General features: G+C 50.1%; 95 protein-coding genes and 4 tRNA genes (1 of these 99 running past the window's edge). 88 read left to right on the top strand and 11 right to left on the bottom strand.

Translation table 11 applies throughout. The features are described 5' to 3' along the window. From KTH89_RS07715 to asrC, 4 genes are all read left to right on the top strand, one after another. Nucleotides 1-945, top strand: partial view of an aryl-sulfate sulfotransferase gene (locus tag KTH89_RS07715; RefSeq protein WP_238721282.1) — the 3' portion only. 921 nt of this gene lie to the left of the window's left edge; only the last 945 of its 1,866 coding nucleotides appear in the window; its start codon lies off the left edge, out of view; the stop codon is at nt 943-945. A gap of 62 nt (nt 946-1,007) precedes the next feature. Then, nucleotides 1,008-2,042 carry an anaerobic sulfite reductase subunit AsrA gene (asrA, locus tag KTH89_RS07710; protein ID WP_158347189.1) on the top strand — a complete coding sequence of 345 codons (1,035 nt, stop codon included), beginning with the start codon at nt 1,008-1,010 and terminating at the stop codon, nt 2,040-2,042. Nucleotides 2,043-2,061: 19 nt separating this feature from the next. Further along, nucleotides 2,062-2,853, top strand: a complete 792-nt coding sequence (asrB, locus tag KTH89_RS07705) for an anaerobic sulfite reductase subunit AsrB (RefSeq protein WP_158347188.1) — start codon at nt 2,062-2,064, stop codon at nt 2,851-2,853. Nucleotides 2,854-2,871: 18 nt separating this feature from the next. Further along, a complete protein-coding gene (asrC, locus tag KTH89_RS07700; RefSeq protein WP_158347187.1) occupies nt 2,872-3,909 on the top strand; it encodes a sulfite reductase subunit C in 1,038 nt (345 codons plus the stop codon). Between the two features lie 170 nt (nt 3,910-4,079). On the opposite strand, the gene KTH89_RS25200 is transcribed toward asrC, so the two are convergent. From KTH89_RS25200 to KTH89_RS25190, 3 genes are all read right to left on the bottom strand, one after another. After that, nucleotides 4,080-4,163 (bottom strand): putative holin-like toxin, encoded by an 84-nt coding sequence (locus KTH89_RS25200; protein ID WP_408639959.1) that lies wholly within the window; start codon nt 4,161-4,163, stop codon nt 4,080-4,082. A 220-nt stretch (nt 4,164-4,383) separates the two neighbouring features. Next, on the bottom strand, nt 4,384-4,467 hold the full coding sequence (locus tag KTH89_RS25195) for a putative holin-like toxin (RefSeq protein WP_408639959.1): 84 nt from the start codon (nt 4,465-4,467) through the stop codon (nt 4,384-4,386). Nucleotides 4,468-4,698: 231 nt separating this feature from the next. After that, nucleotides 4,699-4,782 (bottom strand): putative holin-like toxin, encoded by an 84-nt coding sequence (locus KTH89_RS25190; RefSeq protein WP_408626298.1) that lies wholly within the window; start codon nt 4,780-4,782, stop codon nt 4,699-4,701. 336 nt (nt 4,783-5,118) lie between these two features. On the opposite strand from KTH89_RS25190, the gene KTH89_RS07695 reads away from it, so the two are divergent. The 3 genes from KTH89_RS07695 to KTH89_RS07685 are packed head-to-tail and all read left to right on the top strand — an operon-like array spanning nt 5,119 to nt 8,171. Beyond that, a complete protein-coding gene (locus KTH89_RS07695) occupies nt 5,119-6,180 on the top strand; it encodes an ADP-ribosylglycohydrolase family protein (protein WP_238721281.1) in 1,062 nt (353 codons plus the stop codon). After that, nucleotides 6,177-7,217, top strand: coding sequence for an ADP-ribosylglycohydrolase family protein (locus KTH89_RS07690; RefSeq protein WP_238721280.1), 1,041 nt, complete (start codon nt 6,177-6,179; stop codon nt 7,215-7,217). The genes KTH89_RS07695 and KTH89_RS07690 overlap by 4 nt, the downstream gene beginning before the upstream one ends. Before the next feature lie 27 nt (nt 7,218-7,244). Next, nucleotides 7,245-8,171, top strand: coding sequence for a carbohydrate kinase family protein (locus tag KTH89_RS07685; RefSeq protein ID WP_238721279.1), 927 nt, complete (start codon nt 7,245-7,247; stop codon nt 8,169-8,171). Here KTH89_RS07685 and KTH89_RS24960 read toward each other — a convergent pair. Further along, nucleotides 8,143-9,441: a winged helix-turn-helix transcriptional regulator gene (locus KTH89_RS24960; RefSeq protein WP_330656659.1), complete on the bottom strand. Its 1,299-nt coding sequence runs from the start codon at nt 9,439-9,441 to the stop codon at nt 8,143-8,145. The two genes, KTH89_RS07685 and KTH89_RS24960, sit on opposite strands and share 29 nt — an antisense overlap. 249 nt (nt 9,442-9,690) lie before the next feature. On the opposite strand from KTH89_RS24960, the gene KTH89_RS07675 reads away from it, so the two are divergent. From KTH89_RS07675 to KTH89_RS07650, 6 genes are all read left to right on the top strand, one after another. Further along, entirely contained in the window at nt 9,691-10,734 is a 1,044-nt protein-coding gene (locus KTH89_RS07675) for a BMP family ABC transporter substrate-binding protein (RefSeq protein ID WP_238721278.1), read from the top strand. A gap of 25 nt (nt 10,735-10,759) precedes the next feature. Beyond that, on the top strand, nt 10,760-12,298 hold the full coding sequence (locus KTH89_RS07670) for an ABC transporter ATP-binding protein (protein ID WP_238721277.1): 1,539 nt from the start codon (nt 10,760-10,762) through the stop codon (nt 12,296-12,298). Then, entirely contained in the window at nt 12,282-13,361 is a 1,080-nt protein-coding gene (locus tag KTH89_RS07665) for an ABC transporter permease (RefSeq protein WP_238721276.1), read from the top strand. The genes KTH89_RS07670 and KTH89_RS07665 overlap by 17 nt, the downstream gene beginning before the upstream one ends. Then, nucleotides 13,361-14,314 (top strand): ABC transporter permease, encoded by a 954-nt coding sequence (locus tag KTH89_RS07660; protein WP_238721275.1) that lies wholly within the window; start codon nt 13,361-13,363, stop codon nt 14,312-14,314. Before KTH89_RS07665 ends, KTH89_RS07660 begins: the two co-directional genes overlap by 1 nt. A 359-nt stretch (nt 14,315-14,673) precedes the next feature. Beyond that, on the top strand, nt 14,674-15,339 hold the full coding sequence (locus tag KTH89_RS07655; protein WP_238721274.1) for a TetR/AcrR family transcriptional regulator: 666 nt from the start codon (nt 14,674-14,676) through the stop codon (nt 15,337-15,339). Nucleotides 15,340-15,417: 78 nt separating this feature from the next. Next, nucleotides 15,418-16,323: a DUF4097 family beta strand repeat-containing protein gene (locus tag KTH89_RS07650; protein WP_238721273.1), complete on the top strand. Its 906-nt coding sequence runs from the start codon at nt 15,418-15,420 to the stop codon at nt 16,321-16,323. A 107-nt stretch (nt 16,324-16,430) separates the two neighbouring features. On the opposite strand, the gene KTH89_RS07645 is transcribed toward KTH89_RS07650, so the two are convergent. After that, nucleotides 16,431-17,210, bottom strand: a complete 780-nt coding sequence (locus tag KTH89_RS07645) for a sirohydrochlorin cobaltochelatase (protein ID WP_238721272.1) — start codon at nt 17,208-17,210, stop codon at nt 16,431-16,433. Between the two features lie 186 nt (nt 17,211-17,396). Between KTH89_RS07645 and hemA the strand changes: the two genes are divergently transcribed. The 10 genes from hemA (at nt 17,397) to KTH89_RS07595 (ending at nt 28,307) form a co-directional block, all read left to right on the top strand. Then, nucleotides 17,397-18,626 (top strand): glutamyl-tRNA reductase, encoded by a 1,230-nt coding sequence (gene hemA / locus KTH89_RS07640; protein WP_238721271.1) that lies wholly within the window; start codon nt 17,397-17,399, stop codon nt 18,624-18,626. 105 nt (nt 18,627-18,731) lie between these two features. Then, a complete protein-coding gene (locus KTH89_RS07635) occupies nt 18,732-19,220 on the top strand; it encodes a precorrin-2 dehydrogenase/sirohydrochlorin ferrochelatase family protein (protein ID WP_238721270.1) in 489 nt (162 codons plus the stop codon). Further along, nucleotides 19,210-20,100 (top strand): hydroxymethylbilane synthase, encoded by an 891-nt coding sequence (hemC, locus tag KTH89_RS07630; protein WP_238721269.1) that lies wholly within the window; start codon nt 19,210-19,212, stop codon nt 20,098-20,100. Before KTH89_RS07635 ends, hemC begins: the two co-directional genes overlap by 11 nt. Further along, on the top strand, nt 20,097-21,593 hold the full coding sequence (cobA, locus tag KTH89_RS07625) for a uroporphyrinogen-III C-methyltransferase (protein WP_238721268.1): 1,497 nt from the start codon (nt 20,097-20,099) through the stop codon (nt 21,591-21,593). The genes hemC and cobA overlap by 4 nt, the downstream gene beginning before the upstream one ends. 142 nt (nt 21,594-21,735) lie before the next feature. Beyond that, nucleotides 21,736-22,719 carry a porphobilinogen synthase gene (gene hemB / locus KTH89_RS07620; protein WP_238721267.1) on the top strand — a complete coding sequence of 328 codons (984 nt, stop codon included), beginning with the start codon at nt 21,736-21,738 and terminating at the stop codon, nt 22,717-22,719. After that, nucleotides 22,719-23,996, top strand: a complete 1,278-nt coding sequence (hemL, locus tag KTH89_RS07615) for a glutamate-1-semialdehyde 2,1-aminomutase (RefSeq protein WP_238721266.1) — start codon at nt 22,719-22,721, stop codon at nt 23,994-23,996. Before hemB ends, hemL begins: the two co-directional genes overlap by 1 nt. A 376-nt stretch (nt 23,997-24,372) precedes the next feature. After that, complete coding sequence (locus tag KTH89_RS07610; RefSeq protein WP_238721265.1) at nt 24,373-25,866, top strand: sensor histidine kinase; 1,494 nt, start codon at nt 24,373-24,375, stop codon at nt 25,864-25,866. Then, nucleotides 25,859-26,548: a response regulator transcription factor gene (locus KTH89_RS07605; protein WP_158347170.1), complete on the top strand. Its 690-nt coding sequence runs from the start codon at nt 25,859-25,861 to the stop codon at nt 26,546-26,548. The genes KTH89_RS07610 and KTH89_RS07605 overlap by 8 nt, the downstream gene beginning before the upstream one ends. 264 nt (nt 26,549-26,812) lie before the next feature. Continuing rightward, nucleotides 26,813-27,418, top strand: coding sequence for a type IV toxin-antitoxin system AbiEi family antitoxin domain-containing protein (locus KTH89_RS07600; protein WP_238721264.1), 606 nt, complete (start codon nt 26,813-26,815; stop codon nt 27,416-27,418). Continuing rightward, nucleotides 27,411-28,307 (top strand): nucleotidyl transferase AbiEii/AbiGii toxin family protein, encoded by an 897-nt coding sequence (locus KTH89_RS07595; protein ID WP_158347168.1) that lies wholly within the window; start codon nt 27,411-27,413, stop codon nt 28,305-28,307. Before KTH89_RS07600 ends, KTH89_RS07595 begins: the two co-directional genes overlap by 8 nt. Nucleotides 28,308-28,625: 318 nt before the next feature. Here KTH89_RS07595 and KTH89_RS07590 read toward each other — a convergent pair whose 3' ends face one another. Next, on the bottom strand, nt 28,626-29,414 hold the full coding sequence (locus KTH89_RS07590; RefSeq protein ID WP_238721263.1) for a DeoR/GlpR family DNA-binding transcription regulator: 789 nt from the start codon (nt 29,412-29,414) through the stop codon (nt 28,626-28,628). A gap of 509 nt (nt 29,415-29,923) precedes the next feature. Here KTH89_RS07590 and KTH89_RS07585 point away from each other — a divergent pair. Genes KTH89_RS07585 through KTH89_RS07565 form a run of 5 tightly spaced genes read left to right on the top strand, consistent with a single transcriptional unit; the run spans nt 29,924 to nt 35,641 of the window. Next, complete coding sequence (locus KTH89_RS07585) at nt 29,924-31,441, top strand: xylulokinase (RefSeq protein WP_238721262.1); 1,518 nt, start codon at nt 29,924-29,926, stop codon at nt 31,439-31,441. Nucleotides 31,442-31,463: 22 nt separating this feature from the next. Then, nucleotides 31,464-32,519, top strand: coding sequence for a Gfo/Idh/MocA family oxidoreductase (locus KTH89_RS07580; RefSeq protein ID WP_238721261.1), 1,056 nt, complete (start codon nt 31,464-31,466; stop codon nt 32,517-32,519). Further along, complete coding sequence (locus tag KTH89_RS07575) at nt 32,513-33,553, top strand: alcohol dehydrogenase catalytic domain-containing protein (RefSeq protein WP_238721260.1); 1,041 nt, start codon at nt 32,513-32,515, stop codon at nt 33,551-33,553. Before KTH89_RS07580 ends, KTH89_RS07575 begins: the two co-directional genes overlap by 7 nt. 14 nt (nt 33,554-33,567) lie before the next feature. Continuing rightward, a complete protein-coding gene (deoC, locus tag KTH89_RS07570) occupies nt 33,568-34,266 on the top strand; it encodes a deoxyribose-phosphate aldolase (RefSeq protein WP_238721259.1) in 699 nt (232 codons plus the stop codon). Between the two features lie 25 nt (nt 34,267-34,291). After that, the gene (locus KTH89_RS07565) at nt 34,292-35,641 is read left to right on the top strand and encodes a hypothetical protein (protein WP_238721258.1); all 1,350 of its coding nucleotides are present in this window, start codon (nt 34,292-34,294) and stop codon (nt 35,639-35,641) included. Nucleotides 35,642-35,668: 27 nt separating this feature from the next. On the opposite strand, the gene KTH89_RS07560 is transcribed toward KTH89_RS07565, so the two are convergent. Continuing rightward, on the bottom strand, nt 35,669-36,703 hold the full coding sequence (locus tag KTH89_RS07560; protein WP_238721257.1) for a LacI family DNA-binding transcriptional regulator: 1,035 nt from the start codon (nt 36,701-36,703) through the stop codon (nt 35,669-35,671). 333 nt (nt 36,704-37,036) lie between these two features. Here KTH89_RS07560 and KTH89_RS07555 point away from each other — a divergent pair, with 333 nt between their 5' ends. The 9 genes from KTH89_RS07555 to KTH89_RS07515 all read left to right on the top strand — a co-directional run bounded on the left by KTH89_RS07555 (nt 37,037) and on the right by KTH89_RS07515 (nt 46,641). Further along, a complete protein-coding gene (locus KTH89_RS07555; RefSeq protein ID WP_238721256.1) occupies nt 37,037-38,380 on the top strand; it encodes a GH1 family beta-glucosidase in 1,344 nt (447 codons plus the stop codon). 56 nt (nt 38,381-38,436) lie between these two features. After that, nucleotides 38,437-39,156, top strand: a complete 720-nt coding sequence (locus KTH89_RS07550; RefSeq protein ID WP_238721255.1) for an SDR family NAD(P)-dependent oxidoreductase — start codon at nt 38,437-38,439, stop codon at nt 39,154-39,156. A gap of 36 nt (nt 39,157-39,192) precedes the next feature. Beyond that, entirely contained in the window at nt 39,193-40,542 is a 1,350-nt protein-coding gene (locus tag KTH89_RS07545) for an ABC transporter substrate-binding protein (protein ID WP_238721254.1), read from the top strand. A gap of 82 nt (nt 40,543-40,624) precedes the next feature. Then, entirely contained in the window at nt 40,625-41,545 is a 921-nt protein-coding gene (locus KTH89_RS07540; protein WP_238721253.1) for a carbohydrate ABC transporter permease, read from the top strand. Then, nucleotides 41,530-42,387 (top strand): carbohydrate ABC transporter permease, encoded by an 858-nt coding sequence (locus KTH89_RS07535; RefSeq protein WP_238721252.1) that lies wholly within the window; start codon nt 41,530-41,532, stop codon nt 42,385-42,387. The genes KTH89_RS07540 and KTH89_RS07535 overlap by 16 nt, the downstream gene beginning before the upstream one ends. Nucleotides 42,388-42,429: 42 nt before the next feature. After that, entirely contained in the window at nt 42,430-42,945 is a 516-nt protein-coding gene (locus KTH89_RS07530; RefSeq protein ID WP_238721251.1) for a VOC family protein, read from the top strand. Between the two features lie 30 nt (nt 42,946-42,975). Beyond that, a complete protein-coding gene (locus KTH89_RS07525; RefSeq protein WP_238721250.1) occupies nt 42,976-43,437 on the top strand; it encodes a VOC family protein in 462 nt (153 codons plus the stop codon). A 29-nt stretch (nt 43,438-43,466) separates the two neighbouring features. Continuing rightward, nucleotides 43,467-44,144, top strand: a complete 678-nt coding sequence (locus tag KTH89_RS07520) for an SDR family NAD(P)-dependent oxidoreductase (RefSeq protein WP_238721249.1) — start codon at nt 43,467-43,469, stop codon at nt 44,142-44,144. 256 nt (nt 44,145-44,400) lie between these two features. Beyond that, complete coding sequence (locus KTH89_RS07515; protein ID WP_238721248.1) at nt 44,401-46,641, top strand: glycyl radical protein; 2,241 nt, start codon at nt 44,401-44,403, stop codon at nt 46,639-46,641. A 24-nt stretch (nt 46,642-46,665) separates the two neighbouring features. Here the strand turns inward: KTH89_RS07515 and KTH89_RS07510 are convergent, their stop codons facing one another. After that, the gene (locus KTH89_RS07510) at nt 46,666-46,968 is read right to left on the bottom strand and encodes a BRO family protein (RefSeq protein WP_158348867.1); all 303 of its coding nucleotides are present in this window, start codon (nt 46,966-46,968) and stop codon (nt 46,666-46,668) included. A 517-nt stretch (nt 46,969-47,485) separates the two neighbouring features. Between KTH89_RS07510 and KTH89_RS07505 the strand changes: the two genes are divergently transcribed. The 11 genes from KTH89_RS07505 to KTH89_RS07455 all read left to right on the top strand — a co-directional run bounded on the left by KTH89_RS07505 (nt 47,486) and on the right by KTH89_RS07455 (nt 62,748). Continuing rightward, nucleotides 47,486-49,726, top strand: a complete 2,241-nt coding sequence (locus KTH89_RS07505) for a pyruvate formate lyase family protein (RefSeq protein WP_238721247.1) — start codon at nt 47,486-47,488, stop codon at nt 49,724-49,726. 38 nt (nt 49,727-49,764) lie between these two features. Then, nucleotides 49,765-50,019: a glycine radical domain-containing protein gene (locus tag KTH89_RS07500; RefSeq protein ID WP_158348385.1), complete on the top strand. Its 255-nt coding sequence runs from the start codon at nt 49,765-49,767 to the stop codon at nt 50,017-50,019. A 22-nt stretch (nt 50,020-50,041) separates the two neighbouring features. Further along, on the top strand, nt 50,042-51,289 hold the full coding sequence (locus KTH89_RS07495; RefSeq protein WP_238721246.1) for a substrate-binding domain-containing protein: 1,248 nt from the start codon (nt 50,042-50,044) through the stop codon (nt 51,287-51,289). Nucleotides 51,290-51,388: 99 nt separating this feature from the next. Beyond that, nucleotides 51,389-52,906: a sugar ABC transporter ATP-binding protein gene (locus KTH89_RS07490; protein ID WP_158348381.1), complete on the top strand. Its 1,518-nt coding sequence runs from the start codon at nt 51,389-51,391 to the stop codon at nt 52,904-52,906. 52 nt (nt 52,907-52,958) lie between these two features. Further along, nucleotides 52,959-53,900 (top strand): ABC transporter permease, encoded by a 942-nt coding sequence (locus KTH89_RS07485; protein ID WP_238721245.1) that lies wholly within the window; start codon nt 52,959-52,961, stop codon nt 53,898-53,900. Between the two features lie 21 nt (nt 53,901-53,921). Beyond that, nucleotides 53,922-54,893 (top strand): glycyl-radical enzyme activating protein, encoded by a 972-nt coding sequence (locus tag KTH89_RS07480; RefSeq protein WP_158348377.1) that lies wholly within the window; start codon nt 53,922-53,924, stop codon nt 54,891-54,893. 77 nt (nt 54,894-54,970) lie between these two features. Beyond that, nucleotides 54,971-56,587: a response regulator transcription factor gene (locus KTH89_RS07475; protein ID WP_238721244.1), complete on the top strand. Its 1,617-nt coding sequence runs from the start codon at nt 54,971-54,973 to the stop codon at nt 56,585-56,587. A gap of 36 nt (nt 56,588-56,623) precedes the next feature. Then, nucleotides 56,624-57,679 (top strand): sensor histidine kinase, encoded by a 1,056-nt coding sequence (locus KTH89_RS07470; RefSeq protein WP_158348374.1) that lies wholly within the window; start codon nt 56,624-56,626, stop codon nt 57,677-57,679. A gap of 9 nt (nt 57,680-57,688) precedes the next feature. Further along, nucleotides 57,689-59,128: a sugar ABC transporter ATP-binding protein gene (locus KTH89_RS07465; protein ID WP_238721243.1), complete on the top strand. Its 1,440-nt coding sequence runs from the start codon at nt 57,689-57,691 to the stop codon at nt 59,126-59,128. Nucleotides 59,129-59,216: 88 nt separating this feature from the next. After that, on the top strand, nt 59,217-59,690 hold the full coding sequence (locus KTH89_RS07460) for a GNAT family N-acetyltransferase (protein ID WP_238721242.1): 474 nt from the start codon (nt 59,217-59,219) through the stop codon (nt 59,688-59,690). A 166-nt stretch (nt 59,691-59,856) separates the two neighbouring features. Next, nucleotides 59,857-62,748, top strand: coding sequence for an EAL domain-containing protein (locus KTH89_RS07455; RefSeq protein ID WP_238721241.1), 2,892 nt, complete (start codon nt 59,857-59,859; stop codon nt 62,746-62,748). A 516-nt stretch (nt 62,749-63,264) separates the two neighbouring features. On the opposite strand, the gene KTH89_RS07450 is transcribed toward KTH89_RS07455, so the two are convergent. Further along, on the bottom strand, nt 63,265-63,990 hold the full coding sequence (locus KTH89_RS07450; protein ID WP_238721240.1) for a LytR/AlgR family response regulator transcription factor: 726 nt from the start codon (nt 63,988-63,990) through the stop codon (nt 63,265-63,267). Nucleotides 63,991-64,031: 41 nt separating this feature from the next. Beyond that, a complete protein-coding gene (locus KTH89_RS07445; protein ID WP_238721239.1) occupies nt 64,032-66,608 on the bottom strand; it encodes a histidine kinase in 2,577 nt (858 codons plus the stop codon). Between the two features lie 213 nt (nt 66,609-66,821). Here KTH89_RS07445 and KTH89_RS07440 point away from each other — a divergent pair, with 213 nt between their 5' ends. The 25 genes from KTH89_RS07440 to KTH89_RS07320 all read left to right on the top strand — a co-directional run bounded on the left by KTH89_RS07440 (nt 66,822) and on the right by KTH89_RS07320 (nt 98,751). Then, entirely contained in the window at nt 66,822-67,814 is a 993-nt protein-coding gene (locus KTH89_RS07440) for an aldo/keto reductase (RefSeq protein ID WP_158348365.1), read from the top strand. Then, on the top strand, nt 67,802-69,253 hold the full coding sequence (locus tag KTH89_RS07435) for an L-fucose/L-arabinose isomerase family protein (RefSeq protein WP_238721238.1): 1,452 nt from the start codon (nt 67,802-67,804) through the stop codon (nt 69,251-69,253). Before KTH89_RS07440 ends, KTH89_RS07435 begins: the two co-directional genes overlap by 13 nt. Continuing rightward, complete coding sequence (locus KTH89_RS07430) at nt 69,250-70,134, top strand: class II fructose-bisphosphate aldolase (RefSeq protein WP_238721237.1); 885 nt, start codon at nt 69,250-69,252, stop codon at nt 70,132-70,134. The genes KTH89_RS07435 and KTH89_RS07430 overlap by 4 nt, the downstream gene beginning before the upstream one ends. Next, nucleotides 70,131-71,780, top strand: a complete 1,650-nt coding sequence (locus KTH89_RS07425) for a DUF5597 domain-containing protein (RefSeq protein WP_238721236.1) — start codon at nt 70,131-70,133, stop codon at nt 71,778-71,780. The genes KTH89_RS07430 and KTH89_RS07425 overlap by 4 nt, the downstream gene beginning before the upstream one ends. Then, a complete protein-coding gene (locus tag KTH89_RS07420; RefSeq protein WP_158348357.1) occupies nt 71,777-72,640 on the top strand; it encodes a carbohydrate ABC transporter permease in 864 nt (287 codons plus the stop codon). Before KTH89_RS07425 ends, KTH89_RS07420 begins: the two co-directional genes overlap by 4 nt. After that, entirely contained in the window at nt 72,640-73,461 is an 822-nt protein-coding gene (locus tag KTH89_RS07415) for a carbohydrate ABC transporter permease (protein ID WP_158348355.1), read from the top strand. The genes KTH89_RS07420 and KTH89_RS07415 overlap by 1 nt, the downstream gene beginning before the upstream one ends. Nucleotides 73,462-73,472: 11 nt before the next feature. Continuing rightward, complete coding sequence (locus tag KTH89_RS07410) at nt 73,473-74,435, top strand: carbohydrate kinase family protein (protein ID WP_238721235.1); 963 nt, start codon at nt 73,473-73,475, stop codon at nt 74,433-74,435. A gap of 13 nt (nt 74,436-74,448) precedes the next feature. After that, the gene (locus KTH89_RS07405; RefSeq protein WP_238721234.1) at nt 74,449-75,777 is read left to right on the top strand and encodes an ABC transporter substrate-binding protein; all 1,329 of its coding nucleotides are present in this window, start codon (nt 74,449-74,451) and stop codon (nt 75,775-75,777) included. Nucleotides 75,778-76,324: 547 nt separating this feature from the next. Next, complete coding sequence (proS, locus tag KTH89_RS07400; RefSeq protein WP_238721233.1) at nt 76,325-77,761, top strand: proline--tRNA ligase; 1,437 nt, start codon at nt 76,325-76,327, stop codon at nt 77,759-77,761. Between the two features lie 40 nt (nt 77,762-77,801). Continuing rightward, nucleotides 77,802-79,139: a CCA tRNA nucleotidyltransferase gene (locus tag KTH89_RS07395; RefSeq protein ID WP_238721232.1), complete on the top strand. Its 1,338-nt coding sequence runs from the start codon at nt 77,802-77,804 to the stop codon at nt 79,137-79,139. 293 nt (nt 79,140-79,432) lie between these two features. Then, nucleotides 79,433-79,909, top strand: coding sequence for an RNA polymerase sigma factor (locus KTH89_RS07390; RefSeq protein WP_238721231.1), 477 nt, complete (start codon nt 79,433-79,435; stop codon nt 79,907-79,909). Next, nucleotides 79,909-81,342, top strand: coding sequence for a DUF4367 domain-containing protein (locus tag KTH89_RS07385; RefSeq protein WP_238721230.1), 1,434 nt, complete (start codon nt 79,909-79,911; stop codon nt 81,340-81,342). The genes KTH89_RS07390 and KTH89_RS07385 overlap by 1 nt, the downstream gene beginning before the upstream one ends. A gap of 211 nt (nt 81,343-81,553) precedes the next feature. Further along, entirely contained in the window at nt 81,554-82,549 is a 996-nt protein-coding gene (locus KTH89_RS07380; protein ID WP_158348599.1) for a CotS family spore coat protein, read from the top strand. A 155-nt stretch (nt 82,550-82,704) separates the two neighbouring features. Then, nucleotides 82,705-84,441 carry a phospho-sugar mutase gene (locus KTH89_RS07375; RefSeq protein WP_158348600.1) on the top strand — a complete coding sequence of 579 codons (1,737 nt, stop codon included), beginning with the start codon at nt 82,705-82,707 and terminating at the stop codon, nt 84,439-84,441. Nucleotides 84,442-84,496: 55 nt separating this feature from the next. Then, entirely contained in the window at nt 84,497-84,907 is a 411-nt protein-coding gene (locus KTH89_RS07370) for a MazG family protein (protein ID WP_158348601.1), read from the top strand. Between the two features lie 91 nt (nt 84,908-84,998). Continuing rightward, nucleotides 84,999-85,274, top strand: a complete 276-nt coding sequence (locus KTH89_RS07365) for an HU family DNA-binding protein (RefSeq protein ID WP_158348602.1) — start codon at nt 84,999-85,001, stop codon at nt 85,272-85,274. Nucleotides 85,275-85,957: 683 nt separating this feature from the next. Then, nucleotides 85,958-86,197: an RNA-binding S4 domain-containing protein gene (locus KTH89_RS07360; protein WP_158348603.1), complete on the top strand. Its 240-nt coding sequence runs from the start codon at nt 85,958-85,960 to the stop codon at nt 86,195-86,197. Nucleotides 86,198-86,318: 121 nt separating this feature from the next. Further along, on the top strand, nt 86,319-86,603 hold the full coding sequence (gene yabP / locus KTH89_RS07355) for a sporulation protein YabP (protein ID WP_158348604.1): 285 nt from the start codon (nt 86,319-86,321) through the stop codon (nt 86,601-86,603). A gap of 6 nt (nt 86,604-86,609) precedes the next feature. Continuing rightward, nucleotides 86,610-87,098 carry a spore cortex biosynthesis protein YabQ gene (yabQ, locus tag KTH89_RS07350; protein ID WP_158348605.1) on the top strand — a complete coding sequence of 163 codons (489 nt, stop codon included), beginning with the start codon at nt 86,610-86,612 and terminating at the stop codon, nt 87,096-87,098. A 29-nt stretch (nt 87,099-87,127) separates the two neighbouring features. Next, nucleotides 87,128-87,436, top strand: a complete 309-nt coding sequence (locus KTH89_RS07345; RefSeq protein WP_158348606.1) for an FtsB family cell division protein — start codon at nt 87,128-87,130, stop codon at nt 87,434-87,436. Nucleotides 87,437-88,083: 647 nt separating this feature from the next. Beyond that, a complete protein-coding gene (locus KTH89_RS07340; protein WP_158348607.1) occupies nt 88,084-89,928 on the top strand; it encodes a SpoIIE family protein phosphatase in 1,845 nt (614 codons plus the stop codon). Nucleotides 89,929-90,009: 81 nt separating this feature from the next. Continuing rightward, nucleotides 90,010-91,515: a tRNA lysidine(34) synthetase TilS gene (gene tilS / locus KTH89_RS07335; RefSeq protein ID WP_238721229.1), complete on the top strand. Its 1,506-nt coding sequence runs from the start codon at nt 90,010-90,012 to the stop codon at nt 91,513-91,515. Nucleotide 91,516: 1 nt separating this feature from the next. Beyond that, the gene (gene hpt, locus KTH89_RS07330) at nt 91,517-92,038 is read left to right on the top strand and encodes a hypoxanthine phosphoribosyltransferase (protein ID WP_158348609.1); all 522 of its coding nucleotides are present in this window, start codon (nt 91,517-91,519) and stop codon (nt 92,036-92,038) included. Nucleotides 92,039-92,074: 36 nt separating this feature from the next. After that, nucleotides 92,075-93,871, top strand: coding sequence for an ATP-dependent zinc metalloprotease FtsH (ftsH, locus tag KTH89_RS07325; RefSeq protein WP_238721300.1), 1,797 nt, complete (start codon nt 92,075-92,077; stop codon nt 93,869-93,871). Between the two features lie 2,783 nt (nt 93,872-96,654). After that, nucleotides 96,655-98,751: a glycoside hydrolase family 13 protein gene (locus KTH89_RS07320; RefSeq protein ID WP_238721228.1), complete on the top strand. Its 2,097-nt coding sequence runs from the start codon at nt 96,655-96,657 to the stop codon at nt 98,749-98,751. On the opposite strand, the gene KTH89_RS07315 is transcribed toward KTH89_RS07320, so the two are convergent. Continuing rightward, nucleotides 98,725-99,624, bottom strand: a complete 900-nt coding sequence (locus KTH89_RS07315) for a LysR family transcriptional regulator (RefSeq protein WP_238721227.1) — start codon at nt 99,622-99,624, stop codon at nt 98,725-98,727. The two genes, KTH89_RS07320 and KTH89_RS07315, sit on opposite strands and share 27 nt — an antisense overlap. Before the next feature lie 135 nt (nt 99,625-99,759). Between KTH89_RS07315 and KTH89_RS07310 the strand changes: the two genes are divergently transcribed. The 15 genes from KTH89_RS07310 to KTH89_RS07240 all read left to right on the top strand — a co-directional run bounded on the left by KTH89_RS07310 (nt 99,760) and on the right by KTH89_RS07240 (nt 115,060). Continuing rightward, nucleotides 99,760-100,758, top strand: coding sequence for a YeiH family protein (locus tag KTH89_RS07310; protein ID WP_158342199.1), 999 nt, complete (start codon nt 99,760-99,762; stop codon nt 100,756-100,758). Between the two features lie 137 nt (nt 100,759-100,895). Beyond that, nucleotides 100,896-102,998: a PTS sugar transporter subunit IIC/EAL domain-containing protein gene (locus tag KTH89_RS07305; protein WP_238721226.1), complete on the top strand. Its 2,103-nt coding sequence runs from the start codon at nt 100,896-100,898 to the stop codon at nt 102,996-102,998. Continuing rightward, a complete protein-coding gene (locus KTH89_RS07300) occupies nt 102,995-106,273 on the top strand; it encodes a PAS domain-containing hybrid sensor histidine kinase/response regulator (protein ID WP_238721225.1) in 3,279 nt (1,092 codons plus the stop codon). Before KTH89_RS07305 ends, KTH89_RS07300 begins: the two co-directional genes overlap by 4 nt. Nucleotides 106,274-106,357: 84 nt before the next feature. Continuing rightward, nucleotides 106,358-106,439 (top strand) — tRNA-Tyr (locus KTH89_RS07295). A gap of 8 nt (nt 106,440-106,447) precedes the next feature. Then, nucleotides 106,448-106,520 (top strand) — tRNA-Phe (locus tag KTH89_RS07290). A gap of 26 nt (nt 106,521-106,546) precedes the next feature. Continuing rightward, nucleotides 106,547-106,617: transfer RNA gene (locus KTH89_RS07285), tRNA-Gly, on the top strand. 32 nt (nt 106,618-106,649) lie between these two features. After that, nucleotides 106,650-106,721: transfer RNA gene (locus tag KTH89_RS07280), tRNA-Gly, on the top strand. 202 nt (nt 106,722-106,923) lie between these two features. Beyond that, the gene (locus KTH89_RS07275; protein ID WP_238721299.1) at nt 106,924-108,687 is read left to right on the top strand and encodes a B12-binding domain-containing radical SAM protein; all 1,764 of its coding nucleotides are present in this window, start codon (nt 106,924-106,926) and stop codon (nt 108,685-108,687) included. Beyond that, a complete protein-coding gene (gene nth, locus KTH89_RS07270) occupies nt 108,680-109,327 on the top strand; it encodes an endonuclease III (RefSeq protein WP_238721224.1) in 648 nt (215 codons plus the stop codon). The genes KTH89_RS07275 and nth overlap by 8 nt, the downstream gene beginning before the upstream one ends. Nucleotides 109,328-109,346: 19 nt before the next feature. Then, nucleotides 109,347-110,063, top strand: a complete 717-nt coding sequence (locus KTH89_RS07265) for a 3'-5' exonuclease (RefSeq protein WP_238721223.1) — start codon at nt 109,347-109,349, stop codon at nt 110,061-110,063. A gap of 156 nt (nt 110,064-110,219) precedes the next feature. Next, nucleotides 110,220-111,668 (top strand): VanW family protein, encoded by a 1,449-nt coding sequence (locus tag KTH89_RS07260; RefSeq protein WP_238721222.1) that lies wholly within the window; start codon nt 110,220-110,222, stop codon nt 111,666-111,668. A gap of 124 nt (nt 111,669-111,792) precedes the next feature. Next, entirely contained in the window at nt 111,793-112,782 is a 990-nt protein-coding gene (locus KTH89_RS07255) for an AIR synthase family protein (protein ID WP_238721221.1), read from the top strand. 106 nt (nt 112,783-112,888) lie between these two features. Beyond that, nucleotides 112,889-113,371, top strand: a complete 483-nt coding sequence (locus KTH89_RS07250; protein WP_158342193.1) for an Lrp/AsnC family transcriptional regulator — start codon at nt 112,889-112,891, stop codon at nt 113,369-113,371. Further along, entirely contained in the window at nt 113,368-114,543 is a 1,176-nt protein-coding gene (locus tag KTH89_RS07245; protein WP_158342192.1) for an aminotransferase class I/II-fold pyridoxal phosphate-dependent enzyme, read from the top strand. Before KTH89_RS07250 ends, KTH89_RS07245 begins: the two co-directional genes overlap by 4 nt. Nucleotides 114,544-114,559: 16 nt before the next feature. Then, the gene (locus tag KTH89_RS07240; RefSeq protein ID WP_158342191.1) at nt 114,560-115,060 is read left to right on the top strand and encodes a tRNA (cytidine(34)-2'-O)-methyltransferase; all 501 of its coding nucleotides are present in this window, start codon (nt 114,560-114,562) and stop codon (nt 115,058-115,060) included. Nucleotides 115,061-115,343 lie beyond the last annotated feature (283 nt).

Below are 115,343 nucleotides of genomic sequence, written 5' to 3'. Positions count from 1 at the left end.
AACATTGATTACGACAGCGGAGAGTTAAACTGGATCATCAGTGATCCCACCGGCTGGCCCCAGGAATGGGTGGACAAATACTTCTTCAAGCCGGTTGGCGATGATTTTGAATGGCAGTATGAGCAGCACGCCTGCGTGATCACTCCCGACGGCGATGTGATGTGCTTTGACAACCATCATTACGGTTCCAAGAACCGGGACGAATATCTGTCTGCTAAGGACAGCTATTCCAGAGGCGTCAGATATAAGATTAACGTAAAAGAAAGAACCATTGAGCAGGTATGGCAGTATGGGAAGGAAAGAGGTGCGGAATTCTTCTCCCCTTATATCTGTAACGTAGAATATTACAACGAAGGCCACTATATGATTCATTCCGGTGGTATCGCGTACATGAACGGGGAACCTTCCGAACTGCTCGGTGCATTCGCAAAGCAGCAGGGCGGAGACCTTCGGACCATTACCGTGGAAATCTGCAATGGAAAGAAAGAATTGGAATTACAGGTACCCGGCAACTATTACCGGGCGGAGAAGTTGAAGCTGTATTCGGATGGCATTAATCTGGAACTGGGCAAAGGCCAGATCCTGGGTAAAATGGGCGTTACGCCTACGTTTGACACCGATGTGCCTGCGGAAGTGACCGGACAGCTGCTTCCCGAATCCTGCAATGCCAGTGTGAACGAGGAATTTGACCGCTTTACCTTCAAATCCCGTTTTGAAAAAGGCCAGTTAGTCATGCTTCTGCTGGAAGGTGAAAATGAGACCAGAAGATACTTCATCTCCACCACGGCAGTTCCTCATCTGGCTATGTGCTGCGGAACCTTCCTGGATTCCGATGAGAGAAATACCAGAACCATGGTAAATAAGGCCGGCTTGTCCGGAACCTACGATGTGAGAGTTATCATCGACGATAAGAAATACGAAACCGGTATTCGGATCACTGCCTAGTGATCCGGTACCCGGCAGTAATCGTATGATTGCAAACCGAAGAAATTAGGAGGATGTAAAGAATGGGCTACAAAGTAAGCTTTGAACAGGCAAACAAGATCTTCGACAAACTCTGGGATAAGTATGATATCTATGCGCCAAAGAGATTCGAAGGCAGAGGACGTTATTCCGATACGGACATCGTCCGGTACGACAAAGTCAACACGGTGGAGGAGATCGTATTTGATGAAAAATCCGATTATCCGGCCAAGGAAGTATTGGCGCCGATCAGTCAGACACTGTTTTATTTCACCGAGGACGAGTACCGGGAGAGCAAATGCAGTACCCGGCCGATACTGATTTTTATGCGCCCCTGTGACATCAATGCCATGCATCATCAGGAGAAGATCTACCTGGGCAATGGAGGCTATACCGATCTGTACTACGAGAGAATGAACGAGAGAGTAAAGATCGTTATGATGGAATGTACCGAGGGCTGGGACACCTGTTTCTGTGTCAGCATGGGAGCGAACAAAGCGGAAGATTATGCCGTGGCTGTCCGGTGCGAAAACGGGAACCTTCTGGTAGACATCAAGGACTCTGAACTGGATGCTTACTTTGCGGAAGCGCCGGCGGCAGACTTTAAGCCGGATTATATTGAGAAAAATGAAATCGAACTTCAGATTCCAGAGATCCCGAACAGGGAAGTTCTTGCTAAATTAAAAGCTCATCCTATGTGGGAAGAGTACAACAAACGCTGTATTTCCTGCGGTTCCTGTACGGTAGCCTGCAGCACCTGTACCTGCTTCACCACCACGGATATCATATATCATGAGAACGGAGAGGCCGGAGAGCGCAAGAGAACGACCGCGTCCTGTCAGATCAAGGGCTTTGCGGACATGGCCGGAGGCCATACCTTCCGAACCACTGCAGCTGAGAGAATGAGATACAAAGTATTACATAAATTCCATGATTACAAGGCCCGTTTTAAGGATTATCACATGTGCGTGGGCTGCGGACGCTGTACTTCCAGATGTCCGGAATTCATTTCTATCACTGCTACCGTTAATAAGATGTCCAAGGCGATCGACGAGATCATGGCCTCGGAAAACAACTGAGTAAAGGAGTGAAGAGAAGATGAATAATCCGATTAAACCGATCCCGTGTAAAATACTGGAAATTAAGAAAGAAACCGCATTAGAATATACCTTTAAAGTAGAAACCGATATCAAACCGGACCATGGACAGTTCCTGCAGTTATCCATTCCGAAGATCGGGGAAGCTCCGATCTCCGTATCTGCTTTCGGAGACGGATGGCTGGACTTTACGATCCGTTCCGTTGGAAAAGTAACCGAAGAGATCTTTGCCAAGAGACCGGGGGATGTGCTGTTCCTGCGCGGGCCTTACGGAAATGGCTGGCCGATTGAACAGTTCAGGGGCAAGAACGTGGTCGTGATCGTAGGAGGAACCGGACTGGCTCCTGTCAGAAGCATGCTCCGCGTATTTGCGGAAGATCCCGGCTTTGCAAAGAGCGTAACGCTGATCGCCGGCTTCAAGAATGAAGAAGGAATCGTGTTCCGCGGCGAACTGGAATCCTGGAGAGACAAATTCAACACCTACTATACCCTGGACCGCGATAAGATTGATAATTGGAACGTGGGCTTTGTTACAGAGTATGTATCTAAGGTTCCCTTTGGCGACTTTGGAGACAATTACGAAGTAATCATCGTAGGGCCGCCGCCAATGATGAAATTTACAGGCATGGAAGCAGCCAAATGCGGTGTGCCGGATGAGAAGATCTGGGTATCCTTCGAGAGAAAGATGTCCTGCGCCATCGGCAAATGCGGACACTGCCGGATCGATGAGGTCTATGTCTGTCTGGACGGCCCCGTTTTCAACTACACACAGGCGAAATACTTAGTGGACTAGGGAAGGAGTGTTAAGAGAATGAATCATGATATAGATATTAAGAAGACACGAATCAACTGTTTCCGCCAATCCAAGGTACCCGGAGAATTCATGCTGCAGATGCGTGTTCCCGGCGCAGTTATCGATGCCAAGTACCTGAAGGTTGTTATGGAGATCGCGGAAAAATGGGGAAATGGCACCTTCCATCTGGGAACCCGTCAGACCCTGAACGCCCCCGGTATCAAATACGAGAACATTCCGGCGGTTAACGCTTATATTAAAGATTATATCCACGACGTTGACCAGGAGATGTGCGGCTGTGATATGGAAGCGGACGAGACCGGTTATCCTACCATCGGAGCCCGTAACGTCATGGCTTGTATCGGTAATTCCCACTGTATCAAGGGAAACTGCAACAGTACCGAACTGGCCCGCAAGATCGAGAAATTAGTATTCCCGTCCCATTACCACATCAAAGTGGCTGTGGCCGGCTGCCCCAATGACTGTGTAAAAGCCAACTTCAATGATTTCGGTATCATGGGAATCTATAAGATGGATTACAACTATGACAGATGCATCGGCTGCGGCGCCTGCGTGGATGCCTGCGAGCATCACGCCACCGGCGTTCTGAGCCTGAACAAAGACAACAAAGTGGATAAGGACACCTGCTGCTGTGTAGGCTGTGCGGAATGCGTTCTGGCATGTCCCACCAGCGCCTGGACCAGAAACCCGAAGAAGCTCTACCGGGTGACCCTGGGCGGCCGTACCGGCAAACAGAATCCCCGTGCAGGCAAGCTGTTCCTGAACTGGGTGACGGAAGACGTACTGCTGGGTATGTTCGCCAACTGGCAGAAATTCTCCGCCTGGGCACTGGACTACAAACCGGAATACCTTCACGGCGGACATCTGATCGACCGTGCCGGATATAAAACCTTTGTGAAGCATATCTTCGAAGGTGTGGAATTTAATCCGGAAGCGAAGATGGCAGATGACATCTACTGGGCAGAGAACGAACAGCGTGCGAATATCCATGTAATGCCGCTCTCCAAACATAAGACTGCCGGCCCTCAGGAGTAGTACCGGAGTTTGTACGGGTGTTTTTCTAAGGGTTTTTCTGAACAAATTGACATTGCTGTGTCTATAGATTATAATATACTCAACAAGACAGCCGGAAGGTGAGCATATCTCACCCGCTCCGAGTTATTTTAAGGAATAGTCGTCCTCAACTTTTGCTGGAGCCGGGACGACTATTTTTTATGGGTAAAATTCAGAATCGATACAATCAAAGAAGCAAATGCTAGAATGATCATAAACTCTTCGTATGTACTCATAAGCGCCACCCCCTTTTGTTTCGAAGCGGGTGGGAATACGTCCCCCGGCTGCCTGGTTCAATATATTTATTTAAGCCTATCATCGTTTAAACGTTGATTGACACGAAGTTTTTTTGGGTCTATAATATACTCAACAAGACAGCCGGAAGGTGAGCATATCTCACCCGCTCCGAGTTATTTTAAGGAATAGTCGTCCTCAACTTTTGCGGAGCCGGGACGACTATTTTTTATGGGTAAAATTCAGAATCGATACAATCAAAGAAGCAAATGCTAAAATGATCATAAACTCTTCGTATGTACTCATAAGCGCCACCCCCTTTTGTTTCGAAGCGGGTGGGAATACGTCCCCCGGCTGCCTTGTTGAATATATTTATTTATATTTATTTAAGCCAATCAACGTTTAAACGCTGATTGACACGAAGTTTTTTTGGGTCTATAATATACTCAACAAGACAGCCGGAAGGTGAGTGTATCTCACCCGCTCCGAGTTGTTAGCTAGGATAGTCGTCCTCAACTTTTGTCGGAGCCGGGACGACTATTTTTTATGGGTAAAATTCAGAATAGCTACAATCAAAGAAGCAAATGCCAAAATGATCATAAACTCTTCGTATGTACTCATAAGCGCCACCCCCTTTTTTATCTCGAAGCGGGCGGGAAATACGTCCCCCGGCTGCCTGGTTCAATATATTAGCCAGGATATTTAGGTTTATGCAATTAAAATTAAATAGGGAAAATTGAAGCGACAGCTTCTGTAAATCAGAATTAAATCGATATAATACAATATAACACAAATCTTATTATTAGCCAAGGCTAATTAACAACGCCCCGCTCATTTCACAACTTGGTTACCTCTTTGTAACTAATAGCTTCAAAGTGCTTACTTTACCAACGCATCCATACCGTTTACAATTCAAATTAGAAGAAACACACCAAAATATTAAGAAGGAGATGCCGTATGGAGAGTAGGAAAAATAAGATTTTAGGGGGGCTTTTGGGCGCTGCGGTCGGGGACGCCATGGGGGCGGCCACAGAAATGAGGACGACAGCCCTGATCAAACAGCGGTTTGGCGGACTGGTGACAGATTTTGTAGAACATCCCGATGACAACTTATCCAGAGGAACACCGGCGGGGCTGGTGACGGATGATTTTTCCATCGCTTATTTTACCGCAGAGGAAATGCTGGAGCGAAAGAGCAGGATAACACATGAAATCGCGGAAGCGGCCATGCTGCGGTGGTCCGAACATGAGATATACCGCAGATTTGTAGGGCCCACTACGAATGAATATCTGGCGGTGCTGAAAGGAGAGAAGAAGCCCGCTCCTCTTCTGGAAATGCCGGTGCAGGTAGACCGGCTGCTCTGCAATAATACCCGCGCCACCAATGGGGCCGGCATGAAATCCGGTCTGATGGGACTTTTTAATCCCTGCGACATGGACAGCGCTATTGACGAGGCGATCATCCAGTGCAGCGGAACTCATAATAATGTAATATCCCTGTCGGCAGCCTGCGCGGTCGCGGCAGCTACTGCGGCCGCTTTTGGTGAAAATATCTCTTATCTCGAAATACTGGAGGCGGGAATCTACGGAGCGGAAGAAGGATACCGGAGAGCGGAAAAGACCGCCCAGCCGGCGGCCGGCGGTAATATCGTGAAAAAGATCCGGCTGGCGGTGCAGATTGGAATGAGGCATCAGGGAGATTTCGATAAAGCTATGGGGGAAATTACAGATATCATCGGCGGTGGTATTTATGCTTATGAAGCGATTCCGGCTGTCTTCGGTCATATCGCAGCATGCAAGGGCCGTGCGATGGAGTCCATAATTATGGGAGTTAATGCCGGAGATGATACGGATACTGTGGCGTGTATGACCGGATATATAACGGGAGCGATGCATGGAGCGGATGTTTTTCCGATAAAACATCTGGAACTGATCGACAGGGTGAATCATTTTGATCTGCGGCAAATGGCGGACGATATCGGCAGTTTTCTGAATGCAGAAAAGGAGGGCGCGGCATGATGAATCAATATGACAAAGTATACGGATGCCTGCTGGCGGCAGCCATAGGCGATGCGATGGGCTGCCCGCTGGAAACACGTACGGTATCTCTGATTAAAAGGGATTTTGGAAACGGAGAGTTCGTATATGACTATATGATCCCGCTTCCGGACTCAATCGCTTATGATATGCCCCGGGCATATGTGACGGATGATTTCTCATGCGCCTATTTGTCCGGAAAATACTTTGCCGCGGATCATGGAAGAATAACCAGGCGGGCGGCAATTGACGCTTTGCTGGAATGGAAGAATTCGGAAGATACCCGCATCTTTTATGAGCGTTATTGCGGCCCTTCTACCAGACGTGGTCTGGAACAGCTGGAAGGAAAGAAAATGGATACGTCCAGAGACTACCTGTTGTGCAATAACCGGACCGCTACCAACGGCGGAGGTATGAAAGGGTGGATTGTAGGATTGTTTGATCCCGGAAATGTGGACAAAGCGATCGACGATGCGCTGGTGATGTGTCAGATTACCCATTATAATCCGATCGCGCTGTCCGGGGCCGCGGCGGTAGCGGCGGCGGTGGCGCAGGCTATGGTGAAAGGCGCGCGGCTGGATGAAGTATTAGAAGCAGGCCTGTACGGCGCGGGCGAGGGGTACCGTCGGGCGCAGCGGTTCGCGCAGCCCTCGGCAGGAGCTAGTGTGGAGAAACGTATGGACTTAGCGATACAGATCGGACTGAAATACGCCAACGATTTTGAAAAATGTGTTGTGGAGATGACGGATTTGATCGTTTCAGGACTCAACGCCAATGAATCCATTCCATGTGCATTCGGGTATCTGGCGGCCGGAGGCGCTGATGTTATGCGTACCATATACATGGCGGTTAATTCCGGTAATGACTCTGATACGACTGCGATTATGGCAGGCGCTATGGCAGGCGCGCTGAGGGGCAGCAGCGGAATCAGCAGTAACCATGTGGAGACGTTAAAAGAAGCGAATCCGTTTATTGATTTTGAAGGTTTCGCGGACGAGATCTGTAGAGTGACCAACTGATACAAAGGGAAAGAGAAGGTGTTAGATATGATTCCGAATAATTATATCGTTGCGGTCAGCGTACTCCATATGGATGAATATTATACGGCGGCCCGTTGGCCGCAGATGGGGGACAAAGCAATGCTCACACCGGCAGGCCGTACTCCGGGAGGGAGTGTGGCCAACGCTTCGTCGGTCTGCGGCGCGCTGGGAGGACAGGTCTTTTTTTACGATGTGTTAAGCCGCAGCGAGGCGAATGATTATTTGCTGCGGGATTTGGAACAGTATCATATAGACACAAGCTATGTAAATTTTACAGAAGAGAAAATAGATTCCAAGTGCCTGATTATCGTGACAGGAGAGGAAAAGACAATACTGTGCGCGATGCCGCGTAAGCCGGCAATGCCTTTGCTTCCGGAACAAGAAGATTTGTTCCGGAACGCTTCCGTGATCTACACTATGCTGGGGGCGGAATATATCATCCCGGATACGATGGCTGCTTTTGAGGATTTTAAACGCCATGGCGCCAGGATTGCGCTGGACGTGGAATTTGTCTGTGAATCCACGGAGCAGAGACGATTCCTAGAAGCGGCGGATATCCTCTTTTTTAACCAGTTCGGTTTCCGGCAAAACAGGGGAGATCTGGAAGAGGAGGAGTATCTGGAGTATTTATTGAATAAAGGGACCGAGATCATCGTCGTAACCCTCGGCAGCAGCGGATGCCGGATAAAAACCCGGGATGAGGACCTTAGAATCCCCATCTACGATATTGCGGTCAAAGATACGAACGGTGCCGGGGACACCTTCAATGCGGCGTTCTTGTATGGAATACAGAACCAGTTGACGCTTATGGAGACCGGATTGTTCGCCACAGCCGCCGCGAATTATTGTGTAACTCAGGATGGGCCTCGGGGAGGAGCTGTGGCGGAATCGGTTATCCGTCGGTTTATGCGCGGGCATCATCTGCTGGCGTAAGCTGACCTTCATAAGCCAGATCGTGAAGCACTTCAGCTTCATTTTCACCAAAGGATAGGGCCTGCTCCAAAAGGCGTTCATCGGTAATCTGCGGGAATTTGGAATTGATCCGTATGAGGCAGGCGCGTTCATTTTTCCGTGTAAAGTCTTCGAAGGGTCTGCGGATAATATTTTGCAGACGAAATCCGGAGCCTATTTCCAGAAATACTACTCGTTTACCAAGAGAATGATTCAAAAAATATAAAAAATCCTTCCGATGCGCCAACCGGTCGGCGCTGGCCAGAGACACATTTCTGCAGCGGTAATGGTTGGGGACCAGATAATCACCGCAGGACGGACATCGGGGGATACTTTCCGGGCGGATGCCGATACGACTGTCGGTATCCGCCAATATTTTTTCAATATAGGGCTGTGCATCATAGACCTTTTCTTCACAGGAAAATGCACATTGCAGATAAGAGTAGCTTCCCAAAGGCAGATAGATGTGTTTGAGATCCAGCCCCGTCTTTTCTAACTGCCCGTCGGCATTGGAAGAAACCACGAAATGAGACTTGTCCTTCAGAATATGAAACAGATCCAGATGCGCCTGGGATGCCGGATGCCGGTAACGGAATTCCCAGAGGTATTCAGACCAGAAGTCCCAGTAGGCCAGCTCGTTTTCCGGAGATATCTGGGAAAACGCGTTAATCATATCGTCAATACAGTTAAACCCCTGCTCATAGTAGGCCGGAAACAATCGTTTTGCGGTCTTTTTGTCGAATAAATTGATATTGGATGCCACATTGATTCCAGAACCGGTCCCCGCGATAATATAGTCGGCATCCGCCATAAGCGCCTTGGCTGTCCGGATTCGGGTTTTGTAATCAGGAAGCTCTATGGTAGCAGCGGTAGTTGACGATTTATAGAAAGCGGTTGATTCTGATGGTTTGGGCGACCTTTCCAGGTTTTCAACGGAGGTGATGTAGTTTGCATAACAACTGGTCATAGTCCGCAGCAAAGCAGTCATCTCGTAGCCCAGAGCGGTTAGGGAGTATTCTACGTGTAAAGTGACTTCCGGATAGACAACCCGGTGGATGAGACCGTCGTCCTCCATGGTGCGCAGAGCATCAGTCAGGACCTTTTGGGAGATGTCTCCCAGTGAACGTCTGAGATCGCCGAAGCGCCTCGGACCGGCTGTCAGCTCCCGCATGATCATCAGTTTCCAACGTCCGCCGATTAATTGAATCATTCCGGTTAACGGATCTGTAGTTGTAGTCTCATGATAGCTCATAGTATGCCTCCTTATCCTATCGTCACGGCCGCGGCTTTGATTCCTATTATAGCAAAGCGTGCTGTCTTTATAAAAGAAGTATCATAAAAGTAACTACCCACATCAAAGTGCTTAATTTACTTTGGGCAGTCATTCACTTATATTTAAATTATCAACGATGCTTTGTGAAAAAGCAATAAATTCTTCGGAGAATAAAAAAGAAAAAAGGAAATAATTACCATTGGTTGCAAGGAGAAGGGAGAAGAAGTTATGCGAAGCTTACAAAAATGGTTGGCAGTTTTCATAGTGATTGCGCTATGTGCAGTAATGATGGCAGGATGCGGAAAAAAGGAGGAAGACGCTGCTGCTGGCGGTGAGGAGACATCAGGCGAGACCTATAAAGCTTGCTTTATCACCGATGGGAACCTGGGAAATGATTTTGTGGATTTGATCTGGAAGGGATTCCAGAACCTGGAACAGGAAGGATGGGAGATCAAGTGTATCGAGGCCACGGATAATTCGGAATTCGCGGATGACATCCGTTCCATGGCGGGGGAAGGTTATCAGGTAATCATGACCTGGGAAGATAATGTGAGTCAGGCGGCTCTGAATCTGGCGGATGAGATCTATAAGAATTATCCAAAGACCCATATCTTCTTGCTGGATACTTACGTGGACCATGATAAACCAAACTGCACTTCCGTATCGGTGGATCCTTTTGAATCTTCCTTCGTAGCCGGTTTTGTGGCATCGAAAATGACGCAGACCAAGACGATTGGCTGGATCGGCCACACAGATGTCTTAAAGATCAGGCGTTTCCGGGACGGATATATCGCGGGCGCTGCTTATGGGGATCCGGATGTGGAGGTGGTTTATTCCTTCACCGGAGATTACCTGGATCCCACCAAAGGCCAGGAGGCGGGAAGCGCGATGATCGCCAACTATCCGGTCGATATCATTTACCAGTCCTGCTATCTGGCGGGCCCGGGAGTGATCAAGGCGTGTTCGGAAGGCGGGATAAAATGTATCGGTGTGGATGACTGGCAGGGGGATCTGGATCCCTGTGTATTCTGGTCGGCGATCAAGCCCATGGATGTGGCGGTAACGCAGGTGGCTCTGGATTATAAGGATGGAAAAGAACTGCCCAAACAGATGGATTTTAACATTGCGGCCGGGGGCGCCGTCTATGATGAAAGGGATCTGAAGAATATTCCGGAAGAACTTCAGAAAGAGGTGAAACAATTGGTGGACGATATTTCAACAGGAAAAGTGGATGTATACAAGAATTTTGAAGAGTACCGCCTGGAATATTAAGCTAAAGTGAAGGGATCAGATCTGTATGGCTGAAACGGATTATGTATTGGAATTAAAGAATATAAGAAAAACCTTTGGTGCGCTTGTGGCGAACGATGATATTAACCTGCGGGTGAGGCGTGGAAGTGTACACGCCATTATCGGGGAAAACGGAGCGGGTAAAAGTACACTGATGAACATGATTACGGATATCTATGAACCGGATGGAGGGGAGATCCTGCTGAATGGTGAAAAAGTCCGGTTCAAAGATCCGATGGATGCCACCAGACATGGGATAGGAATGGTGTACCAGGAATTCATGGTGTTCGGTGATCTGCCGGTCCTGGATAATATTATGATGGGGTTCGAGGAAAAAAGGTGGGGAATATTTCTAAACCGTAAAAAAGCGCGGATGAGAATCGAAGAAATATGCCGGGACTATCACTTTCAGCTGCCGTTGGATGCCAGAGCGGACACTCTGCCGGTAGCGGTTCTGCAGCAGGTTGAGATTGTAAAAGTCCTGTATCGCGGCGCCGACATTCTGATCCTCGACGAACCAACCTCTGTGCTTACCCCCCAGGGAATTCAGGGACTCTTTGAGGCGATCCGGTTTCTGAAAGCGATCGGCAAGACGATACTGATTATCACCCATAAGCTCAGAGAAGTATTTGAGGTGGCAGATGAGATTACCGTGCTGAAGAATGGGAAGGTGACGGGGCATGTACTTCCGGATGAGGTGACGGAAGAGCAGCTGGCCAACCTTATGGTAGGACGGGAAGTCATATTACAGGCCCATAAGATCAAAAGTGAGATAAAATCACCGGTGCTGGAGCTGCAGGATCTGAGCGTAAAGGAGAATGGAGTTCAGCGCCTGAAGAATCTGAATCTGAAAGTGCGAAGCGGAGAAATTGTCGGCATCGCGGGAATCGCCGGATCCGGCCAGCAGCAGCTGGCCGGGGCGGTTGTCGGCCTTACCCGTGTGGAAAAAGAGAGCAGGATTCGCATTGGAGAAATAGAGGTACAGGATAAAAGCGTCCGGGAACGCAAAAAGATGGGAGTGGGCTATATCCCTCAGGACCGTATGGGAGAGGGAGTAAATAAGGCGGGCAGTGTGTGGGAGAGTGCTGTGATGGGCTATCAGACCGTACATGGATACCGCAGAAAATATCTGCTGGACAGGAAACAGGCGGAGGATTTTACGAATCGGATCATTCGCGAATATTCGGTAAAAACAAAGGGGATCCATGAGAAGGTCATAAACCTGTCGGGCGGAAATATTCAGAAACTGGTGGTCGGCAGAGAAATATCTCTATGTGATAAACTACTGGTTATCGAGGACCCTACCAGAGGGATAGATGTGGGAGCGATCGAATTTATCTGGGAAAAAATTCTGCGCATAGCGGCGGCAGGTACCGCGATCTTGCTGATCAGCCACGAATTAAACGAGGTGATGCAGCTGTCAGACAGGATCTTTGTCATGTACAATGGCACATTGGAGTATGCAGGCACACATGGGGAGCTGAAAGAGGAAGAAATCGGGCTGTTGATGACCAGAGGAGGGGATGCAGATGAGAAAAAAGCTTGAGATCAATGAGGAAGCGAAATCCAATTTGATCCGATATGCGGCAGCCCTTCTGGCTGTTCTGCTTATTGGCGCCGTTTTAATCGCTGTTCAGGGAGAAAACCCGGGAAAGGCATTTTCAGAAATTATAAAAGGCGCTTTCGGGTCGAAGATCAATATTGGAAACACGCTTCGCCACACGATGCCCTGCATTTTGACCGCGATCGCGGCCGCGGTAGCATTCAAGTCCGGAGTAAATAACCTGGGACTCGAAGGGCAGATCTATTTTGGCGCGCTGACAGCTGCGGTGCTGGGATATGCGTTTAAACTCCCGCCGGGAGTGCACGTGATCGTCTGCCTGCTGGCATCCGGCGTGGCGGGAATGCTGTATGCGCTTCTGCCGGCAATGCTGAAACTGGTCTTTCAGGTGGATGAATTGATCAGTACGTTAATGTTTAATTTTATTGCCGTTCTTCTGACCGAATATATCACCATGTGGTGGATCATGGGCGGAAGAGGAAGCGACGGGTCAAATGCGATCTCCACTCCGCCGATGGCCGCGTCTGCCAGACTGCCGGGACTGATTCAGGGCAGTTCTGCAAGCCTTGGCGTCGTGCTGGCTTTCCTTGTGGCCGTTTTGGTCTATCTGTTCTACCGCTACACGGTAAAAGGCTACGAGTTAAAGCAGGTAGGGGAAAATATCCGGTTCGCCAGGGCCTATGGGATACCGGTAGCCAGAACCTTTCTGGGTATATTCCTGATGTCCGGATTTATTTCCGGGCTTTGCGGCGGAATAGAGATGAGCGGTTCTTATGGCAGTTTTACGGCGAAGTTTATTACCAATATGGGATGGGACGGCATTCTGATTGCCTATATTGCAAAACAAAATCCGATTGCTATTGTCGTCGTTTCCTTTTTGTGGGGGGCGCTGCGGGCGGGATCTCTTCAGATGGAGAGGATGACCAGCTTGAATAAGCTGACGGTGAATATTATCCAGATGCTGTTCGTTCTGTTTGCGGCTATTGATTATAAGGCATTGTTAGATCATATGAGACAAAAACACATAAGAAGCAGGGAGGCGGGATAATGCAGGAAATACTGCTTGCTGTAATCAGTCCGGTCGTATTCGCGGGAGCCGTGCGGATCGCGGCGCCTCTTGTGATCGGTTCTGTGGGAGGATGCTTTACGGAAAAATCGGGAACTTTCGTGCTGGCTTATGAGTGCTTTATGCTGATTTCAGCCTTCTTTGCCACCTGGGGAAGTTATGTTACCGGCAGCGCGGTATTGGGCGCACTAATTGCAGTGATGGTGAGTATCCTCGTAGGGATCCTGTTCGGAATCCTGGTATTCCGGTTCCAGGCGAACGGGATGATCGTGAGTATTGCCCTGATCTATGGAGCATGGGCGGTTACGACTCTGCTGCTGGTGTCGATCTTTCAGGTACGGGGATCTTTTATCAGTCCTGATATTATTAGTTTCCAGACTATATCGATACCATTTCTGAACCAGGTGCCGGTGTTGAATGATGTGCTGAATAATAAAATCGGTCCGGTGTATCTGGCCTTCCTTCTGACCGGAGCTGCCTATGTAGTCATGTATAAAACTCCTTTTGGGCTTAGGCTAAGAGGTGTGGGAATGAATGCCACGGCGGCACAGACAGCCGGAACGAACATCCGCAGGTATAAGTGGACTGCACTGATCATCATGTGTGCATGCTGCGGGTTGGGAGGAGCTATTATTCCATTGTCCGGAGTATCTATGTTTACGGAAAATATGACTTCCGGGCGTGGCTTTTTGTGCCTGGCGGCCGTTCTGGTAGGAGGGGGTAACCCTATAAAAACCAGTATCGTGGCATTTTTGTTTGCCTATACGGATGCTTTGTATCTTACGCTTACCTCATTTGGCCTGCCGACTCAGCTGCTCTCCTGTATTCCCTATGTGGCAGTGATATTTGTGCTGATTGTATCGAAACTGCGCGCACGCCGTAAGGCTGCATTGGGAGCGGGGCGTCTGAAGTGGCGGAAGAAAGTTACAGCATAAAAGACAGGAGGGGAAGCGTGAAGCGAGGGAAGCTATGGGGCAAAAGGGTAAGTTACGCATCTGTTTGATGATAATTATTACGAATTAGTCGTGCCTAATTGGATATGCTCACCTTTGGATAGACAAAGTAAATAATAACTTGTTTATCTAAAGGGGGCATGTTTTTTATATCTATGAGTACTTAACGGCAACTTTTTGGCCCATTTGTTAATGAATCATAAAAAACACTGCATAGTATCCACTTGGACTTATGTAAAGGGGCGTGTACTATTTTGGAAATCAAAAACTGATCGACAATCATAATAGAACCGTATATACTGTAATTGAATGAATGGTTCAATAAAGGAAGAGGGGTGCCGATGGAGAATCGATTACAAACGATATACGAAGCCGCTAGTTCTCTATTTATCAACAAAGGATATATGCGTACGCAAATGAAAGATATAGCGAAAGAGATCGGTTTATCAACCGGTATGCTGTATGTATACTTTAAGGGGAAAAAAGATATTTTAGACTTTATACTGAAATGTACCATTGACCCGGATTTTATACAGCGGGAATTTGAATACCCGATTGACGGGCGACTTTTTGAGGGACTATCCGGTGAAATAATGAAAGTCCTGAATGACAGCCACATGACATTCAGCGGACCGTTGTTAAGGGAAGCAAAGGGGTATTCATTTGAGCGGATGGTTTCCGACGCTTTTGATACACTAGCGAGATATGGAACAGGCTGCCTTGTTTTAGAAAAGAATATTAATGATGTGGGTGAATTAGGGGCCTTTTATCAAAGATACCGCAAAGAATTTTTTAGTAATATATTAGGCTATGTCAATATCTATATCCGCAGTGGAGAAATGCGGGCGGTTAAGTATCCGGAGCTGACTGCCCAACAGATGATCGAAACTTTAGCATGGTGGGGAATGCACGTTAAAAACGATGCGTTTGAAATACAAAAGAACATTCCTATTTCCGTGGCGAAAGAAATTTGTATGGATAACATCTTATATGCTTATAAAAAATAAGTCATTTACGCGGGGCGGACAGCCCCGTATAAAATTATCATAAAATTTAAATGAACGGTTCAATTAGGAGAAAATAGAATGAACAAAAAAATGAAATTTACCGCCGCTCTGTTAAGCCTTATGTATCTTGCCATGGTATCAGAAGGGTGTTCCAGTACACAAAGCCCAGTCCAAACAAAAGCGTTTTCACTTACTAATGTGAAATCCATTCTAGTTGATTATGACGGAGAAAGCGTAACGGTCAAAGAGAGTGATTCTGACAATATCGTTGTTGTAGAGTACATGGATAAAATACAAAAAACCTACTTCGCTAAAATCGATTTGTCGGGAAATGTCCTAACCATCTCCGAGGGTGCTCGGCCCATCGGAAATGGCGTACATGCAAGCCTTGAGATTTATGTGCCGGACACCTACAAAGATAGTATGTCGCTTCATACAACGGATGGGTGGATTTTATCCGATGCGGCGCTGGCGTTAAGCAGCTTCCAGGCTGACACGACAAACGGTACAATTGAAATTTCCAATCTTATGGCCGACCAGATTGATTTAAAAAGCACTGGGGGAAAATTAACGGCAAAAGACATTACCGGGCAAATTTGCACGGTTGATACCACCAATGCAGACACGTATTTGGATTCCATAACCGGCAGAATCGGATATGAATCGAAAGGCGGAGATCTGACAGCATTCGGGTGCATTGGATACGGAGACTTTCTGGTAACCGGAGACGGCAGTTTAGATATCACTTTTGCGGAGGTTACCGGCAATATATCCGCTTGTACCAAAAACGGAACAATTACATTGGGACTTCCGGACAATTTAGAATTTGTGTTTTCGGCTGCAACTAAGAATGGTAAGATGCAAACATCGTTTGCAGAATTGCTGTCTGTCACGGATAAAACGGCGGGCGGGACGATTGGAGGCAATGCCGATGTGAAAATCGGGCTGGAAACAAAGAACGGAGATATCAATGTTACAAAATAACAGTTTTACCGTGCGATATCCGCATTGTGCATCCAATGCCTGTCAAATCTAACCTGCGTTATTTCTTTAACACTTCCCAAATGATAAAATAATGACCATAAAATCCATTATTCAGCGGCCCGGATACAGCCTGACGTGATTCGTTCCCGGACACAATCATACTCCCCGAGGCCCTTTGTTGTATAAGATACCAAAAAGCCGGCGGCCTCAAGCCTGCTTTTCCAGGAAGTACTGACGGGGCCGACCATATCCCGCGACGCGTGATAACCGGCTATCAGCAGGAAAGGCAGCAGCCGGACTTTGCGGTAACCGGCCTGCTTCCACTGCTCGGCAGTTTCCATAGCGGCGCCCCAGTCACGCATCGTGCCGATGAAAATATTGGAATGGCCGGTTAAAAGGAATTCTTCCGTCAACCTGTGGTATACTTGATTATCACCGGTTTCGGAACCATGTCCCATGAGCAGTACTACTTCATCTTTTGCAGGCGCGGGAAATTCCTGCCAGACGGCCCTGGCCAGCGCGGCATAATCCCAGTCATCGCAGAGAATAGGCCTGCCAAGAGATATATGGGAAAAGCGGTTCCGATATATCTTAAGACCGGAACACAGCAGGTCATAACCGGTTCCGGTGGTCAGGAGCAAAGGCTGTACGATTAACCGGCGGATTCCAAGCTCTGCGATCCGGTCCAAAGCTTCGGTTAGCGACAGCTCCGGGATATTGGAATCCTGGTATTTTTTCAGAATAAAACTGCTGAGCAGACAGTGGCATATATAGCAGCCGGGGATGGCGTTGTTTAGCTTTTTTTCTAATGGCTCCAGCACCCGTGCCATGGCGGCGTGATCCGTCGAGCCGAATAACGGCAGCAGTATTGCTTTATCATAAATCATAGCAGAACCTCCGGCCAGAGAATTTTTCGGAATTTCATATGAAATAATTCCATATCTTAAACAGAACCTAAACAGTTCCAAAACAGTTCCAAAACAGATCCAAATAAGCTACTTCCCATATCATAACACTTGTCTGGACATGTGGAAAGTGTTAAGATTTTATAGATGCAAAGGAGAATAGAAACGATGAACATATCGATGGTAGGAATCGATTATCAGAAAGCTAATATTGAGGTCAGGGAGCAGTTTTCTTTCACGAAAACACAGGGGATGGAATTCTGTGAACAGGCGGCTGCCAGGCATGAGATGGCCGGCTGCATCCTGATATCAACCTGTAACCGGACGGAGCTGTGGTGCAGCGATGCCGGGGAATCCCCTTTTTCCATCCTGATGCAGGAAAGAGGATTGGACGGGGATGTGTACGAGGAACATTTTACAAGCCGTCAGGGAGAAGAGGCGGTTACATACCTGTTTGAACTGGCCTGTGGGATGCACTCCCAGATCTTTGGGGAAGATCAGATACTGACACAGATCAGGGAGGCGCTGAACCGTTCCCGTGAATGCGGCTGCGCGGATTCTGTATTGGAGACTCTTTTCCGCAGCGCCGTAACGGCGGCGAAGCAGGTGAAGACGGAAGTGCGGCTGACCGCCAGGGACATGTCCATTCCGGAGGGAGCCGCGGCTCTGCTGGAAGACCGGTATGGACCGCTGGAGGGCAGGCGCTGCATGGTCATTGGAAATGGCGAGATGGGGCGGTTAATGACCAGAATCCTGATCGACCGGGGCGCTCGGGTAGCTATGACACTCAGGCAGTACAAAAAGCACGATGTAGTTATACCCAAAGAGTGCGAGGTCATCTTATATGAGGAGAGATATCAGCACCTGAGGGATAAGGATCTGATCTTCAGCGCTACCGTAAGTCCACACTATACGATAGAGGCTGAAAAAGTATGCCGCGCTATGGCGCCGGACAGAAGCTACATATTCGTGGATCTGGCGGTGCCGAGGGATATCGAGCCTGCAGTGGGAAGGCTGACCGGAGCGATTCTCTATGACACGGACATGCTGGGGATGGTAAACGGCCACGATGAACGGCTGGTGACCCGGGCGAGAGTGATCCTGAAAGAACATATGGATGAGTTTCGAACCTGGTATTATTTCAGGGAATGGATACCGGCGGTACAAAGGATCGGAAAGACGGCCGGCAGAATCACCAACGCCAAGCTCACAAAGGTATACCGGGAGGTAGACCAGGCATTGGAAGAGCCTGAGGAATTTAAAAGGAACGTGAGAAAAGCGGCGGAGAAATCCGTGACTAAAATCTTATATGGCTTGAAAAACCATTTGTCCCCGGAGCAGTGGAAAGACTGTATTACCGCGCTGGAAGAGTCCGCCGGAGACTGCGAAAAATCCTGATGATCCCCGGGCGGTATGGGGCTGGGTATTTGTACGGAAGAAGAGAGATATAAATGGTGACGGAGGATGGGCTGTTACAGACCCGGCATCCGTATGGGAGGAAGAATGCGATTTCCGATCTATATAGAAATGGAAGAGAAAAAAGTCCTGGTGTTCGGCGGGGGAACCATTGCCGCCAGACGGATCCATACGCTGCTGCCTTTTGGCTGCCGGATAACCGTGATTGCTCCGCGGATATCTGACGAATTAATGAATGAAGCTGCGGCCGGCCGGCTGATCTGGCAGGAACGCCGCTACCGGGAGGGTGACTTAAAAGGCGCGGATATGGTACTGGCCGCTACCGATATAAGACAGGTGAATCACGCTATTTATATAGAAGCAAAGGACTTGCAGATTCCGGTGAATGTCTGTGACTGCAAAGAAGAGTGTGATTTTTATTTTCCCGGAATTGTGAGAGAAAGCGGGCTGGTCATCGGCGTGACGGCCAACGGGGCCGACCATCGGCTGGCCAGGGAAGCTACCGAAAGAATAAGAAATCTATTTGAAAAACAGGCCGCAGTTGACGGCAAGAATGGAGTTGCAGATGAAACGTAAAATCAGAGTGGGAAGCAGGGACAGCAAACTGGCCGTGATGCAGACAGAACTGGTAATGGAAGCTATCCGCAGAGCCGATCCTGAGATAGAGCTGGAACTGATTACGCTGAAAACAACCGGGGATATGATCCTGGATAAGACTTTGGATAAGATCGGCGGCAAGGGACTGTTTGTCAAAGAACTGGATCAGGCATTGATGGACGGACGGATCGATCTGGCGGTACACAGTTTAAAAGATATGCCTATGGAGATAAATGAGGAACTTCCGATTGTCGCCTGCGCCAAACGCGGAGACCCCCGGGATGTGCTGGTGCTGCCAAAGGGAGCGAAACCGGGTTCCTATTATCTGGTGAAGGTCGGCTCCTCCAGCCCGAGGCGGCAGCTGCAGCTGCAGATTTTATATCCGATTATCCATCTGGAAAGTGTGCGGGGAAATATCATGACCAGGCTGAAAAAGCTGGACGACGGAGAGTATTCGGCGCTGGTACTTGCGGCAGCAGGCCTGCAAAGGGTTGGCCTTCAGGAACGGATCTATAAATATTTTTCCACAGATGAAATAATACCTGCCGCCGGACAGGGGATTCTGGCGGTACAGGCCAGAAAGGATCTGGACGTGGCTTTTCTGGAACAGGTCAATGATCCGACGACGGCGCTTGCGGCAACGGCGGAGCGAAGCTTCGTAAGGACCCTGGACGGAGGATGTTCCTCCCCCATCGCGGCCCACGCGGTCATTCAGGACAGTGAGCTGAGGCTCAAAGGCCTTTATTACAGGGAGGAAACGCAGGAGTATAGAATCGGCGAGACCAGCGGCCCGGCGGAACGGGCGGAGAAGCTGGGGGAAGAATTGGCGCTGCGGCTTAAGGAGGAATTAGGCGGATGAGCACGGGAAAAGTATGGCTGGTGGGGGCAGGTCCTTCCGATCCTGGATTATTTACTTTGAAAGGAAAGGCTGTGCTGGAACAGGCGGACGTAGTGGTTCACGACCGGCTGATCGGCCCCGGGGTGCTGCAGATGATACCGACTGGAGCCAGACGGATCGATGTGGGAAAGCAGGCGGGAAACCACAAGGTGGTACAGGAAAAGATCAATCAGATTCTGCTTGACGAGGCGCTGGCCGGAAAAAAGGTCGTGCGTTTAAAAGGAGGGGACCCGTTCCTGTTCGGCAGAGGGGGCGAAGAACTGGAGCTTTTGAAAGCGCACGGAGTTCCCTTTGAGATCGTACCTGGGATCACTTCCGCGGTTTCCGTGCCGGCCTATGCCGGTATACCGGTAACACACAGGGATTATACGCCTTCGGTGCACATTATTACCGGACACCGCCGGCAGGGCAGCAGGAGCAGCATCGACTATGCGGGGCTTGCCGGGCTTGGGGATGTAACGTTGGTATTCCTGATGGGGGTCAGCGCGCTGCCGGAGATATCGGCAGGATTAATCCGGGCGGGAAAAGATCCGGATACACCGGCGGCCGTATTGGAACGGGGCACTACCGCCGGCCAGCGAAGGGTGGTCTCCACGCTCCAAAGCCTGCCGGACGACGCTTTGCGCGCAAAGATTGGCACGCCCGGAATTATCGTGGTTGGAAAAGTATGCGCGCTGGCGGAAGAATTCCACTGGGCGGAGGACAGAACGCTGGGCATGGCCCGCGTGATTGTTACCAGGCCCCGGGAGAAGCAGTCGGGGCTTTCCCAAAAGCTTGCCATGCTGGGTGCCGAGGTGATCGAGCTGCCGTCTATTGAAACGGTTCCGCTCAGCGACAAAGGGCATTTGGACGAACTGGTTTTTGAGCATTATCAGTGGATGGTATTCACCAGCGAAGCGGGCGTCCGTTACTTTTGGGAATATTTACGGGAAAAGCGGATCGATATACGAAGCCTGGCCCATATCCGGTTTGCCGTTGTTGGAACTGCGACAAAAAAGGCGTTGGAAGAACGGGGCATACTGGTGGATTATATGCCGGATACCTTTAACGGTAAGGCCCTGGGAGATGGGCTGGCGGAGCGGGTAGGGGACGTTGAGCGGGTTTTGGTATTTACGCCTGCGGATACGCCCAGTGACTGCGCGGATATTTTAACAGAGCGTGGATGTTCCGTGACTACGGCCGCCGTTTACCGAACCCGGTATCTTCCGCAGGAAGCTCTTGAGCTGCGGCCGGAGGATTATGTGGTATTTACCAGCGCTTCCACGGTAAAAGGCTTTGTCCAATCCATGGATATGGACGATTTTCATGAGGTTACGGCCGTATGCATCGGGGAAAAGACGGCGAAGGAAGCGGGAAAATATCAGATGCGGACGGAAGTGTCGGAGGAAGCGACCATCGCCAGCCTGATTGATAAGATCATCCAACTGCATATAGAAAGGTCAAAAGCAGATTAAGGCATCCCAGGTTAAAAGGACTTACATTTTGACAAGTTAAGTATATGGAACTATCATCCAGATAAGTGGTAAGGCAGATGATATTCCAATAAGAACATTATTAATAATAGGTAATGGATAAAGAGGAAAGAAGGAAAGAGTAATGGAACTGACAGAAAGACCCAGAAGGCTCAGAAGCACTCCTGTTCTGCGCAAAATGGTCCGGGAAACCAGAATCGACCAATCGTCCCTGATCTATCCGATGTTTGTGAAAGAGGGAAAGGGGATAAAAGAAGAAATACCCACCATGCCCGGACAGTTCCGCTACAGCGTGGACATGCTCCCGGCAGCGCTGGAGGAGGTGGCCGCTTCCGGAGTTTTATCCGTTATGCTGTTCGGGATTCCGGATGAAAAGGATGAATGCGGCACCGGGGCCTGGGCGCAGGACGGTATTATCCAGAAAGCGCTAAAAGAGGCGAAACGGACTCATCCGGAATTATATTATATCACCGATGTATGCATGTGCGAGTATACGTCCCACGGACACTGCGGCATATTGAACGGACAGCAGGTGGACAACGACCGGACGCTGCCATATCTGGCGAAAATCGCGCTGTCACACGTACAGGCAGGCGCGGACATGGTAGCCCCCTCCGATATGATGGACGGCCGGGTGGCGGCCATCCGGGAGATCCTGGACCAGAACCGGTACGAGAATGTACCGATCATGTCCTATGCGGCAAAATACGCGTCCTCTTTTTACGGTCCGTTCCGGGATGCGGCCGGATCGGCTCCGGCGTTCGGAGACCGCAAAGCCTATCAGATGGACTATCATAACAGGAAGGAAGCGCTCAAAGAAGTCCTGACAGATTGTGAGGAAGGCGCTGATATCATCATGGTAAAGCCGGCCCTGTCGTATCTGGATATCATCCGGGAGACGGCGGATCAGATTCTGCTGCCGGTAGCCGCATACAGCGTAAGCGGTGAATATGCCATGATCAAAGCGGCCGCGCAGGCGGGGTATGTGGATGAAGCGGCGATGATCTGTGAGACGGCGGTCAGTATTTACCGCGCCGGCTGCGGCATTCTGCTCAGCTATTATGCAAAAGAGATCGCAGGATTTATAGAGGAAGGGAGAATCGGCTGATGTTCCGTTCAGAACAGCTTTTTGAAAGGGCGGTAAAAGTAATGCCCGGCGGCGTGAACAGTCCGGTCCGCGCCTATCAGTCCGTAGGCAGCACCCCGAGATTTATCCGGAGGGCGGACGGCGCTTATGTGTATGACGTGGATCAAAACCGCTATATCGATTATATCTGTTCCTGGGGACCGATGATCCTTGGGCATAACAATATGAAAATCAGAGAAGCTGTGATCCAGGCTTCCTATGAGGGACTGAGCTTTGGGGCCGCTACCGAAATGGAAGTTAACATGGCGGAACGGATCTGCCGGCTGGTTCCCTCTATGGAAATGGTCCGCATGGTGAATTCCGGTACCGAGGCGGTGATGAGTGCGATCCGGGCGGCCAGGGGCTATACCGGACGCAATAAAATCATCAAATTCGAGGGCTGCTATCACGGGCATTCTGATTCCCTGCTGGTGAAAGCCGGGTCGGGGGTTATGACTGCGGGTATACCTGACAGCTTGGGGGTGCCGGAAGGCTGCGCCCGGGATACGCTGACGGCCGTCTATAATGATTGTGACAGTGTGGCCCGTCTGCTTGAGGAAAACAAAGGCGAGGTAGCCGCGCTGATCGTGGAACCGGTGGCCGGGAACATGGGTGTGGTAGAGCCCTGTCCGGGATTCCTGCAGGGACTAAGGGATCTGTGCACAGAGCATGGCGCGGTGTTGATCTTTGATGAAGTAATCACCGGATTCCGGCTGAGCCTTCAGGGGGCGCAGGGGTACTACGGGATTACACCGGATCTGACTACATTCGGTAAGATTATCGGCGGCGGGATGCCGGTGGGCTGTTACGGCGGCCGCAGGGAAATCATGCAGACCATAGCGCCCTGCGGAAGCGTCTATCAGGCGGGCACCTTAAGCGGCAATCCCATCGCCATGGCAGCGGGACTTGCGGAACTGACCCAGTTGGAGGAAAATCCGGATATCTATTTACGTTTGGAAGAGATGGGGAACTATTTCCGGGACCGCTTAAGAGATATTCTGAAAGCGGCGGGTAAATCTTATCAGGTGACCGGGGTCGGATCTTTGAGCTGCCTGTTCTTTGCGGAACAGCCGGTCTTGAATTACCAGACCGCCAAAACTTCCGACACAGCAGAATTCGCCCGTTATTTTAACTGGATGCTGGATCATCACATCCACCTGGCGCCTTCCCAGTTTGAAGCCATCTTCCTGTCGGCGGCCCACACGAAGAAGGATGTGGATGAGACGCTGGATGCGGCAGAAGAGTTTTTCCGGGCTTAAGGGAAGAGCTATTTATTTTGCGGGATGTAGAAATATAGGAAATACGGATTGTATTTGAAGCGGACTTTGGAATACCCAAAATCCGCTTTGTTTATTCCACAGGGAAGTGCGGCTATGGAATAAAAATGTTCTACGGGGAATCCCACTGCGGCGGAAAGAAAGAGAATCCGAATCAATTCAATCATAAATATTTTATGAAAATTTTATAATTGTTTAGAGCAGTTTTCGTGAATTCATATAAACCATGTGCTATAATAAAAAATAGTTACGCAGCCGCATATGACAGAAATCCGTCATAAGGTGCGGCTGTGGGAGCGTGATACCCAAGATCCGGAAGGATCTTTCATTATACACGGAAAAGCAGGTGTTTTCGCACTTGAAGTTAAAAACAAGAATAGTCATCGCGTTTTTTACAATTATACTTGTCCCGGTACTGTTAACCGCGGTAGCGATCCTGGGTTTTGGAAATTACCAGCTTCGCTCCATGAAGGAAACCTATGGCATCTCCGGGGAAGACTACGGATCTTTGGCGAACTCCGTTCAATTCCTGAGCCGTCTGACCATAGCCACCCATGACAAAATCCTGGAAAAAGCCCGTACGGACGGTCCTGAACTGGAGAGCGAGGCCTATTTAAGTACCGTAAACAACGAACTTTATGGTAAATATTCTTATATACTGGCCCGGCGCGGGGATAAGCTTATATATAATGGAAGCGGCAAGGATGTCTCCGAGATTTTTGAACATCTTCCGGAATACGGGAACTTTGATTCCACTTTGGATGGCGGCGTGTACCTGGGCGGTGAGGTCCAGGCCCTGGTCAAACAGATCGATTTTACCTGCGCGGATGGGCAACCGGGAAGCGTGTTCATTATCACATCCGCGGAAGCGGTGATTCCCCAGGTCCGGTCCTTCGCGTTTGACATGATGATCACCATTATCCTTATTCTGGTGTGCACCAGCGCGGTGCTGACGTCCTGGATCTACCGGAGCGTCGCTTCCCCTTTGAAGAAATTAAAAGCGGCGGCCCAGAACATCAAAGAGGGCAATCTGGACTTTACGATCGAACCGGACGCCGATGACGAGATCGGCGAGCTCTGTATGGACTTTGAGGAGATGCGCCAGCGGCTGAAGATTACTTCGGAGGAAAAGCTCCAGTTCGATCAGCAGAACAAAGAGCTGATCAGCAACATTTCCCATGATCTGAAAACTCCGATCACAGCGGTAAAAGGCTATGTGGAAGGGATTATGGACGGGGTGGCGGACACCCCGGAGAAGATCGACAAATACATTAAGACGATCTATAATAAAGCCAATGATATGGACCGGCTGATCAACGAACTGACCTTTTACTCGAAGATCGACACCGACCGTATCCCGTATACGTTCAATAAGATCAACGTAAACAATTATTTCAATGATTGTATAGAAGAAGTGGGACTGGATCTGGAAGCCAAGAACATTGAACTGGCATATTTTAATTATGTGTCGGAAGACGTGGTTATCATCGCAGATGCGGAACAGCTGAAGCGGGTGATAAATAATATCATCAATAATTCGGTAAAATATATAGATAAACCAAAAGGCTATATTAATATCCGGGTAAAAGACGTGGGAGATTTTATACAGGTCGAGATCGAAGACAATGGAAAAGGAATTTCCAATAAAGATCTGCCCTTTGTCTTTGACCGTTTTTACCGGACGGACGCTTCCCGGAATTCCTCCAAGGGCGGCAGCGGAATCGGCCTTTCGATTGTGAAGAAGATTATTGAAGATCACGGCGGTAAGATCTGGGCAACCAGCAAGGAAGGTACGGGAACAGTCATGTATTTCGTGCTTAGAAAATATCAGGAGGTACCAGTGGATGAGTAAAATATTGATTGTAGAGGATGAAGAAAGTATCGCGGACCTGGAAAAGGATTATCTGGAACTCAGCGGATTTGAAGTAGAGATCGAGAATACCGGGGATATCGGATTGAAACGGGCCATGTCGGAGGAGTATGATCTGCTGATCCTGGATCTGATGCTGCCCGGTGTGGATGGATTTGAGATCTGCCGCCAGGTGAGGGAAAATAAAAATACCCCCATCATTATGGTGTCTGCGAAAAAAGACGATATTGATAAAATCAGGGGCCTGGGTCTTGGTGCGGACGATTATATGACAAAACCCTTCAGCCCCAGCGAGATGGTCGCGCGGGTGAAGGCTCATCTGGCCCGTTACGAGCGGCTGATGAACAGCAGCCATCAGGAAAATGAAATAATCGAGATACGCGGCCTGAAAATAGATAAGACAGCCAGGCGGGTCTGGGTGAATGGTGAAGAGAAGAACTTTACCACAAAAGAGTTTGATCTGCTGACTTTCCTGGCGCAGAATCCGAATCATGTGTATACAAAGGAAGAACTGTTCCATCAGATTTGGGATATGGAATCCGTGGGGGATATCGCTACGGTTACGGTACATGTGAAGAAGATCCGGGAGAAGATAGAATATGATACGGCAAAGCCTCAGTATATTGAGACGATCTGGGGTGTGGGTTACCGGTTTAAGGTGTAAACCTGCCGGTACATCGAAGGGACTATTGCGAATGGCAGCGCCAGATAAGGAAGTTTTTATGTAAGGTACGGTGTAACCTCAGAAATGGGATTGCACCGTTTCCTTTTGCTTTTGCAGAACGAGTGTTTGCCAATGCTTTTTTTGAGATTTCTTGAATATTTTTTCGCAAACATTGTCCGCATTAAGTTTTTGCAATTTTCGGGATGTCATGCTATAATAACTGCGTACAATATTTATTTTTGTATGCAGAAAGTTGGTGACTGCTTGAATAAACTAAAAACCTTAAAAGAAGTAATTGAAAATAATGGCGGCATTGCAAAAACTTCTGATTTTGCTGCCAACGGGATAAATAAATACGAAGTGGCAGCTTTTTGTAAAGAAGGAGTCATTGAAAGAATTCGCAGAGGATTTTATCGACTCCCGCAAAGTAATAGCATAACGGAGGAACGGTTAATACATGAGTTGCTTCCGCAGGGAATTATCTGTGTGGAGTCCGCTTTGTTCCATTATGGATATAGTGATTTTTCTCCCCGTAAATGGTCGATTGCTGTTCCAAGAACAGCATCTCGTGCTGTAAAGAACATTGAAGAATTTCCGATGAAGGCTTACTATATTCAAAAGGATTTTTTAACAATCGGAAAAACCACAGATGATTTTAATGGCGTATTATTGCCCGTATATGATAGAGAGAGAACCATCTGTGACTGCTTTAAATATCGTACAAAGCTTGATAATGAAGTTTTTAATAAAGCTGTTCACGCTTATGTCGCCGACGAAAAAAGGAATCTTGTAAATTTGTCTAAATACGCAAAAAAAATGAAACTTTACGCAAAGGTTATGAATATAATGGAGGTACTGCTTAATGGCTGATATTGCCGCATCTGTGCTTGCACGGCTGAAAAATAAGGCTACTGAAAGTGGCAGAAGTTATCAGCTTTGTCTGCAACTTTTTTGTCAGGAGGAATTTTTACGACGTTTGGAAAAATCCAAATATGTGGAAAATCTTGTCCTGAAAGGTGGTTTGTTTATTTACTCAGTTACCGATTTTGACAGCAGAGTAACGGTAGATGTTGATTTTCTTCTTCGGAGAGTACCGAACACCCCAGAACAGCTAAAACCTGTACTGGAAGAAATTATATCCACACCCACCGGCAATGGTTTTATTACCTTTGAAATTAAAGATATTGCGCCCATTGCGGTTGCAAAGAAATATGCCGGTATCGGAGCTTCTATTGTGGCTCGTATTAAAAACACAAAAACTCCGTTCAGTATAGACTTCGGTGTGGGTGATGTTATTGTACCAAAACAGGAAAAGAGAAAAATTCCGACGCAGCTTGATGATTTCAATGCGCCGGTGGTAAATACATATTCTCTTGAAACAACTATCGCAGAGAAGATAGACGCAATCCTCAGTCTGATGGAATTTTCAAGCCGTATGAAAGATTACTACGATATTTACTATCTTGCCAATAAATTTGATTTTGACGGTAAGGTGCTCACTGAGGCACTGAAGGAAACTTTTGAAAATCGTGGACACGCCTTTACGATTGAACAGTTTGAACAGGTTATGGACTTTGCAGAGGATTCTGCTATGCAGAAGAAGTGGAAAGCATTCTGTCGGAAGATTGACGCTAAAACTGATAATTTCAGTACAGTTCTTAAAACGATTAAGGCGTTTTTGACAAAACCGTTTACATCGGCAGTCGAAGGCAAGGAATTTACTGAAAAATGGTCTGCCGCTAATGGCGAGTGGATGTAATAGGAGGGCTTTATGAGTATAAATGACAATTGTTTGTGAATTTAATGAGAAGTTCATAGTTTCGACCTCTTTGAGCATATTGTAAGCAATTAAAAGAACAAATGCGAATGTGCGATATGCTTTTTTATACACACAAAAAAGACACCGAGAAAAGTATCTCTACCTTTCTTGGTGTCTTTTGCCTTTGCAACGCCCGTAATGGTTAGTATTCTGATGTGTTTTCAAATTACTTTCTTATCGGGCATTAGACAAATAGATAGTCCCTTTTTTGTATTTTCTCTTCATTTACGTTACAATTCTTCGCTTTCTAATATTGCTTCAAGCGCGGATGATAGTTGTGTGCGAAGCCTGCTTATTCATGTTCAGGAGCTGTTCTTCCGGGAGGTTCTGATCTGTAATGAGCTGATTGAATTCTGATAAAGCCGCGAAGCGCACGAAGGAAATCTGTCCGAACTTACTGCTGTCGGCCAGCATGATCTTTTCCACGGATGCGGTCATAAACGCTCTTTTTATCTCGGCCTGCTGCAGAGTGGGGGTCATAAAACCCTTCTCCGGCGTGAAGGAATTGGTGGCGAGAAAGGCCTTGTCCGCATTCAGGTCGGTCAGGGCCGAGACGGCAATAGGCCCGGTGGTGCAGTGGAAGCCTCTGCGGACGATGCCGCCGACGAAGATGAGGGAGGCGTCGGTAGTGGTTTCCACATTTAATGCAATCTTCAAGTCGTTGGTTATCACGGTCAGGCCATTTCGCTGGTGCAGCAGGGAAGAGAGTTCGTACGTGGTGGTTCCGGTGTCGAGTATGATGGTGTCACCGTTTTCTATGAGTTCCAGCGCGCGCTGGGCGATTGCCCGTTTTTCCCCGGGATGTTCGATTTCTTTCATGGTAGAAGTTGGCTCGAAGCCGGATTTTTCAATGGAAATTGCGCCTCCGTGAGTACGCTTTAATTTACCGGCGGCATCCAGGGTTCTCAGATCGGTTCGGATCGTCACGGTGGAAACATGGTACAAATTCGCTAATTCCGGTACCGTCATCTTGTCATTTTTTTCTAACAATTCTATGATTTGAGCTTGCCGTTCTTCTGCGAACAGCGGCTGATTCGTATGCTTCATAAGAACATCCTTTCCATAGCTTTCATTTGTTTTCATTATAGAGAATCAGAGGGAGGATTGCAAGGGGAAATTTTTCAGTGGAAAATGGAAATACCCCCAAAGCTTCCCCGCTTTTCCCAGCACTGGTACATGGATGATGACGGAATGTTAGAAAAGTTTTTGAATTTGAGATTTTTATAGGATAGGGATTGACAAACGATAGTGATCAGAATATAATGTGAGAAACAAAAGCAAATGAAAGCAATGTATAGATAAATGAAAGCATAGGAAAGAGAACAGAATAAGAGGACGTAATAGGAAAAATATGGGGGAGAGGATAAAGGATAGAATAGGAAAAAGCACAGGATAGGAAAGAGAGCGGATAAAGATAGAGATCGGGTTAGAAAGAGAATAGATTAGGAAGCAGAATAAAAAGTGATGGTATAGAGTAGCAAAAGAGCAGTGATGCAACAGAAATAGAAATAGCAATAGAAATAGCAATAGAAATAGTAATAGGAAGGGGAAGGACTATGGGGACATATTTGATCGGAGTGGACATTGGTACACAGGGGACGAAAGCGGCGTTGTTTGATGCACAGGATATGAGTGTGGTATGCACGGGATTTCGGGAATCGGTACTAATTCAGCCCAAGACCGGAGCGGTGTGGCAGGAAGCAGATGACATATTCGGGTCTGTGCTGGGAGCGGTCCGGGAGGTGATGGACCAGTCCGGCGTGGATTCCTGTGAGGTGGCGGCCATTGGCATTGATTCTCAGATGGCTGGAATTATGGGGGTGGATGAACAGGGAGAAGCGGTTACCTATTATGATTCCTGGCTGGATTCAAGATGTGAGGAATATGTGGAGCTGATGCGAAAAACGGCGGGCCGGGAGATCACATCGATTACCGGCGGGCCGGTGACTTATACCCATGGGCCGAAGATCCTGTGGTGGAAAGGTGAAAAGCCCGATATATACCGGCGGATTTTCAAATTCGTGCTGCCGCATGGGTATGTGACGGGAAAGCTGGCGGGCTTAACAGGGGATGAGATCTATTTTGACTATACCGGGATGCAGTATTCGGGGTTTGGCGATAATAAGCATCTGAAATGGTCTGAGGAACTGCTGAATGAATTCCAGGTTTCCGGGGATAAGATGGCCAGGATTGCCGCGCCCTTTGAGATCGTCGGAAAGCTTAAGAAGGAGTATGCCGGGGACATGCATTTGCGGGAAGGGATTCCGCTTGTGGCCGGAAGCGGGGATACGTCGGCATCTGTCTTCGGCGCGGGAGTGGTTGAACGGGGACAGCTGATGGACTGCGCAGGCACGGCGTCTGTTCTGTGCAGTGTTGTGGATGAATATGTGCCGGATGTGGAATACAAGACCATGACGATGATGCGGTCGCCGGTGGACGGGCTGTGGATGCCGTTAGCTTATGTAAATGGCGGCGGACAGTGTCTGAGCTGGTTCGTTTCGGAGTTTGCCGGACATCTGGAGAACCCTTATGAGGAATTGTCAAAGAAAGCCTGTCTGCTGCCGCCGGGATCAGAGGATCTGCTGTTTATCCCGCATTTTGCAGGCAGAGTGCTGCCAAATAATCCTTACGTCAAAGGGAGTTTTCTGGGCCTGGACTGGAAACATACGAAGAACCATATGTACCGGGCGATTATGGAAGGGATTGCGTATGAATATCATTACTATCTGGAGGTTATGAAGAAGCTGCTTCCTTCCAATACGTTTGATTCTATACGGATTATGGGCGGAGGAGCCAGATCAGAGCTCTTTAATAAGATAAAGGCGGATGTGCTGGGACTTAAGACTTCCGTGCTGGATATGGAGGATACGGCCCTGGTTGGAAGCGCGGTGATCGCCGGCGTAGGTGCGGGGGTGTTTAAGGATTACCGGGAACCGCTTGAACAGGCCGGCCGGGTGAAGGAGCGAATCGCGCCGGACGCGGCCGCTCATGCAGCTTATGGACGGTACGCGGACTTGTATCTGGAGGCCATCGAGGCGCAGACGCCGGTTTACCGTAAATGGAAATCAAAATAAAAGAAAAACAAGGAGGCAGAAAATGAAAGACATAATAGGAATCGGCCTGATCGGGGCGGGCCGGGCAGGAATGATTCACGCGGAAAATTTTGTATCCCGGGTGCCCGGCGCGAGAATGGCCGGGGTGGCGGACAACTCGGAAGAAGCGGCGAAAAAGGCGGCCGACCGGTTACATATCCCTTATTGGTATACCGACTATCGGAAATTGCTGCAAAACCCGGAGATTGACGCGGTGATCGTCGTCACTCCAACGAAATATCACAAGGAAATCGTCCTGGAAGCGGCCGCCGCCGAGAAGCATATTTTGTGTGAAAAACCTATGGCCATGAATTCGGAAGAATGTAAGGAAATGATACAGGCTGCCGAAGAACATCAGGTAAAGCTGCAAATCGGCTTCATGCGCCGCTTTGATAAGAGCTTTCGCAAGGCTAAGGAGATCATTGATTCCGGTGAGATTGGCCAGGTGGTCATGGTGAAATCCCTGACGCACGGGCCCAGCACTCCCAGGGAGTGGATGTACGATATTGAGAAAAGCAACGGACCGCTGGCCGAAGTGAACAGCCACGACATCGATACGATGCGGTGGCTGGCGGATAGTGAAGCCGTCAGCATTCACGCGATGGCGGGAAATTTCAGATGCCGGGAGGCGGCGGAGAACTATCCGGACTTTTACGATACCGTGCTGATGAATGTGCGCATGGCAAACGGAGCGATCTGTAATATCGACGGCGCTCAGGGAGTAAGATACGGGTATGATGCCCGGGTGGACGTTCTTGGAACCAAAGGATTGGTACAGATCGGCGGGTTAAAGGAAACTACGACGGTGTCCTGTACAAAGGAACACGGCATGTCAAGCGGGATTATCGCCAGCTGGACAGACTTATTCAGCGAGGCGTATGTGCAGGAGGACATCAGCTTTGTCCGGTGTATCCTGGAAGATACGGAACCGGAGGTGACCGGATATGACGGATGGAAAGCGGTGGAGATCGTGAAAGCCGGAAACCGGTCCATAAAAACCGGCGGAATCATAAACCTGAATGAAAAAGAAAAGCCGGATGGGGAGGAAAAGAAATGTTAGCTGCGAAATTATTCGGTCCGGGACAGATCCGGCTTGTGGAGACAGGAATACCGGAAATCGGGGACGATGAAATCCTGATCCGTACAAAAGCGGCCGCGATCTGCGGTTCTGATCTGCGGATGATCGGAAACGGCTACCGGGGCGTGGATGAGAGCCATCCGCTGACACTGGGGCATGAGATCAGCGGGATCATTGAACAGACGGGCGCTTTGGTCAGTGATTACCGGAAAGGCATGCATGTCTGTGTGGCGCCCAACTATGGCTGCGGGATCTGCGATATGTGCGTCAGCGGAGATACACATTTGTGCGCGGAATATAAGGCCTTTGGCATTAATATCGACGGCGGGTTTGCGGAATATGTCCGTGTGCCGGCAAAGGTAATCAGGCAGGGGAATCTGATGGTTCTGGGGCCGGAGGTTTCATTTGGAGAAGCCGCGTTGCTGGAACCCCTGTCCTGCGTGCTCAATGGACAGGAACGGCTGCACATACAACCGGGGGATTCTGTCCTGGTGGTAGGAGCCGGGCCGATTGGACTGATGCATGCGCTGCTGGCCGGAAGTTATGGGGCGGCGAAGGTGTATATGCGGGACTTATCCGAGACGAGGATGCGGCAGTGTGAAAAGGTAAACCCGAAGATCAGCGGAATCTATGGGGAAGATTTGAAAAAAGAAATCATGAGGCTGACGGATGGCAGGGGCGTGGATGTGTGTATCATTGCCTGCCCCTCTGGGAAAGCGCAGGCGGACTCTCTGGAGCTGATGGCCATGAACGGCAGAATTCTGTTCTTCGGGGGCCTTCCCTCCGGGAATGATCTGGTGAACCTGCCGTCGAATCTGATTCATTACCGGCAGTTATCGATCAGCGGTTCGACCAGGGCGAATGTCAGGCAATACCGGATGGCGGCCAGACTGCTTGAAACCGGGATGTTAGAACTGGCAGGTATGATCAGCGCCGAATACCCGCTGGAGGAATTCGCCGAGGCTGTGGAATATGCGAAAAGCTCTGCGGGGTTAAAGACCGTAATCAAATTTTAACAGGAGGATAAAAAATGAACAGTAAGACAATTACAAGGGAAGAACTGTGCGGATTGTTTGACCACACAAATTTAAAAGCCTATGCGCAGGAAGAGGATTTCAAAAAGCTCTGTGACGAGGCCGCCGCGAACCATTTCGCCATGGTGGCGATCAATTCCGCTCCGGTGGCGCTCTGCCATAAATTGCTGAAAGGAAGCGGCGTGCATGTGGGAGCGGCGATATCCTTTCCGCTGGGACAGACAACGGTGAATACGAAGGCGTTCGAAGCGGAACAGGCGATTCAGGATGGCGCGGACGAGATCGACTATGTCATCCATATCGGGCAGCTGAAACAGAAAAATACGGCGTATATCAAAGAGGAAATGGAAACGATGGTCCGTCTCTGCCGCAGCCATCAGGTAATCTGCAAGGTCATCTTTGAAAATTGTTATTTGACCAAAGAAGAAATTAAAACGGCAGCGGAGATTGCCAGAGAGGTAAGGCCGGATTTTATCAAGACCAGCACGGGCTTCGGGACTTCCGGCGCTCTGTATGAGGATGTTCTGCTGATGAAGAAGACGGTGGGAGATCTGGTTAAGGTTAAGGCGGCCGGGGGAATCCGGGACTGGGAGACCTGCAGCCGGATGATCGACGCGGGGGCGGAACGGATCGGAACCAGCAGCGGTTTGCTGATACTGGAACAGTTTGACCGGGCGAGACAGCAGCGAGGCTAAGAGAGAACGAAGGGAGGATTATGGGATGGATCAGGCAAAAGCGTTGCTTCAACCCCTCTATATGAGAGAGGCAAATGAAAGGGAACGGCAGGAATTTAAGGATCAGGTGAAAAATCTGGAAAGCATGTATGAGGAGGAAGCGGTATTCCTAAGCCCGCTGGAATTGGGATCTATGATTCCTCAGGAGGCGGACGCCGTCGTGTTTCCGCAGATGCTGGGCGCTGTTTTTGGTTATAAAGAGGCGCTTAAAGAACTTCGGATTCCCATCCTGGTATTGACCTCTGAATTCGGCACGGTGGAAATGTGGGATTGGGAAATTGTATCCTATCTGCGGGAAGAATTGGGGTGCAATGTATTTTCCCCTTATCGCGTGGAAATGGCGAAGGTCGTCATGCGTGCAATAGCCGCCGGCCGCCGGATGCGAGGCGGTTTAAAATTCCTGATGTTCCAGGATGATCCCGGCGAGGGGATGCAGGCTTACATATTCAAACGGTTTTACTGGTGGGAAACGGAGTGCCGTGAGCGGATTGAACAGGCTTTCGGCGTTCAGATCATATTTTCCAGCTGGAAGGAAGTCAATGACCGTGCGGCGCAGATAAGCGACGAACAGGCCTGGAAGCTTTGGGAGGAACGAAAGGTTCCCGTGCAGGAAGTATCAAAGGAGAGTATCCTTCGGGCGGTAAAATTATATATTGCCATCAAAGAGGAGGCGGATGAACTGGGAGATGTCTGCGCGGTGGGCAGCAACTGCCTGAATGAATCGTTTCTATCCCGGACGACGCCCTGTCTCGCCTATGACTGGCTGTTTGAATATGATCATATCTTATGGGCCTGCGAGGGAGATCTGGTCACGCTGATCAGCAAATTTATCCTGTACAGCGCGCTGAAGCATCCGGTTATGATGACGAATATCTATCCTTTCCTGGTGGGAATGGCTGCGCTGAAGCATGAGAAGATTATGGAGTTTCCGGACATTGAGGATCCGGATAATCATGCGCTTGGGGTTCACTGCGGATACTTCGGCTTTGCGCCCAGATGTTTCTGCGATCAATGGGTCATGAAACCGAAGGTATTAGAGATTGTGAATCAGGATGCGATCGTCATCGACTGCCGGATGAAGACGGGGGATGTCACGTTGGCGAAGCTCCACCCGAATATGAAGGTGCTCACTATTATAGAAGCACAGATCGAGGACTACGTGCAGTATCCCGGATCGGATTGCCGAAACGGCGCACTGCTCAAATATAAAAACAACAGCGGCCACAAGGTGATGGAGAAGCTTTCTTCTCATCACGCCATTATTGTCCAGGGCAATGTCACGCCGGAATTATTGCTGCTGGCCGGAGTATATGGATTTGAGACCGAGGTGCTTTAGCAGACGCCTGAGGCGCCTGCACCGCTGTTAATTCGTAATCGGACGGGTGGACTCCCTCAGAATGATATCGGTCTGATACTGGGTGAACTCATAGGGTAGAGAGGGATTTTTGATCCGGTTTAAAACCTTATGCGCCGCCTGCCGGCCCAGATATTCGGAATGGGCGTCCACCGTCGTAATCGAAGGAAACTGTCTGGCTGCTTCGGACAGATTATCAAAACCCACCACGGACACCTGGTCCGGAATTTTATAGTTCAGTTCCTTTAAGGCGCTGGAAAGCTCGATGGCATGCAGGTCGTTTACGCAGAGAAAGGCATCCGGCAGTCGCTCCATAGCGGTCAGCCGTTCTTTGATATAAGAGATGCATTCCTCGACGGAGAAGCGCGTCAGGTCCTCCGTAATACAGTTCTCCGGGTGATACGGGAGATGGGAGAGGGTCAGGGCGTCCCGGAAGGCGTGCCAGCGCTGGGCGATGGAAAAGCAGTAATCCGTGTATCCCACAAATCCGAAGTTCTTTCGGCCCTGTTTGATCAAAATGTCCATAATCTCATGGACGGAATTGGCATTTTCGGTGGCCACAATATCCGTCCGTCCTGAAAACAGATAGGAATTCGCAAAGGTATCTACGAATACGGACGGAATATCCAGGGCTATGATTTCTTCCCAATAGGGAACGTTGAAAATATTAAATGAAATAATGCCCGCAATGGAACCGTCATACAAAGAAGGCGGAATCGTGATATCGGAATCGTCGCCGTCCCGTACGATATTCAAAACCAGCGCATAGCCGTTCTTTTTCAGCGTGCGCTCAATACCTGCCAACAGGTTATTCAGATATTCCGTATTTTCCAGATGATAGGTAAACATAATGCTTCCCTTCTGAAACGGAAGCTTTGCAGGAGCGGCGGATGAGGACGTATCGTCCGCCGCGCCGATGTAATCCAGTACCAGTTTTGTTGTTTTCTCCGATACGCCGGATTTTCCGCTCAATACCTTGGATACGGTATTGCGTGACAGCTGAAGTTCCGCTGCAATCTCTTTGATCGTCAATTTTCTTTTCATTTTGTTATCCCTCGATTGTGTCTGATTTTGAGACGAATTTTTGAAAACAGGTGTATATCCATAATGGCTTTTAAACGGTTATACGATTTCTATGTTTTCTATTATAATCTGTTACAGCACAAATTTCAATAGAAATTGTGCATATACATCATGCACAAAATCACTAATTTTTCATATGATGCACAAAAATGTGCAATATTAAAAGGATAAATGCAAAAAAAGTGTTGACTAGCATGCAAAAAGGTGCTAAAATAAGAAACATCAAGTAACAAAAAAATGTGCATAATTAAATGCACAAATGCACAATCTATGGAAAAGGAGAGTGTCATTGATATGGAATATGAATTTCCAAAAGATTTTGAATGGGGTGTTGCCACCGCTTCGTATCAGGTGGAAGGAGCCTGGCAGGAAGACGGAAAGGGAGAGAGCATATGGGACCGTTTTTCCCATATTCCCGGAAATATCGTTGATCTCACCAACGGAGACCGGGCCTGCGATTTTTACCACCGCTACCGGGAAGACGTTGATCTGGCCTGCAGCCTGGGGATTCAGGTGTACCGGTTGTCCGTCAGCTGGCCCAGGATATTTCCAAACGGCAGGGGAGAAAAAAACGAAAAGAGCATTGAGTTTTACCGGAACGTATTAAACTACATAAAAGAAAAGGGAATGAAGACGTCGCTTACCCTGTATCACTGGGACCTGCCGCAGAAACTGCAGGACGAAGGGGGCTGGTGCAACCGGGAGATCGTAGAGGACTTTAAGAACTACGCGGTTACCCTGTTCGAAGCGTACGGTTCCCTGGTGGATTATTGGATTACCTTAAACGAGCCATATTGCAGTTCCTTCCTGGGATATTGGAAGGGAGAGCATGCGCCGGGCTACCATGATTATTCCATGGCTCTTGCGGCAGCACATCATCTGCTGATGTCCCACGGAACGGCGGTGAAGGCCTACCGCAGTATGGGACTACCCGGAAAGATCGGAATTACGCTGAATATGAACCAGCCTTATCCGGCAGACATTAAGAACGAAGAGGATCAAAAAGCGGCGGAGCGGATGCGGATGCAGAATAACCAGCTGTTTGGAGATCCGGTCATGAAGGGGACCTATCCCCAGGAGTTGTTTGATTTTCTGAAAGGACAGGGGGTTGTCCTGCCGGATGTCAGGGAAGGGGATCTGGAGCTGATCCATCAGCCCATCGATTTCCTTGGGCTGAATAACTACTTTGCGGATATTGTCAAAGCGGACGACGGAGCGTGGCCGCTAATGGCTTCGCTTACCACCAAGGGCCTTCCGGTGACGGATGCGGGCTGGGAGGTATATCCGGAGAGTATGTATGATCTGCTCACATGGATACAGGATACCTACCAACCGCCGGAAATTATTATTACGGAAAATGGGGCCGCCTGCAATGACTGGATCAACAGCGACGGAAGGATCGAGGATACCAACCGGATCGATTATCTGAAACGGTATCTGGGGGAAGTACACCGGGCGGTCAAAGACGGTGTTCCGGTAAAAGGCTATTATGTCTGGTGCTTTACGGATAACTTTGAGTGGGCATGGGGACTTTCCAGAAGGTTCGGCATTGTTTATATGGATTATGAGACGCAGAAACGCACACCCAAGGACAGCGCTTTCTGGTACAAACAGGTAGTCGAAAATAACGGTTTATAAAAATTATCCGATACACATTCGTCTTTCATAATTTTAAGCAGAAGGGAGGGAGCTATTTGGAAAAAAACGTTGTAGTGACGGGAGCAGGGCAGGGGCTGGGAAATTGTGTTGTGAGGAAATCCCTGGAAGAAGGGTTTCGGGTCTACGCCGTCGACAGAACGATCACGGAGGAATTAAACAGTCTCAAAAACCGGTATCCGGAACAGCTGGAAGTTCTGCGCTGCGATATTTCTTCTATGGCCGATGTTGACAGAACCGGAGAATTTATCAAAGCGCATACGAAACGGATTGACATTTTATATAATATCGCGGGGATCTACCGTTTCCGTGACAAAGTAGGACTTGCGGACACAAATATGGAATCGGAAGCATTTCTCACCATGTATGATGTAAATGCCGTAGGGCCGCTGCGTATGTGCAAGGCGCTGGCGGACAGACTGGGCGGCGGAAGCGTGATTATTAATATTTCCTCCGAGGCGGGAAGCATCGGAAGCTGCTGGAGGACGCAGGAATATGCGTATTGTATGTCGAAAGCGGCGCTGAACATGGGAGCGAAGATCCTGTCGAATGAATTAAAAGACCGGGATATCAGGATATTCAATCTGCATCCGGGCTGGCTGAAAACCTCCATGGGGGGCGAGGAAGCGATGAAGAGTGAGGAAGCGGTAACGCCGGAGGAATCAGCCGGACACATTATGCAGATTGCGGAACATCCGGAAACCGTTCCGAAGGACCGGATGTTTATGGAGTACACAATGGAACCGCTGGTCTGGTAGCAGGGAAGCGGTAAAAAGGGTAAAGGAGAAAGGATAATGAAAAGAATGAAAAAAATTGGGGCGTTATTGTTAGCATTGGTAATGGTACTTTCTATGGCTGCCGGCTGCGGGTCCAAGGCTGCGGAATCGGCAGAACAGCCGAAGGATGCCGCCGGTACGAAGAGTGAAGCGGCGGATGACACAAAGAGCGAGGCAGCGGATAATACGGCGTCTACCGGCGAGAAAACCAAAATTACCGCCTGGATGGGCAGCTGGTGGGAGAGCGAGGTTCCCAGGCTGAAAGCCGGATTCGAAGAAAAATATCCGGAGTATGAGCTGACGATTGAATGCCTGCCGATCAATAATTACATTGAAGCCGCAGTGACATCGATCTTGGGGGGAAATGCGCCGGATGCGCTGGCGCTGGACGGACTTATGGTGGCGACTCCGGTAGGCCAGAATTTGCTGCAGCCGATGGACGATTTTATGTCCCGGTATGGCTGGGAGCAGGACCAGTTCAGCCCCGGAGCCATGAAAAACGGTATTATGAACGACACGGTATATGCGGTTCCTTACCGCACGGCTCCGAATGCCATGTTTTATAATAAAACCCTGTTTGACAAAGCGGGTCTTCCCTATCCTACCGATAACATGCCGCTGGATCAATTCCTGGAGACCGCAGAGAAGCTGACGAACGCTTCGGAGGGTGTCTATGGATACGGAATCGCAGGTTCGAAGAACGATCCCGCCAACGTCATCACCTCCCTGGGCTGTTTCTTATGGTCGAAGGGCGGGGATTTCTTGACCGAAGACATGACGGCCAGTGCGATGGATACGGCGGAGTCTGTGGAAGGTGTGAAATTCTGGTCGGAATTATATACAAAGTATAAAGTAGTTCCGGAAGGCTGCATCAACTATGCAATCTCCGCAGACTTAATTCCGATGGCTCAGAACGGACAGCTGGCTATGGTGCCGATCGACGCAGTCAGCGCCAGCTCCATGGATGAATATGCAAAGAAAAACGGATTTGAATGGGATATGTGCGTAGCTCCCGGTACCGAGGACCGTGCGGCCGCGTGGCTGTGGACGATACCGACAGGGGCAAAGAACGTGGACGGCGCTGAGAAATTCATCGACTACTTCCTGCAGCCGGAAGTGCTGGCGGATCAGGATGTGGTGATGCCTGCGGTAATCGAGGCGCAGAGCATCGGTGTGTGGACGGATCCTCTATATGAAGCATTCTGGCGGGCGGATGCCAATGCGAAGAAATTCCCTCCGCTGACTCCGCAGTGGAATGAGATTCAGAATATCGTGATTACGGGACTCCAGAATGTGCTGCAGGGGGCGGCCACTCCGGAGGACGCATGCAAATCCATGTCTGACGAGATTAACGGACTGCTGAAATAAGAAACCGCAGGAAAGCAAAGATTGGCTTCAGGAAGAGCGTATTCCTGAAGCCAAAAAAATAAGAAAGTGGGGGTGGTCCGGGGTGAAGAGAAGCACTAGGCGGATGCTGGTAGGAATGTTATTTGTCGCACCCAGTGCGATTGCAATCATCCTGATGATGGTGTATCCCATCTTACAGATAACAGGATTCAGCTTCTCCAAAATAACTCTGCCATTTTTTGACATGTCTTTCACGGGACTGGATAATTTTAAAAATATTTTCTCAAAAGCGGAAATGGGAACGATCGTCAAGAACACGCTGATCTGGACGATTCTGTCTATGGTGCTGAGGGTCGTCTTAGGATTTGCCGCTGCAATGGTTATGGAAAGCAAATTCCGGGGGATGAAGATTTTAAGAACCTGCGCGCTGATCCCCTGGGTAATCCCTTCCATCGTGGCTTCGAATACCTGGAGGTGGATCTATAGCGCCGATAACGGGCTGTTGAACACGGTGCTGCGGATGATTAATCCGGATCTGGCCGCCAACTGGCTGGGTTCCGCCTCTACCGCGTTGACGTCGGTCATCATAGCTTACTCCTGGGCGGGATTTCCGTTTATCATGCTGATGCTGGTGGCAGCTATGCAGGGAATCCCGATGGACTATAAGGAAGCTGCGAAGATTGACGGGGCCAACAGCCTGCAGGTATTCCGCTACATTACGCTGCCTTCCTTAAAACAGATACTTACGATGTTAATTGTTCTGGAATTCATCAATGGAATCAACTCCTTCGACATGCTGTATGTCATGACCGGGGGAGGGCCGGGAATCGCATCCGAGGTCATCGGCCTGACGATATACCGGTACGCGTTTAAGAATTTGGATTTTGCAACGGCATCCACCATTAGTTTTCTCATTATCATCGTTATGATTATCGCGTTCCTGTTCTATGTCCCGGCCAGCGCGAAAGGCCGGAATAAGGGAGACGGAGCGAAAAGGAGGGGAATACGATGGAAAAAGAACTGAAGAAAAAGTCATCCTCGGGCAGACGGGTAAAACATCTCGCCATATGGCTGCTGGCAATCTTTATCGTATTGTTTTCCGTGGTGCCTTTTTTATGGGCGGTGTCCACATCTTTGAAGGATGAGGTTTCCGTCTATGCATCACAGCCCACCTTGCTGCCCCATCCGGTAACCTTTGAGAATTATAAGGCGGTGTTTACCGATTCGAATATGATGAAGAGCTTCGGCAACACCATCAAGGTATCGGTGCTCTCCACCATCGTCTCCACGGTGGTGGCGGTGCTGGGAGCCTACGGGTTCTCCCGCTACAAGTTCCCCGGCAGTAAAACGCTGCTGACCTCCATACTGTTCACCAGGCTGCTGCCCAGGGTGACTCTGCTGGTCCCGTTTTATATCACCATATCAAAGCTGCATCTGATCAATACGTATTCGGGTCTGGTTTTGCTGTATCTGGTGGTGGGGATACCGGTGTCGATCTGGCTGATGAAGGGATTTATCGACGCGTTGCCCTACGAAGTGGAGGAGGCGGCCGTCGTGGACGGCTGCAATGCATTTCAGGTGCTGATAAAGATTGTGGTCCCGATGGTTGCGCCGGCAATCGCTACCGTGGCTATGTTTTCTTTCATCCTGTCCTGGAATGAATTCCTCTTCCCGCTGCTGATGGCAAAGGATTCCGCAATCCGGCCGATCGCGGTGTCCCTGGCATTTTATATCGATGAATCGGGGATAAAGTGGGGCACGCTGATGGCGGCTTCCGTGCTGATGAGCGTACCGGCTATCATCTTTTTCTCGATCGCCCAGAAGTATATCGTGGCAGGGCTGAGCGAGGGAGCGGTAAAAGGCTGAGCGCGCCCAGAAATTATCAATAATAGAAAAGGGAGATTAAAGATGGCATTAGGAACGACAAAGGTCTGGCACTTGTCTTTTGTGGTCAGAGATTTAGAGACAGTAATCGGGAATTGGGCAGAACTGTTAGATGTACCGGTTCCTGAGATTATGCAGGTACCGGCTGCCGAAGAAGCGCCGGCTTATACGGACGACAGACTGGGAGATTATACGGACTGCCGGATCGCGGTTCTGGAAATGGAAAATATCAAGATGGAATTTGTGCAGCCGGGAGAAAGCGAAAGTCCCTGGAAAGATTTTCTTAAGAAGGAAGGGGAGGGCTTACAGCATATAAGCTTCCTCGTGCCGGACGCCAAGGAAGCGAAAGCCGCTTTAAATGAGAAGCTGGGAATCCATGACCCGTATCATATCGGCTTTTATCCGGACGGCACCTATGCGTTCTATTCCACGAAGGATAAACTGGGTACGGAGTTAAATATAAAGAGCGAAGAGTCCAATACGGATCTGATCAAACGGATCCTGGCGAACAGGGAAAAACCCCTGTCGGAGCTGCAATAGTCTACATAGTCGAAAAGGAGAAAAAAGAATATGGCTGAATTATTAAAAAGAACGGAATTTGCGCAAGTGGGTTTTATTGTAAGGGACATCGAAGAGACCAAACAGAAATTTGCCGCCCTGTTCGGGGTGGAGGTTCCGGAGACTATCGGCTGTGGGGAGTACGAAGTGACTCAGACGGAATATAAAGGAGAGGCGGCGCCGGAGGCAAAATGCCTGATGGCCTTCTTCGACTTAACTCCCGGTGTGCAGCTGGAACTGATCCAGCCCAACGAGGCCGCTTCCACCTGGCATGATTATCTGGAGGAGCATGGGGAAGGAATACATCACATTGCGTTTAATGTTCAGGGTATGAAGAAAACCGTTATAGAGTGTGAGAAATACGGGATGAAGCTAATGCAAAAAGGTGAGTACGGCGGCGGAGACGGCAGATATGCTTATATGGACGCTGGGAAAGATTTAAAATGTATCATTGAGCTATTGGAAAATGACTGAACCTGGCAGGAGAAAAAGGAGGACGGCGGATGAAGATTGTGGTAATTGGAGCGGATCAGGGGTTAGGAGAGAAACTCTGCGGGATAATCAGACAAAAGGGGCAGCAGGCCGCGGCCGGTATGTACCGGATCGAAAATGCGAAAAACAGCGGAGCGGAGGATGGTCACCTGCTGCTACTTACCGATGTAACGGATCCGGACTCCCTGCAAAGGGCGGCGGACGTGATCCGGTATTCCTGGGGCACGGCCGATGCGGTGGTGGATGTGGCCGGTGTGCTTACGGACGGGGACCGGACCCACAATCTGATGGATATTGACCTGCAGGATGTAAGAACGGAGCTGGAGGTAAACGCGATTGGCGTATTATCCGCATTCCGGGCTTTTTATCCGGTTCTGAACAAGAACGGCAGATTTGTTGCGGTAACCTCGGAGGGCGGAAGCTTTTCCAACAAGGGGGATATGTTCCCGAGTTATGGTATCTCAAAGACTGCGGCGAATAAGATCGTGCAGATCCTGCGGGAAACCGTGAAGGACGTGGAAATCATGGCGGTACATCCGGGCAGGATGAATACCGAGATGGGAAGGACTACGGCCGAAATCGAGCCGGAAGAGGCGGCGGAAGGGATCTACCGCATCGTGGCGGGAGAGACCCGGCTAAGAGAAGGGCTCTGGTTCATCGATTATAAGGGATGTGAAATGCCGCTTTAAGCAAGAGGAAAGACTCAGATTATTATAAACAACTCTGGAAGAGGGCCTGTGAAAAACAGGCCCTCTTTGTATTCCACGGGAAAGCGTTCTTATGGAAGAAATAAGAAAATAGTACACTTATATCCAAAAATCATCGGTTTCGGTGGGCGGACAGGAGATGCTAAAATAAAACTGCAGCATAAGAAAAGCGGCTGCAAAACAAAGTAGATAAAAATCAGGATAAAAAGAAAAGAGATCAAGTTGGGGAGGTTACGAAATGGCAATCAAAGATTCGTATCAGATTTCGACCGAGCCGGTCAGGACGGAGCGGATTGACAGGCTGCATCGGTATATCACGTCGTCGAAATACGGCATATGCGTGGAGCGGGGCAGGCTGCTGACGGAATATTACAGGGCGCACACCGATGAGGCGCCGATCAAACGCAGGGCGAACGGGATGAACCACGTGCTGCAGAATATGAGCATTTATATTCTGCCGGGCAGCATGTTCGCGGGCAATCAGGCGTCCCATCCCCGTTGGGCGCCGTTGTTTCCGGAATTTGACATGGAGTGGATGGAAAGCGAGATGTTAAACGGCGATCCGTATTTTCCGGATCAGCGCCCGGAGGACCGTTACATACTCCGTGAGGAGGATAAGCCTGCCATTCGGGAGATCTGTGATTTCTGGAAAGGCCAGACCGTGACAGATATGCTGCGCACAAGGCTGCCAAAGGAAGCCCTTGCCACCCATTTCCAAATCAAGGCGGCTGACATCGGCGCGTATTTCCAGGGCGGAGACGGGCATTTCGCGCCGGATCATCCGTGGCTGATTCAAAACGGCGTGCAGACTATCATCGATCAATGCGAAGAGGGGCTTGCCAATATTGATTACAAGAATGATCCCGAGTGCGTGAAGAAAAAAGATTTCTATGAAGCGGCTATGATAAGCGCCAACGCAATCATACAATTTGCCGCCCGCTACGCCGATCTTGCCGAAAAGCTGGCGGCGGAGGAAACCGATGAAACAAGGAAGCGGGAACTTCTGGAGATGGCCGGAATCTGCCGCCATGTGCCGAAGTATCCGGCCCGCAATTTCCGGGAAGCGCTGCAGTTTATTATATTTACCCATATCTGTATCCAGATTGAGGATAACGGAGCCGGTATTTCCTTTGGGCGCTACGACCAGTTCATGCAGCCGTACTATGAGGCGGGCATCGCGGACGGAACGCTGACCAGGGAGCTGGCCACCGAGCTGACCGAGAATTTCTTTTTGCAGATCTATACATGCAACAAAGTGCGCAGCTGGGTCGATACCGACTTTTTCCGGGGCGTACCCATGTTCCAGAACCTGACGATCGGCGGCGTAGATCCCGAGACCATGGCGGACGCCACCAACGATATGAGCTATATCGCTCTGGACGCCACCTACAACACGAGAGTGCCGCAGCCGTCCCTGACCGTGCGTTTCCACAAGAAGACGCCCATGGAATTCAAGATGCGCGTGGCAGAGGTGGTACGCCTTGGCACCGGCCTGCCGTCCATCTTTAACGACGAGGTTTACACAAGGGCTATGATGAACCGGGGCTATGAGATGAGGGATGCCTACAATTACTGCATCATCGGCTGCATCGAGCCGGGAGCGCCCGGACTTCTGGGCGGACGCACAGGCGGCGCATGGCTGAACTGCACGAAGGCGCTGGAGATGTCGCTCTATAACGGGAAAGACCCCCGCACCGGCATCTGCCTGCATGAAAATGCCAACGGCAAGACACTGGCTACCTTTGAGAGCTACCAGGAAGCGGAGGACGCGTTCACAGATCAGATGAAATATTACATCAAGATGGAAGCGATCCTTGAGAACACCATCGACCAGGTATGGGAAGAGAAACTGGAAGAGCCGATGGCGGCAATCTTCGCCTGCCCGACGACGACGATTCCGAGAGGCAAACCGATCAAGCAGGGCGGCGCGAAATACGATCTGACCGGCCAGCAGACGATTGGTACGGCAAATGTGGCAAACAGCCTGTATGTCATCAAGAAACTGATCTTTGAAGATAAAGTAATCACGGGAGCGCAGCTACAGCACGCTTTGGAGACAAACTGGCAGGATGAGACGACGACGCCCACCGGCCCGCAGATCAAGGCCATGTGCCTTGCGGTGCCGAAATACGGCAACGACGTGGATGAGGTAGACTTCCTGGCCCGCGACATGATGGCCATGATCGCAAAGGAGCTCTCCTCCTACAAGAACACGAGATACGGCAGAGGCCCCATCGGCGGAACGCTGCACTGCTCCACAAGCACCGTGTCCAGCAACACGCCCTTCGGTCATGTGTGCGGGGCTACGCCGGACGGACGGGAAGCTTACATGCCGGTAGCGGACGGACAGTCGCCTATGAGAGGGACGGACGTGAGCGGGCCGACGGCGGCAATCGCTTCGGTAGCGAAGCTGCACAACGAACTGTTTTCCTGCGGTTCCCTTTATAACATGAAGTTCAGCCCGGAAGAATTGGCTTAGCGTAAACGGATATGTTCTGCCTGCTTATACAAAAATGCCCCATCTGGATATGGAATCAGAGTCCATATACAGGTGGGGCATTTTCAGCAAGCGGTCTTGTCTTAAGAATTTTATCATTTTCCCGATCTCGGGAAAATGATTCTCCACCTCAAAACCACTGTTCTTGCAGGCCAGCATCGCTTTGTCAATTACTTTTCGGAAGTTATCCCATTTTGCGTAATCCAAAACAGAGCCAAGCTCTCGGGCATACCAAAATTCCATACCCTCATCGGTTGTATGCTTTATATCTTCAAAACGCTGATACTCTTTTGCTTTTAAGACAGCCATATTCATCACCACCTACGCTGAGTATAGCATATAATCCGACAAAAAAATACTCGATTTTACGCTCCTTTCTGTCCGGCATCACCTTATGGACCAGCCGGATGCGCTCACTGGCCAGGGTGTAGGTTTTTATGAGATACTCGCAGAGCTCCACGAGCTTTCACGTGGATGGACGGTGCGCCTATCGCCGCGTTGTGGGTATCTTCACAGTTTGGCAAGCTGCTTAAAAAGTTGAGATTGGCAGGTTATTCTATTATTTTTTATAGCTATGAGCACTTAGCGGCTGTCCTTTAGCCGCTTACGTGCGATGCATGAAAAATAGTCAGCGAGGCTTTTTCGAGCGCTACTATTTTTTATAGCTATGAGCACTACCCCCAAAATCCGGTTCCATGAAGTAAATCTAAAAATTATACACCTTTAGCAAAATATATTGGGTTTTAGAAAAATCCACAATTGCTATAATTTAATTAACCCAAAAATATACAAATCGTACAAGCGAACGATAGGGAGGAAAGAATTTATGGCAATTACAGATTCTTATCAAATTTCAACCGAGCCGGTTAGGTCAGAGCGGATCGACAAGCTGCATAAATACATTACAGCTTCCAAATACGGCGTATGTGTGGAAAGAGGTAAATTAATCACAGATTATTACAGAGATCACACCGATCAGGCCTCGATCATTCTCAGGGCCAACGCGATTGACCACGTGCTGCAGCACATGAGCATCTACCTTCTGCCGGGGAGCCTGTTCGCAGGCAATCAGGCGTCGCATCCGCGCTGGGCACCGCTGTTTCCCGAATATGAGGTGGAGTGGGTTGAGAAGGAAATGATCCATGAAGATCCGTATCCGCTCGACGAGCGTCCGGCAGACCGTTACATACTCCGCAAGGAGGATAAGCCGGTGATCCAGGAAATCTGCGACTGGTGGAAGGGAAATACCATCACGGATATGCTGCGCACAAGGCTTCCCAAAGAAGCGCTGGCGACGCATTATGACTTAAAAGCCGCCGATATCGGGACTTATTTCCAGGGCGGAGACGGACATTTCGCGCCGGATCATCCATGGCTGATTCAAAACGGCGTGCAGGCCATCATCGATCAGTGCGAAGAGGGGCTTGCCAACATCGATTACAAGAACGACCCCGAATGCGTGAAGAAAAAAGATTTCTATGAAGCGGCTATGATAAGCGCCAACGCAATCATTAAATTTGCCGCCCGCTACGCCGATCTGGCCGAAAAACTGGCTGCGGAGGAAACCGATGAAGCAAGGAAACAGGAGCTTTTGGAAATGGCCGAAATCTGCCGCCATGTACCGCGGAATCCGGCGCGCAACTTCAAAGAGGCGCTGCAATTCATCATCCTGACCCACATCTGCATCCAGATCGAGGACAGCGGCGCAGGCGTATCCTTCGGACGTTTCGACCAGTTCATGCAGCCTTACTATGAGGCGGGCATCGCGGACGGAACACTGACCAGGGAACTGGCCACCGAGCTGACCGAAAACTTCTTTTTACAGATCTATACATGCAACAAAGTGCGCAGCTGGATCGACACGGATTTCTACCGGGGCGTACCCATGTTCCAGAACCTGACGATCGGCGGCGTAGATCCCGAGACCATGGCGGACGCCACCAACGATATGAGCTATATTGCCCTGGACGCCACCTACAACACGAGAGTGCCGCAGCCGTCCCTGACCGTGCGTTTCCACAAGAAGACGCCCATGGAATTCAAGATGCGCGTGGCGGAGGTGGTACGCCTTGGCACCGGCCTGCCGTCCATCTTTAACGACGAGGTTTACACAAGGGCTATGATGAACCGGGGCTATGAGATGAGGGATGCCTACAATTACTGCATCATCGGCTGCATCGAGCCGGGAGCGCCCGGACTTCTGGGCGGACGCACAGGCGGCGCATGGCTGAACTGCACGAAGGCGCTGGAGATGTCGCTCTATAACGGGAAAGACCCCCGCACCGGCATCTGCCTGCATGAAAATGCCAACGGCAAGACACTGGCTACCTTTGAGAGCTACCAGGAAGCGGAGGACGCGTTCACGGATCAGATGAAATATTACATCAAGATGGAAGCGATCCTTGAGAACACCATCGACCAGGTATGGGAAGAGAAACTGGAAGAGCCGATGGCGGCAATCTTCGCCTGCCCGACGACGACGATTCCGAGAGGCAAACCGATCAAGCAGGGCGGCGCGAAATACGATCTGACCGGCCAGCAGACGATCGGCACGGCAAATGTGGCAAACAGCCTGTATGTCATCAAGAAACTGATCTTTGAAGATAAAGTAATCACGGGAGCGCAGCTACAGCACGCTTTGGAGACAAACTGGCAGGATGAGACGACGACGCCCACCGGCCCGCAGATCAAGGCCATGTGCCTCGCGGTGCCGAAATACGGCAACGACGTGGATGAGGTAGACTTCCTGGCCCGCGACATGATGGCCATGATCGCAAAGGAGCTCTCCTCCTACAAGAACACGAGATACGGCAGAGGCCCCATCGGCGGAACGCTGCACTGCTCCACAAGCACCGTGTCCAGCAACACGCCCTTCGGTCATGTGTGCGGGGCTACGCCGGACGGACGGGAAGCATACATGTCGGTAGCGGACGGACAGTCGCCCATGAGAGGGACGGACGTGAGCGGGCCGACGGCGGCAATCGCTTCGGTAGCGAAGCTGCACAACGAACTGTTTTCCTGCGGTTCGCTTTATAACATGAAGTTCAGCCCCGAAGAGCTGGCTTAAGAAATATTTAGAATGAAAATGGAAAGGATGGGATTTTAATGGAAAACACGGTACAGGTAAACAAAAACGACGGTTTAAAAAGATTCGTCAGTCTGATCGATCAGTATTTTGCAATGGGTGGCAACCAGATGCAGTTTAATGTAGTCAGTAAAAAAACGCTGCTGGAGGCGCAGAAGGATCCGGATAAATATGCCAATCTGCTGGTCCGCGTCGCAGGATACAGCGCTTATTTCACCCAGCTGTCAAAAGACGTGCAGGAAGACATCATTGCAAGAACTGAGGAAAAACTATAAATGTATTCTAAGGAGGAAGAACATGAAAAGAAAAGTTGCAAAATTCACTAGCATAGCGCTTATTTTGGCTATGACAATCTCCACCCTGGCAGGCTGCAGCAGTTCAGCGCCCGCAGAAGCTCCGAAAGCAGATACTCCGGACGCGTCAACTAGCGCTGCGCCGGATGCAGCGGATACGGCGGATAAATCGGGCGGAGCAGCCGCGGTGGATGCGGAAGGCGCGTTCCATGACACAGCCGAACTGGTTATTGATTATGAAAAAGCGGTAGATCCGAAGGGTGCGGATATCGTAGACGGTTCCTTCCAGGCAACACCGGAGGAAAAAGGCGCGCTTGCCACTCAGATGGTGGGTACCCAGAATCAGTTCGAAGGCATGAACATCGGCTTTTCCCAGCACCGTATCGCCGGCTCTGAGTGGTATGAGCAGCTGGTGGACTTCGCACAGGCGGAAGCGGATTACCTGGGCATAAATCTTACCATTTACGATGCAAACGACGATATGAACCAGCAGATCGCCGACGTGGAGACATTGATCAACCTGGGCATGGAGTCCATCATTGTCAATCCTTATAACTCCACCAATGTAGGACTGGATTCCATCATCGCGGCGGATATCCCGCTGACGGTTGTCAATCAGGCGGTGGACTTCAGCGGCCCGTTTACGTTCGTGTCCGCGGACGTACAGGATTCCGGTTATAAGACAGGTTTTGAGCTGGCCCGCTACTATGACGAAAAGAACGGCTGGAAGGACGAAGTGAAAGCGTTCGTATTGTCTTCCGCTCCGCAGGAAAAAGAATCTGATCTGCGCAGATGGGGGCAGGTCATGGGCTGGACCGATTACATGCTTGACAAGTACGGCAAAAACAATCTGAATATCGTGGCATACCAGTATTATCAGTGGCTGCCGGAACCGGCTATGAATGCAACGCTTGACGTGCTGCAGGCAAATCCTGATATCGACATCATTTTCGCCGCGTGCGACGGCGGCGCACAGGGCGTGGAAGCTGCTCTGGAGCAGATCGACCGGCTGGGCGATATTCTGGTATGTACGATTGACGGACGTAAATCTGTGCTGCAGTGGATTAAGGACGGCGACAAGGGTATGGTCTGCGACGCGTTCAACGATCCGAGACAGATGGGAAAATGGGCGGTTTACATGGCGGCATTGCAGGCATCCGGCGTATCGACGCCTTCCACCTTCTATGTTATGAACGATCTTGTTACCACAGAGAATGTGGATAACTACTTAGACCCGAATTCTACATATTAATTCTGAAACCGGAGACAGTCAAAAGCCGCCGCATCTGGATAAAAATCGCGGGTGCGGCGGCGTTGACTCCATATCATTGAAGGTTAGGTGGTGCAAGAAATGAGCAATGGGTACGCAGTGGAAATGAAAGACATTACCAAGAAATTCGGCGGCCTTACGGCGGTGGACAAGGTCAGCTTTCAGGTTAAGCCGGGCGAAATCCACGCGCTTTGCGGGGAAAACGGCGCGGGGAAGAGTACGTTAATGAATGTGCTGACCGGTAAATTCCCGGCCAATTCTTATTCAGGAGAAATATTGCTGAACGGGAAAAAAGCAAAAATCGGTTCGCCCATGGACGCCAAGCGGGATAAGATCACAATCGTGCATCAGGAGCTGGAACTGATTCCAGAGTTAAGTATCGCGGAGAACATCTTTCTCGGCAACCAGCCCTCATCTGCCACAGGCATCGACTGGAAGAAGATGTACGCGGAGGCGGAAGAAATTCTTGAGAAATTTTCACTGGATTTAAACGTTAAAACAAAAATTAAATATTTAACCGTAGGACAGCAGCAGCTTGTTGAAATTGCCAAAGCGATTTATCTGGGCGGCAACGTGCTGATCCTGGACGAACCGACGGCTCCTCTTACAGGACGCGAGATCGATTTCCTGCTGGAAATGCTTGAGAAGCTGAAGGAAACAGGAATTTCCATCGTCTATATCACACACCGTCTTGAAGAAATATTCCGGCTGTCCGACCGGGTATCCGTCATGCGTGACGGCAAAATGATCAACACCTTCCAGACCTCCGAGATCCAGGTGGAAGAACTTGTAGCCGCCATGATCGGGCGGAAAATGGAAAACATGTATCCGCATATGGACACAAAGGCGGGGGATGTTACGCTGGAAATCTGCGACTATTCCGTGCCGCATCCGCTGTATGACACGAATATCGTGGAGAACGCTTCCATGCAGTTCCATGCCGGAGAAATTGTGGGAATATCAGGACTTCTGGGCGCAGGCAGAACCGAACTTATGTCGGCGGTAAGCGGCGCATATCAGATGAAGGGTAAGGGGATTGTAAAACTTTACGGAAAAGAAGTGAAATTCAACTCTCCCGCCGCAGCCATCAAGGCTGGGATCGGGTATGTGACAGAAGATCGGAAAACAACGGGGCTGATCCTGAACCAGACCATCCGTTTCAATATATCCATGGCTTCTTTGTCAAGAATCATCAGGTACGGCCTTTTATTTCCCGGCAAGGAGAAGGCAATCGTGAATCATCTGAAAGAAGAGCTGCGCATTAAGACGGAAAATATCGACAATCCCGTCAGCAGCCTAAGCGGCGGCAATCAGCAAAAAGTCGTGCTTGCCAAGTGGCTGGCGACGCAGCCGGGCATCCTGATTCTCGACGAGCCGACCAGGGGCGTAGACGTGGGCGCCAGATATGAAATCTATATGATTATGAAAGAACTGGCCGCGCACGGAAATACGATCATCATGATCTCTTCCGACCTGCCGGAGGTGATCGGCATCAGCGACCGCGTATATGTGATGTATGAGGGCAAGGTGCGGGGCGAGCTGTCAAAAGAAGAGTTGAGTGAAGATTCCATTATGCGCTACGCAACAGGAATTGCCTAGAAGGAACTTATACCTATATGTGCGGGAAAACGCACGCATGGAGGAAAATATTGTGAAAACAGGAAAAGAAAGATTGAAAAAAGTTGCAGATTTTGCATTATCCAATTTCGTAATCATCGCTTTTATCATACTGTTTATTGCAAGCTGCTTTCTGTCGCCGGCATTTTTTACAAAGAACAATCTGATGTCCGTGTTGATTCAGAATTCGATTTACGCCATCTGCGCGATCGGGATGCTTGTAATTATTATTACCGGCGGCATTGACTTATCAACCGGCGCTTATGTGTGTATCACCGTCTGTCTGACGGCCGGGCTGATACAGGGCGGACACGGCATTGCCTCGATTTTTATCGTATTGCTGATGGCGCTTGTGATCGGCTCCATTTCCGGCTCGATGGTGGCCTTTTTGAATATCGCTCCGTTTATCGCGACGCTGGCCATGACGACCATTCTAAAAGGCGCGGCGTACATGTACCAGACCGGGCAGAACCGCCGTATCGACGGAACCTTTCTGCCAAACTGGGTGAAGGGCACTACCGTTGGAATTCCCAACCCGGTGCTGGTGATGATTATTGTCTATCTCGTATTTCTCTTCGTATTAAACCGCACCAGGTTTGGCCGGGGCATCTATGCGATCGGCGGCAACAAAGAGACCGCCTACCTGGCCGGTATTAAGGTCAAGACGTATCTGGTGCTCAGCTACGCGCTGGGAGGCCTGTGTTTCGCCATTGCCGGTATCCTGCTGTGCGGGCGTCTCGGCATGGGGACCGCCACCGTGGGCGACGGCTATGAGATGGACGCGATTGCTTCGGTGGTCATCGGCGGCGCAGCTATGAGCGGCGGTTCCGGCAGCGTGACCAAGACGATTGTCGGCGCGATGCTGATGGGCGTGCTGTATAACATTATGAACCTGATGGGGATTGCATCTTACCCGCAGATGATTGTAAAGGGCGTGGTCATTGTTCTGGCGGTGCTGCTTTACAAGAGAAAATAACGGAGGCGGAGGGATAAAAATATGATCCGCGATGAATTATTAACGCAGGACATCGGGCAGTTATCAGAGATCTCCGGGATTGTGGCTAACATCGAGCGCTACGCGATCAATGACGGAGCAGGGGTGAGAACCACGGTTTTTACAAAAGGCTGCTACCTGCGCTGCCGTTGGTGCAGCAATCCTGAGACCCAGTTGTTCGCTCCTGAAATGAGCTTTTTCCCGGACAAATGTTTCGGCTGCAAAAACTGCTTAAGGGCTTGCCCCTACGGCGCGATCGGCGATGATCTCAATGCGGACCGCAGTATTTGCAGAGACTGCCATACAAGGGAGCACCCATTCGCCTGCACCACAACCTGTTATGCAAAATGCAGAAAAATGACCGGCGAAACGATGACGGTGAAACAGGTCTATGATATAGTAAAACGTGACGTGCCGTTTTACGAAGCGTCCGGCGGCGGCGTGACCCTGTCCGGCGGCGAGCCGATGGCCCAGCCGGAATTTACCTATGCGCTGCTTCGCATGCTGACGGAGCGCTGGATCGATACGGCGATCGAGACCTGCGGCTATGCGGACAAAGAGGATTACGAAAAGGTTCTCCCCTATTTGAATACTGTTTTCATGGATCTCAAGCATATGGACAGCGAAAAACACCGTCTATGGACGGGACAGGGCAATGACTTGGTACTGGAGAATATCAAGCTGGCCGACCGGATGGCCGGAACCTATGGAAACAAACTGTTTATCCGCATTCCGGTGATTCCGGGATTTAACGATACAGCGGAGGCGATTGACGCGGCTGCCCGCTTTGTCGCCAGGGAATGCACTCATGTGACGGGCATGGAGCTTCTTCCCTATCACAAGCTGGGGCGCGGAAAATATTATAGTCTGGGCAGGACCTATCCGCTGGAGGATTTGACCCCGCCTTCCAAAGAACAGATGGATGAACTGAACCGCATACTGGCTGGTTACGAGATACCGATTTATAAATTTTAGTAAAAGTGCTCGTTTCTGGGGAAGCGCCTTCAAAATGGGCGCTTTCGCTGTGCAAAGATAAAGAAAAGGTGATGGACATGGCTAGAAGAAAAGTAATCATAGTGGACGACGAACAGCATATTTGCCGCTTGATCGAAGCGCTGATCGACTGGGAGGCGCAGGGACTCGAAGTAATTGGCTTTGCCCATGACGGCAGCAGCGCGTTTCAGATGTGTCAGGAGTTATCGCCGGATTTTCTGATTACGGATATCCAGATGCCGGGTCTTAGCGGAATCGATTTGATTAAAAAGCTATATGATAAGTGTCCGGAAATCAAGGTCATCATTATTACCGGTTACAGCCAGTTTCCTTACGCCCATCAGGCGCTGCGCTACGGAGTCGTGGATTATCTGCTGAAGCCGATTCAAAAGGAGGAACTTGTACACGCCCTGCAAAAAGGGATGGAGCTTATCGACCGGGAGATCGCGCTGCCGCTCGAAAAAGAAAGCCTGGCGCTCAAATCCATGCGGGAAATCAAAGCCAACCTGTTGACGCTTATCTTGCAGGACGCGGAACAGGCGCCGAAGGTACATAACCGAAGCCGGTTTATCGAAGAATATCATCTGAAATTCCAGGGCGAGGCGTGGCAGCTTCTGCAGGTGGAATTCATACTGAGCAACGAGGAAAATTCGGCTTCCGTCCAGGACTTTTTAAAGGATAAAATCAAGGACATTGTGGTGGGGGAACTAAAAGGCGATCACATAGAGATTGTGACCGCGCTTTCGGGCAACAGCTTTTTTTTCCTGCTGAACGGGGACAGGGATTCCCTTGAACAGGCCAGGATTCAGCTGAACCAGGTGAAAAACAAGCTGCTGGTGGTCAACGACATCCTTCAGAAGATTAACTTTACAATCGGCATCAGCAGTGTGTGCGGCGATTTTAGTGAAATCAGCGGCTGCGTGCAGGAATGCCATGCCTGCATCCACTATAAAATCATGAAAGGGAAAAATAAAATCATCAAATACGGCGACATACCGGCAGCAGAGCTTGAGTCGTCGTATTTTATCAATGATAATTTCCGCAAGCAGTTTCTAAAGGGCGTGGTGGATGCGGACGGGGAAGCGGTGGCGGCGGAGATCAACGAGCTTGTGACGTTTCTTTACCGGTTTTCGGGAAAAATCGACGGCAATATCGTGCTGGAAATCTACCAGATGCTGGTCAGGCTGTTTTTCAAAGGCATACAGACCTTTTCGTTCACGGATTTTAAAGAATTCACCCAGGATAATCTGATTTCGCAGAAGGAGTATTTTTACAGCATCTCAGGCGCGTTTACTTATTTGAGCGAGATTTTCCAGATGCTGCTGAAGCGCTGCTGCGAGGAAAAGGAGGACCAGAACACACAACCCATCCGGGAGACACAGCTCTATATCGAGGAACACTACATGGAGCCGGTGAAGCTTGAGGAGATCGCCAGGCATGTGGGCTTGAACGAGACCTATTTATCCAGTATATTTAAGAAGCAGGTGGGAAAATCGCTGATCGATTACCTGACCTATACACGCGTGCAGCATGCCAAGGAGCTTTTGATCAACCGCAATAAAAGCGTCAATGAAATCGCCGAGGAGGTGGGCTTCAACGATGCGAAATATTTTACGAAGCGGTTTAAAAAATATACCGGCGTGTCGCCCAATGAATACCGCAAGCTGTTTGCGTAATGTTGCAGGCGGGCTGCGTAAGGAGATGGCTTTTTTGTGAAACGCTACACGATATCCAAATTTTTAAACGTTGTAATGGGGGCTTTGATCGTGTTTGTCTGCGCCGACCTGCTGGTGTCCGTATACATGCTGCTTAACGGCGGAAGTAAGCTGTATATCGCGGTCAGTACCCTGCTGTTCCTGACGGGGGGCGTGCTCCTGGTCATATACCTGCTGCGGATCCAGACCTCGATCAAGGGGCTTAGGAAGTCCTATAACGAGTTTATGAACGGGAAGACGAGCAGCTTAAAAATCATGCCGTCCACGCATATGTTTCTGACCGAGGAGGAGAATCTGCTCAACCATATCAACGAATTGATTAACCGGGAGGAACTGTTAAAGGAAGCGAACAAGCAGGCGGAATATCTGGCTTTACAAAACCAGATTAACCCTCACTTTCTCTACAACACGCTGGAGGCGATGCGGGGTGATGCCTTGACAAGCGGGATGGAATCCCTGGCCAATGTGGCTCAGGCGCTGTCCTCTTTTTTCCGTTACACCATATCCGACGTACAGTTTCTGGTGACGGTGGACGATGAACTGGAAAATATCAACAATTACTTCTTTATCCAAAAGTACCGGTTTGGCGACGATCTGAAGCTGGAGATTAATTTCCTGGACGACGAGGAGCAGATCCGGAATCTGAGGCTTCCGAAGCTGACCTTGCAGCCAATCGTGGAAAACAGCGTGCGGCACGGTCTGGAAGCGCAGGTGAACAGGGGGAAAATATCGATTACCTTCGACCAGACGGAAACGCATCTATTTATCAGCGTCAAGGATTCGGGCCGGGGCATGCCGGAGAAGGAGCTGCAGGCTTTAAACGACTCCTTAAACGAGACGCCGTTTCAGTCGCGGGAAAAATACGACGCCGAAAAAGAGAAAAAACTGAAAAACGGGCACACGGGAATCGCCCTTAAAAACGTTTCCCAGAGAATCAAACTCTTATTTGGCGACGAATACGGCATCTATATTTTCAGCACGCCGGGAGTGGGAACCAACGTGAAAATTACAATTCCCAGGCAGACGCAGGATTCGGCGGCGCCGGACAGATAAGAGGCGGATATGAAGAAGGAAATATTCAGAATGCATAATGGGTTCATCAGACAGGGAAGGATACTAAAAGGGCCTTTCTTTTTGCATTTCTGCAAAGGGGAAATCAGCGGTATCATCACCGACGATTCCTTTGAAAAAGAGATGCTGATCCAGTTTTTCCGCTGCAAAAACAGCCTGGTGTCCGGCGATTTTTATTACAATGAACAAAGGATTGCCGCCGAAGACCGGAATAACAGCTACCGGAAGCTGATATCGGAGACCACGTCGGTCATCTCGGGCAATTCGCAGCTGTTCGAGTCGCTGACGATCGTGGATAATATCTTTATACCCAGTTTTTTCATCAAACGCAGAAAGCATAAGAAAGTAGCCGCCAGGCTGATGGAATTTTTTGACATCGATATTCCGCTGCATATGAGAGTCCGGGACCTGACCACGTTCCAACGGCTTCAGATAGAGATTCTGCACGCGGTGGCGTGCCATCATAAGCTGATTATCGTATCGGACATCAACGGGATGCTGCGCTCCAAGGAGCGCAATAAGCTGAGGCAGCTATATGAACGGCTGGCCCAGATCGGCTATGCCATCTGTCAGATCGAGTCGCTTAATAATATCTCGCTTAATACGTTAGACCGGGTGCAGGTCATCGAAAAAGGCAGAGGCGTCGGCAGCTACAGTAGAACCGAGATCGAATATTCCGAGATCGCCCGGTTAATTAATGCGGACGGGGAATCCAGCCAAAGCGAGCTGCTGCAAAAGAAAGACGCCCGTTTTTTCGACGGTTTTAAGGGCACCGTGCTGGAGGCTAAGGACATCTGCTGCGGACATCTGCGCCAATTCTCCATGAAGCTGTCCAAGGGGGAAATCGCCGAAATCAACTGCCGGAGCGGCAGAGATTACATAGAAATCAAAAACGTATTCACCGGCAGAGCCAACCCGGTTTCCGGAAAATTTATTTATGAGGGCAGAGTACGCAACCTGAATGTGTTAAGCCGGGCGATCGCCAAGGGAGAGATCGGCTGCGTCGATTTTGCGGACCTGGACAATCTGTTATTTGAAAACTTAAGCATTGTGGAAAATATATGCTACCCGCTGTGCCTGAAAAACACCGGCTTTTTCCTGCATAAAAAATACAGGAAGCTGGCGGAAGACTACGTCAAAAAGCTGATGCCCGGACTGAACCTGGAAAAAAGAGTAAAAAGCCTGACCCAGGAACAGATCATGCAGCTGGCCTTCTGCAAATGGATTTTATGCAAACCCAAACTGCTCATAATTTTTATCTCCTCCCCCTTCCTAAAGGACGAGCCGGACCACGTGGCGGACCGGCTGATTATCGAGCTGAGCAGATACGGCGTGCCGGTCCTGATCCTCTCCGAGCGCTATAAATTCGAATCAAAAATCATCGAAACAGAATATGTAGTCCACGATGGAGTGATCGCCAAAAAGCAATGAAGTATGCTATAATGCTATAATATTAGAACACGCAAGGATCTTAACGGTACATAAAGCCCCATAACTTATCGGCGGAGGAATGAGCAGCATGCTTACTATAAGAAGATTCGAAACAAAAGACGCGCCGGAGATAGCCTCCCTCATACAAAGAAATTTCCTGGAAGTCAATATTAAAGATTACGGCCTGGAAGAGATGGAGCGCCTGGCCCAAAAGCATACGCCGGAAGAAATATGCCGTATAGCTCAACAGGCCCGCATGTATGTCATCTGCGAGCAAGACAAAATAGTCGGCACCGGTTCTGTCAAACATCTCGACGGAAGCCTGACGGAATGCGGCCTGGCAACTATATTCGTGCATCCGGAACACCAGGGACAAGGAATCGGAAGAATCATCATAGACACGCTGGAACAAGATGAACTGTTCCTGACTTCCACGAGAACCGAAATCGGCGCCTCCATCACCGCCTGTCAATTCTATGAAAAGATGGGTTATACCTATAAAGATCACAAAAAAGCACTCGATCGGCACGGGCTATATAAGATGGAAAAATTCAGGTCTTAATCCGGAGTGTTTTTGGACGTCTAAAAGGAGAAGCTTTGCCTGGATGAGTTTATACTTGAGCCTTACTTTTTCTGCGTACATGAGTTATACTATATTATAGTAAAAAATGCGGCAAAAGAAGCCATTTTGTCAATAAATGGCAAGGACAGTGAAGGTGCGCCAGACAATGAAAAACTTTTATAAAAGCTTAACGTGTTTTCTTATCATCCTTTTCACGTTTCTCGGCACGGTTTTACCTCTGGAGGCTTCGGAGAAAAATGTGGGAATGCCTGTGAAAGTCGGATATTATGAAGATGGAGACTATATGTCCCGGAATCAGTACGAGGAATACGTGGGCTACAATTTTGAGTTCTTGCAGGAGATATCCAAACACAGCGGCCTCCAATATGAGGTGATCGATACCGTTAGCTGGGAGTCTGCGCTGCAGATGATTATCAGGGGAGAGATCGATCTGCTTCCAGCAGTCTATTATACGGAGGAACGGGCAGATCAGATGCTGTTCAGTACGCAGCCGATGTGTAATATTTATACCACTTTGAATGTACGCCCGGATGACCAAAGATATAATTATGAGGATTTCGAAGCTTTTCAGGGCATGCATGTGGGTATCATAAGCGGCGGTATAGATGGTGAGAATTTTAAAGCCTTCTGCCAGGAGCACGGTATTACCCTTCAGATTCATGAGTATGATGAGACAGATAAGCTGTTGGCTGCCCTGGACGAAGGTACACTGGACGGGGTGGCGATTACCCATCTGGGGAAAAACAGTACGTTCCGGAGTGTTGCCCAATTTTCTCCCAGTCCTCTTTATATTGCCGTGTCGAAGCAGCGGGAGGATCTGCTGGAAGAATTAAACCGGGCGATGAACGATATCCTGCTCGGCAACCCTGGCTATGAGATGGATCTATATGACAAATATTTGTCGCCGAGTGCAAATCAAAAACCGGTGTTCACCAACGAAGAACAGGATTTTATCCGCGAGGCGGGAACAATCGTGGCATCCTATGATCCGGACTTTGCGCCTCTATCTTACACGGATCCCGATAACGGCGGATTTACTGGGGTTACATCGGATATCTTGAACTTTATCGCCAATAACAGCGGGCTTCAATTCCGCTTTGAGGCACATCCGCAGCCGGAAGCGCTTCGACTGTTGGAAGAAGGAAGCATCGACGTCCTGTGTGTGTCCGACGGCGACTATCTCTGGGATAGAAGAAATCAGATAAATTCCACACTGTATTTTCTGAGGACGCCTACCGCAATGATTACCCGGCCGGGAAATGTGGAAATAAAACGTCTGGCGGAGCCGGAAGGATATCAATTGTCGGAGAATGTGGAAAAGGATAATCCAGATCTGGAGATAATTACTTATTCCTCTGCCCAAGCATGCCTTGAGGCGGTGGACAACGGAACCGCGGACGCCGCTTTCATGAATATGCAGGTTGCCAGCTATTATCTGGAAGAGGAGCAGTTTGCCGGCCTGAGTGCGGCGCCTCTGGGCAAATACAGCAATGATTTGTGTGTGGGTGTTTCCTCCAATGCGGACCAGCGCCTATTTTCCATAATAAACAAATGCGTCCAATATATGCCCGGTGATCAGATAGATACTGCATTGATCCATTATATGGCGGAAAGCGGCAGGGTCAGCCTCGGGGAGCTGGTCAGACAGCACATGCTGGCTATTATTCTTAGTATCTGCCTGATTCTGGGAATCATTATTTTCCTGATCAGCCATAACTTAAAGAACGCGCTTCGAAGTAATCAAAGAATTCAGGAGCTGCTTTACAAAGACGATTTGACCGGACTGTATAATATCAATGGCTTTTATCGAAAATGGGAAGAATTGGCACATGAGAAGGGCAGGGGGGATTATGCGCTGCTCTACAGTGATATATGCCAGTTCCGGCTGATAAATGATCATTTTGGATTTGGTGTGGGCGATAAAGTGCTGATCGGACTGGCAGATATATTGCGGAAAAATCAACGTGGCCATGAGCTGTGCGGACGGGTATCCGCGGACAACTTCGTGATATTGATGAAATATACGGATTGGGAGGAACTGCTGACCCGGCTGGAGGGTATCAAAAGCCAGTTGGATCTCTGGCGTCAGGAGAAGACCGGGATACCGTATCAGATCGGGGTGGTATACGGCGCTTATCTGATCGGTCCGTCGGAAGAGACAGGCATTCAGCAAATGATGGATTTCTCCAATTATGCCAGGCGCAATGCAAAAAATAATCCTAATTGTGATATCATCTGCTATGATGAAAAAATGCGCCAGCAGGCTATATTTCAGCAAGAGCTGGAAAACAGGCTGGGTCCTGCGCTCAAACGGCGTGAACTGGAGGTTTACTATCAGCCGCAGGTTGATATGGAAAACGGGCGGATTATCAGCAGCGAGGCCCTGATCCGCTGGAACCATCCGGAAAAAGGACTTTTGATGCCGGGCGCCTTCATCCCTGTGTTTGAAAAAAACGGTATGGTCACAGCCGTCGACCTGTGGCTGTTCGAGGATGTATGCAGATCCATGCGCAAGTGGATGGATCAGGATATTAAGGTAATGCCTGTTTCCTGCAATTTTTCCAGGCTGCACTTTGAACAGCCGGATTTCCCGGAGCGCATCAGCGCCGTCGCGGACCAATACCGGGTTCCGCATCAGCTTCTGATCGTGGAGATAACCGAAAGCGCGATTATCGAAGATCCGGCCGTGATCGAAACGCTGCTTCCACAGCTCAAAAAGAAGGGATTTCGAATCGCGATCGATGATTTCGGATCAGGGTATTCTTCGCTTGGCCAGCTGCAGCAGCTGACAGCGGATGTACTGAAAATGGACCGAAGCTTTATCGTCCACGGTATCCGGGCTGAACGGGAACAAACGGTCATCAGAAATCTGATTCAGCTGGCCAAAGAACTGGGACTGATGGTCATTTGTGAGGGCGTGGAGGAGCAGGAGCAGGCGGATATCCTCTTGAAACTGAACGGCCGGCTGGCCCAAGGCTTCTACTATTACCGGCCTATGAAAAAAGAAGAGTTCGAAAGGCTTGCCTATCCCGAATAGGAAAGGGGACATGTCCAAACCGGCCGGAATCGGAAAGGGGACATGTCCAAATTGAGAGTTCCTCCTGGGGTTGGTTTGCTCGCTGCTCAGGGCCGTGGGGGTGACGGTATCCGGGGCGGCTCCGGGCGGCTGGGTTCTTCGGTGTCTCCCTGGAAGCGCGGAGGGCTTGCGCTGGCATCCGCTAAGTGGAATCGAAAAGCCGGGTTCAGGAACCGAGCCTATTCACCAGGAACGCGTGATGTGTTCCCGGTTCAGAGGCTCTTGCCCGTCGGACGTGAAGTCCGCCGGTCATCCTGAACCCGGCTTTCCGATTCCACCAAGCGTATGCACAGCCGCCCTATGCGCTTCCAGGGAGACACCGAAGAACCCAGCCGCCCGGAGCCGCCCCGGATACCGTCACCCCCACGGCCCTGAGCAGCGGGCAAACCAACCCCAGGAGGAACTCTCAATTTGGACATGTCCCCTTTCCGATTCCGGCCGGTTTGGACATGTCCCCTTTTGACTCCTTTCAGCTTCTCAGATGTTTAACAGAGCGCGGAATTCTTTGATGTAGGTCCGGCTGACGGGGATGGCCTCCTTTTGGTTCTTGATTTTTACGTTATAGGTAGAATTGAACATCGGATAGATCGCCTCGATTTGATTCATATTCACCAGATAGCCCTTATGACAGCGGAACCACCCATAGGGAACCAGGTTCTCCTCCCAGTAGGAGATGCTGTGCCGCAGTACGTACTCTCCCGATTGGGTGACCAGAATCAGATCCCGCAGTTCCATCTTGATAAACTGCCCGTCCTCCGGGCGGATGATATAAAACCGGTTATTCTGGGTGCCGATGATGCGGAATTCCCCATGGGCCTTCAAGGACGGGTCCGGCCGGCCCTGGGACAATGAGGTGATCTTGTCCAGAGAGTGGCGGACTTTAGAGGTAGTGACCGGTTTTAAGATATAATCCACCGCGTTGACCCGGAACGCGTCCAGGGCGTATTGCTCATAGGCGGTGATGAAGATGACTTTCGTGGCCAGCTTTAATTCCAGGATTTTTTCCGCGATTTCCATTCCGTTGATTTCCGGCATGGAGATGTCGGCGAAGATCAGATCCGGTTTCATGGTTTGCAGGGAATCCAACGCGGTATTGGCATCCGTCGTGGATAGGATGATATCCAGTTCCGGGAACTTTTTTAAGATAAAGTTCAGATTGTCCAGAGCAAGCTGTTCATCGTCGAGCGTTATGACACGTATCATTGCGAACCTCCATTCTTTTACAAACGTGTTTGATCGGTATGTCAGGTTTCCTGCAAATCAGCCGCATGGCATGGAATCCGGAAGGAGACAGTGGTTCCTTGCCCCTGCTCGCTTATGATATTCAGGGTTTCGTTATAGTATAGCTTCAACCGCTTGATCAGATTGGCCAGACCGATGGAAGTCTGCGTATTCATCTGCCGTATCTGTTCCAGGCGTTCCGGGGAGATCCCGGCACCGTCATCTTGTATCTGTATATAAATCCAGCCGTCATCCTGTATCACATCGATCAGGATCGTCAATTTATGGGTTCCCCGTCTGCCGTGTTTCACGGAATTTTCCACGATTGGTTCAATCATCAAAGGCAGGATTTTGGTAGAGTCGTCGCAGTTTACGTTGATCGCATAAGAGATCATCTCATGGAAACGGGCTGTCTCGATTTTTAAATAAGCCTGCACCAGTTCCAGTTCTTTCGATAAAGATACGCTTTTTTGCAGTTCCCCCGCAAATAAACTGCCCCGCAGATAGTTGCTGAAGCTGTCCAGCAGGTCATAGGCCTTATCCGGCGCCTCCATGCACAGCGGCATGATCGTGCTGATGGCGTTGAATATAAAATGCGGGTCCATCTGGGACTGCAGGAAATCAATGCGGGACTTAAGGGCCATGGAGACTGATTTTTTCAGATAAACCGCGCATTCGATTTTCCAAAGCAGCTCTTTGCGGGTAAAAGGTTCGACCAAAATGTCGTTGATCTGTGACAAAACCGGATCGGTCGGCTGGCCGAACATCTCTTTTCGGATCAGGATCACCGGCATCTGTCCCAGGGAAAACTGCCGGCGGATGTTTTGGATGATCTGCTGACTGCTCATTTTTAAAAACGTAGTGCCAATGAGTATGCCCCCGATATGCCTGGTGTGCTCCAGGTATTGCAGCGCGTCCTCCGAAGTGTGGAAGATCACGAGATCGTAGGCGGAATACTCCAGATAAGATTTTACCAGCTCGATCTGTTCCGGCAGCGTGCTGATCAGGATGACTTTATAGCCGGAGGAGGGATGAGCCGAAGGGCTCTCCGTCTGCGGCGAGATCTGTCCCTGATCGTTCCAGAACGGTATGGAGTAGTGGATCATAAAAAAATTCTGATTAGAAACGTACGCTTTGAGTTCCCCGTTTTGCATGAGCAGGAGATTCCTCGCAATGATGGTCGTCAGTTCCTCTTCGCTGTTTAAATTCTCCCGGTTATGTGCGGAGCGGCTGTTTAAAATGCGCAGTATTCTTCGCACCTTCTTCATTTTCCCCTCTCCTATGGTAACCTGCATCCGAATCCATAACCGGTCTTTTTGCCTGCTGGTCTGGATACGGACAGGTTCCTGATTCCGGATGTCCAGAAGGGCCAGTAGAAAATTATAATTCACCTGCATGAGATAATAGGGATCCCCATAGATATAGTCTTCCGTATTTACCATGGAATAATGAATACGGTCTGCGGAAACTAACTCATCTCCGGTGACGATCTCGTCGATGGCCATGTCCAGGATGGTAGAGAAGCTGACTTTCATCATATCCAGGGAGACTGTTTTCCCCTGCAGGATACTGTATGTGTGCAGGTTATCCATTAAAGTATTCAGATTCTTTACCACGGACTGCATCTGCACCAGGATCTTTTTCTGGGCGTCCGGCAGATTCCCGCCGGTGTCCTCCAGAAGTACTTCACTCAATCCGCTAATCCGGTTCAGCGGCGCCTGGGTGAATTTCATGATGTGGTCCAGCGTCTCTTCTTTAAACTGATTTGCCTCGTGAATCTTCCGGTTCAGGGTTTTATTATAAAAGATCCGGTTCCGGTATTCCCGGAATCCGCAGGAGAACAGGAAGATAAGAAAGATTAGCAACAGCAGCAGGATACGGGGCAGATAATTGTGATACTGAACGAGGCCCGGATCGTCCCGGACCTTAACGATCGTGAAAACCGTATAACCCAAAAACACAAGCAGCGCTGAGGTAAACAGCATTTTTCCTATATGGCCCCATTGCAGCAAAAGCAGATACCCGTAGAGGCAGATCCCGAATATAAAAAACAAAACCAGATAGACGTGCAGCGCCTTTAAAGCCGTTACCGGGGGCAGCAGGACCATAGCGGCCGCAAAAGGCAGGGACAATCCGTACAGCAGGACTGAAAAAAGGGGCCTCACATTTTTGATGAGAAAACGCATCAGCAGCGTTACGGCCTGTACGGAAAACAGGATCAGGAACAGATCCCCGCTTTTGATCCAGATCAGCCGGTCCGTTTTAGGAGTGGTGAACATCGTATTGATCTCCCACACGCAGCTGATGATACCGGAGGATAAAAAACAGAGTCTGGATAAATACAGAAAAATATTATTTTCCACTGCCAGCAGGTGAATCAGATAACAGCCGATCCCAAACACACAGAGAATGATGGAGGCGGTTAACTTAAAAATAAGGCTGTGATTGATGACCCAGTCTACATGGAGCCGGCTCTGCCTTACAAAAAGCGCGTGATGAAACAACTGCAGCTGGCATCTGGTGATAAAGGCCACCAGGCAGATTGCCCAGATTGCTGTGATATATGTGATAAGATGCGGAACAAAGATTTTTCTATTCATGCTGTCCTCCGTCCTGTTAACGATCCTACGGTTTATTATATACGAATCCTTATATAATTTCAGCAGAAATCCATGTAACTTGACCCCGTTTTTATGCATGATACACAAAGAGTGTGGATGCGCATTGAAGTTTCGGCTATATTGTGAGCAGAAAAAAGAAAAACAGTCAAGGCGGGCCTGCCGGGCGGCAGGACAAGAAGGAGGTCATTCTACATGAAACAAATCGGCGATACCGGTATTCCCATATCAGATCTGGTATATGGCTGCTGGCAGATGGGCGGCGATGAATACTGGGGAAAGAGCCAGGATGAACAGGCGGTTGATAATATCCGGACTGCCTATGATCTGGGGATTCATACCTTTGACACTGCTTACATCTATGGCCTGGGCCATTCCGAATGTGTGCTCGGGCAGGCGTTGCAGAAGATACCAAGGGAGAACTGCTGTGTGATCAGCAAGCTGTGGCAGATGGAAATGCACTATGAGGATGCCATACGAAACTGTGAGGATTCTCTTAAACGTCTGAAGACCGATTATCTGGATGTCTATTTTGTCCATTATCCGGATTACACCGGAACCGTACCGATCGAAGAAACTTTAGAAGCCTTTAACCTGCTGAAGGAACAGGGGAAAATAAGAGCCATCGGCCTGTCCAATTTTTCCCTGAAGCAGACCAGGGAAGCCATGCGGTATGCGAAGATTGATATCGTTCAGCCCTGCTACAGCCTGCTGTGGCGGTATGCGGATAAATTACTGCTGCCCTTTTGCCGGGAACAGAATATATCCGTGATTCCCTATTCCCCTTTGGCCCAGGGACTGCTGACCGGAAAGTTTCACAGAGATAACAAGCCCACGGATGACCGGAGCCGCGTGCCGATCTTCCAGTCTCCGTATTACGAAAAAGCGGTGGAAGTGGTGGAGGTGCTGGAACAGCTGTCCGGTGAAAACGGATGGACGCCGGCGGAAATGGCCTTGAGCTGGGTAGCTCATCAAACAGGGATCACGGCCCCCATCGTGGGATTCCGTCACAAGGAAAAGATTCCCCAGAGCCTGAATGCCGTTTCGAAAAAGCTCGACGCGGAAGCTGAGGAAAGGATTGAGAAGGCCAGCAGAAACTTTACGGACCAGCTGCCGTTTTTTCTGAATTTCTTTGACAATACCATCGTGGAAGACCCGGATAAGGAGGAACAGACGTGGAGCTTATGAGCAGAAGATTAAAGATTGGGATCGCCGTTACCCGAAGAGATTCCTGGAACGCGCCGCAGGCGTTTGAAAACAGCCGTCTCATCCTGGAGAAAGTAAGGGAATTATCCGGGAAATATGATTTTGATGTGGTGACGACGGAGCATCTGACCTTCCGTGACAAAGAAGTCGTGTTTGGAAAAGAGACGCTTCGGATCAAGGCCGATACTTTGCTGACGGATTACGAGGACGCCCTTGTGGCGGCCCGGTATTTTAAACAGGAGGAGATCGATGCCTTATTTATACCGTTCTGCAATTTCGGACAGGAGGAGGCAGTGGCGAAACTGGCCGGTGAACTGTCGGTTCCGACCCTGATCTGGGGCCCCCGGGACGAAATGCCCGACGGCCTTAACTGGCGTCCCACGGATACACAATGCGGACTGTTTGCGGCCTCCAAGGTGCTGATGCGCTATCATGTGAAATTTACCTACATAGAAAACTGCCGGTTGAACGATCCGGTATTTGAGCGGGAGTTTGCCGGTTTCCTGGGAACCGCAAGGATCGTGGCCGCCTTTAAAAGACTGCGGATCCTGCAGATCAGCGTGCGCCCCCAGCAGTTTTTGGGAGTCATGATCAATGAGGCGGAGCTTCTGGAAAAATATCATATTGAGATCGTACCTGTGACGGCCACGGAACTTTTCGATACGATCCGAAAGGTGCGGGAGGAAAAACGGGAACAGATTCAGGAACTGGTCCGGGATATGGAACGCGATATCAATCTGGACAGACTGGGAGAGAAGAAGGAGACTATGGCCGCGGTAGAGATCGGAATCATGGAGCTGGCCCGCCGGTACAGATGCACTTCCATCGCCAGCGAGTGCTGGCATGAAATCCTGAGCCGGTATGACCTCTCGCCGTGCTTCCTCTTCGGGGACATCAATGACAGGGGCATCCCCTGCGCCTGCGAACTGGATATTCACGCGGCGGTGACCGCGGCGCTGGCGGTGGCGGCCAATGGTTACACGGCCCCCTCCTTCACGGCCGACTTAACGCTCAGGCATCCCCAGGAGGACAACACCGAGCTGCTCTGGCACTGCGGGCCGTTCGCCAAATCCTTAAGGGAACCTTCGGTACCCGGTTATGTGACAGAGTCCGGCCAGGGCTTCTACCCGCTGAAAAAGGGCGTCGTTACCGTATTGCGGTTTGACGGGGCCGACGGGGAATACCGGTGTTTTGCCGGCTGCGGCGAGTCGGTGGAGGGACCGGTTACGAACGGAAATTATGTCTGGCTTAAGGTGGATGACTGGGTAAAATGGGAAAAGAAATTCATCTACGGCCCCTATATTCATCATGTGGTGGGAATTTATGGCGATTTCCGCAAAGAATTTGAGGAAGCTTGCAGGTATCTGGATCTGATCTATGATAACCCGGATATACCGGAACGAAAGGAGAGAGGTTTATGAGTCTGGAACGGGTGCGGGATATACTGGCCGAGGCGGACCGGCATGGGACGGCGGTTCTCGCCTTCGACGCTATGAATTATGCGATGATCGCCGCCGCCGTCCAGGGGGCGGCAGCAGCAAAACGTCCGGTAATTGTGATGCTGTACCCGGAAATGGCGGGATACGTTTCCCTGGAAGGGTTTCTTGCCCTAGTAAAGGAGCAGGCGCGGCAGGTGCGCATCCCGGTGGGGATTCACCTGGATCATTGCAGTGATTTTGCATATATTGTCCGCGCGCTGAAAGCCGGCTTCCCTTCCGTTATGGCGGATGGCTCCCTGCTTCCCCTGGATGAGAATATTGCATTTACCGCTTCCGTAGTACGAACGGCGAAGGCTTTTGGAGCGGATGTGGAGGGGGAACTGGGACATGTAGGAAAGGCGGCCAATGAGGGGGATTATATAGTATCCGATCTCTACACGCCGGTGGAGGAAGCCAGAGTATTTGCGGAAGCCACGGGCGTAACGGCGTTGGCGATTGCCTTTGGCAGCGCCCACGGCAATTATACGAGGCCGCCGAAGCTTGACATCACACGCCTAAAGAAGATCAATCAGGCGGTAAAAACCCCGCTGGTCCTCCACGGCGGCAGCGGTATCCCGAAGGAGCAGCTGACGGAAGCCTTTCATAATGGGATCAATAAATTCAATGTGGGCACGGAATTTTCCTATTTAAACCAGAAGTATACGGGGCAGTATTTCGAGCAGGAAATGGAAAGGGACGGGGCCTGCGGCCATGTGGAGTATGCAAGGGAGAAATTATCCGCGTATATTGCGGAAAAATGCAGGCTGACCACATGTACCGCAGAGCCCGGGACAACCGGAAACAGCTTGGAGGAAATCTTATGAACAACCTATTTTATAACAGGGACGGGACTCCCTTCTTTTCCTTAGGGGGGCAGGTACACAACTCCAGCTCCTATTCGGAAGAAACCATGCGCAGGGCATGGAAGGCGGCCGAAGCGCTGAGCCTTAATACGGTAGCCGCTCCGGTATTCTGGAACCTGCTGGAACCGGAAGAAGGGGTGTATGACTATTCCCAGGTCCATATGCTTTTGCAGCAGGCCGAAGCGCACGGCATGCATCTGATCCTGCTCTGGTTCGGCTCCTGGAAAAACGGCGCCTCCCAATACATACCGGTCTGGATGAGAACACAAAAAGAGAGATTCCGCTGGGTACAGACCATACAGCACTTTGAGACCCGGGTGCTATCCCCGCACTGTGAAGAAAACAGGCAGGCCGATGCCCGCGCCTTTTCAAGGCTGCTGGCCTACCTAAAATCTCACGATACCAAAGGGATCGTAATCGGCGTACAGATCGAAAATGAGCCGGGCCAAATCGGCACGCCCAGGGATTATTCCGACATCGGGGAGCGGGCGTATAAAAGCCGGGTGCCAAAGGCGGTCATGGACTGGCTTCAGGAACCAGGCCCCTGCGCTCAAGCGGGGCGGGCCGGCGGATCTAAGGTTCGGGAAATATGGCTGGAGCACGGAGGAAGGACCCAGGGGGACTGGGAAGAAGTATTCGGCTTCTACGCGGCGGAGATATGCACGGCATATGCTTTCGCGGTCTATATCAATTCCGTATCCGCGGCAGGCAAACGGGAATTCGGGATCCCTGCCTACGTCAACGTGTGGCTGGGAGAAATGTATAACCGGGTAGCCGGGATCGATTACCCGTCCGGAGGCGCTGCCAGCCGGGTGCTGGATCTGTGGAAGCGGTTCACGCCCGATATCGACGCGATTTGCCCGGATATTTATTATAACGATTACCTGATGTACGGTAACATCTGTGAGAAGTATGCAGGGCCGGATAATCCCCTCTACATTCCCGAATCCGGCGCAACGGTCATGAACGCGGTAAACACATTCCGGGGTATTGTAGAATTCGGCCTGTGCGGAATTCATTGCTTTGGAATCGACAGCCTGACGGATCGGGAGGGGAATCTGAAACCCGGCGTGCAGGAATATGCAAATATGGTACGGATCGTAAGGGCGGCGGCGCCGTTGATTCAAAAATACCAGGGCACCGGACGTTTATATGCAGTGACCCAGTATGAAGGCAGCGCCTTCGATTACATTGATTTCGGTGATTTTGTGGGCCGTGTGGTCTGCACCAACCCTCTGGACGATCCATACGCGGAGGATACCAGGCCTTATCTGGATGCGGCCCACACAGAAGATGAGCATTATCATGTCCGGGGAAAAGGGCTGATTGTATATGAAGGAAATGGCAGTTTCTATCTGGCAGGCGAAGGCTTCCGCCTGAACCTGATCCGTAAAGATACCATCGAGGGCATGACCACAGGGGTGCGCACCTCCAATTTCCAGAACCTGCGCCACCAGGAATACCTGGAAGTGGCGGAAGGGCATTTTGAGGCGGATATGAAATTTGTAACCGACAGGCTTCGGACAGGCGACGAGTGCGACCATGGCTTGTGGGTCCACTCTGATATAGGGGTCGTCCATGCGCTGCTTGAGGAGGGAATGAAATGAAAAAACGCAGAATCCATTCCAGAGCGGTTTCAAAATATGTGTTTTTGCTGCCGGGCTTATTCTTCTTCGCATTTGCCATCGCGATCCCCCTTTTACTGGGAATCAACATTGCATTTACGGACTGGAACGGAATCACAAAGGATTATAACTATGTGGGATTCGAGAACTTCATCCGTATGTTCAGCGACAAGAGAATCCTGGCTCCGGTGCGCAACACGTTATTGTTTGCCCTCTTCGGCACCGTCGGGAATAATGTGATATCCCTGGGCCTGGCCCTGCTGGTCAATCAAAAGACCGGAAAATGGAGCAATGCTGCGAAGATCCTGTTCTTCGTACCGGTGTGCTTCAGCGCGGTGCTGACGGCATTTTTATGGGGGTTCATCTACCGGGAGGTGCTGTCCCAGCTCTTCCACATTAAGAACCTGCTGGGCAGCAGAAACTGGGTCATCTTCGCCATCACCGTCATGGGGCTTTGGAATACGTGCGGGATCAATATGCTGATCTATCTGTCCGGTCTGAAAAATATACCCACCGACCTTTATGAAGCGGCCATCGTGGACGGAGCCGGCCCAGGACAAAAGTTCCGCCATGTGACGCTGCCGCTTCTAACCCCGTCCTTTACCGTGTGCGTCACGCTGACCCTGACCAATTGGCTGCGGGAATTCGCCATGACCCTGTCCAGCACCGGTGGCGGCCCGGGCGGCGCTTCCAGAACCATTTCCATCTATATCTTTGAGAATCTGTACCGCTACAACAAGGCCGGGTACGGACAGGCGATCTCCCTGGTGTTTGTGATCGCCCTTGTGCTCCTGGGCAGCGCCGTATCTTCCTTCTTTCGGAAAAGAGAGGTGGAGATCTGATGAAAAGAAAATATTTTATTATCGCGCTGACCATCCTACTGATGTTACTATTTTGTTTTCCTATCTTCATGGCCGTACTAACCTCCGTGAAGACACAGCAGGAAATCTCGCGTTCCATTTTAAGCTTCCCGACGGCCCTGCATCTGGAAAACTATACGGAGGCTATGGAACGAAGTGATTTTACCCGGTCCCTGATCAACAGCTGCATCGTTACGTTTCCATCCGTGGCGCTGATTATCGTGGGCGCTTCCATGGGAGGATACGCGATTGCCAGACATGCCGCTTCCAACCGGGCATTTCGGTGTCTGGATAAAATCTATCTGGCATCCCTGATGATTCCCTTTCAGATCCTGATGATTCCGATCTATAAGATGTACAAGGCGCTTAAGCTTCAGAACTCCCTGTTCGGAATGATCCTGATCCTGACCGGAACCAGCATTGCCTATGCTACATTCCTCTATGTCGGATTTGTAAAATCCATTCCGAGGGAGCTTGAGGAAGCGGCGATGATCGACGGCTGCGGACCGTATAAGACATTTTTCAGGATCGTGTTTCCGCTGTTAAAACCGATCACGGCCACGGTTGCGGCCCTGCATGTGATGTGGCTCTGGAACGACTTTAATATCGCGCTGATTCTGCTGCAAAAGGAAGAGGTACGGACCCTGACGGTGAAACAATACTACTTTTTCGGAGAGCATACGACCGATTACGCGGTGGCGTTTGCGGCTTCCATCGTCTGTATGCTGCCGGTTCTGATTTTCTTCGTATTCTGCCAGCGGTATTTAATAGAAGGAATCGCGTCCGGCGCGGTAAAAAGTTAGGGAGGTTCGGCATGGATATTATAGGAATCGCGCAACCCATCAAGGATCTGCTCCTGGTGGTGGAACAGATACCGGACGAGAACAGCTTTACGACGCTTCTGGATTACAGCAGCCAGGGCGGCGGGAAGGTGAGCACCGCGCTGGCTGCGGCGGCAAGGCTTGGCATGGAATGCGCCGTGGCGGGTACGGTCGGCAAAGATGCCAAGGGACAATTTGTCCGGGAGGATTTTATACGTCATGGAATACAGGTGGAACAGTTAAAAGAAAGAGAGGAGGGGAAGACAGGATACTGTGTATGTATCGCGGAAAAATGCTCACCCAACCGAAGATTCCTGGGAGAGAGGCCGACGGTTAAGCAGCTTATGCCGGAAGAACTGGACCCGGACTTCTTAAAACAGGCCAAAGCGATTCATCTGGAGACGCCGGACGCCGTATCCGTCGCGGCAGCGCAGTTCGCTAAGAGCCAAGGGATAACCGTGTCTATGGATGCGGACCCATATCCGGATGAGACCGATGCCCTGATGGAAATGGAGAGCCTGATCGATATTTATATTGGCTCCGAGGCCTATTTTAAGGTAAGATCCAAGGGGAAGCCATTTCGGGACACCCTGTACGAGATTGCCCAAAAAGGCTGCCGTGTGGCAGCGGTGACCCTGGGGGATCAGGGGCTGGAGGCGGTGATCGACGGCCGCTACATCCGCATTCCGGCGTTTCACAAGCTGCCGGTTGCAGATACTACCGGAGCGGGGGATGTGTTTCACGGAGCATTTTTAAGCGCCTGGATAAAAGGGATGGAACCCAGCCGGTGTCTTGAGTTTGCCAGCGCGGCATCCGCCATTAAGTGCGCCAGCATCGGAGGGAGAGCCGGAATTCCCGATTGGGAAATGACGAATTATTTTCTGGAAACCGGAGAACTGATCAAGAAAGAAACGATACGGGAACGAGAGAAATTCTACAAAAACCTGGTGATATAAAGGAGGAAAAATCATGAAAAGAAGAGTAATGGGGATTTTATTGACTGTGGTTTTGGCGGCGGGACTTTTGACCGGCTGCGGCAGCGGGGGAGCAGAGGAGAATACAGGCTCGGCTGCCGATGCACAGGAGACGGATGCCGGGCAGGAAAAGGTAAAAAAAGAGAGCTCCGGTAAAGCGGTGGAAATTACCTGGCTGCATCATTTTCAGGAAGAGGGGATTAAAGTATGGGTCGACGACATGATCCAATCCTTCGAGGCGGAAAACCCGGACATCCATATCAATGTGGAAACCGTCCCTTACAATACCTACGACCAGACCCTGAAAACAAAAATCGCGTCTGACGACGCCCCGATGATCTTCGACCTGGCGGGCCAGGTGTACTATGAGGAATATGCAAAAGCCGGCCATCTGTATGATGTAACGGATATAGAAGGGCTTGATCATATCGATGCGAGCTATCTCCCCGACGGTCAGGTTGAGGGCCGGCAGTACGCGGTTCCCCTGGATGTGAACGGGTATGCGATCTTTTATAACAAAGCTGTTTTTGACAAATACCAATTGAAAGTACCTACCACCTTGACTGAATTAAAAGAGATATGCGAGGTCCTGACGGAGAATGGAGTCCAGCCCTTTGCCGCTCCCATGCAGGAACTCTGGGGCCTTCAGGAATACGTGGATGTGGCCGGGTTCCCGGTGTTCGGCACCCCGGACTGGTTCACCGACAAAATGAACCTGACCTCCCATTTCGCGGATGACGAAGAATTCAAGGAAGCCATCAAAAATTATTTCAGCTTCAAGCCCTACTGGGGAGAGGACCCCTTCGGAACCAACTGGGACACCGCCCAGAATATGGTAGCCACCGGAGAAGCAGCCATGGTAGCCAACGGTTCCTGGGCCATTGACGGGATCACCGCGAAAAATCCCGACTGTGACGTCAGAGTATTTGCGATGCCCACCACCGATGACCCCAGCGGCGCCGTGATGATCCTGAGGCCCGGAAACGGAATCTGCCTGTATAACAGCACGGACACGGATAAACTGGAAGCCGGCAAAAAATTCTATAGCTGGCTGCTGAGCAAGGAATCCGGTGAAAGCTACGCCACCAACGGATTCAAGATCTCCACGGCAAAGGGAGTGGACTTAAGCTTCTCCGACGGGCTTATGGATATCCAGTCCTATCCGGCTGAGCAGGTGTGGAACAGTTCAGGCCTGACGCTGTTTTCCGACGAATACTATCAGATCTTCTATGAAACCATTTTGAATTACTCGATGGAGAACGAGATGGATGTAGAGGGGCTGTGCGAAAGTTTGGATAATGATTTCGCATCGATTCGAAATTAAGGAAAGGGGACATGTCCATTTCGGTTGGTTCTTCCTCGGGTTTGGGGTATGCCCGCTGCTTAAGGCAGGGGACAGAGACGGTACCCGGGGAGCCTCCCGGCCGACGGAGCCTTTTTGTCTCCCCGGAAGCGCAGAGGGCTTGCGCTGGCAGCTGCTAAGTGGAATCGAAAAGCCGGGTTCAGGAACCGAGCCTATTCACCAGGAACACGTGAGGTGTTCCCGGTTCAGAGGCTCTTGCCCGTCGGACGTGAAGTCCGCCGGGCATCCTGAACCCGGCTTTTCGATTCCCCTAAGCGCTGCACAGCCGCCCTATGGGCTTCCGGGGAGACAAAAAGGCCCCGTCGGCCGGGAGGCTCCCCGTATACCGTCTTTGTCCCCTGCCTTAAGCAGCGGGCATGCCCCTAACCCGGGGAAGAACCAACCGAAATGGACATGTCCCCTTTTGTCTTTCTCCGGCATATCCTCTCCATTTTCCATAAAAGAACTTGACAAATCCCCACGGATAGTAATAATTAAAGGAAGGAGAACTTATAAAGGAGAAAAGATCATGGCGAAAGAAAAGAAACTGGTGGAAGCCATCACCTCCATGGAGGAAGATTTTGCGCAATGGTACACCGATGTAGTAAAAAAAGCGGAACTGATAGAATATTCCAATGTGAAAGGCTGTATGATCCTTCGCCCTAATGGGTATGCCATCTGGGAAAATATCCAGAAAGAATTAGACCGGCGGTTCAAAGAGACCGGCGTTGAAAATGTATATATGCCGCTGTTCATACCGGAAAGCCTGCTGCAGCGGGAAAAAGACCACGTGGAAGGATTTGCCCCGGAAGTAGCCTGGGTGACCCACGGAGGCATGGAACCCCTCCAGGAACGTCTCTGCGTCCGGCCTACATCCGAGACACTATTCTGTGATATGTATTCCAATATCATCCAGTCCTACCGGGACCTTCCCAAGCTGTATAACCAGTGGTGTTCGGTAGTGCGCTGGGAGAAGACGACCAGGCCTTTCCTGCGTTCCATGGAATTCCTGTGGCAGGAGGGCCATACGGCTCACGCCACCGAAGAAGAGGCGGAAGAACGCACGATCCAGATGCTGAATGTATACGCGGATTTCTGCGAGCAGATATTGGCGATCCCGATGATCAAGGGGAAGAAGACCGACAAAGAAAAATTCGCCGGCGCCCACTCCACATACACCATCGAAGCCCTGATGCACGATGGAAAAGCGCTGCAGTCAGGCACCAGCCATAACTTCGGGGATGGATTTGCCCATGCGTTTGATATCCAGTACACGGACAAGGACAATAAGCTCCAGTACGTCCATCAGACCTCCTGGGGAATGTCCACCAGAATCATCGGTGCCATTATCATGGTACACGGCGATGACAGCGGCCTGGTTCTGCCGCCGAGAATCGCTCCCGTGCAGGTTATGATCGTGCCCATCGCCCAGCACAAAGAGGGCGTTCTTAACAAGGCTTATGAATTGAGAGACCGCCTGGCGAAGAGCTTCTCCGTGAAGGTGGACGATTCCGACAAGAGCCCCGGCTGGAAATTCAGCGAGCAGGAGATGCGGGGGATTCCCACCCGGATCGAGATCGGTCCGAAGGATCTGGAAGCGAATCAGGCGGTAATCGTCCGCCGGGATACCAGAGAGAAGATCGTCGTTTCCCTGGATGAGATCGAGACGAAGCTGGCCCAGGTGCAGGAGACGATGCAGCAGGAGATGCTGGAGCGTGCCAGAGCCCACCGGGATGCGCATACCTATCAGGCGGCCAACTACGAGGAGTTCAAAGAACTGATCGCAAACAAACCGGGCTTTGTCAAAGCTATGTGGTGCGGGGATGAAGCTTGTGAGCTGAAGATCAAGGAAGAGACCACGGCCACCTCCAGATGTATGCCTTTCGAACAGGAACATGTGGCGGATACCTGCGTATGCTGCGGAAAACCTGCGAAGACCATGGTGTATTGGGGAAAAGCATATTAATAGGAAGCATATGAATGTAAAGCAATAGGAGTAATTGAATATGAAGATACAACTGCCTGCAAAAGTAAGCACGATTTTGCAAACATTGGCGGCAGAAGGCCATGAGGCCTTTGCCGTAGGCGGCTGTGTCCGGGATTCTATCTTGGGAAAGGAGCCGGGAGACTGGGATATCACCACGTCTGCGACTCCTTTTCAGGTGAAGCAGATCTTTGAACGCACCATAGATACCGGCATACAGCACGGTACGGTTACGGTGCGTCTGAATAAGGAAAACTTCGAGGTCACCACATACCGCATCGACGGGGAGTACGAGGACAGCCGGCACCCCAAGGAAGTGAAATTCACGAAAAAGCTGGAAGAGGATCTGAAACGCCGGGACTTTACGGTCAACGCCATGGCTTACAATGACGAAGCCGGCCTGATCGATCTGTTCGGGGGCCTCGACGATCTTCAGCATCAAACGATCCGCTGCGTGGGTGATCCCGCCGAACGCTTTGACGAGGACGCCCTTCGCATCTTACGGGCGGTCCGCTTCGCGGCCCAGCTGGGCTTTCGGATCGAGAAGGATACCTGCCGCGCGATCCGCCGTATGGCTTCGAACCTGGTCTATATCAGCGTGGAGAGAATCCAGACGGAATTGGTTAAACTGCTGGTCTCCGACCACCCGGAGACGCTTATGCAGGCTTATGAGATGGGGATTACCGCTGTGATCCTGCCGGAATTCGACGCCTGTATGAAATTGGTTCAGAATCATCCGGACTATAGTTATAATGTAGGGGAACATCTTCTGAAGGCGGTGCGGCTGGTTCCGCCGGATAAGGTGCTCCGCCTCACGATGCTGCTCCACGACGCCGCCAAACCGGTCACCAGAACTACGGATGCGGACGGGACGGATCATTTTTACAAACACGCCGTGCAGGGCGAGCGCATGGCCCGTACGATCCTGAACCGCCTGCGCTTTGACAACGACACGGTGCACGCGGTCTCCCATCTGATCAAATACCACGACTATCAGGTGGCTCCCAACGCCAGGAGCATTCGCAGGGCGATGAACCAGATCGGCCCGGAATATTTTCCCTGTTTCCTTCAGGTCAGGAGGGCCGACTACCTGTCCCAGAATCCTGCGCTTATTAGAGCCCGGCTGGTAAAGTTTGCTCAGATTAACAGCTTGTATGAAACCGTGCTGGAGAAAAGGCAGTGTGTGATTTTGCAGGATCTGGCGGTGGATGGAAAGGATCTGCTGGCGATTGGGTATCCCCAGGGACGCTTGGTGGGTGAAGCACTCCGAAAGCTATTAAATATGGTTTTGGACAATCCGGAATATAATAATAGAGAATACTTGCTGGAACGAGCGTCGGAGTTTTTAAGGGATGCATAAAATTTCCTGCTCAAGGAATTATGATTTTCTAAACGAAAAGTAAAGAGTTATAACGGAATAAGATAAAATAAGATAATAGAAATAAAATAATATGTAAAAGCCTTGCAGATGTTATGATGTGATGTCTGTCAGGCTTTTTCATTGAAAAGAGCTTTTTTATGGAAGGATTGCAAAGAAATTTACACCCGGCTAAAATGAAGGTAGAAAAAATAAAATTCAATGGGACCGAATTCCCCCTTCGTGCATCTAACTTATGAAACAAAAAGAAATGCCGGCCGGCAGGAAGGACAAAAATGAAGAAGGAACAATTAGGAGAGCTGATTATTGCTTCCGAGGACACCATGTATCATGTGGCCAGAACGCTTCTGCGCAATGATGCGGACTGCGCGGATGCCATACAGGAAGCAATCGTAAAAGCATTTACAAAACTGCATGCATTGAAATCAGATGCCTATGCCCGGACCTGGCTGATCCGAATCCTGATTAACGAATGCTATAAAATTATGAGAACAGAAAAACGGATTGTCTCTCTGGAAAGCTATATGCCGGAAGAATCGGCGGAACAAAGCAAGGATTATTCCGATCTGTACGAGGCGGTCAGCCAGCTGCCCAAAGACGCGAGACTGACCATCATCCTGTATTATGTAGAGGGATACAACGTCCGTGAAATCGCACAACTGCTGGATCTTTCAGAAAGTGCAGTCAAAAACCGCTTGGCCAGAGCCAGGGCACGATTAAAAAATGAGTTAGAAGCTAAGGAGGCGCTGTGATGAGATTAGAAGATATGAAACAGGAATTCCCCAACATGCCGGAAGATATGAAAGCAATGGTAGAACGGGAAGTTGCGAAGCAGATAAAAACCGTAAAACCCCATTTCTCAGCCGCTAAGATTGCCATAGCATCCGCGGTCGCCGTAATGGTAATGGGAACCACCGTATTTGCGGGGGTCAAGCTATATCAGATGAACCGGGAGCCGGCAGGAACATATGCGGTAGAGACCAAGATACAGAAAACAGAAGGAGCCGAAGCGGGAACACAGGCGCAGTCAGTTCCGGCCGAAATACCTGCCGTAACATTAGAAACCGGTTATATCCCTGAGGGGATGATTCAGACGGAAGAAGGTAAATACAGCTACTCCGACACTCCCAGTATAGGAGGGATCAGCATAGTCCTTTATGGTATGGATCAGGGGGACGACGCATTCCGGGTACTGGATAAGGGAGTGCTGAACAGCGAAAATATTCTGGCCGGAGGCCATGAGGGTGTTTACCTGGAAATGCAGAAAGGCAACGACGGAAGCGTCTATTTTAACCAGAGAATCTATCTCTCCTTCCCGGAGGTACACCACGTAGTCCAGATGTACGTAGGAGAGGATGTAACCAGGGAAGAGGCCTTAAAGACGGCGGAAGGAATCCGTCTGACCCCTGCTGAGAATGAAAAGGACAGCACGCCCGCTCTTGCATGGAGCGACTATGCTGCCTCCGTGATAGAGAACGAAGAATTAAGCGAATCCGATGAATCAGGGATGTGCCTCACCGTACCAAAAGAGAGAATGGAGAATGTCCACAAAATCGGTGATGTATTCTCGCCCCTGGATACTGAACTGGCAGCCGGACTGAAGATAAAAGTAACGGATGTGCAGATCGCAGACGATGTAAGCCTTCTGAACCCGGCCTACATGGACAGCGAATTCGACGGAGCGGTAGATGCCGGCGGCAAACTGCTTCCGAATACAATCAACTACATTAAGACAGGCAATGGCGTAGATTCCCTGGATGAAATAATCAAAACACGGGAAGTGCATCAAAAACTGGTATACGCAACCGTCGAATACCAGAATACCGGAAATACCGAGTTAAACGACGTCCTGTATTTTGGAAGCCTCATGAAAATTCAGGAAAATACGGATAATTTCGCCATCTACCAGGGCGAGACCCCGCAGCCGGGAGACCAGTGGAATGTAAGCCAGGGAACCAGCCTGCTGCAGAATCGGGATATGCTCTACAGCGATGTCCTGGGCGGATCGGAAAACAAAAACTATATCAGCAGCATCAAACCTGGCGAGACGGCAACGGTCCATATGGCATATGTCGTAAACGAAGATGAACTGGATAAACTCTATCTGAATCTGGACACTTACGGCGGCAGCTTTGAATTTTCAGATACTTGTCTCGACATGGGACTGGTTGATATTCGGCAATAATTTTAACTGTATATTTACGATGGCGCCGGCCTCCCCTGACAGGAGGCCGACCCTTCTATATTAAAGAAAAGAAGCTGCCCTGCCGGTTGACTGCCCCATCCGGATTCGGCAGGCAAGGCCCTTAGAATCCTCCGCCATTCTGCATACTTTACCCCGCCCTTTCATAGAATAGAAAGAACACCTTAGAAGGAAAACAACGGGGGGATGGAAAGTGAATGACAGGGGCCTTAGCGTTTTAGAACAATATGATTTACAGATTTTCACGACTCGCAGGGGAAGAGGGGCCCTCATTTGTGAGACAGATCAGGGGAGTAAGCTTTTGAAAGAATTTCAGGGGTCCAGGTTTAAGCTGGGATACCAGCAGAAGATGTTAAAGGGCCTGGAATCGGAAGGCTTTCCGGCGGATACTCTGGTCGAAAATAAAGAAGGAGAACTCATATCCTTAGATCGTGACGAAACCCCCTATATCGTTAAAAAATGGTTTGAGGGCCGGGAGTGCGACACCAAGAGTGAGCAGGACATTCTGGCTGCGGTGAGGAAGCTGGCTGCACTACATAAGTATATGAAGTTTGAGGATTTTAAGACTTTAAGCCCGGAAGAACAGAACAGGCTGTGCGCGGAAAACCTGATTCTGGAATATGAGCGGCATAACAAAGAGCTGAAAAAGGTCCGGAACTTTATCCGCAGCAAGAGAAGAAAATCCCAGTTTGAACTGTGTTACCTGAACCATTATCAGGAATTCTATGAACAGGGAGAAAAGACCCTCGATCAGATACAGAACTCGGCATATAAGAAACTGTGGGAGAAGGCGATCCATGAGGGCAGCGTCTGCCACGGGGAATTTAATCATCATAATCTGGTTTACTGCCGGGAAGGCGTGATCGTGACCAATTTCGATAAATGCTGTGTAGATCTCCAGATCAGTGATCTCTATCATTTCATGAGGAAGATCCTGGAGAAACATGACTGGAATACCGCGCTTGGAAGCAAGATGCTGGACCAGTATGTGAAGGTGCGCACAACGGACAACAGCGAGCTTCAGAATCTGCGGCTGCGTCTGTCCTATCCGGAAAAATTCTGGAAGGTGGCCAATCATTATTACAACGGAAACAAGGCGTGGATACCGGATAAAAATACGGAGAAGTTAGAAATCCTGGTCCGCCAGAATGTCGAACGGGAGCGGTTTTTGCAGGAACTATTTTCCTGAGATTCGCTATGAAAGAGTTTCTTTTTTTCCTTTTTTATTATATAATGTCTCTAGCAGGGAAGTGCCATCGATGAGCAAGAACCTTCGATGGCGCCTTTCTATATACTCCTCCGGTCAGTGCGGGCGGAGTAAGAGATCATAAAGGAGGTTCTACCATGGATTACAAGGAATTGTATCAGGAGTGGCTTGCAAATCCTTATTTTGACGAAGCTACGAAAGAAGAACTCAAGAGTATTGCTGACGATGAAAATGAGATTAAGGAGAGGTTTTATACCGATCTGGAATTCGGAACAGCCGGACTTCGGGGAGTGATCGGAGCCGGTACCAATCGTATGAATATCTATACGGTACGGAAAACCACCCAGGGACTGGCCAATTACATCAACGGTATCGGCGCTCAGGACAAGGGTGCGGCAATTGCTTATGACTCCAGGAGAATGTCCCCGGAATTCGCCCAGGAAGCTGCGTTGTGCCTGGCGGCCAATGGCATTAAGGCATACATATTCGAATCTCTGCGACCGACCCCGGAATTATCCTACGCGGTCAGAAAATTAGGCTGTATCGCCGGAATCAACATCACGGCCAGCCATAACCCGCCGGAATATAACGGTTATAAGGTATACTGGGAAGACGGCGCGCAGATCACCCCGCCCCACGACACCGGTATCATGGCGGAAGTGAAGAAAGTGACCGACTATAATACGGTGAAAACCATGGACAAGGACGCCGCACAGGCCGCCGGTCTCTATCAGGTTATCGGCAAAGAGGTGGACGACCCCTATATCGAAGAGCTGAAAAAACAGGTCATTCATCCGGAAGCGATCAAGGCGGCGCAGAAGGATCTGAAGATCGTCTACACCCCCCTTCATGGGACAGGCAATATCCCGGCCAGAAGAGTGTTAAAAGAGCTGGGCTTTGAAAATGTCTACGTAGTACCGGAACAGGAACTGCCCGACGGGGAATTCCCCACCGTCAGCTATCCGAATCCGGAAGATAAAGCGGCCTTTAAGCTGGCTCTTGAGCTGGCGGCGAAGCTGGATGCGGATCTGGTCCTGGCTACCGACCCGGACGCGGACCGACTGGGCGTCTATGTAAAAGATACCAAAACAGGGGAATATATCACATTAACCGGCAATATGTCCGGCTGCCTGCTGGCGGAATACGAGATCGGCCAGCGTAAAGCGCAGAATGGAAGCCTTCCCGAGGACGGCGCTCTGATCAAGACGATCGTTACCAGCAACATGGCAGACGCCATTGCAAAATATTACAACATCCGCCTGATCGAGGTGCTGACCGGCTTCAAATTCATCGGCCAGCAGATCCTGGGATTTGAGAAGAGCGGCAAAGGAACCTATCTCTTTGGCTTTGAGGAAAGCTACGGCTGCCTGATCGGTACCCATGCCAGAGACAAGGACGCGATCGTCGCCACCATGGCCCTGTGTGAAGCGGCGGCCTATTATAAGACCCAGGGCAAGACCCTGTGGGACGCCATGATCGACATGTATGAGAAATACGGCTATTACAAAGATGACGTCAAGTCCATCACCCTAAAAGGGATCGAGGGACTGGCGAAGATCCAGGAGATCATGGAAAACCTGCGCAAGGAGACCCCGGCCGAGATTGGCGGCTGCAAGGTATTGTCCGCCAGAGACTATAAGTTAGACACCGTGAAGAACATGGCCACCGGGGAAGTTACCGGCACAGGATTGCCCGCCTCCAACGTCCTTTACTATGATCTGGAAGGCGATGCATGGGTATGTGTCCGCCCGTCCGGCACGGAGCCCAAAGTAAAATTCTATTACGGCATCAAGGGCAGTTCCATGGAAGACGCGGAACAAAAATCAGAGGCTCTTGGAAAAGAAGTGCTGGCTATGGTAGAGTGCATGCTGTAGAACATAATATGAGCAATCACAATCAGTGATTGTCCCGGAAAGGGAAGAGGGAGCTATGGAAAAAAGCTACTCATTTGCAGAGCTGGTGGATATTATCCGGAATCTGCGTTCCGAGAATGGCTGCCCCTGGGACCGGGAGCAGACCCACGAGAGCCTGAAACCATGTCTGACGGAAGAATGTGAAGAAGTGATTCAGGCCATCGACAATAAGGATGACGAGAACCTGTGCGAGGAGCTGGGAGACGTACTGTTACAGGTCCTGATGCACAGCCAGATTGCAGAAGAAGAAGGCCGGTTTACCATCGATGACGTCATCAATGAGATAGCCCGGAAAATGATACGAAGGCATCCACACGTATTTGGTGACGGACATGCCGATACGTCCGCGGAGGTCCTGTTAAACTGGGAAGAGATCAAGAAAGCGGAAAAGGCCGCAAAAGCGGCAAAACATCACGAAATTCCTTGACAAATAGGGCGGAAACAGTTATAACTAATTTTGAAGTGTTTATAGCTTTAATACTACTATTGCAGTAAGAAATCAGAGGAGGAGTTCATCCATGAGCAGACAAGATTTAGTAGCGGCTATGGCCGACAAAACAGGATTATCCAAAAAAGATGCAGAAAAAGCTGTGAAAGCGTTTATCGATGTTGTATCTGAAGAATTAGTAAAAGGCGGAAAAGTTCAGTTAGTAGGCTTCGGTACTTTCGAAGTTGCTGAAAGAGCAGCCAGAGAAGGACGCAATCCCCGCAGTGGCGAGGCTATGACGATCCCGGCTTCCAAAATGCCGAAATTCAAAGCTGGAAAAGCTTTAAAGGATGCTGTAAACGCATAATTCTGTTACCTCAGGATCTGAACTGATTAGGGCTGTCACGCGAAAGTGTGGACAGCCCTTTTTTTGAGGGGGGCGGGAATCTGGCAGGGCCTGGAACGGTGCTTCCCCGGGGGTGGAGGTATCCCGCTGCTTGGGGGATAGGAACGCGGGCGGTATCCGGGGAGGCTTCCGGCGGACGGGGGCTTTGGTGGCTCCTTGGGAGCGCGGAGGGCTTGCGCTGGTATCCGTTAAGTGGAATCGGAAAGCCGGGTTCAGGAACCGAGCCTATTCACCAGGAACACATGAGGTGTTCCCGGTTCAGAGGCTCTTGCCCGTCGGACGTGAAGTCCGCCAGTCATCCTGAACCCGGCTTTCCGATTCCACTAAACGGATACTCAGCCGCCCTATGCGCTCCCAAGGAGCCACCAAAGCCCCCGTCCGCCGGAAGCCTCCCCGGATACCGCCCGCGTTCCTATCCCCCAAGCAGCGGGATACTCCCACCCCCGAGGAAGCGCCGTTCCAGGCCCTGCCAGATTCCCTTTTATCGGGGCGGCTCGGTCTCGGGCGCCGGCTTAAGTGAATTAGAGTATTATTTGCAGACCCGGATCGGAACAGGACTGCGCGGGGAGTTGATGGGAGGGTATGTTATGTGGTATGGTATAAGAGCGATTTGGATTAATTAATATTAGATAGGAGAAATTGACATGAGATTAGATAAATATCTGAAGGTTTCTAGACTGATCAAGCGCAGAACCGTGGCTAATGAAGCCTGTGACGCGGGAAGGGTCAGTGTGAATGGGAAAGTGGCAAAGGCCAGTGTGGATATTAAGGCGGGAGACATCATAGAGATCCAGTTCGGAACCAGGAATGTGAAGGTAGAAGTTCTGGATGTGCAGGAAACAGTGAAAAAAGACGAGGCCGGCGAGTTGTTTAAATATTTATAATCCGGTTATAAATGGACGTCCCCTTTCATAGAATTTACGAAAGATGAATTTGCCGCTAACGCGGCCCGCCGCTGGCGGAGAGTTTCGCATGCGAATCTCTATAAAAGAAGGGGGTCCTATCGTGGAAGAAAGACAAACGCAGAGAGCTCACAAGGTGATCTTAAATAACCGCAAATCGGGAACCATTAGTGGTGTTTCGGACGTGCTGTCCTTTGATATTAAGGAAATTTTGTTAGAGACAGACCAGGGTATGCTTATGATTAAGGGGAACGATCTGCACGTGAACAGGCTGACGCTGGAAAAAGGGGAGGTTGATATCGAGGGGCAGATCGACAGCCTGACGTATTCCGATGTCAGCGGTTACGCAAACAAAGGCGAATCCCTGCTCGGAAGACTGTTTAAGTAGGCGCCTATGAGTCAGGATATCATGCGGGAAACCCGTTTTTTCTTGAACTGCGTTCTGTCGGGGGTTTTTATCGTATTTATTTACGATGTGTTGAGGATCTTTCGGCGGGTGGTGAAACACGGAGTGATTTTTACCGCTTTTGAGGATCTGTGTTTCTGGGTCATGAGCGGTCTGCTGATTTTCAAGATGCTCTATACGGAAAACGACGGAATCATCCGGGGGTTCTCCATCGCTGCCATTGTACTGGGAATGCTTCTCTATAACATCAGCATCAGCCCATTTTTTGTGAAATACATCTCAGCGGCGTTAAACTTTATTGTTCGCACCATATTGAAAATCATAGGTTTTCTTCTGCGTCCGCTGCGCTGGATGGGAAGGACTGCGGCCAGGCCGGTTAAGCATGTCGGAAATCGTCTGAAAAAACTTCGAAAGTTTTTTGGGAAACGATTGAAAAAACTGGGCAAAGAAGTTAAAATGGTAATACGCAGACATTAATCAGGGTTTTCAGACAGCGAGGTAAGCTTATGGCCAGGAGAAGAAAGAAAAGAAGAAATCAAAACAAAATCGGAATGAGAATCGTTGCGGTAGTCGTTCTGGCCCTCGTCGTAGTGGTCAATGCGAACAGTATGAACCTGCGGGCAAAAAGCGGAACATACCAGGAACGCACCGATAAGCTTAACGCACAGATAGATGAAGAAAAGCAAAGAACAAAAGAGATAGAAGACTTGAAGAAATACGTGAACACTAAAAAGTACATTGAAGAGGTAGCTAAGGACAAGCTGGGGCTGGTCTATGACGACGAGATCATCTTCAAGCCGGAGGATAGTAAGTAAATATCTCTAATTCATCACCACAACGATATGAAAGAGCCATACACGGATCAGGAGGGGATATCAGAATCCCTAAATTGAACCTTTTACAGGGCAGGATAAAAGCCGTTGCAGTACCGCTGGTTGAACAGCGAAGCTGCAGCGGTTTTTTCTGTCCAAACGGATACTTCAGGTACCGGAACGCGGTCTCATTCTCCTAAAAAGAATGAGCTCCCTCCATCCGACTTTGTCAGGCAAAACCGAAAATATTTGTCTAAAAGTTTTTGAAAATCGGTCTTCCGTTTGACAAAGATTTTAAATCCAAGCCTCTATAATACCGCAGTATCAGCACAGAACGCCGTAGGGATGACGGTGGCTTCTGCGCCGGTAACAAAAAAAGCACGCAGGACGCCAATCATAGATACCGCGTAAAACAATCGGTGCATAAAAAAGAAGCACAACGCATTGCGTACACGACAAGGAAGCGGTACAAGAAAACGTGGAACTGCGGACAACTACATATAGTGATTTAGGGACATGTCCAAATCAGAATGGGACATGTCCAAACCAGAATGTACATGTCCCAAATCGGTAAATTGTCTGAAGGCGGGCGGGGCATGGCGCAGGAAATGAACATAATCATTGAAGAGTGAAAGGGGAGGCTGATCGTCATGAAAAGAGTATCTTGGAGGAAGTTGGCTTTGCAGGTGGCAGGATTTGGCGCGGGAGGATTGGCGGTGATGGGGTATTTCCCAGTGGGACTGGCCTGGTTCTCGGCGGTGTATTTGGAGAACGCGTACCGGGCCCTGATTTTCCCGGCGGTATTGATAGGAATTGCTACCCAGGGGACGCTGCTGCAGGTGGCAAAGTATGGACTTTGCATGGTGATTGTCGTGGTACTGACCAACCTTCTGGAAAATGGAGGAGAACGGGTCGGAAAGTGGGCAGTGGGTTTTTTCGCCGGGGCCGGGATCGCTGCAATGGAATTTACCGATTATTTATTGATGGTACGGCCAGTCAACGATCTGATTCGGGGCATTTGCGAGGGAGTCCTTGTGTTCGCGCTGACGGTTATCTTTGATGGTATGATCGGAAAGTTTTTGTGGTTTTCCTTTCGAAAGAAAGAAAAGATCGTGGAAGAGTATAATCCGGTGCGGGAGCGGATGAAGGGCCTGGCAGAGTCCTTTCAGAATCTGGCCAGCACAGTTTCCCAGATGCCCAGCTACCAGGAGACCTTATCGGAGCAGGACGTGGGACGGATGTTTGATGAGATCGCGGACCGGATCTGCCAGAACTGCGAGCGGAAGCAGAAATGCTGGAAAAATGATTTTCTGGATACGTACAAGCTTACATACGAAATCTTTACGGATATCGAACAAAATGGGGAACGCCTAAGCCCGGGCATAGAGCAGCAGTTTTCCCACCGTTGTATCCACAGCAAGCGGTTCCTGTCAGAGACCGTGGATATATTTAAGAGAGCCAGGCAGAACCTGCTCTGGAATAATAAATTGATGGAAAACAGAGAGGCCGTAGCGGCGCAGCTAAGCGAGGTGGCCCAGATCATGGTCACGGTCGCGGATGATATGAAAGAAGGGGAACAGCAAAATGAAGACTTAGAGGATATGATCCGAAAAAAGTTGAGAAGTATGAGAGTGTCGGTTTCTTCCGTCTCCATGCTGGAGAACAGGGAAAAACGGCAGGAGGTGTACCTGACCATGAAAGAACAGCGGGGAAAATGTATCTCGACCAAAGAGATCGCAAATGCGCTATCCAAAGTGATAAAGAAGCCCATGGTGCCGGCCAGGGACAGCCGGAATTTCGTAGGGCAGGAATATGGGACGACTCAGTTTGTGGAGGATACAAATTTCAAAGTGCTGTACGGGGTGGCCAGGTCCACGAGAGAAGACGAAAAGATCTCCGGAGATAATTTCGCATTTACTCAGACAGAGAACGGACAGCTGGTGGTCAGTCTGTCCGACGGTATGGGATCGGGTATCCCCGCCTGCCAGGAGAGCGAGCAGGTGATCGAACTGCTGGAGCAGTTTTTGGAGGCTGGGTTTTGTAAAGAGACAGCCATTAAATTAATTAATTCTGCGCTGGTCATAAGGACCGATGCACAGACCTTCTCCACGGTCGATATCAGCGCATTTGACTTATATAGCGGGGTGTGCGAGTTCCTGAAGGTCGGAGCCTCCACAACCTTTATTAAGCGGGACCACTGGGTGGAGGCCATCACCTCCACCAGCCTTCCCATGGGAGTTTTCCATCAGCTGGATTTTGATTCGACGAATAAAAAATTGTATGACGGGGACTTTGTCATTATGGTCACCGACGGCGTGCTGGACGCTCTGCCCATCGAGGAGCAGGATACGCTGATCCGGGAGATTATCATGGAAGCGGATACAAATAATCCAAAAGAGCTGTCCAGACGCATTCTGGAGCGTGCAAAGGAATATAATGACAATAAGGCCAGAGACGATATGACGGTTCTGGCCATCGGAATCTGGAAAAAATAAAGAGGAGGGAAAAAGGAAAAGCCAGCTTGCATTTTCTGCCGGAACTCTATATATTTAAAGGATGAGAAGGAGCTTCGGGACATGATTCAAAAAATTTTGAAATTTATCACGGAAAATGACATGCTGAAGGCCAATGACAGGGTAATTGTAGGCGTATCTGGAGGAGCGGACTCCGTATGCCTGCTTTTTACGCTGATGGAAATCCGCAGGGAGATTCCGCTGACGCTGGCGGCAGTTCATGTGGAGCACGGCATCCGCGGCGAGGATGCCAAGGAGGACGCGAGATATGTACAGCGGCTCTGTCAGGAATATGATATCCCTTTTCGGAAATACTGTTACCGTGTGGCTGAGATCGCCAGGGAAAGAAAGCAGTCCGTGGAGGAAGCCGGAAGGGAACTGCGCTATCAGGCGTTTGAAGAGGCATGCCGGGAGTATCATGCGAATAAAATAGCAGTGGCGCATCATATGGATGATGATGCGGAGACCGTACTGCTGAATCTGTTCCGGGGAAGCGGGCTTAAGGGACTGGCCGGAATCCCGGCGGTAAGAGGGAAGATCATCCGCCCTCTGCTGTGCGTAACCAGGCAGGAGATCGAGCGGTATCTGTGGGATCGCGGGATCACCTACCGCACGGACGCGACGAACCTTACGGAGGAGTATGTACGGAACAAGGTCCGCCTGAATATACTGCCTTATGCGGAGCGTGAAATCAATACCAAGGCAGTGGAGCATATCGTAAAGGCTGCCGGCCAGATAAAAGAAGCAGAGGATTTCCTGGAGTCCTACGCCGGTGAGCGATTTAAAACCTGTGCCAGGATACAGGAGCCGAAGGGACAGGGGCCTCTGACGGTGAGTCTGGACGTCTCGGCCATGTCTGGGGAAAAGCCAGTGATCCGCCGCCTTCTTCTGCGCCGGGGAACGGAGCTGCTGGCAGGGCAGATGAAGGACATCACGGCCAGACATATTGAGATGCTGGATCAGCTCACCTTAGCGGGGGTGGGAAAGGAAGCGCATCTTCCTTACGGGATCATCGGCAGGCGCGGTTACGATCACATCCATTTGTTCCGGAGCATGTCTTGTTCCGTATCCGGGCCGGAGGATGCAGGGCCGGAGGACGCAGGGGCTGCTCATTCTGATAGAAAGGATATTTCCCGGAATCGAGACAGGATTTCGGCGGAATTTGATTATCGGGTACCGGGCGGAGTTAAGGTGGAGCCGGAGGAGGGCGGAATTTTGGAATTGCCGGGATACCGCTTTTTGTTTAAGGTCAGGAAATGTGAGAATTCCGAAGCTTTTCCGGAAAAGAACTATACGAAATGGTTTGATTATGATAAAATAAAAAATGGTGTCCGGATCCGGACCAGGCAGACGGGGGATTACATGGTCGTTAATTCCGGGGGGGATCACCAGAAACTGAAATCCTATTTTATTGACCGCAAGATCCCCAGGGAGAGCAGGGATAACATCCCGCTTCTGGCGGATGCAGATCATATTATATGGATTATCGGGTATCGTATCAGCGAGTGGTATAAGATCACCAAAGATACAAAAAGAATCTTAGAAGTACAGGTAGAAAAGGAGAATTGAGATGGCGGATAAAATAAGTGTGTTATTGACGGAGCAGGAAGTTGATGACAAGATCAAACAAATCGGTATGCAGATCAGCAAGGACTATGAAGGTAAGGATGTACACCTGATCTGTATTTTAAAGGGCGGCGTATTCTTTATGTGCGAGTTGGCCAAGAGAATCACCGTACCCGTATCTCTGGACTTTATGGATGTCTCCAGCTACGGAGACGATACCAGCTCCAGCGGCGTTGTAAAGATCGTGAAGGATCTGGATGAACTGCTGGAAGGAAAGCATGTGATTATTGTAGAAGATATTATTGATTCCGGACGGACTCTTCACTATCTGATGGAGATCCTTAAGAAGCGTAACCCGGCGAGCCTTAGGCTTTGTACCCTTCTGGATAAACCGGAGCGCAGAGTAGTGGATGTGAAGGTGGATTATGTAGGTTTCAATATTCCAGATAAATTTGTCGTGGGCTACGGCCTGGACTACGCTCAGAAATATAGAAATCTCCCCTATATTGGAGTAATTGAGCAGTGAAAGGAGATTTGACGCTTGAATAAACAATCAAGGGGTATGGGATTCTATCTGCTGATCCTGGTGGCGGTACTGTTCATCTTTATGATGCTGAACCAGAATATGCGCAGTACGGATGACTATACCTATAAGCAGATGGTCACAGACCTGAAGGAAGGCAAGGTTACAAATGCCAGAATCCAGCAGAATCAGGAAGTCCCTACCGGTAAGGTGGAGCTGTATCTGGATTCCAACGAAGTAAAGACCCTTTTCGTGTCGGATGTCAACGAGACGGAAGTGCTTCTGCGGGACAACGGCATCGACCCGATTCTCACGGATGTGGCCAGGGACAACAAATTTTTAACCATCGGGCTGCCGATCCTGGTAACCGCAGGACTGGTCATCTTCCTGTTTATGATGATGAACCGGCAGGCAGGCGGGGGCGGCGGAACGAAGATGATGAACTTCGGCAAGAGCCGTGCCAAGATGGCCAATGATTCCAACGTGCGGGTTACGTTTAAGAACGTAGCCGGTCTGGATGAAGAAAAAGAGGAGTTAAAGGAGATCGTGGATTTCCTGAAAGCTCCGAAGAAATATATACAGGTAGGGGCCAGGATTCCCAAGGGAGTTCTGCTGGTGGGCCCTCCCGGAACCGGTAAGACGCTGCTGGCCAAAGCGGTGGCGGGGGAGGCGGGAGTTCCGTTTTTCAGCATTTCCGGTTCGGACTTTGTGGAGATGTTCGTAGGCGTGGGCGCGTCCCGTGTCCGCGATCTGTTCGAGGAAGCCAAGAAAAATGCCCCCTGTATCATTTTCATCGATGAAATCGACGCGGTAGCCAGACGACGCGGCACCGGTATGGGCGGCGGCCACGACGAGAGAGAGCAGACATTGAACCAGCTTCTGGTAGAGATGGACGGTTTCGGCGTCAATGAGGGAATCATCGTAATGTCTGCCACCAACCGTGTGGATATCCTGGATCCTGCGATCTTACGCCCCGGACGTTTCGACCGTAAGGTGGGAGTCGGCCGTCCCGACGTAAAAGGCCGGGAAGAAATACTGAAAGTACACGCCAAGGGCAAACCCCTGGGCGATGATATCGATTTAAAACAGATAGCCCAGACAACAGCCGGATTCACCGGCGCGGATCTGGAAAACCTCCTGAACGAGGCGGCCATCTTCGCAGCCCGGGAAGAGCGGGATTATATTATCCAACAGGACATCCGCCGTGCGTTTGTCAAGGTCGGAATCGGAGCGGAGAAGAAGAGCCGTGTCATCACAGAAAAAGAAAAACGCATCACCGCCTACCATGAAGCGGGCCATGCGATTCTGTTCCACGTTCTGCCCGATGTGGGCCCGGTCTACACCGTGTCCATCATTCCCACAGGAATGGGCGCCGCCGGTTACACCATGCCTCTTCCGGAGAGCGATGAGATGTTCAATACAAAAGGCCGCATGCTCCAGGATATCATCGTAGATCTGGGCGGCCGGGTGGCAGAGGAGTTAATCTTTGACGATATCACCACCGGAGCCTCGCAGGATATCAAGCAGGCCACCGGTATCGCCAAATCGATGGTGACTAAGTACGGCATGTCGGAAGCCGTAGGCCTGATCAGCTACGACAACGATGAAGACGAAGTGTTCATCGGCCGTGATCTGGCGCATACCAGAGCCTACGGAGAGTCCGTAGCCCAGAAGATCGACAACGAAGTAAAACGGATCATCGATGAGTGCTACGCGAAGGCCAAAGCGATCATCAAAGAGCATGAAGAAGTTCTGCACCGCTGTGCGGATCTCCTGTTAGAAAAGGAAAAAATCAACCGCGATGAATTCGAAGCTTTATTCCAGCCCGAGGCCTGATTCTGTGCAATAAAACGAGGACTTTCGTCAGAATGACGAAAGTCCTCTGTTAATTTCTCACAAAAAAACATATCCATTTTTGTAAAGTTTGTGCACACTTATCCGCCCCCCAATGCTATAATAAATATCGTAAAAACCCCCCCCAATACATTATATAGTTTTTGCTACACCCCATAAGAAAGAAATACCTTCTCCAAAGAAGCCAGCGCCAGCTGGCTTCTTTACTTTTAGGGATAATGTACTTTTAGGGACAATGGGCCGGGAAGGCCTCTGAGGGCCGGGATGAGATGCTCCTGTCTGGGGAGGCGGGACGGTCGCCAGTCCTCCGGCGGACTAAGGGTTGGATGCTGGCTGCTGCTAAGTGAAATCCAGGCCGCAGATTCAGGAACCGGGCCAATTCACCAAGGACTGTGGCACGCACTTAGCGCTCTTCCCGGGGGCTTCGGATGTCCGCTGCTTAGGGCTTGGAACCGCGGGCGCTATCCGGGGACGCTCCGGGTGGCCGGGTTCTTTTGTATCTCCCTGGGAGCGCGGAGGGCTAGCGCTGGAATACGCTAAGTGAAATCGAAAAGCCGGGTTCAGGAACCGAGCCTATTCACCAGGAACACGTGATGTGTTCCCGGTTCAGAGGCTCTTGCCCGTCGGACGTGAAGTCCGCCGTGCATCCTGAACCCGGCTTTACGATTTCACTAAGCGTATTCACAGCCGCCCTATGCGCCCCCAGGGAGATACAAAAGAACCCGGCCGCCCGGAGCGTCCCCGAATAGCGCCCACGGTTCCAAGCCCTAAGCAGCGGACATCCGAAGCCCCCGGAAAAAGCGCTAAGTGAGTGCCACAGCCCCCGGTTCAGTGGCCCGGTTCCTGAATCTGCGGCCTGGATTTCACTAAGCAGCAGTCAGCATCCAGCCCTTAGCACGCCGGAGGACTGGCGACCGTCCCGCCTCCCCAAACAGGAACATCTCATCCCGGCCCCCAGAGGCCTTCCCTACTTTGGTAAAAGCTGGGATTCTACTTAAATAAATCAATCAGACATTTTATGTTTTTTATTCAAATATCTTTTAACGGAAAAGTAGGCGGAACACACGAAGAAAGCACCAAAAATCAGACATCTTATTAATAAATCTAATGGAAGGACAAGGGTCTCACGAAAGAAAGTTATTTTAATTTCTTTCGTAAGATGTAACGCTTTGCCAGCACTGTTAATGAAGACAGAGAGTTCTAAAATTAACCGATATATTCTCTTGATGGTAAATTCAACAAATGAGGGATCCATGGGATATATTGCATGTCTGACATATTTTTCAAACTGCGCCAAAATCGTTATGAGCCAGTATATAGGAATAAAATAAATACTGAAGTTTTGAGATTTGACCGAACTGTATAAGATAACAATATTCCATACTATAAATACGATAAATATCAGTATACCGACAACTTTTTTGTAATTATCCACTATATCGGAATCGTAATTATAAAATCTTATTATTATATTAAATATCACAAATAGGACGAACAGCGCAGCGATTTTTCTATTTTTCATTCTACACCTCTGTATTTTCAATCCAGGTATCGCTATTTTATATTCCGTTTCTTTTTAAAAAATTTGACCGAATAATAACCAGAGTAGCCAATAAAAAATATATTGATAAAAATCCTTAAAAGATAATCTGCATAAGGTCTATCTATAAAAGCAAATAAATTTATATTAACTACTACAGGAATGCTAAACAACTCCCATGAATAGTTTATAAATACTGAGAGAGTTGATATGAATACTGTAATATCTTTATATAAAAATAGCAGATTAGTAGAAAACCAATGAAAACTCGAAACCAAAGCATTGAGAGGAATTGAAATTTGGTGAATCAATGCAAGAAGCCAATAGATAAAAACAAAATAGATGCTTTTATTACCTGATGCTATAGAAAGTTTTAATATTATGAAGTTACAATAAAGAAATATGATAAAGATAAAAAAGTAGATAAAATTCAAGCCTTCCAAAACCGAACTGCTAACATGTATCATACCTGAAAAACTTACATAATATTGTAGGAAACAACAAAGATAGTTAAAAACAACAAAACCGATCAAGAAAATAACAACAGATTTTTTACCCCGAATGAAATATTTCAATAGACGCCCCCCTCATACTTCCAAATTAAAAAGGTAAAACAATAACTATAAATACTTAATGATTAGTAAAAGTCTGAGCGATCCTAACGGTATAAATCCAATCAATAAACAGGGAAGAGCTTTCTGAATAATTGTAGTCTTTCGGTTATATAAAGTCAATTGAACAGAATCAGGACCGAACAACTTTAGTAACTTAGCCGAATGTCCATAAAATACTTAGAACATAGAAAAATAGCGAGAATTAAAGCAGGGAAGAGAGCCTGGGGGCGGGGACAGCCGCTGTGGGAACGCCGGGGCATACTTGCCTTGTGCGGGAAACGCTTGAGGGCGGGCATTAGCGGATCTTGTGGAGAAGGGATCAGAACCCTGCGGACCCGGGGCACTGTTTGAGCCGCTTTTTGGCGAGTTTGCCCCGGGTTCGCGAATAAGGGGTTCTGACCCCTTCGAAACTAGATCCGCTTATGCCCGTCCGAAGCGATTCCCGCACAAGGCAAGTATGCCCCGGCGTTCCCACAGCGGCTGTCCCCGCCCCCAGGCTCTCTTCCCGTCCATTCCCGTCCATTAAAATAATAAGTTTGCATAAACCCGCCCTCTGCTATAGAATAGAAGTAATATGAACCGACATATAATGAGATAAAAGGAGTATTGGGATGTATTTGGAAGACTTGGAAATATTGGAGAAAAAGCAGAAATATATTAATAGCCTGAATCCCATTTTGAATAAAAAAGCGATTTTCAGTGATGGGACGCTTACCTATCGAAACCCGATGGAACCGGAGCCGGGAGAAACCGTTACGATCCGGTGCCGGACGGGGAAAAATAATGTGGACAGCGTATATTTCATCAGCGGGCAGGTGCGTCGGCGGATGGAAAAGGAACTGACGGAGGGGCCCTTTGATTACTATAAGGTGGAAATAATGGTAGGGAAGGAGCCGCTTCATTATTTCTTTGAGATTAATGCGGGCAGGATACGGTGCTTTTATAATGAACGCGGGATTTCTAAGGATCTCCAGGAATATTACATGTTCAGCATCGTGCCGGGCTTTAAGACGCCGGATTGGGCTAAGGGCGCGGTAATGTACCAGATTTTTGTAGACCGGTTCTGTAACGGAGATCCCACCAATGATGTGGAAAACCGGGAATATATCTATATCAAAGAGGGAACCCAGAAAGTCGATGACTGGTACCGGCTTCCCGACGCGATGGATGTGCGATCTTTTTATGGCGGAGATTTGAAGGGAGTCATGGATAAGCTGGATTATCTGCAGGATCTGGGGGTGGAGGTTGTCTACCTGAATCCGATTTTCGTATCCCCTTCCAACCACAAGTATGATATCCAGGATTATGATTATGTGGACCCGCATTTTGGCGTTATTGTAAATGACGGGGGCGAAACGCTGCCGGAGTGGGAGAATGACAATGCAAGAGCGTCGAAATATATACAGCGGGTTACGGACAGGGAGAACCTGGAAGCCAGCAATGAACTGCTGATTCAGTTGATCGAAGAGATACACAGACGGGGCATGAAGATTATTCTGGACGGGGTTTTTAATCACTGTGGTTCCTTTAACAAGTGGCTGGACCGGGAGCGGATCTATGAGGGAGCGCAGGGATATGCGCCCGGCGCCTATGTGTCCGCGGACAGCCCGTACCGGAATTTCTTTAAATTCAATAACGAGCACGAGTGGCCCTATAATCCCTACTATGACGGATGGTGGGGGCATGATACGCTGCCGAAGTTAAATTACGAACAATCCGGGGAACTGTACGACTATGTGCTGGGGGTGGCCAGAAAATGGGTGTCGCCGCCGTTCTCGGCGGACGGCTGGAGATTAGACGTGGCAGCGGATTTGGGTCATACCGGTGAGTTTAATCACAAGTTCTGGAAGGACTTCCGCAGGGTGGTTAAGGAGGCGAATCCGCAGGCGCTGATCGTGGCTGAACATTATGGGAATCCCGGCGCCTGGCTGCAGGGCGATGAATGGGATACGGTGATGAACTATGACGCGTTTATGGAACCCATCACCTGGTTTTTGACGGGAATGGAAAAGCACAGCGACGAATTCCGGCCCGATATGCTGGGGAACCCGGAAAATCTGGTGGGCGCGTTGAAACACCATATGTCTAATTTTTTAATGCCGTCCATGCTGGTGGCCATGAATGAACTGTCGAATCATGACCATTCCCGCTTCCTGACCCGCACCAATCATGTGGTGGGCCGCGTGGGCCGTATGGGCCACCAGAAGGCCGAAGAGGGGATCAATAAAGGCATATTCCGGGAAGCCGTGGTGGCGCAGTTTACCATGCCGGGTGCGCCTACCATTTATTATGGGGACGAAGCGGGACTGTGCGGGTTTACCGATCCCGACAATCGAAGATCCTATCCATGGGGAAGGGAAGATCTGGAGCTTCTCGGTTTCCACAAAGAGATCATCCGCATCCACAGAGAAAATAAAGTGCTGACATTTGGCTCTATCCTGCTGCTCGCGGCAGAGCAGAACATGGTGAGTTACGCCAGGTTCGACCGCAAACAGCAGATGGTCATCGCCCTGAACAACCGGGAGGAGGAAGCGGTCATGGACATATCCGTATGGGAGACCGGAATTCCCATAGAATGTGAGATGGAGCGGCTGATGCTTACCACCCGGGATGGCCATACGACGGAACCGGAGACGTACAGGGTCCGGGAAGGCAGGATGGAATTGAAACTGCCGCCGTTTTCAGCCGTGATCCTGCGCAGGCGGTAAGGACAGCTCCCGGAAAAGATTTTCATAATAATCTTTAAAAATACTTTGTTTCCGCCATAAAAAAGTAATATCATGAGTGATCCGGAAATCGTCCAGCGGGATGCGCCGCATCCGCCCGGCGTCCAGATCCTCCCTGGCTGCGGCTTCATACAAAAAGGTGATGCCGCAGCCTTCTCTTACCAGAGAAAGGAGCGCGCGGATATTGCTGATCTCAGCGGTATTGGAGAAGTCGCCCACCGTTAGATTACAGCTTTCCAGATAACGTTCCAGGACTCCCCTGGTGCCGGAGCCGGCTTCCCGAAGCAGAATCCGCTCCTCCAGCAGGTCTTCAATACAGGATACCGGCTTTTTAAAAAGATAATCAGAAGCCGTGACCGCGATAAACGGTTCTTTGCCATAAACCAGATAGTCATATTCACTTTTGTCAAAGAAGCCCTCCACCAAAGCAAAATCAATCTCTCCCCGGTTAATCTTGTCCAGCAGGTCGTGGGTATTGGATACGATCATCTTGACGGAGGTGTTCGGATGATTTTTCAGATAGGCAGCGATGCGATGGGGGATCATGAATTCCCCTACCGTCAGAGTCACTCCAAACGTCAGACGCGTCTTCCCGGCCTGCAGCTGGTGCAGCTGGTCTCTTAGATGAACATCGTCATGCTTCATCGTGATGGCGGTATTTAACAGCAGACTGCCGGCATCCGTAAGACTGAGTTTTTTACCCGCGTACCGGAATAATTTCGCGTGGTAATCCATCTCCAGACAATGGATATGCTGGGAGACGGCCGGCTGTGTGATATGCAGTTCCTCGGCTGCCTTTGTATAGCTCATATGCCGGCAGACGCTCAGAAACGTATCGATTCTAAAATCCAACATAACATCACCTCTTTCACTAACCTCTCCTACAACCATAACATATATTTATCAGATAATAAATATATATAATTTTATCTTATTAATATTCCATGATATACTCTCCCATATGAAAAAAGGAAAAATGAGGAGAGAATTATGAAAAAGAATGCAAAAGGGGTACTTTTATGTCTGCTGATCGCAGTACCGGCCTGGTTTCTGGGAACGCTTTTTCCGGTTGTGGGAGGACCGGTGTTCGCGATTCTGATCGGTATGGCCGTCACGCTTGTGCTGAAGGATAAAAAAGAGGTCCAGCCGGGAATCGGATTCACATCAAAGAAAATACTGCAATACGCAGTAATTCTGCTGGGCTTCGGCTTGAATCTGACCGATATCCTGATAAAAGGGAAGCAGTCCCTGCCCATCATCATTTCTACCATATCCACGTCCCTGATTATCGCGGCCCTGATGTTTGCGCTGATGAAGATGCCTTACAAAATATCAGCTCTTGTAGGCGTGGGTTCCTCGATCTGCGGCGGCTCCGCCATAGCGGCAGCCGCTCCTGTAGTAGGCGCGGACGATGAAGAGATTGCCCAATCCATATCCGTTATATTCCTGTTTAATATCGCCGCCGCTTTGATCTTTCCCACGTTAGGCCATCTTCTGGGCTTGAGCAACGAAGGCTTCGGCCTCTTTGCCGGAACGGCGATCAATGACACGTCCTCCGTCACCGCCGCCGCCTCCGCCTGGGACGGCATCCATGGAAGCAATACGCTGCAGGCCGCCACCATCGTAAAACTGACAAGAACACTGGCGATTATTCCGGTTTCCCTCATGCTGGCGTTCATCCGTGTAAAAACAGAAAAAAACAAAGACACGGCCAATATCCAGTTCAAACAGATTTTTCCGGTATTTATTCTGTTCTTTATCCTGGCCTCTGTCATCACAACGGTATTCAACCTGCCGGCTTTCGTAACATCCCCGCTTAAAAACCTGAGCAAATTTTTTATTGTCATGGCCATGGCCGCCATCGGGTTAAATACCAATATCATCCGGCTGATAAAAACTGGAGGGAAACCAATCCTGATGGGATTTTGCTGCTGGGTTGGCATTACCTGCGTCAGCCTGGGTATGCAGTACATCCTGGGAATCTGGTAAAATAAGGAAATCAGGCCCTCTTTTAGACAATCCCCACGAAAAGAAAAATGAAGTCGCGAAAGACTTCTTTTTTCTTTTTCAAGAATATGTTATGATAAGAATACTGTTATCGACAGCGTTTTGGGGAGGACTAAGAGATGTATGACAGAGTACAGGGCTGGATGTATGCGTTAGAACATCACACCATATTTGCAGCGGTCAAAAAGGGATTTTTGCTGGTAATACCGATCGTGCTTACCGGTTCTTTTGCGCTTCTGATCAGAAGCTTCCCGATCCCGGCGTTTCAGGAATGGCTTGCCGGGTTTGGAGGGGGCTTTTTGCTGCGTCTGATGAACTTTATTTTTGATTCAACCTCGGGATTTGTGTCCCTGTATCTGGTGCTGGGTATCAGTTATTACTATTCCGATGAATTTGCGGCAGGTAATCCGGGGCTCCGCCTGATGGCCATGACGACAGCTTTGGCCTGCTTTATCGCGTCCTTCGGAGGGGCCAGCGGCTCCCTGGAGTTAGAGAGCTTTGGAACGATCGGGGTATTTACCGCCATGCTGTGTTCGATTCTGGCGACGAAACTGTTCTTTGCCATGGAATTGAATGTTTTCCGAAAGTTCCGTTCCTACGCGGCCGGGGCGGATATTCATTTCCGCAGTTCTATGACCGCAATTTTGCCCATGGCGGTTAGCGTCGCCGTATTCGCGGTGTGCAATCTGCTGATGGGTACGCTTCTGCACGTGGCGAATCTGAATGATCTGATCAGTACCCTGCTGGAGTCGCTTTTCGGCAATCTGCATGGGGAACTGGCGAATGGGGTGCTGTTTACCTTTCTACAGAACCTGCTGTGGATTTTTGGTATTCATGGAGGGAACGCCCTGGATACGGTCGCCCAGACTGTGTTTACAGGCGATCACACGATTATTTCAAAATCATTTCTGGATAACTTTGCAGTGATCGGCGGAAGCGGGACTACGGTTTGCCTGCTGCTGGCGCTGATACTGGTCTCAAAGGTTAAGAGTAACCGGAATCTGGTATGCTCCGCGGCCCCCCTTGGTTTGTTTAATATTAATGAAATACTTGTATTCGGCCTGCCGATTGTGCTGAACCCGGTGATGTTCCTGCCTTTTATTCTGGTGCCCGTGATTTCGCTTATCATCGCCTATACCGCAGTGGCTGCCGGATTTATGCCGCCCGCGTCCCAGACGGTTACCTGGACGACTCCGGTGTTTTTCAGCGGATATCTGGCAACGGGTTCCTGGCGGGGGATGCTGGTGCAGTTGATCATACTGACCGTCGGAACCGGTATTTATCTGCCTTTTGTAAAGCTGTGGGAGAAAATACAGGCGGATGGCAGCCAGTTTATGGTGGCCGAGCTGACGAAATGCTTCCGAAACGGCGAAGAGGACGGGGCCGATATGAATTACCTGTCCCGCAATGACAGCGTTGGGATGATAGCGAAGGCGATGGCGGAACAGCTCAGAAGCGACGTGGAAAATGAAGCGGTTCCGGTCTGCTATCAGCCCCAGGTGGATGATAAGGGACGGGTGATCGGTGCGGAAGCGCTGCTGCGCTGGAAATATAAGGAGGAGACCGTGTATCCGCCCCTGGTCATATCCCTGGCCAGGGAGGACGGCTGCTATGAGGCGCTGACCTGGTGTATTTTGACAGCCGTATGCCGTGACCTGTCCCGGATCCGGGAGAAGGTGGGAGCGGATTTCCAGATATCGGCAAATATTGTAGCGGAACAGCTGAACAGCGAAAAACTGATCCGGGATATGATTCGTCTGGCCACGGATTTTGACGTAAATCATCAGCTGGTCCTGGAAGTGACGGAGGAGACCTCTCTGGTAAATCTGCCGCGTATAGGGGAAAATATCGAGCTGCTCAGTGAACATGGGATATATATGGCCATTGATGATTTCAGCATGGGCCAGACTTCTCTTAAATACCTGCGTTCCAACCGGTTCCGCTATGTGAAGCTGGACGGCAGCCTGGTACGTCAGATCGTGGACAATGCCAGGTGCAGGGAGATCGTGGGCTCTATTATCAGCCTGGGAAAAAATCTGGGCTTCCGGGTCGTGGCGGAGTGGGTGGAAAATGAAGAGATCCGGAATGTCCTTCTGGATTTGGGTTGCACTATGTTCCAGGGTTATCTGTACAGTCCCGCGGTGCCCATTGAGGAGCTTGTGAATTTTTGTATTTCTTATCAACAAACGTGGATGAAAGAAGAAAAGGGAGTAATCAAATGAAGTTAAAGGAAATTCAGGAAGTGGAAGAATTAGCGGATAAGCTGCTGCGCATGTATTTTTGCGAAAATGATGTGGAATTCCTGATTTCTTCTTTTGCACCGGAAATTGTATGGCTGGGCGGCGGTGAATATCAGAAAGCGGAAGGGAGAGACAACGTCGCAAGATGTTTTCGGGAAGGAAGAGGGGATCTTCTGCGCTGCCGGATGTGGGATGCGGAGTATGTGACGGTCCCGCTGGGGGATTCCTATTATCTGTGTGAAGGGATGAGCTGGGTGGAAACGGTGCCGGAGCTTGAGGCCAGGATGAAGGTTCATCAGAGAATCAGCTTTATATTTAAGAAAGCCGGAGATACCTATCAGATCGTACATATTCATAATTCGCTCCCGTTTTCCGCAGTCAGGGAGGATGAACTTTTTCCGATTCAGGCTGCGAAGGAAACCTATGAAGAACTGCAGAGTATGGTGGAGAAAAAAGACCGGCAGATCGATCTGATGCTGAACCAGCTGCCGGGTGGAATGCAGATCTGTTACAATGACGGCGTGTATGGACTCAAGTGGCTCAGCGAGAGCTTAAGCCGGATGCTGGGTTACGATTCGATGGAAGAGTGCCTGGAGAGCTGCCGTTCCTGCTGCGCCGGATTTATCTGCGAAGAGGATTTTGCTCCCATGAAAAAGCAGGTGGATGAAAGCCTTGCGAAGGATCAGACCTACTCCGTAGAATACCGGGTGCTGCGTAAAGATAAGGAACCGATCTGGGTTCTGGATCAGGGGAAATTTTTAAATGACAGCGACGGCGAGGAAGTCATTTACAGCTTCATCTCCGACATCACCAAGCGCAAGGAGCAGGAGTTCCTGATCCAGAAGGCGGATGAGGAAGTGAAACGCCAGGCAGAGTTTCTGACACAGCTTTACGATACCGTCCCCTGTGGAATTCTGCAGTTTACGACGGACCCCAGCCACCGCACGGTTTATGCCAATCGCATGACTTGGGAGATCTACGGATACAGCAGGGAGGAATACTGGGAAAAATTCAAAAGCCCCTTTGAGCTGGTGGAAAAAGAGGATCTGGACAAGACCAGGAAGGCCGTGGAAAGCCTCAAACTGAATGGCGAGACGATCTCATATAACCGGGAAGGACGGCGCAAGGACGGAAGCGTATGCTGGATCAATGCGACCGTGGGCCGGGTGATCAATACGGATGGGCTGGAAGTGAATCAGGCCGTATTTGTGGATATTACGGAGAATAAGAAGCTGCAGCTGGAGAAAGAACAAGAGCGGCTGCTGGAGAACCGTTCCCTGAGAGCGGCGATCTGTACCGCTTATCCGGTAATTATGAGTGTGAATCTGACGCAGAATACCTTCGATTGCTTTATCGAGGATAATTTTATCATTCGAACGGTTCCAAACGGTAATTTTGATGACCTGATCGCCTTTACAAAGAATATGGTGTATGCGTCTTATAAATCGGACTTTGCCGACGCCTTAAGCAGACAGGTGCTGATCCAACGGTTCCGGGAGGGCAGTCAGGAAAGTTATCTTGAGATCCGCCAGATGGGAGATGACGGCGAGTATCATTGGGTTTCGGTGCATGTGATCCATGTGGATAATCCCTTCAACGACGACGTGCTGGCCATTGTCCTGTTAAAAGTGTTGGATGAGCAGCGGGCCGAACAGGCGAAGCAGGAACAACTTTTGAGGGACGCGCTGGAATCCGCCAAGGCCGCGAATCATGCGAAATCTGATTTTCTGTCCCGAATGAGCCACGACATCCGGACGCCGATGAACGCTATCATCGGTATGAGTACGATTGGGCAGTTAAAATTACATAATCCGGCCCGGGTAAAGGATTGCTTCGAAAAAATAGATGCGTCCTCCCGGTACCTTTTATCCCTGATCAACGATATCCTGGATATGTCTAAGATCGAGAGCGGGAAGATGAACATTTCTCATGAGAAGTTCGACTTTATGCAGTTTATGAATGAAATCAATACCATCATCTATCCTCAGGCCCGGGAACAGGACCTTATATATAAGGTATACCACAAGGAGCCTCTGGACCGGTATTATATCGGAGACGCCCTGCGTCTGAATCAGATATTGGTCAATCTGCTCTCCAATGCCCTGAAATTCACCCCGGCCGGGGGTGAGGTTACGATCAGCATTGAAGAGGACAGAAGAACCAACGGATTCGCTTACCTGAAGTTCGTTGTGAGCGATACAGGGATCGGCATGTCCAGGGAGTTCATGCAGAAGATCTACCATCCCTTTGAGCAGGAATCCAGGGATTTTGCCAGAAACAACGTGGGAAGCGGCCTGGGCTTATCCATCGTCTATAATCTGACCCAGCTGATGGGCGGAAGCATCCGTGTGGAGAGTGAAAAAGGCAAAGGAACCACCTTCCGGCTGGAACTGCCCTTTGAACTGACGCAAGACGATGAACATGCGGAAGAGGACAGGAAGACCAGGGAACTTTTAAAGGGGATGCAGATACTGGTAGTGGATGATGATCCGATGATCGGCGAGCAGGCCGCGTTAATCCTGGAAGACATCGGTGCGGTCTCGAAATGGGTAGATTCCGGGAAAAAAGCGGTCGAAGAGGTCCGGCACTCCCTGGAAGACGGAAAAGTCTATGACATTGCCATGATCGACTGGCTGATGCCGGATATGAACGGAATAGAGACTACCAGGGAGATCCGTAGACTTGCGGGAACGGAAACCATGATTATAATAATCTCCGCATATGACTGGAGCAGTATAGAGGATGAGGCCAGGGCCGCGGGAGCCAGCTGTTTCATATCCAAACCGCTGTTTGAGTCCACGATTTGTGATACCTTTTTGAATCTGCATGTGGCTCCGCATGAGATAAAGATGGAAGAGCAAGAGTTCCATCTGAAAGGGAAAAAGGTTCTGCTGGTGGAAGATAATGAGCTGAACCTGGATATCGCCAAATCCTTGCTGGAACAAAAGGAGATCCGAGTGGAAACGGCGGTCAACGGGGCGCTCGCCGTAGAAGCGTTCCGGCGTTCGGCGCCGGGGGATTATATGGCCATCCTGATGGACATCCGGATGCCGGTGATGGACGGACTGGAAGCCACCCGGCTGATCAGACAGACGGCGCGTCCCGACGCCCGGACGATTCCGATCATTGCCATGACGGCCAACGCTTTCGACGATGACAAAAGCAAGGCTCAGGAAGCGGGTATCAGCAGCTATCTGGTGAAGCCCATCGACATCAACCAGTTATACCAGGAACTGGAGAACCTGCTTTTATTTTAAAATCCCATAAATTTGAAAAAATGTCTTGCACTTTAAAAAAAGCTATGGTATAGTATGTAACTGTCAGGACGCTGGTTCTGGTATGGATGGATTCCCGAGTGGCCAAAGGGGGCAGACTGTAAATCTGTTGGCAACGCCTTCGAAGGTTCGAATCCTTCTCCATCCATTCGTTTTGCCCAGATAGCTCAGTTGGTAGAGCAGAGGACTGAAAATCCTCGTGTCGCTGGTTCGATTCCGGCTCTGGGCACTGTAGCTTCCGTTTATTTGGATGATGCAGGTGTAGTTCAATGGTAGAACACTAGCCTTCCAAGCTAGATACGTGGGTTCGATTCCCATCACCTGCTTTTGATAACTTTATATTTGTATATTTTATTTTGCGCGAGTGGCTCAGTGGTGGAGTATCGCCTTGCCAAGGCGAGGGTCGCGGGTTCGAATCCCGTCTCGCGCTTTTTTTATTCCATTTTTAAACTGGCAGAATACAATTCAATGATATGGGAACTAAGACGGCGCATACCGGGTCAAAAGGGTATACGCCGTTTTTTGTTCCATGGCAAGCGGCGCTTCGCTCTGCCGGAAATATCCATTGCGGAATGCAGGGGGATGGGATATACTTAGATGATATTAAGGGGTAATGAAGGTTGAACGAAAAGATGAAGATAGTGCTGGCGGCCGTGAATGCGAAATACATCCATTCGAATCTGGCGGTATATAGCCTGAAGGCGTATGCAAAGGAATATGAGGAACATATTGAGATCCGGGAATATACGATCAATCATTACAGGGAGGATATTCTGGCGGGGCTTTATGGGGCCTGCCCGGATGTGCTGGCTTTTTCCTGCTACATCTGGAATATGGATCTGATCAGGGACCTGGTGACGGATGTTAAGCAGATCATGCCGGAGGTACCGGTGTGGCTCGGCGGACCGGAGGTGTCGTTCGATCCGGTGCAGGAGTTAGAGCGGATGCCGGAAGTTGCCGGGATTATGGTCGGTGAAGGGGAAGAGATCTTTCAGGGGCTGGCCGGACATTATATAGAAGGAAACGGGAAGCTTGAGGATCTGAGGGGGATCGTATGGCGCGGGGAGGACCGGAAGATCCGGGTGAATCCGCCGGGAATACCGATGGATATGAACAGGCTTCCGTTTATATACAGTGATATGAGCGGGTTTCAGAACCGGATTATCTATTATGAAGCCAGCCGCGGCTGCCCTTTTTCCTGCAGCTACTGCCTCTCCTCGGTGGATAAACGGCTGCGGTTTCGGGATTTGGAGCTTGTGAAGAAGGAGCTGCTGGTATTTATTGAGCATGAGGTCCCTCAGGTGAAGTTTGTGGACCGGACGTTTAACTGCAGGCCGGAATTTGCCATGGCGGTCTGGAGCTTTCTGGCGGAGCATGACCGGGGGAAGACAAATTTTCACTTTGAGATCGCGGCGGATATTCTGACGGATGAGGAGCTGAAACTTCTTGGGACTTTGCGCCCGGGGCTGATTCAGCTGGAGATCGGCGTGCAGTCTACGAATCCGGATACCTTGCGGGAGATCCGAAGAAGCATGGATTTTAAAAAGGTGTCGGACCGGGTGCGCGAAATCAAACGGGCGGGGAACATTCATCAGCATCTGGACCTGATCGCGGGGCTTCCCTTTGAAGGGATGGAGAGCTTTATCCGTTCCTTCAACGATGTGTATGAGCTGCGGCCGGAACAGCTGCAGCTGGGATTCCTGAAGGTGCTGAAGGGCTCGTGGATGCATGAGAAGGCCTTGGAATATGGCCTGGTCTATCAAAAGAAGCCTGTTTACGAGGTGCTATGCACCAGATGGCTGTCCTACGGAGAGACTTTGAGACTGAAGGCCGTGGAACGGGTACTGGAGACTTATTATAACAGCGGGCAGTTTAGCCATGCCCTGGAAGAGCTGGTGAAGGTTTTTGAACATCCCTTTGCGCTGTATGAAGGGCTGGCGCTGTTTTACGAGGAAGAGGGATTTGACCGGGTCAGCCAGTCCAGGATACAGAAGTATGACATCCTGCTTGCGTTTGCGGTAAAGACCGACCCGGAGCGGGAAGAGTTGTACCGGGAGCTTTTATTGCTTGACCTGTATCTGCGGGAAAATGTAAAGAGCCGTCCCAAATGGGCGCCCTCCCAGGAGCAGTGGAAGCAGGAGAGCCGTGAGTTTTACCGGCAGGAGGAGAAAAGGCGATGCTATCTGCCGGATTACGAAGCGCATGACGCCAGACAGCTGGCCAAGATGACGCATCTGGAGTTTTTCCGGTATCCGGTCAATGATCCGGTCAATGGAGCCGGAGCTAAGAGAGACGGACGTACGGTGCTGCTTTTTGATTATAAACATAAGAATCCCCTGACCAACGAAGCTTTGGTTTTGGAGATTGAGGATATAGGTGATAACGATTATGACTAAGAGGACAAAAGCTATCCTGGATTTGCTGGATGAGACATACACTACGGAGTATAAGTGTTATCTGAACCACGAGACGCCCTGGCAGCTGCTGATTGCCACGATGCTGAGCGCGCAGTGCACGGACGCCAGGGTAAATATCGTGACGAAAGATCTGTTCCGGAAATACGATACCCTGGAAAAATTCGCGTATGCGGACCTGGAGGAACTGGAGCAGGATATCAAGCCTACGGGCTTTTATCACAATAAGGCCAGAAATATTATCGCCTGCGCCAGAAGACTGGTGCAGGAGTTTGGCGGGGAGGTGCCCCAGTCCCTGGAGGATCTGACCTCCCTGGCCGGTGTGGGACGAAAAACCGCCAATGTAATCAGAGGAAATATTTATCACGAGCCCAGTATCGTTGTGGATACCCATGTGAAGCGGATCTCCCGGAAGCTGGGACTGACGAAGGAAGAAGATCCGGAAAAAATCGAATATGATTTGATGAAGGTCTTGCCAAAAGACCACTGGATTTTATATAATATACAGATTATCACCTTTGGCAGAGCCATCTGTTTCGCGAGAAACCCAAAATGCGAAGAGTGCTTTTTGAGAGACTATTGTCTGGAATACAAGGGAAAGAGAAAGAAAGGGCAAAAATAAGCGCGCCCCGGAGGATAAAATGAAAATGGATTACGTGGCCCTGGATCTGGAGACAACGGGCTTAAACCCGTCGAGGGACCGCATCCTGGAGATCGGGGCGGTGAAAGTGATCGGCGGAAAAATTACAGATACATATCAGACGTTTGTCAATCCGGGTGTTCCGATACCTGAGAGAATCTGCGAATTGACCGGAATCGACGAGACGATGACGGCGGACGCAGCGTCGCCTGCGGACGCGGTCAGAGAGCTGATCGGTTTTTGCAAAGATCTGGATCTGCTGGGACATAATATTATTTTCGATTACAGCTTCATTAAGAGGACAGCGGTGAACTGCGATATGGCGTTTGACAAGCAGGGAGTGGATACCCTGAAGATAGCCAGAAAACTGCTTCCCGATCTGGAAAGCAGAAGCTTGGAATATTTGTGCGGTTACTATCATATAACACAGGAGAAGAAACACCGGGCGTTTGAGGACGCGAAGGCCAGCAGCTGTCTCTATGGTAAGCTTCTGGAGCAGTTCTATCCGGAACACTCCGAGGTGTTTCGGCCGCGGCCTCTGGTCTATCAGATTAAAAAACAGGGACCGATTACAAATTCACAAAAACGATACTTGATAGATTTGATAAAATATCATAAAATAGATACAAGTCTGCAAATTGAAAGCCTGACGAAAAATGAAGCGTCCCGCATGATCGACAAGATCATTTTGGAATACGGAAAGATCAAAACGAGGTGATAGGATTGTTTAATTTCAATGATAACAAAACGAAAAGAATCATTGCAAGCGTCATCATAATAATCGTTGTACTGGCAATGGTGGTGCCCATGATTCTGTCCGTAGTGTAAGCCTGAGAAATAAGGCGTAACTGATGTGCTGCAGGAGGATTATAGAATGAAAATAAAGAAATTACTAGGGGCCGGCGCAGTTTTACTGGCAGCGCTGACCTGTACCATAGCGATGGAAAAAACAGCTTACGCGGCTGCCGATTCCGGGGATACCATCAACAAAGGTGTATTTCTGGGAGATATCGATGCCGGAGGAATGACGAAACAGGAAGCCCAGGATGCGATTGACGGCTACATCGCGGATCTGGACAAGGAAGAGATCACCCTCCGGATCAATGAGGAAGAAATGACGGTGACAGCCGGCCAGTTGGGGCTGAAGCTGTCCAACGGGGAAATACTGGATGAGGCTTTAAGCCTCGGCAAAGCGGGAAATATTGTTCAGCGCTATAAGGCTTTAAAGGATCTGGAGCATGAGAAAAAGGTCTATGAGCTTAGAGTGGAACCGGATGAGCAGAGCGTAAAAACACTGGTGGAAGAAGAGTGCACCAAATTCAACGTGAATGCGGAAAACGCCGGATTAGAGAAAAATGGCAGTACGTTTCAGGTGATTCCCGGTAAGACGGGGCTGAAGGTGGATGTGGACACCTCCGTTGATTTGATTATGGACTATATTTGCAATGAATGGGATCACGGGGCAGGGCAGCTGGAACTGGCCGTGGAGGTGGATGAACCCAAGGGCACGGCGGAACAGCTGGGCCGGGTAAAGGATTTGCTGGGAACATTCAGCACCAGCTTTCCCAATTCTTCCTCAGACCGTGTCACCAATGTATCCACAGGGGCAAAGCACATCAATGCCTCCGTCATCTATCCGGGGGATGAGTTCTCGGTGTACGGGGCGGTCAGCCCGTTTACAGAAAAGAATGGATACCGGATGGCCGGCGCATACGAGAACGGTATGGTGGTAGACAGTCTGGGCGGCGGGATCTGCCAGGTGTCGACAACCTTATACAACGCGGTGATCCGCGCCGAGCTGGAAGTGACGGAGCGTTCCCCGCATTCCATGCTGGTCGATTATGTACAGCCGTCGATGGACGCTGCTATCGCGGGAACCTACAAGGATCTGAAATTTAAGAATAATACGGACGCCCCTATCTACATCGAGGGTTATACCCAGGGCAAAACCATTACCTTTAACATATACGGAGAAGAATACCGTTCCAGCACGCGGAAGATTGAATTTGTCAGCGAGACGCTGGAAACAGTAGATCCGGGAACCAGGATTATCGGTGATCCCGCGCTTCCGGCCGGCTATAAGAAGACTACCCAGTCCGCGCACAGAGGCTGTACCGCGCAGCTGTGGAAGGTTGTCTATGAAAACGGAACCGAGGTTTCGAGAGAAATCTTCAATAAGAGTAAATACCAGCCGTCGCCAAAATATATTACCATCGGTCTGGCCACCGAGGATGGGAATCTGGCGCAGCAGCTGCAGGATGCGGTCGCGGTCAGTGATGAAGCTTATCTGAACGCAGTGCTGGGCATCGGAGGCGGAGAGTAACCGGCTTGGTTTAAAATTGAGAAAGACAGGCAGAGGAAGTCTGATTGTACGCATCCCGTACTCAGACTTCCATTCCTATACTGTCTGTAAGTATGTGCAAAAAACCGCACACATGGAGGAAACTATGAAGATAGGTAAAGTGCCGGAATCTGTATTGAAGCGTTCCGTGTTCAAGCAAATCAAGACAAAGAGGCCTGAGGTCCTGGTTGGGGCCGGCGTGGGAGAGGACTGCGCTGTGATGCAGCTGGAACCGGATGAGGTGTTTGTGCTGTCCACGGACCCGATTACCGGGACAGTTCAGGATGTAGGGCGTCTGTGCGTGCATGTCACGGCTAACGATCTGGCCTCCGCGGGAGCCGAGCCGGTGGGAATCCTGCTGACGGCGCTTCTCCCGGAAGATATGGAAGAGGAGACGCTCCGCGGGATAATGGCTCAGGTGGAGGAAGTCTGCGAGGAACTCCACATCCAGGTAATGGGCGGCCATACGGAAGTGACCCGAGCCGTACAGCAGCCGTTAATTACCGTAACCGGGGTGGGAAAAGTGAAAAAAGACAGGCTGGTCACCACCGGCGGGGCAAAGCCCGGCGATGACGTGGTGGTAACCAAGTGGATCGGCATCGAGGGAACGGCGATCATTGCGAAGGAAAAAGAAGCCCAGCTGCTGGCCCGGTATCCGGAACAGATGATCCGGACGGCCAGGGAGTTTGATCAATATATTTCCGTGGTGAGGGATGCGGCTGCCGCGCTTAAGTCCGGCGTCAGCGCCATGCATGATGTGACGGAGGGAGGAATCTACGGGGCCCTCTGGGAGCTGGCGGAAGCATCTGGCGTCGGACTGGACATTGACCTGATGGAAATCCCGGTCCGTCAGGAGACGATCGAGATCTGCGAATATTTTGACCTGAATCCGTACTATCTGATCTCCAGCGGCTGTATGCTGATGACAGGCCCGGACGGTTACGGCCTGGTCCGCGCATTAAAGCAGGAGGGGATTCCGGCTGCCGTGATCGGTAAGGTGACGGAAGGCAAGGCCCGGATTGTCCGCAATCAGGGTGAAATCACATATCTGGAGCGTCCCAAGACGGATGAGTTGTATCGAATCTATGAGGTATAGGTAACACCTATATGTGCAAAAAAAAGCACGATTGGAGGAACGGTTGAACGAAAAGACAGTTCACCCATACCTATATGTGCAAAAAAACGCACGATTGGAGGAAAACATGAGAGAGAAGATTTTAGCTTTTATTGAAAAAAACAGCCGGTTTGATCTGAAAGAACTGGCCATTATCCTGGGAGTTGACGAGGCGGCCGTAGTCGATGAGCTGGCAGCCATGGAGCGGGAAAAGATCATATGCGGATACCACACGATGATCGACTGGGACAAAACGGACACGGATAAAGTGACCGCTCTGATTGAAGTGAAGGTGACCCCTCAGAGGGGCCAGGGATTTGACAAGATCGCGGAGCGAATTTTCAATTATCCGGAAGTGAACACCGTATATCTGATCTCCGGGGGCTACGATCTGTTAGTCATCCTGGAAGGAAAATCGATCCGGGATGTATCCCAGTTCGTGTCCGACAAGTTATCGACGCTGGATTCCGTACTGAGCACAGCCACCCACTTTATTTTAAAGAAATACAAAGACCATGGAACCATAATAGGAAAAATGTCAAAAGATGAAAGGATGTTAGTATCACCGTGAAAAATCCATTATCCGAAAAAATTGTAAATATCGCTCCGTCCGGCATCCGCAAATTTTTTGACATTGTTACGGAGATGGAAGATGCCATATCGCTGGGTGTAGGGGAACCGGATTTTGATACTCCGTGGTTTATCCGGGACGAGGGGATCTATTCCCTGGAACAGGGACGGACCTTCTATACGTCCAATGCCGGTTTAAAAGAACTGAAGGAAGAGATCTGCCGCTATCTGAAAAGGCGGATGAACCTTACCTACGATCCCAACAAGGAAACCATCGTAACGGTCGGCGGAAGCGAGGCCATCGACATCGGCCTGCGCTGTGTGCTAAACCCGGGCGATGAAGTGCTGATTCCGCAGCCAAGCTTTGTGTCCTATCTGCCCTGCACCGTCATGGCGGACGGTGTTCCCGTACCGATCGAATTAAAGGAAGAGAATCAGTTCAAGCTTACCCGGGCGGATCTGGAAGCGCATTTGAGTCCGAAGAGCAAGGTGCTGATCCTGCCTTTTCCCAATAATCCTACCGGGGCTATTATGACCAGAGAGGATCTGGCCGATATCGTGGATCTGATAATCGAGCACGATCTGATTGTCATGACCGATGAAATCTACGCGGAGTTAAGCTACCACGGGGATCATGTCTCTATCGCAGAATTCCCCGGAATGAAAGAACGCACCATTCTGATCAATGGTTTCTCAAAAGCCTATGCAATGACGGGGTGGAGACTGGGATACGCCTGCGGCCCGGCCAATATTATCGAGCAGATGATCAAACTGCATCAGTTTGCCATCATGTGCGCGCCTACCACCAGCCAGTACGCGGCCGTAGAGGCATTAAAGAGCGGGGACGAGGAAGTGGCGAAAATGCGTGAAGCCTACGACCAGCGCCGCCGTTTCCTGATCCACGAATTCCGTGAAATGAACCTGAAATGCTTCGAGCCTTTCGGAGCCTTCTACATATTCCCCTGTATCAAAGAATTCGGCATGACATCCGACGAGTTCGCCACCCGCTTCCTGCAGGAGGAAAAAGTGGCGGTAGTACCGGGCACCGCGTTCGGCGACTGCGGAGAAGGCTACCTGCGTATTTCCTACGCCTATTCCCTGGAGAATCTGAAGTGCGCGATCGGCCGTCTGCGCACCTTCATTGAGCGTCTGCGCGCAGAACAGAGCCGTTAAAAAGGACGATACAAACATGGCAAAGTTAAATATAGTTCTATTTGAGCCGGAAATTCCTTCCAATACCGGCAATATTGGCCGTACCTGCGTGGCCACCGGAACCCGGCTGCACTTGATCGAACCGCTGGGCTTCCGGCTGAACGAAAAGTCCATCCGCCGTGCCGGCATGGACTACTGGGAGCACTTAGATGTTACCCGTTACGTCAATTATCAGGACTTCTGCGACCGGAATCCGGGAGCCAAAGTGTACATGGCCACGACCAAAGCGCCCTATGTGTACACAGAAGTCCAATACGAACCGGACTGCTATCTCATGTTCGGAAAAGAGAGCGGCGGAATACCGGAGGAGATCCTCCTGGACAACCAGGAGACCGCCATCCGCATTCCCATGCTTCCCACGATACGTTCATTAAATCTTGCCAATTCGGTGTCCATTGTATTATACGAAGCCCTTCGCCAGAACCATTTTGACCATATGCAGCTGGAAGGGCATCTGACCCGTTTTGATTGGAAATAAAGAATTCTGTTAAACACAGGAAAGAGCCGGAGAGGTCTGTTGCAAAGACGGTTCTTCCCCGGGCCAGAGTATGCACGCTGCAAAGCAGCCGGGGAGTGGCGATGTTTCGGGATAATCCGCACCGCCGGGTTCTTTTGTGCCTCCCGGGAGCGCATAGGGCGGCTGAGCACCCGCTTAGTGGAAGCGGAAAGCCGGGTTCAGGATGCACGGCGGACTTCACGTCCGACGGGCAAGAGCCTCTGAACCGGGAACACATCATGTGTTCCTGGTGAATAGGCTCGGT

Source organism: Diplocloster agilis (genome assembly GCF_019042275.1).
Taxonomy (GTDB): domain Bacteria; phylum Bacillota; class Clostridia; order Lachnospirales; family Lachnospiraceae; genus Diplocloster; species Diplocloster agilis.
This window is presented reverse-complemented; position numbering and strand designations above follow the sequence as displayed.

Bases quoted from the DNA above. Each gene is read 5' to 3' on its own strand.
- asrA (WP_158347189.1), top strand. From the start codon at position 1,008: ATGGGCTACAAAGTAAGCTTTGAACAGGCAAACAAGATCTTCGACAAA.
- asrB (WP_158347188.1), top strand. From the start codon at position 2,062: ATGAATAATCCGATTAAACCGATCCCGTGTAAAATACTGGAAATTAAG.
- asrC (WP_158347187.1), top strand. From the start codon at position 2,872: ATGAATCATGATATAGATATTAAGAAGACACGAATCAACTGTTTCCGC.
- KTH89_RS25200 (WP_408639959.1), bottom strand. From the start codon at position 4,163: ATGAGTACATACGAAGAGTTTATGATCATTCTAGCATTTGCTTCTTTG.
- KTH89_RS25195 (WP_408639959.1), bottom strand. From the start codon at position 4,467: ATGAGTACATACGAAGAGTTTATGATCATTTTAGCATTTGCTTCTTTG.
- KTH89_RS25190 (WP_408626298.1), bottom strand. From the start codon at position 4,782: ATGAGTACATACGAAGAGTTTATGATCATTTTGGCATTTGCTTCTTTG.
- KTH89_RS07695 (WP_238721281.1), top strand. From the start codon at position 5,119: ATGGAGAGTAGGAAAAATAAGATTTTAGGGGGGCTTTTGGGCGCTGCG.
- KTH89_RS07690 (WP_238721280.1), top strand. From the start codon at position 6,177: ATGATGAATCAATATGACAAAGTATACGGATGCCTGCTGGCGGCAGCC.
- KTH89_RS07685 (WP_238721279.1), top strand. From the start codon at position 7,245: ATGATTCCGAATAATTATATCGTTGCGGTCAGCGTACTCCATATGGAT.
- KTH89_RS24960 (WP_330656659.1), bottom strand. From the start codon at position 9,441: ATGAGCTATCATGAGACTACAACTACAGATCCGTTAACCGGAATGATT.
- KTH89_RS07675 (WP_238721278.1), top strand. From the start codon at position 9,691: ATGCGAAGCTTACAAAAATGGTTGGCAGTTTTCATAGTGATTGCGCTA.
- KTH89_RS07670 (WP_238721277.1), top strand. From the start codon at position 10,760: ATGGCTGAAACGGATTATGTATTGGAATTAAAGAATATAAGAAAAACC.
- KTH89_RS07665 (WP_238721276.1), top strand. From the start codon at position 12,282: ATGAGAAAAAAGCTTGAGATCAATGAGGAAGCGAAATCCAATTTGATC.
- KTH89_RS07660 (WP_238721275.1), top strand. From the start codon at position 13,361: ATGCAGGAAATACTGCTTGCTGTAATCAGTCCGGTCGTATTCGCGGGA.
- KTH89_RS07655 (WP_238721274.1), top strand. From the start codon at position 14,674: ATGGAGAATCGATTACAAACGATATACGAAGCCGCTAGTTCTCTATTT.
- KTH89_RS07650 (WP_238721273.1), top strand. From the start codon at position 15,418: ATGAACAAAAAAATGAAATTTACCGCCGCTCTGTTAAGCCTTATGTAT.
- KTH89_RS07645 (WP_238721272.1), bottom strand. From the start codon at position 17,210: ATGATTTATGATAAAGCAATACTGCTGCCGTTATTCGGCTCGACGGAT.
- hemA (WP_238721271.1), top strand. From the start codon at position 17,397: ATGAACATATCGATGGTAGGAATCGATTATCAGAAAGCTAATATTGAG.
- KTH89_RS07635 (WP_238721270.1), top strand. From the start codon at position 18,732: ATGCGATTTCCGATCTATATAGAAATGGAAGAGAAAAAAGTCCTGGTG.
- hemC (WP_238721269.1), top strand. From the start codon at position 19,210: ATGAAACGTAAAATCAGAGTGGGAAGCAGGGACAGCAAACTGGCCGTG.
- cobA (WP_238721268.1), top strand. From the start codon at position 20,097: ATGAGCACGGGAAAAGTATGGCTGGTGGGGGCAGGTCCTTCCGATCCT.
- hemB (WP_238721267.1), top strand. From the start codon at position 21,736: ATGGAACTGACAGAAAGACCCAGAAGGCTCAGAAGCACTCCTGTTCTG.
- hemL (WP_238721266.1), top strand. From the start codon at position 22,719: ATGTTCCGTTCAGAACAGCTTTTTGAAAGGGCGGTAAAAGTAATGCCC.
- KTH89_RS07605 (WP_158347170.1), top strand. From the start codon at position 25,859: ATGAGTAAAATATTGATTGTAGAGGATGAAGAAAGTATCGCGGACCTG.
- KTH89_RS07595 (WP_158347168.1), top strand. From the start codon at position 27,411: ATGGCTGATATTGCCGCATCTGTGCTTGCACGGCTGAAAAATAAGGCT.
- KTH89_RS07590 (WP_238721263.1), bottom strand. From the start codon at position 29,414: ATGAAGCATACGAATCAGCCGCTGTTCGCAGAAGAACGGCAAGCTCAA.
- KTH89_RS07585 (WP_238721262.1), top strand. From the start codon at position 29,924: ATGGGGACATATTTGATCGGAGTGGACATTGGTACACAGGGGACGAAA.
- KTH89_RS07580 (WP_238721261.1), top strand. From the start codon at position 31,464: ATGAAAGACATAATAGGAATCGGCCTGATCGGGGCGGGCCGGGCAGGA.
- KTH89_RS07575 (WP_238721260.1), top strand. From the start codon at position 32,513: ATGTTAGCTGCGAAATTATTCGGTCCGGGACAGATCCGGCTTGTGGAG.
- deoC (WP_238721259.1), top strand. From the start codon at position 33,568: ATGAACAGTAAGACAATTACAAGGGAAGAACTGTGCGGATTGTTTGAC.
- KTH89_RS07565 (WP_238721258.1), top strand. From the start codon at position 34,292: ATGGATCAGGCAAAAGCGTTGCTTCAACCCCTCTATATGAGAGAGGCA.
- KTH89_RS07560 (WP_238721257.1), bottom strand. From the start codon at position 36,703: ATGAAAAGAAAATTGACGATCAAAGAGATTGCAGCGGAACTTCAGCTG.
- KTH89_RS07555 (WP_238721256.1), top strand. From the start codon at position 37,037: ATGGAATATGAATTTCCAAAAGATTTTGAATGGGGTGTTGCCACCGCT.
- KTH89_RS07545 (WP_238721254.1), top strand. From the start codon at position 39,193: ATGAAAAGAATGAAAAAAATTGGGGCGTTATTGTTAGCATTGGTAATG.
- KTH89_RS07535 (WP_238721252.1), top strand. From the start codon at position 41,530: ATGGAAAAAGAACTGAAGAAAAAGTCATCCTCGGGCAGACGGGTAAAA.
- KTH89_RS07530 (WP_238721251.1), top strand. From the start codon at position 42,430: ATGGCATTAGGAACGACAAAGGTCTGGCACTTGTCTTTTGTGGTCAGA.
- KTH89_RS07525 (WP_238721250.1), top strand. From the start codon at position 42,976: ATGGCTGAATTATTAAAAAGAACGGAATTTGCGCAAGTGGGTTTTATT.
- KTH89_RS07520 (WP_238721249.1), top strand. From the start codon at position 43,467: ATGAAGATTGTGGTAATTGGAGCGGATCAGGGGTTAGGAGAGAAACTC.
- KTH89_RS07515 (WP_238721248.1), top strand. From the start codon at position 44,401: ATGGCAATCAAAGATTCGTATCAGATTTCGACCGAGCCGGTCAGGACG.
- KTH89_RS07510 (WP_158348867.1), bottom strand. From the start codon at position 46,968: ATGGCTGTCTTAAAAGCAAAAGAGTATCAGCGTTTTGAAGATATAAAG.
- KTH89_RS07505 (WP_238721247.1), top strand. From the start codon at position 47,486: ATGGCAATTACAGATTCTTATCAAATTTCAACCGAGCCGGTTAGGTCA.
- KTH89_RS07500 (WP_158348385.1), top strand. From the start codon at position 49,765: ATGGAAAACACGGTACAGGTAAACAAAAACGACGGTTTAAAAAGATTC.
- KTH89_RS07495 (WP_238721246.1), top strand. From the start codon at position 50,042: ATGAAAAGAAAAGTTGCAAAATTCACTAGCATAGCGCTTATTTTGGCT.
- KTH89_RS07490 (WP_158348381.1), top strand. From the start codon at position 51,389: ATGAGCAATGGGTACGCAGTGGAAATGAAAGACATTACCAAGAAATTC.
- KTH89_RS07480 (WP_158348377.1), top strand. From the start codon at position 53,922: ATGATCCGCGATGAATTATTAACGCAGGACATCGGGCAGTTATCAGAG.
- KTH89_RS07475 (WP_238721244.1), top strand. From the start codon at position 54,971: ATGGCTAGAAGAAAAGTAATCATAGTGGACGACGAACAGCATATTTGC.
- KTH89_RS07465 (WP_238721243.1), top strand. From the start codon at position 57,689: ATGAAGAAGGAAATATTCAGAATGCATAATGGGTTCATCAGACAGGGA.
- KTH89_RS07460 (WP_238721242.1), top strand. From the start codon at position 59,217: ATGCTTACTATAAGAAGATTCGAAACAAAAGACGCGCCGGAGATAGCC.
- KTH89_RS07455 (WP_238721241.1), top strand. From the start codon at position 59,857: ATGAAAAACTTTTATAAAAGCTTAACGTGTTTTCTTATCATCCTTTTC.
- KTH89_RS07450 (WP_238721240.1), bottom strand. From the start codon at position 63,990: ATGATACGTGTCATAACGCTCGACGATGAACAGCTTGCTCTGGACAAT.
- KTH89_RS07445 (WP_238721239.1), bottom strand. From the start codon at position 66,608: ATGAATAGAAAAATCTTTGTTCCGCATCTTATCACATATATCACAGCA.
- KTH89_RS07440 (WP_158348365.1), top strand. From the start codon at position 66,822: ATGAAACAAATCGGCGATACCGGTATTCCCATATCAGATCTGGTATAT.
- KTH89_RS07430 (WP_238721237.1), top strand. From the start codon at position 69,250: ATGAGTCTGGAACGGGTGCGGGATATACTGGCCGAGGCGGACCGGCAT.
- KTH89_RS07425 (WP_238721236.1), top strand. From the start codon at position 70,131: ATGAACAACCTATTTTATAACAGGGACGGGACTCCCTTCTTTTCCTTA.
- KTH89_RS07420 (WP_158348357.1), top strand. From the start codon at position 71,777: ATGAAAAAACGCAGAATCCATTCCAGAGCGGTTTCAAAATATGTGTTT.
- KTH89_RS07415 (WP_158348355.1), top strand. From the start codon at position 72,640: ATGAAAAGAAAATATTTTATTATCGCGCTGACCATCCTACTGATGTTA.
- KTH89_RS07410 (WP_238721235.1), top strand. From the start codon at position 73,473: ATGGATATTATAGGAATCGCGCAACCCATCAAGGATCTGCTCCTGGTG.
- KTH89_RS07405 (WP_238721234.1), top strand. From the start codon at position 74,449: ATGAAAAGAAGAGTAATGGGGATTTTATTGACTGTGGTTTTGGCGGCG.
- proS (WP_238721233.1), top strand. From the start codon at position 76,325: ATGGCGAAAGAAAAGAAACTGGTGGAAGCCATCACCTCCATGGAGGAA.
- KTH89_RS07395 (WP_238721232.1), top strand. From the start codon at position 77,802: ATGAAGATACAACTGCCTGCAAAAGTAAGCACGATTTTGCAAACATTG.
- KTH89_RS07390 (WP_238721231.1), top strand. From the start codon at position 79,433: ATGAAGAAGGAACAATTAGGAGAGCTGATTATTGCTTCCGAGGACACC.
- KTH89_RS07385 (WP_238721230.1), top strand. From the start codon at position 79,909: ATGAGATTAGAAGATATGAAACAGGAATTCCCCAACATGCCGGAAGAT.
- KTH89_RS07375 (WP_158348600.1), top strand. From the start codon at position 82,705: ATGGATTACAAGGAATTGTATCAGGAGTGGCTTGCAAATCCTTATTTT.
- KTH89_RS07370 (WP_158348601.1), top strand. From the start codon at position 84,497: ATGGAAAAAAGCTACTCATTTGCAGAGCTGGTGGATATTATCCGGAAT.
- KTH89_RS07365 (WP_158348602.1), top strand. From the start codon at position 84,999: ATGAGCAGACAAGATTTAGTAGCGGCTATGGCCGACAAAACAGGATTA.
- KTH89_RS07360 (WP_158348603.1), top strand. From the start codon at position 85,958: ATGAGATTAGATAAATATCTGAAGGTTTCTAGACTGATCAAGCGCAGA.
- yabQ (WP_158348605.1), top strand. From the start codon at position 86,610: ATGAGTCAGGATATCATGCGGGAAACCCGTTTTTTCTTGAACTGCGTT.
- KTH89_RS07345 (WP_158348606.1), top strand. From the start codon at position 87,128: ATGGCCAGGAGAAGAAAGAAAAGAAGAAATCAAAACAAAATCGGAATG.
- KTH89_RS07340 (WP_158348607.1), top strand. From the start codon at position 88,084: ATGAAAAGAGTATCTTGGAGGAAGTTGGCTTTGCAGGTGGCAGGATTT.
- tilS (WP_238721229.1), top strand. From the start codon at position 90,010: ATGATTCAAAAAATTTTGAAATTTATCACGGAAAATGACATGCTGAAG.
- hpt (WP_158348609.1), top strand. From the start codon at position 91,517: ATGGCGGATAAAATAAGTGTGTTATTGACGGAGCAGGAAGTTGATGAC.
- ftsH (WP_238721300.1), top strand. From the start codon at position 92,075: ATGGGATTCTATCTGCTGATCCTGGTGGCGGTACTGTTCATCTTTATG.
- KTH89_RS07320 (WP_238721228.1), top strand. From the start codon at position 96,655: ATGTATTTGGAAGACTTGGAAATATTGGAGAAAAAGCAGAAATATATT.
- KTH89_RS07315 (WP_238721227.1), bottom strand. From the start codon at position 99,624: ATGTTGGATTTTAGAATCGATACGTTTCTGAGCGTCTGCCGGCATATG.
- KTH89_RS07310 (WP_158342199.1), top strand. From the start codon at position 99,760: ATGAAAAAGAATGCAAAAGGGGTACTTTTATGTCTGCTGATCGCAGTA.
- KTH89_RS07305 (WP_238721226.1), top strand. From the start codon at position 100,896: ATGTATGACAGAGTACAGGGCTGGATGTATGCGTTAGAACATCACACC.
- KTH89_RS07300 (WP_238721225.1), top strand. From the start codon at position 102,995: ATGAAGTTAAAGGAAATTCAGGAAGTGGAAGAATTAGCGGATAAGCTG.
- KTH89_RS07275 (WP_238721299.1), top strand. From the start codon at position 106,924: ATGAAGATAGTGCTGGCGGCCGTGAATGCGAAATACATCCATTCGAAT.
- nth (WP_238721224.1), top strand. From the start codon at position 108,680: ATGACTAAGAGGACAAAAGCTATCCTGGATTTGCTGGATGAGACATAC.
- KTH89_RS07265 (WP_238721223.1), top strand. From the start codon at position 109,347: ATGAAAATGGATTACGTGGCCCTGGATCTGGAGACAACGGGCTTAAAC.
- KTH89_RS07260 (WP_238721222.1), top strand. From the start codon at position 110,220: ATGAAAATAAAGAAATTACTAGGGGCCGGCGCAGTTTTACTGGCAGCG.
- KTH89_RS07255 (WP_238721221.1), top strand. From the start codon at position 111,793: ATGAAGATAGGTAAAGTGCCGGAATCTGTATTGAAGCGTTCCGTGTTC.
- KTH89_RS07250 (WP_158342193.1), top strand. From the start codon at position 112,889: ATGAGAGAGAAGATTTTAGCTTTTATTGAAAAAAACAGCCGGTTTGAT.
- KTH89_RS07240 (WP_158342191.1), top strand. From the start codon at position 114,560: ATGGCAAAGTTAAATATAGTTCTATTTGAGCCGGAAATTCCTTCCAAT.